Source organism: Robertkochia marina, assembly GCF_004799345.1.
GTDB classification, from domain to species: Bacteria; Bacteroidota; Bacteroidia; order Flavobacteriales; family Flavobacteriaceae; genus Robertkochia; species Robertkochia marina.
Window position 1 is genome coordinate 288,357 of the sequence record NZ_SSMC01000002.1, and the last position, 115,343, is coordinate 403,699.

Here is a 115,343-nt window from a genome sequence, read left to right on the forward strand (position 1 = left end):
TCTCCCGATCAAAGACCTCCAGGTAGATGTTCCGGGACACACATAATAGGAGATGCCGGCCTTTTGAAATTTGGGTAAGTTCTTATCGAAGGGGTACGTAGCGCTATAACCCCAAACCAAGGCAGTAATATCTTGGGGTAAGTCATCGATGAGTTCCGGATGATTGAGAATGATATCTCCCCAGAACTGTACTTTTTTGCCGTGGCTTGTGGCCGCCCTATGTAATTTTTTAAGGTAATCCAGATAAACCCTTCCTTTTCCTGATTTCCGGCATTCTTCCGCCGAACGGCCGAGTCCGAGTTCGATGGTTTCATCGCACCCAATGTTGAAATAGTCACTGCTGAAGTTGGGCAGCAGTTCGGCATATAATGACTGCATCAATTCGAGCGATCCCGGGTTGGTCGGATCCAGCGAATGTCGCTTTCGAAGCCCCCAGATGGTATTGCAATTTTCAGGACATTCCGCCAGGTGCAGATAGCTGTCGTGCTCCAGCCAGCGCTCCATATGGCCAAAAGAATTCTGGTTGGGTACCAGGTCAATATTTCGCAGTTGGCAATAGGCGTCAAGCTTTCTTATTTCTTCCGGGGTCATGGGGCTGGCATCTTGCCAGACCTGCTTGTGATCTTTATAAGCAAAAGTATGTTCGGTATACAATTGAAGTTCGTTGTATTTTAACGCAGCAAGCCGGTCGATCAATGTATATAGCCCGCTCATTGTGGGCACCTTATCGCGGCTGATATCGAGCATATACCCCCTACGTTTGAAATCAGGATGATCTTCTATCGTGATAGCTTGTTCGAGTCCCTGTTTAACAGAGCTCAGCTGCTTCAGAGTTTGCCAGGCATAAAAGATCCCGGAACGGTCTGCAGCCCTGATGTCAATGGAATCATTGTACACTTTTAAATGATATCCCTGATCTTTCAGCGTGGTGTCAAGTGAAATAAGAATCCTGAGCTTGGCCGGGGTCTCATTGCTATCTAATAACCACTCGGCCTCCATCTCCTCTTGTAACAAGGTATGCATTGGCAGGACCATCGTTTTCAGTGCTTTTAAGGCTACAGAGTCTATGCCCTTGCCATCATGGTGTTCCATCTTTTTGGGAATTGGAAAAACCGTTGAAAATTCATTTGCCCATAACGAATTGCTTATGGTAAGACTTATGATGATGATCAGGCAGGTATGCAGAGGTTTCATGTTGGTCTGTTAATTAATAGAATTAAGGGAGAGCGGAAGCTATGAAGCTTATCCCCGGGGAATGTTGATGGTCAGGTTATCATCCTTTAAATATACATGACAGCAGTCGGCACCGGCAACGATGGAACGTTGAACAACAATTTCCCCATTGACAGATCCCGAAAATTTAAGAAATACAGTGGTGTTTCTGAATTCATCGCTGTAGGAGTCGTCAATAACAGGGTAGATTCCGTTATTTCTATACCATTCGAGTTCTCCGTCCGAATAGGAACCGGTTATATCTTGCCCTGATTCGGATATGATAACGCTAAAATCATCCAGAGCAACAGGATCACCGTTATCATAGGTGATGGTAATAGTCATGGTTCGAAAATCCTCTGTACAGACAACATTATCACAAGAGACTTCAGAATCATCACTGTCTTTGCAGGAAATACCCGTTACAAATAAGATGAGGGCAATAAATAATCTAAACCGTTTGACGATTACTAAGTTTTTTAAGGTTTTATATAGAAGACCTGTCATGAAAATGGCTTGGTTTGTTTTTTAAAAGTACACAAAATTTGACCAAACCGGGTCTTTTATACCCTCTTGGAATGTACTAAAGGGCATGGCAGGGCAACCAACAAAAAAAACCGGCATTAGCCGGTTTTCTGTTTTTAATCACGATCTGCAATTAGTTTACCACTACAGGAAAACTTACCTGTACATCTGTTTCTCCACCCAGGTCATCTCTGGTTTCCCCCGTTTTTGAAGTGGGCTCATGAACGAGGTAAATAACCACACTGGTCTGTGTTGTTCCAGTACCGCTCCATACGGTATTGATCCCGATAGGATTTCCTGCATTGTCTTCTATATCATTAGCTGCAGAAGTAATGGTCAGGGTATTGGAGGCTACCTCATAAAACACCTGGTGCTCATCGGCCTCTGCTATTACTTCCTCGGTAATATCTTCTTTATTGGCAGGGTCCGAATTATCAAAAAAACCAACGGTAGCTTCATACGATTTCCCGGCGTCTATGACAATATTTGCTGAGGCTCCTGTACCTTCATTCCATTCATAGGTTTCGGTATTGGTGGTGCCGGTTTCTGTAATGGTCAGAACAACCTGGTTGATCACCTCTTCTTCATTGATTTGGTCCGGAGTGTCATCATCGCTGGAACAAGCGGTTAATGTAATAATTGACAGTGCTAAAATTGCTGGTTTAAAGAACTTTTTCATGACTATTTTAAATGTTTGATTTAATAATTGAATTTTAATTGTAATTGTATATTTCTTCCCAGGTTATCTGCATAGAAGCGTTGCCTGTTTAGATAATCGCGGTATTCGGTATTCAGGAGATTACTTCCTATCAGCGTTAACCTTAATCCTGATTCAGGGCTGAGATCAAAGTCCATAGATATGTCCATCCCCAGCAAATGATAGGCCGGGGGAGGGGTACTCAGGTCTACGGTAGTGAGTACCTGTTCTCCATTCTCTATAATGTTAATATCAAAGTTGTTGTCCGGGAAGTTGACCTGCTCGAAAACGTAATCGCTTCGAAGGTTTACATTCAGGTTGTGAAACCCGGTAAGTTGATAGGAGAGTCGATTGCTGAAGTTCGCTGCCGGAATATCCATTAGTGGCACCTCGCGTTCAAGATCTTCTCCATACACATAAGAGAAACTGTGAGCACTGCTCAACTGTCCGGTGTATTCAAGGTCAACATCAATATCTATCCCAAGCATATTCGCATCGGTTTGACGGTATTTCCAAACCGGAAAGGCCCCGCGGATGGTTTGTTCAAGTCCCCTGGGCTCTAATTGTATGAAACCATTGATATGGCTGATAAAGGGAGCGAGGTTGAAACGGAACATCCCCCTTCGTTTTTCAAAAGAAGCAGAAATTTTATGAGAGACCTCTGAACTTATATCCAACCCACCGGTCTCTATAGCCGCAGCAGAGTGATGCAAGCCGTCACTAAACAGCTCTGACGGGTTGGGTGCCCGGGAAGCCATGGAATAGTTTAACAGTAATCGATAATCACCTATGCTGTAATTGGTGCCAATGACCCCGGAAAAGTTATGGTAATCAAATACCGGATTCACCAGGATCTGGTTACCGGAAACCTCCCGTTCAAATTCAGGATATTCCACATCATAACCTTCTCCCTGCCAGTCTTCGAGATCATAAAATTTCTGGGCGTCCATACGAGTAAAATCGTAACGTATACCAGCCTCAATTAACCAGGAACTATTTAAACGATAATCAGCGGTTACAAATCCACCGAGATCCCAACGGTCATAGTCGGGAATAAGTCTTCGTACCCCCGTGGAAGGATTTGGGAAATTGGTTTGAGCCATAGCCCTTAGCCCTGTATTCAGGTTGAAATCCCGATTGGCATCAAACTCAAAATCAGTATTCAGGGTATGGGTGGTAAGGGTCAGATCAAGAGATGGTCTGTCTTTATTGTCTTCTCCCCGACGGATATCGAATTCGAGGCGGTTGTTTTTTTGAAAATCATATTGCAGGTTCCATCGTCCAAGGCCTTCCACTCTTTTGAATAGGTTGACCTTGGCCAGGTGATGTTGTACATCCTGTTTTGGTGCCAGAATTTCATAGGTGTGATCCCTGATCACCAGAGGTTCTTCACTGTTAAGAGCTCGCACCAGGTCATCTACATTTCCGATATGGGAGGCCCGTAGAATACCGATCTCATTGTTGTAATAGCTGTAAAAGGTTTCTACTCCGAAGCCTAAACTACGGTAACCTACAGCCCCGGTAAGTCCTTTCTCGAAAACTCCCGTATTGCTAAGAACATAGTTTGGAGCTTCAAAATCGCCATACCGTTTCAGGCTTCCCTGTACTTTTGCATACCAGCCGCTTCGGTACCCTTTAACCAGGGAAGAGGTGAGGGCACCTCCTCGACCATTAGTAGCACCGGTGAGGATGATATTGCCGTATAAGGTGTCTTTCAGGACTACTCTTTCCGGGTTAGCAATGATGATCCCTCCAATGGCATCGCCTCCGTATTTGAGGGCAGCAGATCCTTTAACCACAGAAAGCCTGGAAATACTGTTTAGATCAAGGTTGGGGGCATGTTCTGAACCCCATTCCTGGTCCTGCATGCGCACCCCGTTGTTCATGAGTACCACACGGCTGCTGTGCAACCCCTGGATGACCGGTTTTACAATGGTATTCCCCGTGTTTAAGGTAGATACCCCGCTGAGCTCCTTAAGAGCATCACCGAGATTTTGTCCGCTGTAACGTTCCAGGGTTGCCTTATTGATCAACTGTTCCTGGGCTGTTTTAGTTTCCTTAATGATCCTGGACTCAGTAACAACCACTTCCCCTAACTCTTCCATATGATGCTCCAACCTGAAGCGTTCAAAGGTGTCACCCTGGATGTCTACTTCGGTGGTGATATTCTCACAATCAGGATGTGAGACCCTTAGGGTGATACGACCATCACACAATCCTTTCAGGGTGAACTTTCCGTTAAAGTCGGTAACAGCTGACTCCTCCATGCCTTCAACGGTGATGATCGCTCCAAAAAGAGGCCGTCCGTCATGAAAGTCCACGACCTCACCGATCAGGATCCTTTCGCAGGTTTGGGCGTGTAAGGATTGATAATTAAACAGAAGTACTGCAATGAGCAGAGAAAGATATCTCATGTAAAAGGTTATAAGATTTTATACCACGAACAGAGCACCTTGATTTTGGGGTGCTTCAACGATCTGAAAAAGAAATGGGTTAGGCCTGAAGCACGGAAGGAGGAGGACGGGAGTAGATATACTCCTGATAATCTGAATCGGTAAGTGGAGCCTGGTAGCTGTTGTTGCTTACCTTTTGAATAGGAGGTAAAACAATGAGCTCTTCCAGGGGAGCCCCATCAAAAAGCAATACCGGAGTATCTCCAAAGGTAATAGCTTCATCACATACCTTACAGGTCTCTATGCTGTCACTATCATGTGAAAAGGTGTGATATACAGCAAATTGAGCTGAAAGGAAGGCAGTAAGAAAAATTACTGCAAGAATGCTATGCGCCTTTTTAACGTACATTACTACAAACCTATAAATAAAATATGCAGGAGAATGTTAAAGAAAATAAAAATAGAAAGATAGGGATATGGGGATATGGGGAAGTAGGGATATGGGGAAGTAGGGATATGGGGAAGTAGGGAAGTAGGGAAGTAGGGAAGTAGGGAAGTAGTGGCCAGGTGGCGCGAGGGCAATTTGAGGATGTGGTGATATGGTTGAAAATTAAATACTTCCTTAACCCTTAACTCCTTCGCCTCTTCGCCCTTTTACCTCATAACCCCATAACTCCCTGAAGGTGACCTATATCATTTTTTAAAAGGATAGAGGGATTTAACTTAGGGTTCATAAGTTCAAATTAAAATATCAGGTTATGTCATTGGTAAGATTTAAAAGAAGGCGGCCGTGGTTTGCTGAAGAGCTCACGGACCTCTTTTCAACAGAAGGCCTTTTGCCGGAAGAATGGCAAAATAGGGCGGTACTCAGGCAACCTGCAATGAATATCAGGGAAGGTGATGAGTACTATGAGCTGGAGCTGGCTATCCCCGGGAAGCATCGGGATGATTTCAAGATTACTGTAGAGAACGGTTACCTGGTGATCGAAATGGAGAAGGAGGATAGCACAGAAGAAACCAAGGATCAATACAGAAGGAAGGAATTCAGTTTTGAACAGTTTAAACGTTCGGTATTGCTGCCGGAAAATGTGAAAGAAGATGCTATCAAGGCGAATTACAAGGACGGGTTGTTAGTGATCACGGTACAAAAACAAACCGTTCCCGATGAAAAAAGTGTGCGCAGGGTTCATGTAAGTTGAGATAAAAGAATTGGAGGAAAGATGAATACAGGAAATAGAACGAAGGAACTAGATCATCAAACGGCGAGGGTTATGCATCAGGATGCAACCGATTGGCTCTCAGAAATGGAGTTTATGGATGACGAGATGGCATTTTTCGCAGAAATGCTAAGAAATTACTTTTTGGCCCTGGCTGTGAAAGATTTTGAACAGGAAAAGCTGCTGCTCAGGGAGCGAAAAATTATTGCGAATGAGATCATCCTGATGAAACAGCGGGTAAATGAGCATCACGATCACCTGATCAACCTGATCGAAATGGTTCATCCTGAAGCTAAGGAAAGAGCGCTGGAAACAGAGCACTTTGAAGTGGCCAGGGCTGTCAGGAAGCTGAGAAAAGAATTTATGGATTATAAAAAGCGCCTTTTTAAAGAGGTTTCAGAGGTAATAAAAGAACAAAAGCAAAAGAGCTTGACCCCCTAATACTTATTTATGTGAATACAGGATTTTAGAAAAGGAACCAAATGGTAATGATACCGATCGATGAAGGACTATTTTGGCTTGGAGGAAAGCCCGATTCCATTTGGTTCCTAACCTGTTGTTAAGTGTCTCTTTTTAAATGTACCGGTAGTTCCTAATGGGTAAAATTGTAAATTTAAGTATGTCTGGGTTTATTGCTTATCAGGAGATTTTTGATGTGCTTACCAACTCTATCTCAGAAGGGGTGTTGGTGGTTGACGAAGACCAGTCTGTCCTCGCAGTTAATAATACCCTGCTTAATATTTTTGGGTATAACAAAGAGGAGGTGGAAGGGAAGGACTTTGAACTGCTCATTCCCGAAGTGAAGCGAAAAGAACACCGGCAACATTTTAAAGGCTTTCTTCAGGACCATTCCCTACGCCGAATGGCCAGTGGAAGAGTGCTATACGGCCGGCATAAGCAAGGACACCTAATACCCCTTGAAGTAGGTCTTACCCCCGTAAAAACAGATGAATCATTCTTTATTGTTGGTTTGGTACTTGATGTGACTCATAAATACGAGAAAGAAAGATCTATAGAGAAACTCAACCAGGAGTTGGAGACTATGGTGCAGCAGCGCACCCGGCAATTAAATGATTCGATCGAAAATCTTACAAGGGAATGTGAAAAAAGGGAAGTAGCCGAAAATAAGGTACGTGAGGCCCTCAGGCGGGAAAAAGAGCTCAATGCCATAAAAACGAGTTTTATGCAAATGGTATCTCACGAGTTTAAAACTCCCCTGAGCGGCATACTCACCTCTGCCATGCTTATCGAAAAGTATAAAGAGACAGATCAGCAGGAAAGACGTATTAAACATCTGGAAAGTATTAAGCGCAAGGTACAGCACCTGGATGCCCTGTTGAATGATTTTCTTGCCGTAGAACGGCTGGGATCAGGAAGGGAAAATTATCGTTACTCTGAATTCTGGCTCAGTGAATTGTTGCAGGAGGTTACCGAAGAAAGCAAACATTTACTCAAAGCAGGTCAGCACCTGGAGGTGAATTTACCGGATGAAAAGGTTCATATGTTTCAGGATAAAGTAGTGTTAAACCTGATCTTGTCGAACGTATTGAACAATGCCATTAAATATTCAAATAGTAAAGGGGATATTCTTTTGAATGTAGAACGCCTGAACGATCAGGGGTTATTGAAAATACAGGTGGCAGATAAAGGGGTGGGGATACCCCAGGAGGAACAGCAATACATCTTTTCCCGCTATTTCCGGGCCTCCAATGTCCAAAATCTGAAAGGAACAGGTATCGGGCTGAACATGGCCAGGAAACATTTACACAACCTTGGCGGACATATATTCTTTAACAGCAGGGAAGGAGAGGGTACGGTTTTTACCATCATGATCCCTGAAGCATTACAGCAATGAAAAAAGTACTTTTGATAGAGGATGATGACCAGCTTCGGGAGAACATTACCGAATTGCTGGAGATCTATAACTACCGTGTTTATGCTGCAGAAGAAGGCAGAAAAGGGGTAGACCTTGCTCATGAGGTACATCCGGATGTGATCGTCTGTGATATCATGATGCCGGGAATGGACGGGTACCAGGTCCTTGAAAAGCTTTCTCATGAAAACGATACCAGAAAAATTCCCTTCATATACATGTCGGCCAAATCAGACCGCTCTGATGTGAGAAAAGGCATGGATCTGGGAGCCGATGACTATATTCCCAAACCATTTGAAGAAACTGAGCTCATCAGTGCTATTGAGAACCGTATTGCCAGGGTCGAGATACTTCGAAAAAAGGAAGAAGAGGAAGGGCCCGGAAATGAAACGCCTGCCATACAAGACCTGGAGAATCTGAGATCCTGGTTTGCCGGGCATGGAGAGATCGTTGAATTAAGATCAAAAAATCATGTCTACGAAGAGGGTAATCATTCCAACTATGTATACCTGATCAGAGACGGTATGGTGAAGACCATTACCATGGATGAGTCCGGACACGAGCTGATCAATAAGGTCTATCGGGAAGGTGATTTTTTCGGATATACCTCCCTGATGGAAACTACGCCCTACCGGGAGTCGGCCATTGCTATTAAATCCTGCTCCCTGTTTGCAGTGCCAAAAGAGATCATGTCCGATATTCTGCTGAAAAATCACCACCTGACCCTGGCCATCATTGATCTGTTATCATCAGACATCATCTCTTATAAAGAGCGTTTGCTTCAAATGGCTTACGGTACTGTTCGTAAGAAGGCGGCGTCTTCCATTTTGCAGTTTCTCAGTCAATTACAGCCAAAACCCGGAGAGGGTATCTATATTTCAAGGTCTGACCTTGCCAGTGTGGCAGGGATCGCACCGGAAAGTTTTATTCGTGCCCTTACGGAATTTAAAAATGAAGGACTGATCACTTCCAAAGGAAGAAATATTAAGGTACTTGATGTAGAAGGTCTGAAAAGGATATGATATCCTTGCGCTTCAACCCTTTATTTATGTAGCAGGGGGTAAATATCCTGTAAGTTTTTTATTTATTGTAATTTTAATACAGGCTGTATTTGATTCGTGGATAGTTTGTTACAAATAAGAGATCGGGTGGGTTCCTTCTTTGATGAGGTAGGTGACCTGTCACGGTTCACAGCCAGGTTCTTCAGAGAGGGTTTTCGACCTCCGTTCGAGTGGTCAGAATTTTTTAAGCAGTGTTATAATGTGGGGAATCGTTCCCTTACCCTTGTCGGCATTACCGGTTTTATTATCGGTATGGTGTTTACCATGCAATCGAGACCAACCCTGATCGAGTTTGGAGCAGTATCATGGATGCCTTCCATGGTTGGGTTAACCATCGTACGTGAGGTGGGCCCTGTATTGACTGCCCTGATCTGTGCGGGGAGGATCGGTTCGGGAATAGGGGCCGAATTAGGATCGATGCGGGTTACCGAACAGATCGATGCCATGGAGGTCTCGGGAACCAATCCGTTTAAATATTTGGTAGTCACCCGGGTGATGGCGTGTATTTTCATGTTGCCTCTCCTCGTATTTTTTGGAGATGCCCTGGCCTTATACGGTTCATACCTGGTAGAAAATATCAAGGGAGATGTTTCTTTTCAACTCTATTTTAATCAGGTGTTTGATGCCCTGGCCTTTGGTGATCTTCTGCCATCTACTTTCAAATCCTTCTTTTTTGGATTGGCTATCGGAGTGGTGGGGTGTTATAAAGGGTATAATTGTTCTAAAGGAACTGCCGGAGTGGGGGTTGCAGCAAATACGGCCGTAGTAGTGTCATCTTTATTACTGTTCATTTTAGATTTTATGGCGGTTATGGTCACTGATATTTTTTACGATCTATGAGCAGGGTAAAGGAATTTAATACGGAGAATTCGACGGCGGGGGCAGAGACCCGGGAATGTGTTTTGGAGATAAAGGATCTGCGCAAAAGTTTTGGTACCAACAAGGTATTAAACGGCTTTAATATGAACCTGTATCAGGGAGAGAGTTTGGTGGTGATGGGAAAATCAGGTTCCGGGAAATCTGTGATGATCAAATGTGTAGTGGGCTTAATGGAAGCCGACCGGGGAAGTATTAAAATTTTGGGAAAAGAACTTACCCACCTGGAACGTGCTGCCCTTGATCAGTTAAGAGCTGAAATAGGGTTTTTATTTCAGGGCAGCGCGCTGTATGATTCCATGACCGTCAGGGAAAATCTTGAATTTCCGTTAAGAAGGCATGCTGCACGTATGAAGAATGACGCCGATACCGAGACCCTGGTACTGGAAGCACTGGAGAGTGTAAAACTGGCACATACGGTTGATCTTATGCCTAATGAGCTCTCCGGAGGAATGAAACGACGTGTGGCCCTGGCGAGGGCCCTGATCTTGAAACCCAAAATAATACTCTATGATGAGCCTACAAGTGGCCTTGACCCGATAACATCAAAGGAGATCATTAATCTAATGCAGGAAGTACAGCAAAAATACAATACCTCATCCCTGATCATCACTCACGATGTAGATTGTGCCAGGGTGATCTCAGACAGGATGGTGCTTTTGGTAGATGGTATTAACTATGCTGAAGGCAACTTTAAGGAGTTGTCACAATCGGTAGACCCCAAGGTAAGAGCGTTTTTTAAATAAGTAAGTATGAAGTCAAACACCTCCAGAAATATTCGCCTTGGCATCTTCGTTATTGCCGGAATGCTCATATTTTCTCTGGCGGCCTATTTGGTGGGCAGCGATCAGAGCATGTTTCAGGATACCTTCCGGCTGAGGTCACAATTCAGTAATGTAAATGGCTTGCAAACAGGTAATAACGTAAGGTTTTCGGGGATTCATGTGGGCACGGTTAAACGTATTCAAATGATCAACGACAGCACGGTGGAGGTGGAAATGGTTGTTGACAAAAGTATTCAGGAATTTATAAAGACCAATGCCAGGGCTGCCATAGGTTCTGATGGTTTAGTGGGCAGCAGGGTCTTGAATATTGTTCCGGGGTCAGGAGATGCCCCGGTGGTGGTCTCCGGCGATTATATTCCCGGAGTCACCAAATTAGGGACTGAACAAATGATGAATACTATCGGTACCACCAGTGAGAATATATCTTTGCTGGCGGCAACACTACTTGAAATAACCAATGACATTAATTCCGGTAAGGGAACACTGGGTATGCTGATTAAAGACACTATTACCGCCTATCACTTCAAAGAAACTCTTAAAAACCTGAGAGCTACTTCTGAAAAGGCGGCCAGCAGTATGGAAGAGATCAGGAATGTGGCTCAAAGTTTGGATAGTGGCGAGGGGTTGGCCTATGCAATTCTAAGAGATACAGCACTTGCAGGGCGCTTCAGAAATGTGATGAGTGACCTCGAAGCTTCCGGGAAGAATATCAGGAGCCTGAGCGATTCACTGGATGAAATGGCCTCCAGTATTGGATCAGACGGTGGCGCTTTGAATTATCTTACCGGAGATGAAGAAGCAGCACAAAAACTGCGAGCGATCCTTGATAATGTGGAGCAGGGTACTGAAAAGTTTGATGAGAATATGGCTGCCATGAGAGAGCACTTTCTCTTTAAGAGCTATTTTAAAAAACAGGAGCGGAAGGCTCAAAAGGAATAAAAAAAACCCGGATTCAAACGAATCCGGGTTTTTTACATATGATGTTCTGTGTACTATCTTCCGTTCTTCACAAGCTCTCTGAGCCACAGGTAATACTTGTCGAACTTAGGATGTAATTTGATGTAAGTTACATCGGCCTCTGCAGCCTTTCCAACAGCATCGATCCTGCCGGCCTCTATCTGTCCTTCATTTACCAGGTGGTCTGCAATGACCGCCGCCTTATTGGCAACATTTGACCAGCTTTTGTTTCCGAGACTTTCTATAGTCACCGCCAGGGTATCGTGTTTGGCGATGGTTTCAGAAAGGCGATTGATAAAATCTTTTCCTCCCGCACTGAGTTCTATTTTGTTGTTAGAACTTCCAAAGGTGGTGGTGTTATTAAGGATCACCAGCACAGCTCCGTTTTCAACCCCGATCTGGGCATTTTCACCCAGGGTTCTTTTCAGGTCTGTCAGTACCATGTATGAAATGGAATCATGGGCACTAAAGCTATCGGTCATTGCTTTGAGCTGGGCTTCTGTTTTTTGCATTGACTCCAGGGTTTCTCCAATATAACTGGTTTTCTCAGTAGAAGCCTGAATGAATTTATTCAGGTTGGTAAGCAGGTCCTGGTTGGTTTGCTTTAACTGTTCATTCTGACTTTCAATAGTAGTTACTTTGGTCTCAGCAGTCTTCAGGGCCCTCTGCGTGGTAATCAGCTCTGATTGAAGGGAATCATTTTTAGAGTTCAGACTACTTACCTGTTCAATAAGTTCGCTTCTTCTCTGAGCAAACACCTGGGTGGTAAGCAATAGTGCAATAAAAGCAGGTAGGAGGGTTCTCATAAGCACAAGGTCAATTTTTTGGTTAATAGGGCGCAAGATATTAAATTTTATGAGGATTAACAGCAACTTTTACCCTCCTTAATATGCGCCTTTTTGAATCGTTAAAGGTCAATGATTTCAGTCTTCGAGTCTTGACTGACATTACTATCTGATAAATAGTTTTTTAATGGTCTTTACAAAACCCAAAACAAGGATCCCGGCAACTAATCCGGTCAGGAGCTCTCCAAGCAGGGCCGGAAAGCCGTGGAGCAGATCGTGAAGAAAGGGCAGATTATGAGCGAATATTCCCCCGGAAACCAGAAACAGGGCAATAGTACCAATAATACTTAAAGCCTTGATGACCTTAGGAAGGGCATTCACGAGAAATCGTCCCAGTTTATCAGAAAAGGAGTGGTCTTCTTCATTGAGGTGAATGAGCCGGTATCCGGCGTCATCCATTCGAACTATAAGGGCAACAATGCCATAAACCCCAACGGTGGCAATAATAGCAATGATAGAGACCACCAGGATCTGTATCTTCAGGGGCTCACTCATTACGGTGCCCAGGGCAATGATCACGATCTCGACCGAAAGTATAAAGTCTGTGATAATGGCAGATCGGATCTTTTTCTTTTCCTTTTCAAGGATCTCTTTTTTGGTCAGCGTAAGATCCGGCTTGGTGGTGGTATGTTCTTTTTTATGAAAAAAGAATTCATAGACTTTTTCAGCGCCTTCATAGGCCAGGTAAAAGCCTCCGAGCAGGAGAATGGCAGTTACTGCCCACGAAGCATAGGCACTCAATAAAAAGGCTATCGGGAGTATGATGATCTTATTTAAAAGTGAGCCTTTAGAAATGGCCCAAAGCACCGGGAGCTCTCTCGAGGAAACGAAACCGGAAGCTTTTTCTGCGTTTACCGCCAGGTCGTCCCCCAGGATACCTGCCGTTTTTTTTCCGGCCACCTTGGTCATCGAGGCAACATCATCCATCAGGGCTGAGATATCATCAAGTAAAGCAAAAATTCCGGAGGCCATAAAAAAGCGTTTTTTAGAAAAAATGGTTATCCAAGTGGTGAAAATACTACATTCTTAGACTTTAAACAATCGGCGGTCAATGGGGAAATCGGTGATCTCTGTGATTTTTATTTGATCTATGTCGGGGTGGTTAGGATTGATGAGGATATTATACTCTCCCTTCACCACTGAAGAAGGAACCTTACACGCCACTTTTTTCTTTTTATAGATGAAAGCATCTCCAAGCTCCCGGGTAGCTTTGATATGCGGGAAACTGTTCCACTTACCAGGAAGATCGTCGGGGTTGATCACATCGATCTCGAGTGCATCAGGAATGTCTATCTCGATCATCACATACCCCGAGGGTAAGGTGCCTACAGAAAAATGTACAGCAACCTCTGCCAGGGCCAAAGCTCTGTTTTCTGCAGTGTAAACCATTTCAACACCCTTAGAGTTCCAACGATTAGATGCCATTGCGGCCCCTCTGCCACTTAAATGATCGGGATATTTTTTTCTCCCAAGTCGGTATACTTTCATCAGGCGAATATTCCGTGGTCAATGCGATGCAGTTCATTCATGACCAATTCCTTGCCGTAAGAATCACGCAATAGTTCTGATGGTTTTAATTGACCAAGAGCAAAGCAAGGGGTATTCAGCCATAAATAGAATTGATCTGAGGAGTCAAATACAGTTCTCCCAAGGTGGGTTACTTCGGCCAGTTCAATGATCTTCTCAGTATGTATAGGCTTAAAAAGGTAGGAAGGGTCATTTTTATGGCGAAGCAATGTTTTCTTAGAAATGTTCAGGAAATTGGCCCAATCTTCTTCGGTAAATGGCATAGCCTCTTTGATCACGGCGAAAAGGCGGTAAGGAATGCCTTCACGAATAGATCTGATGATGAGCATTTTATTGTTCAGAAAATCGGCATAGGTAAATGTCTTGTCTGGAGTTATAGCATCATCACCTATCTTTCTCAGGTAGGTTCTGATAGCCTGATCAAGTACCTTGTTCTCGGTTTTGGATTGATGATATGTTGAAGCCGCGCTCATGAATTGGATATTTGTCTATAAATATAAGACAATTGTCTTTGATAAACTTCAACATTTCGATTTATTTCGCGGTCAACACTGAATGAACGGCGGTCATGACTTCCATTTTATCCTTTAGAGTCATTCTCATCATTTTATGAAAGAATTCCTGGCGGTCTTCAGGATATACCATTTTAATATGGGGCGGTACGCCTCGATACTCGTAATTATTGTGATCCATATCGAAATACAGCTCGTTAGAAATACTAAAATACCAGCCATTAGGGAGTTGTTTTTCGAGAGCATCGGAGAGCGCTCCCTGGGTGGCTGTACCAATTCGTGTAAAGTTTGGAAGCTCCATAGAGGCGAGGGCGATAAAATCTGCAGCACTCGCAGTTTGGCGGGAAGTAAGCAGGAACACCGGTTTTATATAAGCCTGCGGAGCTGACTCAAGGTAAATGGTCTGTTGGTCAGAGAAGCGTGAACCGGCCCTGGCCTTTTTACGGGCAACTGCTCTCTTTTGCTGATTGAATTTCTTAAGGATCTCCATGCTAGCCACATCCTGTCCGCCTCCATTAAAACGCACATCAACGATCATTGCTTTGGTGTCTTTAAGGTCGTTCATGATGGTATCTAAAAGCGCAGCTACCGCCAGTCGTTCCTTTTCTATATAGGTGCCCTCGTACTCCTTTTGCATGGCTTGCACGTAGGCATTCACAAAACCTTTCTCTTTGATGGTGGTTTCCTCTAAATCAAGGTCGGCAAACAACCACATGGCTTTTATCTGCATATACCCCAGGGAGTCTTTCATCTTACCCCAACGAATCAGGGAGGTATTTCGGGTTAACTCTTCATCAATATAGATGTCTGAAACCCTGTCTGCCACTTCAAAATCTCCGTATTCCTTTTGGGTTTCCGAAGTACTTTGAGGGATCTTTTCTTCAGAAGCTTTCTCTGGATGAATAGTCTCAGGTTTTACAATGGTATGAGCAATCACTTCTTCAGGCACCTCCAGGTAACCATGGTTGTCATTCATGGCAGAAAGAACAGTTTCAATGCTTTGATATAGTTGTAGTTCTGAGGGTGTTTTTTCCAGTTTCTTTCTTTCACTTTTAAGCGTGTCTTTAATGGAAAAATCCAGCAGGTGGTCAAAGGCATAATGCACCTGAACGGTATAGGCAAAAGCATCAAAATTCATTAGTACATCATTTGAGTTTTCAGGGGCTGAACTACATCGGTTGGTTACTGCAGCATTCCCGGTAAAATGATAGACAGATGTACCTTTAAAAAGCTGAAGGGTGTCGTCAACAATTTTCAGATGAGGTTCTAATTTGCTCAGGGCTCCCCGCTCTTTTTTAATACACACGTTTTGATAGGTATCAAGAAATTCATAGTCCTTATTCTTGATAATAAGTGTCAGGCTGTAACCGTCAGCATACCAGTTCCCATCAAGAGATCCTGAAGGAGTTTTACGTTTGCAGGATGTAAATAGAAAAATTAAAAGACAGAAGGTGATACGAATGGTTATCCTCATAAGATATCAGGTTTATATAAGGATAACGATTATACCTTGTTGTTACACCTTATCGGTATCAGGGAGCTTCATGATCAAAGGATTGAAAGCTTTAGCGGCCACCAGCACCTGGTCTCCTGCCTGTATCTCCTGAACTTCATTTTCATGGGCAATAACTCTGACGATCTCCTGGTTGACGAGTATACTGACCACATAGATCACTTCCTGTTTTTGAATGTCCAGAATTTTTCCCGTGAACTGAAATTTACCGCTGAGTTTATGATGCGAAAATATATCCAGGGGTTTACCGCTGCCCGTTATCGTTCCATGATCAAGGGTGACCACCTTGTCTGAAAGTTTGTGGATCTCTCCAATATCATGACTCACAAGGATGGTAGTGAGTTCAAATCGTTCATGGAGTGTTCTCAGGTGATCCTGCAGTTTGACCCGCATGGAGCTGTCAAGGGCCGACAAGGGTTCGTCAAGAAGGAGTATATCCGGCCTTTGCACCAGTGCTCTGGCGAGGGCGGCTCTTTGCTTCTGGCCTCCTGAAAGGTCTTCAGGAAGCCGATCCTGAAGATTTTCGAGTTCAGTAAGGGCAATTAGCTCTTGTATGGTATGGGGGTTTTTATTGCGGCCTTGTGCAAACTCCAGGTTTTTACGTATGGTAAGGTTAGGAAACAGGGCGTAGTCCTGGAATACAAACCCGATCTTTCTTTTTTGTGGCGCAAGAAAGATGTTCTTTTTGCCACTGTACCAGGGGCGCCCATTCACTTCAATAAGTCCGCTATCAGGACGCATAAGCCCGGAAAGAAGTCGTAAGGCTGAAGTTTTACCAGCTCCTGATGGGCCGTATAAGGTTATAAATTCACCTTTCATTACCTCCAGGTCAAGATGGAGTTCGATCTCACCTGTTGCCGCCAGCAATGATTTTCTTATGTTCATTTTGATCATTTCCAAAAGCGCTTTAAATAACCTCCGTTAATGAGGTATACCATTAAGAGAATGGTAAAAGTGGTGAGGAAGAGGATTAAAGAATAGGTATTGGCCCCGGCATAGTTCATCGCCTCTACCTCATCGTAAATAGCAATGGATGCAACCTTGGTCTTATCCGGTATATTACCACCTATCATGAGTACGACCCCAAATTCTCCTATGGTGTGGGCAAATGATAACACGATGGCCGTAAGCAGTGCCGGGCGGATATTAGGCAGCAATACCTTAAAGAGGGTTTGCCGTTTTGAGTACCCCATAAGGTAGGCAGCTTCACGAATGGAGGGCTGACTTCCGGCTAATCCAGAACTAATGGGGTGAACCATAAAAGGCAGGCTGTAGATCATAGAGGCCAGCACAAGTCCGGAAAAGGAAAATACCAGTCGGATTCCAAACCACTCATCCAGCCAATTGCCAAAAGCCTGGTTCGGGCTGAAAGCGATAAGAAAATAGAAACCAAGAACAGTTGGTGGCAGCACCAGTGGCATGCTTACCAGGGTTTCAACGACGGGCTTTAGTCTTGATCTTCCAAAGGCCAGCCAGTAGGCCAGCGGTATTCCTATAATAAACAGCATCAGTGTGGTTACCAGGGCGAGTTTAAAGGTTAATATGATGGGCCCCCAGTTCATAAGGAAGAAAGCATAATATCATTTAACTTTACCATAGCAATAACGGCTTTCCCGGGAAGTAATTCCAATTGTTCAGACATTGAAGTTGGGATAACAGCCTCGATGTTCCCCGCATCTGATTTCAGGGTGATTGCCGTAAGAAGTTGCCCTTTTTCCACATGGTCAACAGTGCAGGGTACCCTGTTCTCAATACTTATCCCGGGCTCGGTATCACAGGATAAAATAACCCCGGTCTCTTTAAAAAGTAAAGTTACCTGGTGTTCGGGAGTTAGATAGGGTGCGGTCTCAGGTGTATCAATAACGAGAACATTTAAGCTGATACCTGAATTGATATTCACCCTTACTTTGGAGAGGCTTCCCCGGCTTTCGATACTTTTAATATACCCTTGAAATTTATTCATCCACAGAATATCCGAAACGGCGTAAGATTTTTTTTGCTGTTTCCGAGGATAGAAATTTACAAAAAAGGATTTCTCTACTATAATCTGTGTCGTTATTTTTAATGATAACCACCCCTTGTTCAATAGGGTCATAGGTGCGCGGATCAATATCTTTATATTTCCCTTTGTCTCTCATTTGAGGAGAGGTCACGATCGATTTCGCAGTGATGCCTACCTGGGCTGAGCGGGAAAGGATAAACTGATTGGTTTGTGTGATACTTTCTCCAAACACCAGTTTTCCCTCTACCTCATCATGTACACCATGAAAATGGAGGGCTTGCTTGGCGGCAAGGCCATAAGGAGCTAATCTGGGGTTGGCAATGGCAATATGTTCAATACGTTCATCTTTCAAGCCTTCCATACTGGGTTCAATATCATCAAAGAGTGTCCACAGCACTATTTTACCGTAGGCATAAACCTTGGGAGAACTGGCCGATAAACCCAATCGTTCGATCTCCTTTGGAAATTTCATATCTGCCGAAACCAGAACATCAAAAGGTGCTCCTTCCCGGATCTGTGCCGTAAGCTGACCGGAGGCTCCTACAATGATCTCACAGGGAATTCCGGTTTCAAGACTATAGGCTTCGGCAATCTCATCCATGGCATATTGCATATTGGAAGCCACCGCAATAGTGATCTTTTCGGTAGGCTCTGGGATACGACAGCCTGAGACGCAAAGCAACAGGGCTAAAAAGCTTAGTGCGAGGTTGGATATGTTTTTGAACAGCCTGAATTTCATCTTATCCGGTAAATCACCAAATGGTCCGTATGGTTCTATAATGGTGAGTCAGAATTTCGAATGTATGAAAAGAATTTCTAATTGTCATCTTTCATCCTAAACATTTGATCATTAAAAACCTGTAATTCAGCATCTTGAGTCTTAGTTGCAAATGCAGTTCACGATGACTGTCTAGGTTTCCTACTCACGTAGATATAGTCAATGATCAGAGGTTCGAGTCCGGCATCACGAAGCATTGTCATGAGTTGTCCGCGGTGATGCATATGATGATTTCCGATATGAAAAAGAATCTCTTTTATACTGTTTTCAAATTCGTTGCCTTGCGTATCCTGATAGTTGATGAGGTCTGACAGAGGGTAGGTTTGTAAAATATTCAGGGATAATTCGGTATTATGCCGTTCTAACTCAGGATATTTTTCAGGCTCATGAAGTTGAAAAACACTGAAGGCGGGGGTATTCAGAATTCTGGCGTTCCATAACTGGTGTGCGTTGAGCATATGACAAAACAGACGGCGCATTTGAGGGGTAATGGCTGTTTCATGTTCCTGAAAATACAAGATGGTTTCCCGGTTTAATTTGGAGTGGTAGGCAAAAATCTCCTTGAAAAAATCATTCATGGTCTGGTTTTCTGTAATTGGTAGAATTGCTCATTAATGATCATGTCTTGTGTAGCAGAAGGTTGATGCTGATAGCTTTTTGAGAGGGAAAAAAAATCCTGCTGATCAACAAGTTCATATCCCGGGAGTGATTTGTAAAACTTTTCCTCAACCGTCTGATACCTTGCCTCTTCAGTGCCATGAGGATTTTCTTTTTTCATGAAATCCAACAAGAGCGCAAAAGCCTTGCTTTCGGTGTCTTTTGCCCTAAAGGAAACACTTCCGATCCTGTCGCCTTGTTTTTGGAGGGTATTGAATAATTGAAAAAGGCGGAGCATTTCTTCCCGGGTCAGGAAGAACAATACCCCTTCCAGTAGAATAAAGCAAGGGCTGTTTTTTTTGATGTCATTTATTTTACCAATCAGCTCCTTCTCATAGTTTTCACTAAAATCACAGGGTATACGAACAATATTTCGTAACGGTAAGATGCCCTGATCTTCCCAAAGTTCAGTTTTTTGATCTTTATGCCTGATCACCTCAGGCTTGTCGATCTCGATATGTTTTAGTCCGTGAGGGAGCAGGTACGGATACATGCTGAATCCGCACCCGAAATTGATGAGATATTCAATATTCCCGTCCTTAAAAAGCCGGTGAATACTATCCAGAAAGTAGCGATTTCTCATGCTGTGAGCAGCCGATTCTTCCCCGGTAACGGTGCTGAGGTAGGTATCTGCCCAGTGCTGAACCCTGTCATTCAACCACAGATGCGCAAATTCATCCTTGCTTAATAACACATGCATAGCTCTGAAGGCACTGGTAACAAAGGCGGTTTCGTGAACTTCCATAGTATTCTTAAAAGAATTAAAGCTGCCCGTAGGATCCGGAAACCTTACGACTTTACCTATAAAGCTAGTAAAATAGAATCAATAGTGATCTGCAACTAACTTTTTAACTGAGAAGTATTTTCACTAACAGTTCTAATGGGTTGAAACGGGTTGATTATTTGCAGCAAAATGAAGCACTGTTTCCTTAACAGCCTCCCAATCGGTATATTCGTAATCCTGATCTGTGTCTGTAGCACCGCCCTGTTTAGCGGCGATCATACGCATAACCAGGCGTTTGAAGTAATCGTATTGGGTGTATTTCAAGGCTCCTGCAATATGCCAGGTCTCAGTTGGTGTCCATCCTGTGTTTTCTAAGAACTCTTTTGCAATCCTGTGAGCCTCTTCATGTTCGTCTTCTATCTTCGAGGCGACAGCCATACAAACAGAGAAAAATGCTGAGGGTTTATGATTGAGTTCTTCCTTATAGGTGGAGATATAGTTCTTTACCCCATCATGATATCTATGGGTGTGAACAGAACTCCCGATAAGTACGGCATCGTATTTATGGGGTTGCGGAGGTTCTTCAGTTACATCGGCCACAGATGCCTTAAACCCGGCATCCTCTAAAACCTCTTCCATATACCTGGCAATTTTGCGGGTTTGACCTTCCCCGGTTCCATAAATGATCAGAAATCTCATGTCTTAGAATTTAAAAGGTTGAAATATGTAATTCAGCACCGGAAGTATCCTGTTAAATGGTCATAATATCACCTGATGAAATTACAGGACTATGGCTCAATGAGCAATGATGTGTATCAGTTTCCTGTAGGGTATTAAACATACCTTTTAATGGTTGCTAGGATGAAATTGGAATATTTGTACAGGGTAGTGGTTAATGTCAACTCGAGTGATCCAGCTATGCGGGATCGTATCGAGAGGCTTTCTAATTTAATAGTCATTAAATAAGAACCGGATCACCCCTTCAGTCAAAGCCTGCAGCTTTGACACCTTCACCTGGACAGAGAGGAACGAAATTTTGCAAATTATCGTCTTTGCGAGTCTGGAGAAGTGAGACGTGGCAATCTCCCGAAACTTGCTCAATGCCTTTCGGAACCTTATTTAAGCATAAGCATCGTTTTACATATAATCAACCCACCACTCAAACATATCAGACCGTTGTACAGTCCCACCAGGAAATATACCAGTAGTCTGAGGTATCATGGTAGTATTGAATGACGTTAAAATCAATAGCGGACAGTATGCAGAAAAGAAGAGGTCAACTTCTTATAGCTGTTTGTTGAATTCCAAGGCTTTTTCTACCCAAAAGTCCAGGTCGGCTTCCGAATCAAACCCTTCCGGATCTATAAACAAAAACCCTCGCATAACCTTGCCCGTAAAATCCATTTCCCTGCTTCCCTTTTTAAACAGGAGGTCTTTTTCTTTAGCCTTTCCCACCCGGACCATGAGCCGGTCTGCTCCTGCAGCTTTATCCTGGTCAATACCCAGGCACATCTTCCCGTTTACCATAAAAATAAGGCCTCCCATCATCTTTTTTTCTTCAATGAGGTTTCCTCCCTGAAGTCGGGTTCGAATGCGTTCTGCAAGGTATTCACTGTACGCCATTATTAACTTGTTTCGTTTTGATCGTTCCAGTCCCAGAGTATAAGGTACCAGGAATCCGTTTGATCATAATAATTTAAGATGGTCTTAAATCCCGTTTTCTCATGAGCTCTTAAAGAACGCTGATTGCTTGCTGATACTTCAGTAATAAAGTGATCAAAATACGGGGAATAGTATTTTCTGTGTTCATTGTATAGGGCGTAGAACAGGCCGGTACCCCGGTACTTTTCAGCAATACAGATCTGCCCCATAATATAATAGTTACTCTTACCCAGGTTACTTCCTTTATACTCCAAATTGTTAATTCGCTCGAACATCTCCTCTAAAACAGGAATGCGATCCTTTAAGTCGGGCGTCATGGAAAGGGCATATCCCACCACTTCCTCCCCATCAAGGGCAATAATGTGGTTCAGGCGGTTATTCATTTCCTCCAAAACCTTACAATCGTGTCGGACAGTTAAAAACCCTTGTTCCTTCTGAACTTCATCCGATAGTACTTCCCTGAGATTTTTGGATTGCAGGTCCAGGATACCTTCAAGGTGGGCTTTTGTATGTGCCTTACAGATACGTATCAAAATAAGATCAGGTTCTCAGGTTAGGCTAGTGGTTGTTAAAGATATCTTTTGGCATATGCATGGTTACCAGCATATTCGGCATGTCTACCACCTCTGCGATCTTCAGGTCGCCTGCCAGCGAACACAGGGCATAGGCTTCCTCCTGAGAGAGTCCCTTTTCGGTCATCAGGTATTCCACCATATACAGATTGGCCTTTTTGGCAGCCTCATCAATGGTTGTCGCAAAGCCGGTTGTGGCATAGTAGGAGTCTGTTTCGTACTGAGGTTCCTGAATACTGCGGCCTTTGATCAGTTCGATCTGGTAAACCACTCGTAAAGGCACTTCGATGGCAGTACCGCATACTTCCCCCAGGCCCTGAACGGCGTGACCGTCTCCAATAGAGAAAAGCCCACCCTCTACAAATACCGGGAAATACATGATAGTGCCTTCGGTCATATTCGGATCGTCCATATTCCCGCCATTGGCCCTTGGAGGAATGGTAGACAGCATTTCGGCGGTATCAGGGGCCACACCCATAACTCCCGGGAAGGGATTGAGTTTAAGTGAGATGTTTTCATTGAAGGCAACGGTAGCCTTATTCGAGCTGAGGTCATAGACTTTAAGGTATTTACTATCCAGGGTATCGGCAAGAAAACCAAACCCGGGCAAGATGGCGTTCCAACCCCAATCTCCCAATTCGATCGTATGAAGGGTCACCTTCAGGATATCGCCCGGAACAGCATCTTCTACATAAACAGGACCTGTAAGCGGATGAATAGGATCAAAGCTCAGAGAGTCAAGGGCTTCGAGGGTAGATTGCAGTGAAAACTGCTCATCGCTGGCATCTTCGGTAAAAGCCTCTATAACAGCACCGGAAGCTACCTTAAGCACCGGAGGAATAGCGCTGCTGAATTTACTATGTGTTTGATCTTTGGTCAGGGTGTGGGTTATGGTAAGAGTATCCGGTTCTTCTGCTGCAGAAGGTGAAGCCGTGGCTTTTGATGGATTGTTGTTCTCGCCGCAGGAAATCAGAAGACATGCTAAGAGAACCGGGATGTATAAAGAAGTAAAACTTAAAGAGCGTAAGGTAAAGATCATGATGGTAATGCGATTAATTTTGGTTGCGATCCAAGACCGAAACAGGTTCATTAAAGAGTGAATTTAATTAATTTCCTGTAAGAAAACCCTAAAAACCGGTGTTTCCGAATATTTACAGGGTGGTTTTTAGCGCTGAGGTAACCAACTGAAACACTAACAAATATCATAATTTCTCTCTTTCATGTAGTGTATCTTTAAGACAATATAAAAGAACTACTTCATGAAAACTGCATCTTTAAAGACATTGGATCTGTCTGTGCCCGTGTGGGACCAAACCTTTGTTGTGGCTCCACTCGTTGTTGTGGGGACCCGTGAAGGCGATCGTTATGATATGGCACCTAAGCATATGGTCACCCCGCTTGGGTTCGATAATTTCTTCGGTTTTGTGTGTACTCCCGATCACAGCACCTATCATAACGCGATCAAGCAAAAAGGATTTACGGTAAGTTTTCCCAAACCAGACGGGTTAACGGCTACAGCGCTTACGGCTTCTCCCCGGAGTAAGGGAATCTCTAAGATAAAACCGGTTATAGATGCCTTGCCCACCGTGAAGGCAGAGAGGGTTGATGCCCTTCTCCTGGAAGATGCCTATTTACAGCTGGAATGCTCTCTTTTTAAGATCATTGATGGGTTTGGACGAAACAGCCTGATCACCGGGACTATTAAAGCGGCCTATATTGATCCGGCCTACAGACGTGAATCTGACCTTGATGAGCAGGAACAATTAAGAGAATCAGGGTTACTCACCTATATTGCCCCCGGCCGCTTTACGGTAATCAAGGACACCTATAATTTTCCTTATCCAAAAGATTTCAGAAGATGAAAGGAAACGTCCATACAGCAGAGGAGGTGATGGATGTTCTGAGATCAGAATCAGAAGCCATATACGATACCCTGGAAACTCTGGTGTATATGGAATCTCCTTCAAGTAACCGGGACGCCTTGCGCGGTATTATCAATTACCTGGACAAGACTCTTAAGAAAATGGGGTATTATACGTTTAATTACCCGGGAAAGAATACCGGCGGATTGTTATATGCCCGGCCCAAAAATAGAGAGAAGCAACAGCCCATTCAATTGATGATCGGACATTGTGATACCGTGTGGAAGAAGAATACCCTCAGGTCAATGCCGTATAGGGAAGGGGAGAAAAAAATTTCCGGACCGGGAGCTTATGATATGAAAGCAGGAATAACCCAGATCATATACACGCTTAAAACCCTGCAGTACCTCGGGCATACCCCGGAGGTTTTGCCTGTGGTGCTTATCAATACCGATGAAGAGATAGGGAGTGTTGAATCAAAAAGGATCATCAGACGTCTGGCAAGAATTGCTGAAAGGGCTTTTGTCATGGAGCCTCCTTTGGGCTTGGAAGGAAAATTAAAAACAGAAAGAAAAGGAGTAGGCCGATTTACCCTGACCGTTAAGGGAAGGGCAGCCCATGCAGGATTGGATCCTGAAAAAGGGATCAATGCCATTGTAGAGCTTTCTCACCAGATACAAAAACTCTATGCCATGAATGATCCTGAGAGAGGACTAACGGTCAATGTAGGGATGATCAGTGGAGGGGTTTCTCCTAATGTGGTGGCTCCTGAAAGTAGTGCGGTAATCGATGTCAGGGTGAATAATAAGGAGGATGGTAAATGGATTACCCGTAAGATCATGAACCTCAAGCCCGACCTTCCGGATTGTGAACTTGAAATTACCGGGGGTATTGGAAGAGCTCCAATGGAATCGAATTCGCGTAATCGCGCCTTATGGGAAATGGCGCAGCAAAAGGGAGCCCAACTGGGGCTTTCCCTGGAAAGCGGAAAGGCCGGAGGAGGATCTGATGGTAATATAACCAGTGAGTTTACGGCCACCCTTGACGGATTGGGAACTCCCGGAGATGGTGCCCATGCCGATCATGAATATATTCTGAAGGAATCCCTTATTGAAAGAACAGCTTTGTTGACCCTTTTGGTCATGGAACCCTCTGTTAAAATGAATTGATGAGACCAAGCAGCTACATCTTCACAACCCTGACCAGGATCTCAGATCTTGAAGCCCACCCTTTTGAGGTGAAAAAGCTTCATAAAGATCGTTGGGCCTCCGGAGATTATGTGGTTTCCCGAATTACGGGAATAGGCAGTTCTACCTCAAAACTGGAACTTCCCAACGGTCGTATGCGCGGGGTAATAGGTGGAGAACTCGTGGTTGGCGCATTAGGGGTTCGGCATGCTACCCTCGAGGCTACAGGTACCTGGAAAGAGGTGCAGGAAGACGGTGAGATGCATATGCTTTCCGGGGGTGGACTCATGGGAAAGCTGACCTCCAAGTCAATGTTTATTCCTGAAATGATTCCGATCAGATATGAGGGACACGTTATGCGGGGTAATGAGAAATGTACCATGGGGCAATTCGTGACCCCTTGTAAGGAAAGAGATTATATGATTCCAACGGTATTATTTATAGGAACCTCCATGAGTGCAGGAAAGACCACCTCGGCCCGGATTGTCACCTCCCTGCTTACAAGGGCAGGCTATAAGGTGTTGGGGGCTAAGATCACCGGAACCGGACGCTTTCGGGATATCCTCGCTGTGAAAGATGTAGGAGCGGTGGAGGTCTATGATTTTGTAGATGCAGGGCTGCCTACCACGGTATGTGATCCGGAATTATACCGGGAAAAGCTAAAACATATGCTGAGCTGTATGGCTGCTTCCAGGGCCGATGTGGCCGTGGTAGAGATCGGGGCATCGCCCCTGGAGCCCTATAACGGAGATCTGGCTTATGAAGGTATCAAAGAACAGGTAAAGTGCTGTATTCTCAGTGCCTCCGATCCTTATGCGGTCTACGGGCTTATGGCCGCCTTTGAGGTAAAGCCCGACCTGGTAACCGGCATATCTGCAAATACCCTGGGCGGACAAGAGATGGTGGAAACCTTGTGTGGGGTGCCGGCCATGAATTTATTGGAGCAAAGTTCCATACCCCGTTTAAAAAGCCTGTTGCGACAGAAGCTGGGGGTGAAGGTGTAGAGGGGAGTAGTCCCGCTGGAGCGGGATTAATTCCCAATGCTTGTTGTGATTCACGGGAAAGGCTCTCACAACAAGTTGGTCATTAAAGAGTAGAGAGTAAGAAAGAAACAAAATACTATAAAATAAAAACCAATTAAAAACTACAATTATGAATTCTAAAACATCAGAAAACAAACGACACCTTTTAACAGGGTTTGTAATGATCTCCTTAGGGTTGATCATAGCAGGAGTATTACAGGATCAGTATGCCACCGTAGGTATTCTTTTAATGGCTTTGGGCGGATTATTTATGATCCCAAAGATGCATTAATGAAAGTATTCTAAAGCGTAGCATTTCAGTTTATGTCTTTTAAAATCGTTATAAAATTAACAAGATGAATCCACCGGAGGAACAATATCGCAGGTATGTATTTTTTGGCATCGTCCTAATTTCTCTGGGCGTCATATTCAATACAACTTTAGATAACCTCTCCGGTTCGCTGGGTACGGTTCTCATTGCCTTTGGTGGACTCCTCTTTATTGTAGGCATGAAGAAGAAAAGAGACGCTTCGAAGTGAGGTTCATTTGAGGCGTAAATAAGAGAGAATGTCGCCAATGAACACAATTATCTTAACACATTTTATTTTTCAAAGTTTTTGGAGAAGGAGTGTACTCTTTTTCCTGTTGGGATTGTTGTTTCCTTTCTTTTGGGTATAGGCCCAGGAGTTCACTTATAATGGTCAAGATTTTATCAGGGTATATGATCTTAACGGACAAAAGATCGGAAAGGGTAAATTGGTAAAAGGCAACTCTTCAACGCTTGAATTATACCATGAAAAGCGGTCGGTTTTGATCCCGCTGAAAAAAAAGGAAAGGTCAAAACCAAACACTCCGCATGGCATAACACTCTTGTAGGAATGGGGGGCGGAGCTGTGGTTGCCGGCACCCTGATGGCCGTTGATGATGATGTGGATTTTTGGGGAGGCTGCGGGCAGGCATTTGTCGCCGGGGCTATTGTGGGTAGCGTCGCAGGAGGTATTTTGGGTGCCATCACGGCAATTTTTAAGAACCCAAAGGTTTATCACAACCAAGGTGATCCGGAAAAGTTCAGGGAGTTTCTCACCATCATGAATCAATAGTATTTGAAAATTCTGAGCATAAAGAGAATGGTTAGCTGAGTACCGGCATATCCCTAATGCCAATATCTTATATTTGCAGACAGGAAATAAACGGGTATGGATCTTCAGGACACTAAAAATTCACTTCACGCAGATATCGTAATTATAGGTGCCGGACTCACCGGGTTAACCCTGAATTATCTCCTGAGATCAGAAGGATTGAAGGTCGTGGTTGTAGAAGCCCGTGATCGGGTAGGAGGGCGTATTCATACACTTCATAAAAAAGGGGAGCCTACGGTGGAAATGGGGGCTACCTGGTTTGGCTCCAAACACATTCACCTGGTATCCCTATTGAAGGAACTGGGACTTGGATGGTTTCCACAAAGACTGGGTAAAACCGCTATTTATGAGTATATGTCAACCAGTCCGCCCCAATTAGTAACCTTGCCCGATAACGACGAACCCAGCTTCAGGATCAAAGGAGGTACTTCTGAACTAATCAAAGCACTGAACACCTGCCTTTCAAGTGACCAACTACTTCTGAGTACCAGGGTAACCGCAATTAATGATAATGGGGATCACCTCGTTGTTCAAACCGATTCAGGTACCATCAAGGCTGTCAGGGTAGTATCAACCCTACCGCCAAATCTTTTCCAAAGCAAGATCGCTACTTCTCCCGGACTCCCTGAAAGGTTGCTTGAACTCATGCAGCAAACCCACACGTGGATGGGCGAGTCGATCAAATTCGCCCTCACCTTTAAAGAACCTTTTTGGAGAAATGCAGGCACCAGTGGTACGGTATTCAGCAATACCGGTCCGGTTACAGAAATGTACGATCACGCCGATTTTAATGATGAGTATTTTGCGCTGAAAGGATTTCTTAATGGAGCCTATCATTCGGTAAATAAAGAAGAACGATTGAAGATCATACTCGGGCAATTAGAGAAATACTATGGAGCAAGAGTAAGGGAGTATATAAATTTTCATGAAGTGGTTTGGGCACATGAACCCTTTACCTATGCCCCTTATGAAGGTCATATTTTTCCGCATCAGCATAACGGTCATGAACAATTCAGGCAGCCGTTCATGGAGGGCAGGTTATATCTGGCAGGTTCAGAAACGGCCCCTGACTTCCCCGGGTATATGGATGGGGCGGTAGCAAGTGCGCAATTCGTAGCAAGACAACTTAGAAAAGAGCTGTGATAATGAAAAATGATTCCCCGGTGTATTGAAATTCAAGCTATTTGTTTTAATTTCACATGACTAGTTATAAGAGGTTCAGGCACTTATCATTGGTGTATTAATTGTTATTGCTTTTTTCTGAGCCTTGTTAATATCCCTGGAACCACTCCAGCCGCTATTTAATGAAACCGTTGTATAACCAAGTTTCATGGAATGAGCCGTAATCGAAAAACCATCCGTATTGTTGTGATCACCCTTCTCGGGGTGTTGCTGCTTGTTCTGATGCTATTGCCATTACTGATAAAAAATTATATCATAAAAAACAGTGAGGAGCTTATTGGCAGGCAGGTATATATGGAGAAGCTTCGTATAAATTACTTCACCAGCACGCTAAGCATTTATGATTTTATCATGTATGAAGCAGACGGGGAAGAAACCTTTTTCACCTTTGATACCCTGATCGTGAATGCCGAACCTTATAAATACATAAGTAAAACCATCTCAATTGATCAATTCTATTTGGAAGGCCTGAATCTGAACCTGAAAAAACGTAATTCGGCCTATAACTTTGATGATCTTGTAAAGTACCATACTGCTACGGATACAACAGGTTCAGATTCCGGAGAAGGAGATGAAGAGGAAGTGTTTAAATACCAATTATCTGAGCTGGAATTAAAAGACGCCTCGGTGAAATTTGAAGATGGAGATGTTAATGAAACAACTTCCATGGAAGACCTGGGTTTTTATGTGCCCTATATAGAGTGGAACCAGGAAGACGATAGTGAGGCTGATATCGAACTGAAATTCTCAGAAGGCGGTACGTTACGCTCCTCTTTTGCATACCATCCACAAACCGGCGATTTTGAAGGAGGCGTTGAACTCGAAGGCTTACAACTGCAACCCTTTTATAAATACGCTGCAGAATATGCCAATATTAAAGATCTTAAGGGGGTGGTCAATACGACTATTAATCTTACAGGAAATGATAAAAGCCCGGAAAGATCATTGATCTCGGGAAATATCGAGGTGAATGACTTTATCATGACCGATGAGGAAAATGAAAAGTTTTTCGGCAGTGAAAAGGTGACCTGTTTGCTGGAGGAGATCAATTATCACGAGCAGGCCTTTATCCTTTCTGAGCTCCGTATAGAAGAGCCCTATATAAAGTTCCAGTTGGATTCGGCCTCCAATAATCTGTTCCGTATTTTTAATATTACCCCTGAAACAGCTGAATCTTCTGCAGATGCTGTTGATACTGCAGAAAGCGGAAAAAAGGAAAGCTCCGCTGAGGTTGCAGATGCTGCCTCCGCTGATTCCTTATCCGGAAAGAGCACAGATGCGATCTACTACGCCCTCAAAAAGGTAAAAGTAGATAAGGGGGTACTGGATTATACAGATAATCTTACCGGGCAGCCTTTCGAATACCACCTTAGTGAGATCATGATAGATACCGACAGCATATACAGTGATAGTGATTGGATAGATATCTTATCTGAAATGCTGTTAAATGAAAGAGGCACCCTGAAGTCTAAACTCGGGTTTAACCCGCAAAACCCCATGGACCTCGATATAGATATAGCCATCAAAGATTTTGTTTTGGCCGATCTTAATATTTATTCAACGCACTACACAGGTCACTCTATCCTCAATGGTGATATGTTCTATTTTACCAATTCAAAAATTGAAAAGGGACAGATCACCAGTGAAAACAACCTCCTGATCAAGGATGTTTCTGTGGAAAATTTGAAAGGCGGACTATGGTCTTTACCCCTAAAGCTTGCCGTGTTCCTACTGAAGGATAAAAACGGAGACATTGAACTGGATGTGCCCGTGAGAGGTGATCTCAATAACCCGGAGGTGGATGTTTGGAAGCTGATTGGTACGACCCTTAAAAAAAAGATCTTTAATGTGACCGATAACCCGGCCAGAAGCCTTGCTAAACTGGTTGATGCCGAACCCGAAGACCTCGAGGCTTTGGTTCTCAACTACCCGGACACGGCGTTAACAGATGAACATAAAAGGCAATTAGACCTTATTCTTGAGCTTGAAAAAAAGAAAGAAGGATTGAGCATCGTCCTGAATTATGTATTCGATGAAGATCTGATGCGGGATTCTCTTTTCTACAACACAGATTCTACATCAATAGGAGGAGTCATAGGGGACACATCGACTGTTGCAGCTACTCAAGCGGAGTTGAATGTAAACAAACCGGATTCTGAATCCTTGCAAATGGGAGCAATGGTGAATGAGTATTCCGATTATCAGAATTTAGATACCCTGCTCCTGGACTATGGCAATAAACTAAAAACAAAAATAGAAGGCTACCTGACAGAAAAAGAGGCTTCCACCAACATGACCATAGAAATAGCTGAACTCAGTGATCCTGCCAATGTAGGTACTACTCCTCAGTTTAAAGTGAAGTATGATGTAGGTGAATCTAAAGAAGAGGAACCTGCAAAACAGACCGCCAGGAACAATGAGGATAGTTCGGAGGAACAGTAGTCAAACCTGGTGGCTACCCTGAATCGAACCACCATACCTTCATGAAGGCATATAATGAAACTATATCCCCATTATTTAAACGAAGTTTCCAGGCGAATGAATCCGGTTATTAAAGCTTTGCAACCTTCCACTTACCTGATTCGTCCTTAAAGGCTACCAACCCGGACGACACTATTTTTGAGACCATCTCAGGCTGTTTGTACTTCTTAGCATCGAGCAGCACCCCCTTATGAGCGGTGAGGTATTTTAGTTCGTCTCCCTGGGTGTTGATAAGAACCTCATCAAAATTCCTGTCAATGATCTCCTTGTTCAGGTATTGGTTAGTACCTCTTACCTGTTCTTCCATTTTGAGTACAATGGCATACCCATCCTTAAAAGCAGTTGCATTCAGGTATATGGGTTCGATCACGATTTCACCACTGGTATCTATATACCCGTAATAAGGAATACCTTCTTTGGTCTGTTGGATAAGGCATCGGCCTTCTTTGAATTCAGGAGCTTTTTCTCCGGTTACCAGATCGTCACGATAATCAATAACCAGGGCGCCCTCCTGATCGATAAATGCCCACTTTCCGTCTTTTTCAACAGAAATAAGGCCGTCTGAAAGTTCTCCCACGGCAGCAAGTCCGCTATGCTCCTGTGCTGAAAGTATGAGCGTAAAAACTCCCGAAAGAAGAAATAATAAGAGCTTTTTCATTTTAATACGTTTTACGGTTCAGATTAAATGTAGCAGACTTGGTGGTAAAATTAAATGACGCACATCATCTTTGTTATTTATCTATAATTTAAGCAATTAAAACCTCGCGCTTCCTGCGAATCAGGGTGGGTAGATATCCATGAACCCTCCAAAGATTTGACCTCCCAGATTTCCTTAAATGTTAATATTTTATTAATTTTATAGGACAACCATAACACCCCGGGTGTTTAAAACCAATAAGATGTTACTAAGAATAGTGATGGCCTGCTTTGTCAGCCTTTCTATCCTTGCTTGTGGGAACAGCGGAGAGGATGCCATCAAAACCACCGGAGAAGCTGAAATAACAGAAGATTTTATTGCTATGGAGCGTACAGAAGTGAAAGCTGTTTTTGACGAGACCTTCTGTAAAATGGAGAATAAAACATCTTTAAAACTGAATATTTGCCGCTCGTATAAAAAGCAGCTCAAGTCATCAGGAAAATGCCGGGATCATTCTGTAGGTAAAAAAAGAATTCAGGATCCTGAGATCTCTGCAGATAATCTTGTGAACATTGACTACAGCCCGGACGACCTAAGGATCGATATTTTTGATGACCTGGCTGTGGTAAAATATGTAGCCGTGCTGCATGCTGAACTCAATAACCAAACCGGACAACTAAGCAGTGCCGGTACCATGGAATTCGTCAAGGAAGACGGTCAATGGAAAATGGTTCATGAGCATCTATTGGCAAAGAAGTGACAGGTAACAGGTGACAGGTAACAAGTTACAAGTGACAGGTGACAAGTTATATAGGGAGGAGCCCTGATTACCTCCTCGAATTAATAAAAGGTTTGTGAGCCCGGAATGAAATCTCCATTACCTAACTTTCTACCATCTACCATCTACCATCTACCATCTACCATCTACCATCTACCATCTACCATCTACCATCTACCATCTACCATCTACCATTCATCATTCATCATCCATTGCATACACCGCAGCCTTGGCGAAGGTGTATTATTCACCATTCATTGCATACACCGTAGCCTTGGCGAAGGTGTACCATCCATCACGCCTTCGTCGTTATGAATTCCTGCAGCCTGTTCTGTTTCCCTGCGGTCGCATTCCAGACGCAGTCATTCATAATTCATCATTTCCGACTTACGACTCCCTAACAATCGCCTCCATTTTTTTAATACAGGTATCCACCTCTTCTTCGGTATTAATCACGCAAGGGGTGAGTCGGGCGTAAGACACCCGATAAGGAGAGGCACTGGCAATGATTCCATGTTGATGAAATTTCTTTACCAAAGTAACGGCATCCATGCCCTCGATCTGCATACAATTGATTCCTGCAGAAAGTTCAGGGTTCATAGGGGTAAGTATATCAACCCCCTTGATGGCTTCTAACCCTTCTTTTAGTTGGGTGTTCAGTGCCGTTGTGCGTTGGTGTACCTTGTCTCTTCCCATTTCCATTTGAAAATCGAAGGCGGCATTCAAGGCCCAACGATGGTCAAAGGCATGAAAGCCTCCGGGGGTGATCACTTCGTTAAAGGTAGGTTTAGCAGAGCTTTCAAACCCTAACCAGGTTTCGTAAGCGTATTGTGAAAAAGGAGGGATGGTAGGTCGCACAAAATCCCAGGCAGAACGTCTTGCATACAGAATACCGGTACCTCGTGGCCCGAAGATCCACTTATGGGTGCCGGCAGAAAAGAAGTCACAGCCCATGGCACTGATGTCTTCATCCTGGTTTCCAAAGCCGTGTACCCCGTCTACCGCAAAATAGATACGGTTACTTTCGTCTCTTGATCTGTTTGCTTCTTCGATAACATCGGCAATGGCACGAATGGGGAGCTTCACCCCGGTACAACTATGTACCCAGGTTACCATGACCACACGAGTTTTATCAGTGATAGCCCTGGCAATATTTTCAGTGACCTCTGCAACCGTAACGGTCCTTGGATCCTGGTATTCGTCGATCTTTCTGTAACTCGCTCCGCTCTTCTCGCAGGCAAACTCTATAGACTTGTCGGTTACATAATGATCATGGGTGGTTTGTATGATCTCATCTCCCGGTTTTAATTTCATGCCGTTAAACAGGAGGGAGGTGCCCATGGTGGTGCTGTCGGTGAGCGCGATCTCTTCCGGATCAACATTCATATATGCACCTGCAGCCTTGGTGACCACCTTCTCGGCCGTCATAAAATGTTCTTCCCAATAAGTGGCGGGGTTTGCGTTATAAGCCTTGCGATGTTTCTCAATAGCTTCAGCTACCGGGGCGGGGTGGGAGGCCAGCAGCATCTGGGCCATTTGAATATGTTCATGGTCAAGCATGAATTGAGATCGCACCCATTGCCATGAATTATTATGAATACCTCCTTCAACAGAGGGTATTTTATGTTGATTCTCAGTTTTAAAAGCATGGAGTGTGGAGGGAAACATGGAGGCCATTCCGAGGGTGAGTCCGGAGGCACCGATAAACTTACGTCTGTCCATTGTGAATATGGTTTGGTGGTTACCTCCTCAAGGTAGTTCAAAAAAATGATTCAATCTGCGGTTAAGTAGCTGAAAAACAGTATTTAAAGTTTGATTTTGAGCCATGACACACTCAATCTAAAGAGACGAACACCTATTTTTTATAGGATATAATCTATGAAAATCCGATGAAATGCACATATGAAAGATAAAATACTGAAAATCAACAATTTATTGCTGTTTTTATACAAGATGTGAGGTATTCTTCGGGCGTATATTTGCATCGTTGAAATTTTGAAAGGCAGTTGATCGGGAAGGCTAAAACGCTTCTCGCATTTTGAATCCCGCATCACTCTAAAATATCACTTATCCTACTTGAGACCGGTAGGAGGTTCCTGCCCCCTTTGGAACCTACTCAACGTCTCTAATTAAAGTTGACAATCAGTTTTTTTAAGTTATGTGTTTTAGGCCACCCTGAGGGGTGGCTTTTTTTTGTTGGCGGGCGAAGAAGCGAAGAAGTAAAGAAGCGAAGAAGGAATGAGGAGTTAAAAATGTACAGTGGACATTTTTAGCGAATGGGCCAGGTGGCGCGGTGGCAGGCAAAGGAGTGGAGAACCCGGTTAAACTGCAGATTGCAAACTGAAAAATTCAACCGACTCCCCACTCTTTAATGACCAACGTTTTGTGAGAATCCAATGGGTGAATCACAAAAAGTATTGGGAATTAATCCCGCTTTAGCGGGACGACTCTTTATCTACCTACCTGTCTATTCACCTACCTATTTACCCGTCTGGCTCCCAACCACAACAGACCTCTTCTTTGAGATCAGATCGAATACCTGTTTCAGGTCGGCTTTCAGATCTTCAATGTCCTCGAGTCCAACCGATAGTCGTATCAGATCTTTGGTGACTCCTGTCAATACCTGGTCTTCATCGTTCAATTGTTGGTGGGTGGTACTGGCGGGATGTATGATCAGCGATTTCGTATCTCCTATATTGGCGAGCAGGGAGAACACTTGTGTTTTATCGGCTATGATCTTTGCGGCCTCATACCCGCCTTTTACTCCAAAGGTAACGATCCCGCTTTGTCCTTCGGGTAAATAACGCTTTGCAAGGTCGTAAAATGGGCTATGCTCCAGTCCGGGGTAGTTAACCCAGCTAACCTCCGGTTGTTGTTGCAACCATTTGGCCAATTCTAAAGCATTTTGGCTGTGTTTCTTGATCCGTAGCTCCAGGGTTTCCAGTCCCTGGATGATCTGAAAAGCGTTAAACGGACTTAAGGCGCTTCCGTAATCGCGTAAGCCTTCAATACGCACCTTTGCTATAAAGGCGGCTTCCCTCAGGGCTTCGCTGTACACCAGGCCGTGATACCCGGGCGAGGGCTCCGTAAATTCAGGGAATTTCCCGTTAGTCCAGTCAAAGGTACCGGCGTCAATAATAACGCCTCCGAGGGCAGTTCCGTTTCCGTTAATGTATTTGGTCAGGGAGTGGATCACCAGGTTAGCCCCGTGTTCAATAGGATTTAAAAGGTAGGGGGTGGCCACTGTATTATCTACAATAAGGGGTACCCGGTTACTTTTCGCCTGCCTGGAAATAGCTTCAATATCCAGAACATCCAACTTTGGGTTACCCAGAGATTCAATAAAAAATGCCCTGGTATTTTCCTGTGTGGCTTTATCAAAGTTTTCCGGATCTGAGGGATCAACAAAGGTGGTGGTGATACCATGTCGGGGCAGGGTTACACTCAGTAAATTAAACGTACCTCCATAGAGGCTGCTGGAAGCCACGATATGATCGCCTGCCTTAAGCAAGGTGAGCAGGGTAGTGGTAATGGCTGCGGTTCCTGAGGAAGTGACCACGGCCGCAATACCATTTTCAAGGGCAGCCAGTCGCTGCTCAAGGATGTCGTTGGTGGGGTTGTTGATACGGGTGTAAATGTTTCCCGTTTCAGCCAGTGAAAAAAGGTTGGCCGCATGATCAGAATCCTTAAAAACATAGGCGGTTGACTGATAAATAGGAACCGCGCGGGTTCCTCCGTTTGCGGTTACATCGTGTCCGGCATGCAACGCTTTGGTTGCGAATTTTTGTGTACTCATTTTTCTTTTTTTTTGAGTTCATAAATGATTTAAACCCAAAGTCAAATAAGCTTCGGCAGAAGCATACTTAATAGAAAAATGTTATAAAGAAATACATAACAGCAGGGGCGCTGTTACGGTTGGTTATCTATCTGAGATGATCAATCACCTCATGTAGAATGTAGCACCTTCTTACAGGGTAAGGGTTGCTAAGGCTTCGCAGGGTCTATTCCCTCCACCTTTCTTGATAACATTTCAGTAAGTCTTTGAACTTTGTGAGCACAAATATTTTGAATTAAATATTTAATATCCAAGGATTTTTGCAAATAAATATATAATTCCTATCGGATTAGTAGAGTTTAATGGGTAACAGGTAGGCAGGTAAACAGGTAGATAGGTAGATAGGTAAGTAGGTAGGCAGGTAACCATGCCTTCGGCTTGGCGGGCAGGTGACAGGTAGGCGGGTAGGCGGGTAGGCGGGTAGACAGGTAGACAAGTAAGCAGAAGGCCGAATGGTTATTAAACATTCAGTGAACCTTTAATAGTGAGGAGCCAGCTGACGAGAAGGTATATTTTTCAGTAAAGACAGATAGGGATTTCTTAAACTAGGTCAAAGGGAGATCCAGAGTAAAATTCAGGAGATCGCCACGGCCATTACATGGCCTACCACTGACGGATTTAAATTTGGTTGAAAAAAATATAAAATGTGGCTCCCCACCCTGGAAAGGGAGGGGTGGATCAGGGTGAAACCCTGAGACGGGGCGGGTTGATTCAGGTAATGTTCATATACAACCCCTTCCCCTCTTGCTTATAGCAAGAGTACCTTCCCCTGACCAAGGGAAGGAGCCCAATATTAATATAACTAATCCGTCATCATTCTACACAAGAAATCTAATTTCAGCGGTCTCGCGAAGACGAATAATTTTAACTTCATAATCCATAATCCATAATCCATAATCCATAACCCGTACCCCGTACCTTATACCCCGATCTTCTCCACCACTCCCAAAGCAGCGCGTTCTCCTGATAACATGGCCGCATTTAAGGAGCCATTGAGCAGGTAGTCTCCTGCGAGAAATATAGTGGTGGTTAATTGTGTCTCAGAAGGAAGCATTTCATACTGCAAACCGTTCAACTTTGGCAATGCCTTGGGGATCCTGTAGTGTTTCAGACATCTCATGGTTTCTATGCCACAAAGATCCTTTAGTTCTTTTTGCACAGCGGCGATCAGGTCTTCCCGGGAAAGATGGTGTTTCTTTACAATCGTTACTGATAACAACTCATTTTCGCCCCTGGTGGTTGATGGCAGATTGGTATGATAACAGATGTTGTTGATAAGTGTTTTGGGTTCCGGAATGAGTCCGATCAGCGGTTTTTCAATAACTTTTTCAGCAGTTTCAAAATAGAGGGTGTCACAGGCAACCCATTCACATTCCTGGTCATTCAGGTTCGGAACCAATTTCCCGGGTTCAGTGGCAATGATGGTGTAATCACTTTCCAAAGTAACGCCATCCTCAAGATGTATTTCTCCATCACTAACTGACCTTACCTTAGCGTTAAATTCAAAGCGGGTGTTTTTCAGTCGTTCCTTTAATTGATTTGGGATGGCTTGCATACCCGCCCGTGGCAGGGCCGCATACCCCTCGCCGAACATCTTGTAAACGAACTCGAACATTCTGCTTGAAGTTTGCAGTTCGGGTTCCAGGAATATACCCCCGAAAAACGGCCGGAAGAATTGATCGATCATGTTATTAGAAAAACCGAAATCCTGCAGGTATTGCAGGGTGGTCTTTTCCGGTTGCTCGAAGATGCTTTGCAGGTCCCGGCTTTTTAGAAGGTTGTTGAGCTTTAGAACCTTTAGTTTATCAGTGAAAGATCCAATGCCTGAAAAAAGAGTGGGGAGCAGTAAATTAAAATCCCTAAGCGCATCTCCCAGGATCTTTTTTTGTCCGTTTTTGAAAATCACAGCGCCGGGGAGAATTTTTTGAAGCTCCAGTGCTTTTAGGTCTAAATATTTTTGCGCCGAAGGGTAGGCCGTTAGCAACACCTGGAAGCCGTGATCCAGTTGATATCCCCCTACGATGTCAGTTTTAACTCTTCCTCCAACCCTGTGGGTGGCTTCCAGGATCACCGGATGAAAACCACGTTCCTCAAGTACAATCGCCGCAGTGAGTCCGCTGATCCCGGCCCCGATAATATGAATTTTTTGATCTTTCTTTTCCATAAATAATTGATAGCAATGCTGGTATACCTCAATACGAATTTACTGGATTTATTGCTGCTAACTGCCACATTTAAAGCTATTCATAATAAAGAAGTCTTTATCTGAACAGTCTGATAGCGGCTGGTAAGAAGCTGTTAACCGGGGAATTAAAGAATCACTGGATGTAAGGGTTATCAATCAAATTAGAAGGATAGGGTTCCTTTTCAGATTACTGATCAACCTGATACCCAAGTTTTGCCAGTTGCTCTTTAGTTAAATACAGCATGTTCACATCAAGGGTGATGATGTTTTCAGGTGCATCCAGGGAATCGGTGGGTACCGTCGCAACAGCTTCCAGTACGTCAAGCCCTTTAATGACCTGCCCGAAAATGGTATAATTTCCGTCCAGCCTGGGAATGCCTTCTTTGTCATGAACAATATAGAACTGGCAGCCTGCCGATAACTTATCGGGGTTGTCATCACGTCCTGCGCCTACAGCCCCATAAATATGCTTTAGGTTGTCATTGAATTCGGGTTCGATCAGGTAGGGAGAATCGCTGAATCCTTCCGGGGTATCCGGACAGCCCCCTTGCACCACAAAATCTTTGATCACTCGGTTAAAGCTCAGGGAATCCCAATAATTCTCCTGTGCGAGTTTTATAAAATGATCCTTATGATTCGGGGTTTCGTCATGAAGCCAAATAAGCATTTCCCCTTTCTCGGTAAGGATCTGCCCAATAGGATAGTTTTCGTCTTGTCCTTTTGTAAGCGTTCCTGAAAGGAGGATTCCTGTTCCAAGAGTCAGACAGAAGCTCATGGCAATGTATAGTGTTTTCAAGTGGTTGATGGTTTATAGGTTCGACTGTTGTTATGATTTCCTTCCCAAGATAGGAAATAAGTGGTAATCGCTATACGTGCATATATCCGAACCTCCGGTTTCATCCGCCGCAACTTTTGTGAAGACGGGAATCCTGGCTCATGCAATATGTATTTTTTGACCTTTTTTCAATGACTAAATACTAGTTGGTCACATCATAGTTTCATCGGATTCATTGTTTATAAAGTTGTCTTAAACGAATAACTACTATTAGATCATAATACATCATTTCCTCACAAGTATCGACTATTTACTTATATTTAAGGATAGAAAGTGACATTTAGTGCTCTCTCATTGAGCAGTTTGAATCTATTTTTGTTGAATTAATCTTTAAATATTCTACAGTAATAATTGCTGTTTTAAGCATTCTTTGATAGCCTTGCATCTATAAAAGGACCAACCTTCATATGCGCCTCCTGGTAAGGGCTTTAAAACAAGTTATAATAGGCCATTTCAAGGCATTCAAATTAAACCAACCAAATATGAAAACGATAATTAATTCTTTGAAATATTTCGCAATAATCAGCGTCACAATCCTGTTTATGTCATGTCAGTCCTCTGAAAAAACAAAACATGAACCCATTCCGACAGGAGAAGGGAAGTTAAAGGTTGAGGGAGGAAATATCTGGTATAAGGTAACCGGAGACGGACAGGACACTCCTTTGGTGTTATTACACGGTGGGCCGGGATACTCCAGCTTCTATCTGAAACCTCTGGAGGAATTAGGAAAAGATCGGCAGGTAATACGCTATGACCAATTAGGAGCAGGGAAATCAGATATGGTTACAGATAGCAGCCTGTTTACTGTAGATCATTTTGTAGATGAACTGGAGACCCTAAGAACCCATCTTAAGGTCGAAAAATGGCATGTGTTAGGGCACTCATGGGGAAGTATCCTGGCATTGGAATATTTTAAAAAATATCCGGATCATGTGACCTCCCTGATTTTTGGAAGTCCCTGTCTGGATCTGAAGTTATGGGAACAAAGTACGAATGAATTGCTTCTAACATTACCGGATTCATTGCTGACTGCCGTTCACAGGGCCGATTCAACCGGAGTATATGATGATCCACTTTATGAAAAAGCCATCAATACATTCTACGATAAGTACCTATGGGGGCAGGACCCAGTGTTGGAAGAATTGGATAGTATGGTGAGTACTGCTAATCCGGCAGTTTATACCTATATGTGGGGTCCAAGCGAATTCAGTATCACAGGGACACTTAAGAATTATAATGGATTAAAGAATATGGAGGAAACAGATCTTCCGGTGCTTTTCACAGTGGGGGAGTTTGATGAAATTAAACCGTCTTATGTTCAGGATATGGCTGCACACTTCAAAAACTCCAAAGTGAAGGTGTTTTCCAACTCCAGTCACCTGACGACCTGGGATGCAAGGGAACAAAATATCCAGGTGGTGAAAGAGTTCCTGGAACAGCAGGAGGTTCAATAGCAGAGTCATTCCGGATGACAAATCCTTTTTCTGATAGGGGTCTTTAAATACATGGAAAGAATTAATTAAAACATCAAGAAAAAGAGTCTAATAAAGACTGTTCTGATTTTTGTAATTTTCCAAAAGAAATAATCACATTCATAACACCATGAAAAAACTGATCCTGACCGGTATAATACTGAGTCTTGTTGCCTGCCAAACGAATAAGGGCGAACAAAAAAGCGATGATACAGCCAATGATACCATAGCGATGAATCCTATTCAACAAAAAGTAGATGAATTTGCCGAATTTACCCTGACCACCGATGTCTCGGTGCTGAGTGAAAAAGAAAAGCAGATGCTGCCCCTGCTCATTGAGGCCGCACAGATCATGGATAAATTATTTTGGAAGGAGGCTTATGGAAGTAAAGATTCCTTAATGGCCGAACTAGGTCCGGCACAAAAGGCTTTTGCTGAGATCAATTATGGTCCCTGGGAGCGGCTGAATGACGACAAACCCTTTGTTGAAGGGGTAGGGCCCAAGCCTGAGGGTGCACAATTTTATCCGGAAGATATGACCAAGGAAGAATTTGAAGCCTGGGACAACCCGGATAAAGCAAACGCCTATTCTTTTGTGAGAAGAGATGAGAATGGCGAGCTCTACCTGCAGCCCTATCACGAGGCTTTTAAGGAAGAAGTAAGCAGGGCTGCCGAACTGTTGAGACAAGCCGCTGAACTGGCCGAAGAGGAAGGGCTCAAAAAGTATTTAACCCTAAGAGCTGATGCATTAGAGAATGATGAGTACCTGGAGTCTGATATGGCCTGGATGGATATGAAAAATAATTCCATTGATGTTGTAATAGGCCCTATTGAAAATTACGAAGACAAGCTTTATAATTACCGTAACGCCCATGAGGCTTATGTGCTTATCAAGGATAAATCCTGGAGCGAGCGTTTAGAGAAATACGCTTCCTTCTTGCCTGAATTGCAAAAAGGATTACCGGTTGATGCTCCTTATAAAAAGGAAATGCCCGGAACCTCTTCTCAATTGAACGCCTATGACGTGATCTATTATGCAGGAGATTGTAATGCCGGAAGTAAGACCATAGCCATCAACCTGCCGAATGATGAGCGGGTACAGCTGGAAAAAGGGTCCAGAAGGTTGCAGTTAAAGAACGCTATGCAGGCCAAATTTGATAAGATCCTGGAGCCGATCTCCGAGGTGCTGGTAGCAGAAGAGCAGCGTAAACATATTACCTTCGACGCCTTTTTTGCGAATACCATGTTTCATGAGGTAGCCCACGGCCTGGGCATTAAAAACACCATTAATGGCAGCGGTACTGTCCGCGAAGCATTGAAAGAAAAAGGATCAGCCCTGGAAGAAGGGAAGGCAGACATTCTTGGGTTGTACATGGTTACCAAGTTGCACGAGATGGGAGAGATAGAAGGGGAGCTTATGGACTATTATGTGACCTTTATGGCCGGTATTTTCCGTTCGGTACGGTTTGGAGCGGCCAGTGCTCACGGACAGGCGAATATGGTTCGGTTTAACTATTTCCAGGAAATGGATGCCTTTAGTTTTGATGAGGCTACCGGACAGTATGCGGTGAACTTTGAAAACTTCCAGCAGGCTATGAATTCTCTCTCAGAGAAAATTCTAACCCTTCAGGGCGATGGTGATTACGATGGGGTTACCCGGCTGTTTGAAGACATGGGACATGTTAGCCCTGAATTGCAGAATGCCCTTGACAGGGTATCGGAGGCCGGTATCCCCAGAGATATTGTCTTTGAGCAGGGTACCGATGTTTTAGGGTTGTAAGAAAAAGGCAGATAATAAATTCAAAAGCCGGTTCTTTAGGGAACCGGCTTTTTTATGAAACGCTCTTTGATTAGGTAGAATGTATTTTATATGCAGGTTTAAACAGAATTTTCAATTCCAGCCGGAAAGGTGAATGCCTGGTAGAGATAACCTTATAAATTTTCATGATATTATTTTAAGACGATCCCTGTAACAACTCAACAGGTAAATCGTTGTAATGGCAAACCCATCTATACAATATGAGTTCAGATAAGATTAAGCATACCCCCTTAACCAACACCAGGGTCGATATTAAGATCAAACTGGCATTGCTGTGGACTTCCCTGATGTTTCTCTATATCTATGCCGATTATTTTCGGTTGATGACGCCGGAGAAGCTGGATAACATGATGAACCTCCAAACGCCTATGGGACCAACGACCCCGGAACTACTGGTTATATTCTCCGGAATTTTGATCATTCCGGCGCTGATGATCGTTCTTTCTATAATGCTCCCGGCAAAGATTAACAAATGGATGAACATGGTTGTAGCCACGATCTATGCGTCTATGTCGGTCATGATCATAAGCTCAAGTATGGGAGTTGAATGGCAAAACTTCTTTGTGCTCTTTAATGTGGTAGAACTTTTGGTTTTCACCATGATTGTTGTCCAGGCCTGGAAATGGCCGAGAAACAAATAATTGTAAACAATATAAATGTATATGAGCGAAAATCACTCTCAATTAGTTAAGTCAGCGCGGATTACAGGAATTTGGTATTTACTATTGGCGATCTCTGGAGTGCTCGGATTTATGGTGGTACATCCCCAGGTATTTGTGTCAGGTGACCCGGAAGCGACGCTTACCAATTTGATCGATCAGGAATCCACAGCCAGGTTACGACTTTTACTGGAATTTGCGATTGTTGTATCTCAGGCGCTTACCGCCGTATGGTTTTATAAACTATTTAAAGATGAGGACCAATGGGCCTCCTGGGTCATGGGTACTTGGGGAATGACCAATGCTGTAGTCATAATGATAAGTGCCATTGCCATGGCCTCTGCTATTAGCATTGCAAATGCTTCAATGCCTGCCCTGGAAGACAAGGTGGTGATCATTCAGGTATTACAGTATATCATATCAAATGCCTGGGGAATAGGAGGACTTTTCTTCGGACTCTGGCTTTTTCCCATGGGGTACCTGGCGATCAAATCGAAAAGAATGCCTGTTTGGCTGGGTAGAGTGATACTCCTCGGCGGGTTGGGGTATCTGGTGAGTACCGTGGTACGTTATTCAGGTATTGACTTTTCATATAACAGATTTCTGATCCTTCCCGCAACCATCGGCGAATTCTGGATGATAGGCTATTTATTATTTGTTGGGGTTAGAAATGATAAGAATTAAGATCACTCCATTTTTCTGATTATTCTAGTTATAAACAATATGACATCCCAATAAGATAGTTACCCGGCTTTTCAATTTTTGCGCCAATTGTAAACCTTACGCTGTATGTGCTCCCGGGAATTTCTCTAATAGCTTTCATAGAACTATTAGAGGTAGTTTCCTGGCATGTTGTAAAATCGGTCTTCAGGATCTGCGAATTAAAAGGAAGTTCCTGGGTATGGTTTTGATAATAAAGAGGTTATGTTGGTTTTAAGACACCGATGCAATCGATGAGTTTATCATAAATTTTCTATACTTAAATTATTTTGTTTAACTTTGTGTCAAAATTGTTAAACAAAAATGACTCGCAAGAAAAGAGAAATCCTTTTCAAGCCCCTTGATCCTTTTGGGATTATTATTGCCACCGGTATTGTGGTAGCGTGGTTCTTATGTTTGTACTACCTTTTACAATGGGAGATTTCCATTTACAGTCCGGCTTTATACTTCGGCATTCTCTTACAGGCGCACTTATATACAGGAGTATTTATAACCTCTCATGATGCCATGCATGGTACCGTTACAAAGAATGGGGCTATCAATACCTTTTTCGGCCGGCTGACCTCCATGCTTTTTGCTTTTAATTCATACGATCAGCTTATCCGTAAACATCATATGCATCACCGGCATGTGGCTTCTGAGGAAGATCCTGATTTTCACGAATCAGGCAATTTCTGGACATGGTATTGGAATTTTCTAAAGAATTATATTACCCTGAAGCAGCTCATCCTTATTACCGTAACCTTTCAGGTATTACTGCTTGTTTTCCCGATAGAGAATATTATTCTGTTTTGGGTTGTGCCCAGCGTTTTGTCAACATTTCAACTCTTCTATTTCGGAACATACATCCCACATCGTACTGGTCACCACAGCGAGAACAAGTACAAATCGGGAACCTTGAAGAAAAATCACCTCTGGGCTTTTCTAAGCTGTTATTTTTTTGGTTACCATTATGAACATCACGATGCCCCCGGGGTACCCTGGTGGCGATTGTGGCAGATGAAATGATTATTCATTTTACAAGGAGCCTCCTTGTCATTTAACAACAATTTTACATAGGACCTTACCTAGGTCTTTCACTATGCACACCTTGGTATTTTAATTATCATTTTTTGGATACCAGTCCTTCTTTACAGACTTTTCCTTAAGGTTCTGTTGATGTCTTGTTTCTTTTGATTGTTTTCAATTTTTCATAACTAAAAATTGTAGCTTTTTTCTTATCTTAAGGGGGTTAAACCATGAATAAAAGTCAATTTTTCAAATTTATAGCGGTCTGCTTGCTTTGCATTGGCATCGTTACACTGCTGGTGCTTTTATTCAGGCATTTGTTCAACTAAACTCTATTATCATGAAAAAAAACATGGGATCTTTAGACCGTTCGTTAAGAATACTTGTGGCTATTGTGATCGGGTATCTGTATTATGCCGGTACCTTAAGCGGTACTCTTGGTATTGTGCTCCTGGTGCTGGCCGTAGTATTCGCTCTGACCAGTTTCATAGGTTTTTGTCCGCTTTACCTGCCCTTTGGTATTTCTACCTGTAAGACCAAAGAAGGAAAGTAGATCACTTTAATAAAATCATTGGTATTCATGATAAAAGACTCCCATAAGGAGTCTTTTTTTAATATGAAAAGCATTTAAAAATCCACTGATATTCAATCCATAATGATGGTTCTAAACCATGTTTAAAAGCGAAGAAATCCATCAAAACTCATAAAGTCGATAATACTGTTCACTTCCTTCCTATGAAGTGAAATTAAACGTATTAATTTAGAATTCAAGGACCTTCTTAGATACTTTCTAACCATTTGAGACTTTAAGAGGGTGCCCTTTGGAATTTAGTGTCTCCCGGCATTCATCTATTGATAGCTCACTCACAAACTTCAACACCTATCGTTCCTTGAAATGAGCTTTAATGCATAATAGCTAACGTCAGGATAGCTTTTTAACTAAGTGGTGATAATTCATTGTTAAAGGTATTTTCTTACCCGAATAGAGACCGCAGCTGGTCAATTTATTTCTCCCGGCATTGCAATGTTGAGTATAACTAACAGGCTGATAAATAAGAGAACACACAGGCATTCAGCAGTTTATTTATTATACTTTTTATTTATATTTAAGCAGATTTTACCTACAATTTAAATGCTGTGTGCTTTAAGTGTTTGGTAATTAGTTGTTTGTGTAAAAAATGTAATACTGTTCCCGGAGCAAATGCACACTGAGAGTAGTTTTGTTTAATTTGATCGGCTTATATGAGAAATTATTGGTTTATATTCTTAATGTTTCTAATCATACCTCCAGCGGGTGTGTATGCTCAAAAGAAGCATGAGCAAGGATACTTAATAACTAAAGAAGGGGATACAATAACAGGTACCCTAAAACGGCAGACGATTCCTGAAAGTTACAAAGCCTGTGTTTTTGTATCAGGGAATACCGAGCGCACCTACTTACCCCATGAGTTAAATGGGTATGGCTATGATCAGGGTGCTAATTTCAGTTCTCAGCTTATCGATAACTTTTTTGCTGAGACTCTTGTCATCGGAAGGTTAAACCTCTACCGTATTTTTGATACCTTTTATATAACGAAAGACGGGCAGCTGTATCGTCTCGATAATATCCCGGAAAATACCTTGAGGAACCTGGATAAAACCAATGGTAAAAGGAAGGGGTGGAGGGATATAGTTTCTCAGCTTATATCAGATTGCCTTCCAGAGCCTGAAAAAGAGGTTGAAAGCCTTGGATATATGGAAAATCACCTTGTCGAGCTCGTTACCAAATACAATACATGTCAAGGTTGGGAGTACACTGAATATAAAGAAGATCTTCCATGGATAAAATTCAATTTTGGGCTGCTCACGGGTGTTAACAGTACTTCTATAAGGAATAACCCGGAAGAAGGAGATGGAATTGTTTATATGGACGAATCGTATACCTCAGTGAATCCGGCGTTCGGAATTTTGGCTTCAGCGACCTTCCCCAGAACTACCGCAAAAAGAATGTCTTTGGATGGAGAGCTTCATTTTTCACGCTCAAGTTTTACGACCAATACACTGGATCTCGTTTCAAATGCCACCACTACCTTACATCAGGAATACATCAGAAGTGAAATAGACCTTACTACGCTTTCCTTACCGGTTTCCGTTAAATATACCATACCCTTTAATGCTACAGGTCTTTTCTTTCAGGGAGGTCTGAACGTAGAATTCAATATTAAAAATGATGGGAAGCAGCGCGTGGAGAGGAGTACCTCAGGATTTTATGAAACAGACCGGTTTGAAGTATACAATACGTATTACGAGGAGATTGCTATTGCAGGTAACAACTACCTGGGGCCTTGGGGCGGCTTGGGCCTTCAGCGCAATTTTACACAGTTTAATGCTGGGATGACCGTTAGGTACTACTATTTGTTCCGTATGGATCATAACAATATTGCCACCCCCGAGTTTAACCGAATCACCCTTAATCTAATTGTACAGCTGTGATGAGAACATTTATTAAACGTAGTTCACTGATCCTTTTATGTGTAATTATCATCTCATGCGAATCGGAAGAAGTGATCAGCCGGAAATGGCCGGGGTTAACCACTTTGCCGGTTACAGAGATCACCCCTGAAGGGGTTACTTTCAATGCCGAGATCTTTGACCGTGGCGATTTTGAAATGGAAAATTATGGGTTTGAGTGGTATGTAACAGACAATAAGAATACTAAGCACCATAGTTCAGATCTGATTAAAACGGGAAATGTTTCCGGGGATTTCTTTTCACAAAGAGTGGAGGTTACCCTGGAGAAGGATGTTTCTTATATAGTACGAGCTCGTATGCAGACCAAAGATTTTGTTATCTACGGAGAGGAAGTGTTGTTTAAGAGCCTGGGCAGTAACGGCCCCCAGCTTAAGCAATTCTTTCCGCAATCCGGATCTTTGGGAGATACCATCACCATTGTTGGCGAATATTTCGGAACCCGTGATACCAGGGCAGGAGTTTATTTTGGCGATTTGCCAGCACCTATTTTGAAAAAAACATCTGATACTATTTGGGCAACCGTACCCACCGAGCTTAATAATGAAACCTCTGTCTTAAATGTTGCTGTATCGGGTAATGCAACAGCTTTTAAAGATAATTTCACTCTGTTGAAACCTGTGATCGAATCGGTAACCCCTTTAGAGATTGCTTTAGGGGATACCCTGCTAGTTAATGGAGTTCATTTTGGTGAAGATATAGATGAATTATCAGTTACCTTGGAGTCTGAAGGTAGATCTGTCATCCCTGAATTCGTGGAGGTTTCGGATGATCAACTCAAATTAGTCCTACCACCGGATTTTCCTTTGAAGACTGCCCGGGTGGTTATAGGTAAAAATAATTTTAAGGTTGTTAGTGAACAGACGTTCACCATTGCAGACCCTGTGATCCTTTCCTTTATGCCGGTTACAGCTGTAACAGGAGGTGTTTTAACCATTACCGGCAATAATTTCAGTCCACTCTCATCAAGTAATCTTGTTCGGGTGGATGGTTTTCATGCTGAGGTTATAAGTGCATCTGCAAAAGAAATAAAGGTGAATATCCCTTCTCAGGAGGATCATATCTATTCAGGCAGACAAGTAAATGTGGAGGTGGAAGTATTGTCAGCATCCGTACAGGCTCAAAGTTCTCTTCAATTGGTTGATAAATGGTTCCGACTGGCTGATCTGCCCTTGAATTATTCTTGGGGAGCAGTGACCATTAATGGGGAAGTTTTTGCATTTTTTGATGTAGATCTTTATAAATACGAACCGGCCACCGGTCAGTGGACCTGGTTAACCTCTTTTCCTGATACCTTTAGACAAGATCCAGCTGTTTTTGCCGTAGGAGAAAAGATCTATGTGGGAGGAGGAGATAGCCAACCTTTTAATGGTGGGTCTTTCAGATCTGTGAAGGACTTTTGGGAATATGACCCGGTATCTGGTCAATGGGGTCAGATCGCAGATTTTCCCGGTACTCCAAGGGCCAGAACTCTCAATTTTTCTCTGGATAACCAAGGATACGTAGGCGCTGGGAGAGATGATTATGGTCGATCTTATAGTGATATTTGGAAATACGATCCAATTTCGGATTCATGGTCGGGGGTAGCACCTTATCCAACTGAAATTAGCGGTATATGGGATGTGTCCCATGCCGAATTAAATGGTAGCATCTATGCAGGTTATGGAAGAGTTAATTACACTTTTTCGGTGAATAAGGTGTTTAAATACGATAATTTACTGGATAGCTGGTCACAGATACAAAATTACCCGGCAGAGGTAGATCTAAGTATTGAGGGGGGAGGATTGTTTAGCCTGGGGAATGAAATTTTCTTTGGCTATTACAAAAACGGCGAAGAATTATGGAGTTTTAATGGGAGTGCCTGGAACCAAAGGCAAGGTCATAAGGCAGCTCGGTTATTTGGATTTTCTTTTGAGATAGATAATATAGCTTACTTTGGCGGAGGAAATTTGGGAGAAGAACTCTGGATCTTTGATGATTCACAGTCCAACTAACAAGATATAGTGAATGATACTTACAACTACCAAATTTGTTTATCAAATAGTACCCGGAAAAATCATCAGTATCAAGTGGTAACCTGCTTGAGATCCATCTTTTTGGCATTAAACTTTTTAAAGTTATAGCTCCAGTATATTTTAAAGAGTTGAAAACCAATCTGGGCAGAATCTTTCATGGAGAGTTTTGAACCGTCTGCGTGAATCCAACGTTTCAGGGGTTGTTCGCAGATCATTTCCTGTGCCTGGTGTTTTCCGAAGTATTTTTTCATTCTCATAAATATTTCTACATCGAATAACCATCTTGTTAAAAAAGGTGAGCTAAAGGCAACCGGGATGAGTTCTTTTCTCATGATTTTTGCCCCGCACTGGGTATCTTTGAATGGCATTCCCAATATAGTCGTGATTAAGAGATTAATGCTCATACTGATGATCTTACGTGCACTTTCTTTGGTAATCATGGCGCCCATTCTTGAGATTCTTGAACCGTTAACGATTTGAAAATCGGTCGTTTCTATGGTCTTTACTAAATCCTCAAAATCCTGAAAGTCTGTAGACAGATCTGCATCCAGGAAACCAATATAATCCAGGTCCTGGAATTGAGACATATAGATAAGTCCTTGTCTTACGGCTTCAGCCTTGCCGCCATTTTTTTCGCAATTGAATATGCTAATGTGATCTTCTCTGCCGTTGCGTAAATTTTGAAGTACCGTTAGCGTATTATCAGTGCTTCCATCATTTACAAAACAAAGATGATACCCGGAGTTTTTCTCAATGAAACCGATAAACTCTTCAGATTTCAACCTTTTTTCTTCATTATAACAGGGTATCACCACTCCGACACAATGGTTTAAAATTATACTGTTTGTAGTTACTTCCGGGATACACTTTTCATGATTACAACCAATGAGTCTGGCAACCCTGGCAGTAATCTCATCGAGACTTAGCGGCTTTTTCATAAAATCCTGGATACCTATTTCATAGGCTTCGACAATGAGTTGATCATCGGTATTTCCTGATAAGACCATGATAGGGGTGTTATCTCCCAGGTCTTTTCTGATACTTCTCACAATTTCCAGGCCGTTTGATGGGGCCATATTAATATCAATGATCAAAAGATCCGGTTGATAACTTTTAAACAGTGATAGCGCGTTTTGCGCATCCGTGGTAGTTTTAACTTCATAACCTCTTTCCTTCAGCCTCTTTTCCAGGGGAAGTAATACTAACTGTTGGTCATCTACTGCTAAAATTTTCATGATCGTTGCGTTTAAAATTCTTTTCAAAATTATCTTGAACCCGCCTTCGATTTCTGAGATTTAGACAAAGCGACTCTTTCTTTTCGGTGAATGGTACTTTGCTTACGTTCAGCGGGTTGTTGGTGTGGTATAGGCTTTTTATTTTTATTTTATAGAAATTTCTGTCTTTAACGCCATGAAAGAAACCACCAATAAGTACTTGATTGCTGCCCTTATCATCGGTGTGGTATTCCATTCTACAGCCCTTTTCTATACTCTCGAAAACACCTATGATGCATTGATTCATCTGTTCTTTGCAGAACATTATGCCAACAGCTGGTTTGAGCCCTGGAATTACAAATGGTATACAGGCTTTACCGTAATGGGTTATCCGCCGCTGGTGCATCAGGTAATAGCCTTATTCTCTTTTGTTGGTGGCCTGAAGTTTGGAATGTTTTTCACCGCCATTATTGCGGTTATACTTTTTATTACAGGGGTCTACCGGTTCAGCCTGCTGATTACCGCAAACAGAAAAGCCGCCGGATATGCAGCATTACTTGCCGTGTTTTCTTCTTCGTTTTTAGAGACCTTGCATATTTTTGGTCAGTTGCCCAGTATCATCGGGATTTCAATTTTAATGCATGCACTCCCGGAGATCTATTTGTTTATAAAGACAGGTAAAAAACGGTTTTACTTTAGAGCGATTTCACTTATTGCTGTGACGGTAACCTCTCATCATGTGACCCCCATTTTCGGAATGGTATTTTTTATTTTCCCGTTGATCGGGATGGTAGTTATGGACGTGTCATCGGAGAAAGTATCGGGTTATAACAAGGTAAACTTTAAAGTATTTCTGAAAACCTTTTTACAGCTATTTAAACGTATTGTGTTTTTCGGAGTATCCTCCCTGATGACCATTGTAATCTGTATTCTGCCTTATTGGGTAAACACAAAAAAGAACCCTATAACCCAGGTACCCATACCCCACGGAAGCCGGGACAGCTTCTTGGAGGTCACCTCTTCAGGACTGGTGTTTTTTGTTATACCCTGGGGTATTTTATTTTTTCTGTTTCCGTATTTCTTTTACCGGTATTATTCAAAACGATATTTGTTTTTTGGATTGTCATTCTCTATGCTATTTATTTTAGGTACCGGGGGCACTACCCCCATACCAAGGTTATTGCTTGGAGATACCGCATTTAATATTCTTACCCTAGACAGATTTACCCTGTGGGGCTCAATTATGGTGCTGCCTTTATTCGGAGAGTTTGCGTACAGGTTTGCTGAAGTTGATCTTAAACAGCGAATTCAGGAAAAATTTGGGGCCGTGTATCACAGGGTGATCGCCGCTCTGTTGGTGGGGGTATTTATTTTTTTAGCGGTGTTTACCCTAAGCCTGGGGTATTTCAGACCTATGCAGCCACAAAGTATAAAAATGTTACCCATTATTAATTTTCTGAATCAGGATGAGCATGATCGCTGGCGGTTTCTTACCCTCGGTTTTGGAGACCAAATGGCATGGTTATCAGCCCAAACCAGGGCTCTTACGGTAGATGGCAATTATCATTCGGCAAGAAGACTTCCTGAATTAACCACCCGGGCAGTAGAACGACTTGAGAATTCCAAGTTCAGGGGGATAGAAGGAATAGGGTCGCTGCAACAATTTCTTGCAGTTCCGGAAAAGTATAACCTGAAGTATATCTTCTCTAATGATAAATTTTATGATCCCTTATTATATTTTAGTGGCTGGCAGCGTTTACAGCAATTGGAGAACGGGATCATGGTTTGGGAAAAACTTAATGTGCCCCCCATGTCAGGCATCATGGAAAAACAGGATGTGGCGCTGTACCTGAAGGTGATGTGGGGTACTATCCCGGTTCTGACCATTCTTATAGCGTTCTTTATGAATTTACATTTGATCTGGTTTAATGCCTTAAAAACTGGTAATCCGGAACGTCCCGAATTTTTAAAGTTTACAACGCACTATAACAGGTTTCGTCCGCTTCTACTAACCTTTAACCAGGTTTATGGATTCTTACTGGCTGGAGTAATTGTGATATCTCTTTATTTTATTTACTTCAATAATTCTGATCAGGTTTCTGAAGAAAATGTATTGCAGGCCTATTATGATGCCATCGATTTTAAGGAGTTTGAAAGAGCACATTCTTACCTTGTGCCACAGGGAGGTAAAACCATAGCTCAATTCATGCTGGAGGTCTCAGTGAGTGATGGTATTCTCAGCTCTTATGCAAAAATGGATAGTATTCATGTAGAAATTAATAAAATTAATGATACGGTTTCCATGGCTAACGTCTTTACCTCCTGGGTAACCCCTTTAGACAAAATTGACAAAGAATTTGATCACCGATTAAATAAAATAAGGGGGAAATGGTATATAGTGCCCACTGAAACAGATACGGATATTCCTGTTAACCAGTTATTTTCTCAAAGTCAGACAAAATTTTTTAATCACGGCCGCAGAAGGATTACTACCCAACAAACCTATCATGAAGACGTATTAAAACAGCCGGTATTAGAGGTGCTTTCTGCCAAATTGGTTAAACTGAACGGGCGCTACGCTATCGTTGGCGAGATACAGAATGTAGACCATGTACCTGCAGATATAGTTATTAAAGGAACCTTGTACGACCAGGATGACAATGCTTTGGCTACCTATAGCGCAAGGCAGGTTCTCAAACATAAATTAATGCCGAAGGAAATCAGTAGTTTCCGGGTCGATTTTGAGGGTATTGCATGGCTGGATAGAGAAGCAACCATTCAGGAAACTTTTGATCCGAATCAATTCACCCCTATTGAACTGGATGCCGAACCGGTAAAGTTTAACCTGCAATGCGCTGGGAATGTGGCCACGACAGACCTGTATAAAAATGTTACCCTTAATCAGCTGGAGGTTGAAAACAAACACATTACAGGGAGATTGTTTAATTACGGAGTGGAAGAGGTTACCATACCCCAGTTAATATATTCGTATTTTAATGCAAAATATGAATTACTTTGGGTAGATCATCAATACCTTCAGGACGGGATCAGGGTACAACGAAAGCAAAGGTTTGAAAGAAAGCCGGAAAACCTTGAGAAACTACTGGTCATCAATACATCGATGGAAAATGTTTATGTGAATGGCCTGCCTAATAAAGCCATCGCCGGGAAGGTTATACCTTTCAGAGTTCCCGAACATAGAAGAGGAGGGCTACAGGAAATTTCGGGCTCAGGGTTTACATTCTTAAAGATAGAATTGAATAATTATATAGGAAATCCGAAATGATGAAGACGTACCTGATACTAATGAGTTGTCTTTTATTTCTAATGATTCCGGGAACAGATCAAACAGAATTTCATACTCCGGATACCAATAGCCGGGAAGAAATTAATGCAGGCGATGACCTTAAACTGGTATTTGAAAACATTGAAGCAGATTCCAGACTAATGGTAAGCAGCGCGTACGCCAAAACCATTCTTTCTCCTGTATTGGAGGGAGGAAAGTATGTTTTTGAATTTCCCCATTTCATTTCTCATAAGGCCGGAATGCTGAGCTGGAGACTTTTTAATAGTAGTGCAGATCAATTTGGAGAAGTTTATATATCGCCAGGAGAAAAACCAGAGTATATTGAAAATTACCTGGGCCCCAGGAGTATTCAGGCTGGAGGGACCGATTATTCCATGCTGGTTAGTATTCCTACCGATAGCTTTGACAACCCTTTAATGGATGGAGTTAAGGTAGAGATTTCAGAATTCTTTAATGACGTATTAAAGAAGGAAGAGCTGGTAATGAATCACATGCTGGTTTGGAAACGAGTTATCTCCAAAAGACAAACTGGAAGCATCTTTATTGCCAGTTCTGTTGACTCCGTACACAGTAAGGAAATGATAAGCGAGGTGTATCCTTCATTGCCAACAGATTTCAATATTGAAATACAAAGAGTGCATACCTATGCAGATGGAAATCAGGTAACTGAAATAAAGACTTCAACCATTCGTGATGCCTTTGAAAACATTGTAAGTGACGGTACTTCGGTAGAATTCTTAATAGCAGATTCAGATAATAATCTCCGCAAAACCTATGGCAATACTATAGATGGAGTGGCAAGGGCCCAATTACTTCATCCGGAAAAACCTGATAGCTGGGTGATCTCAGCGAGGATACCCGGTATGGCTTTGAGTAATAAAGTAGAGATCACCTATGATCCCGTCATAAAGGATTTCGAAGTTCGTGCTGACCCGGATCATAAAAAGATAAGGGTGGGGCCACTAACCAGTTTCCTTGGACAATTTGTGCCTGATGGCACAGAGGTTTTGCTGGAGGTAGGCGATAATGATGGATCGCTGTATTACAAATACCGACTGCCCAGTAAAGCAGGCATGGTCACTTTCAAAATTCCTGAAGATTTGAGTTTAAGCGATTCTTATATCTTTACTATTAAATCTCTTGGGGTTACTAAAATCTTTTCATTAAAGCCAAATGCAGCAAATCATCAATAGAAACCTATATCGTGCCATACTTATTATTAGTTTCATAGGGGTTAATGCCCTGGCGGTAATTGGTATTAGTTCGGTATGGGGATATTTAAACTCAGGATCAGACCGCACGGCGATGCTTCATACTGAAATTAACAGCAGGCAACTCTACTTACCCGAGGTTACATGGGATACCACTGCTTATGAAGGAAGGCCCATGGAATTTCAAAATTTACAAGAGATTGAAAAGGATTATTTGAATTCCTGGTATGTAAAGAACCTGGCGTTGCAAAGCAATAAGAGCTTTGGAATTAATGATTATTATACCGATAGTGCAAGAGTTCATATTTACAAGCTTATCGACTACAACAAAGCCGCAGGTGTTCGTTTTAACTTCACCACTATTGAGCATCATCCTAAGCTTCAATTTTATAGTGCAGACGGACAGATGGTGGTTTTTAATGATAATGATGTCGTTGAATATTCGGAAAGCCTGGAGCATAACAAAATTCAGCTGCGGACTTCAGATACGGCTTCCTACCGGGTAATGATGCTTCTGGAAGATGGCTTCTGGAGAGTACGGCATCTGCAAAAATTGCAGCAAACTATCAAAGAGAAACCCATGGATAGTAGTTTAGACCCGGACAATGCAGAAAATACACAAGATACGGCACGGGAACTGCATAATATAAAAGGTATTAATTATTATCCTAAAGATTCGCCCTGGGATATGTTTGGAGATGAATTTAATGCAGCAATTATAGAAAAAGACCTGATCCTGATTAAGAACTCCGGCTTGAATACCATTAGAATATTTATTCCATATGAAGATTTTGGCGCTGAACATGTGAAGAAGCAAAAACTGGAAAAACTCGATACGGTACTCAACCTTGCGACGAAAAATCAATTAAAAGTAATGGTTACTTTATTCGATTTTTACGGTGACTATTCCATTTTAAACTGGACCCTGACTCACGAGCATTTACGTCAAATTGTGTCCAGGTTTAAAGATCACCCTGCACTTTTGGGATGGGACGTTAAAAATGAACCGGATCTGGATTTTAAAAGCAGGGGTAAAGAAATGGTGTTGAACTGGCTTAAAACGGTGATTCAACAAGTAAAAAAGGCAGATCCAAAACACCCGGTAACCATTGGCTGGGCACATCCGGAAAATGCCGTATTATTACAAGAGGAGCTTGATCTGGTTAGTTTTCATTTTTACAGGGATATAGAAGAATTAAAAATGGCCTATGACGAGCTGAAAAAAAAGGTGAACAAACCTTTAATGCTTGGAGAATTTGGCAGGTCGTCTTACCGTGGTTTCTGGAATCCATTCGGTTATGATCAGGATGATCAGGCTAAGTATCATAAGGAGATGCAGGAGTTTCTTCACAACGAAGGCATTGCCTTTTTATCCTGGACCTTATATGATTTTAAAGAAGTGCCGGCGGGGGTCGTAGGTAGGTTGCCCTGGCGAAAGGCCAAACAGAAGAATTTCGGATTTATAGATCAGCGCGGAAAGAAAAAGAAGTCTTATAGCCACATTGCTCAATAAAAAAGGCAGTGTTTTAAACACTGCCTTTACAACACTAACCAATAATTAACCAACATTCACAAAATCATATCGTTTTTTGACTCCCTCCAATTTTTTGAACTCATCCAGGTAGATCTGGGTAATTTTTTCCATAGGAAGACTACAGGCTGCTTTATAGTTGGCTTCTCCTATGTGCTGTCTGTAGGTATCGTCTTCAATAATTCGTTTCAGCGCCTGGGCAAGTGATCCTGCATCTTCGGGCTCGAAGAATTCTCCTGTATACCCCTCTTCTTCAATCAAAAGGGATAGATCTCCAAGATTTGGCATTACCACGGCCTTTCCATAACTACCTGCCTGATGCAATACCCCTGAACTTCCGGTGGTCGATGTATACGGAAAGACTACCACAGCACTCTCTCCGAAAATTTTTGGAACATCTTCTTCCGCTACGTACCCGGTAAAGGTTAATTGCTCGACATATTGATATTTTTCCATCATTGTAGCCAGGTAACCCGGTGTGTTCGGACTGTCGGTACCGGCAATGACGATCTCGAGCTCTTCTTTGCTTGATGCTCTGAGTTTTTCCACTGCTTCGATGAGCACCTCCACTTTTTTATAGGTACCAAATTTTCCAAATGCCATAATTTTTTTAGGCCCTTTTGGAAGTGTAAAGGAGGGTTCGGGAGGTGTTTCAAATGACCCATGTGGAATCTGCATCACATTTGATACCTGATATTTATTTTTGATTACATCAACATATTTCCCGATGGTGAGCGCTACAACATCAGCCTGAAGGATTACTTTGGTCAATAAGGTTCCTATAGTATTAAATAGTTTTTGTAACCACTTGTTTTCAGTAAAACCCGCATTACCAAGATCTACAGTTTCGAGAATGTTATGCAATAAAACGATGGTAGGTATGCCCTTTAGTCTGAAGAGAAGTGGTAAAAACAGCCCCAAGGCTGCAGGTATTTTTTTGTCTCCAAACTTCATGAACTGAAGGTTAAAAAGTATAGCATCAGGTTTAGAATGCATCAGGTTTTTATAAATGCTAAAGATATTTTTGTAGCTGTTAAACCTCCAGCTGTCCTTTACCGTTACCTTGCAATCGGAAGTATCAAAATCAATTTCCTTTGGGGTATCGGTATGATCTGTTATTAAAATAAGTTCATCTATTTCTTCCTTTTGAGCAAAGTGTTTTGCAAGGTGATATCCGTACTCATTCAATGTTACTTTGCTGGGGGGGAATGCTGTTACAAGTGCGAGTTTCATAATTTCTGCTTTTTTAAATTAGAATTCAATGGTTAAAAAGGAAGTGAGATAACTCCGATTTCTTTTTTTAATGATGGTCAAAGTGTGAATAGGATTGCTTTATGGGAAAAGGATTGTTTTTGTAGAGGAAGTAACCGGTTTGAAGTATTAACAGAACCCCCATTACAAAAATCTGGGCCTCTACTACGGCTTCTAGACTGGAATGTTCAACAGCGATTACAGTTAATTGTAATACACCGAATATAGCTGAAATGATTACCGGTAAATATTTATCTAATGACAGAAAGTAATAGACAAATACGTTGGCCAGGGCAAACAGGGAACTTGCAAGAGCATATTTCCATAGTATACCAGCGACTTCCATATAGGCGCTTCCAAATAATATCTCTATAATCAGTCTTGGAAATAGTACATTTATCAGGACTACTGAGACAACCAGGATACTGATCATTCCCAGATATTTTCCAAATACCTTCTGAGTGTTCTTTCCCTCTTTCTGTCTTTTAACCACCTCGGGTAAGAGCAGCATAACGAACATCCAGGCTACAAAGTAAACGGCACGTCCGATCAGAGCCATAGACGAATACAAACCTGCGGAGTGGGCGTCAAAGAAATGTTTAACCAGCAAGATATCGCCGTTATTTATCAGTACCTGTGAAAGCTCATAAAAGGCAGTTACCATCATAAACTTTTTCAGATGAGACAGTTCTTTACTGTTTATATCGGGAAGAAGGTTAGCGCGAATCTTTTTGTACGGTAGCATTCCGGGAAGGAGGGAAATTAAAATACCCAGTGATACCAGTTCTGAACTTTGAAAAGGTAAGATAAGGATGAAGGCAAGGGTTAAAAACAGCCTGCTGAACATTTCTCCCTGGTAGGTTATAGAGAGCTTGATAAATTCTTGTTTCCCCTGAAAATAACCCCTGTTTACACTCATTAAAAAATAAATAGGAACACCCATACCGAAGATTCTGAACATATGGGCCGAGGAGGTGTTGAACCACTCCTGTAAGTTACCGGCAAGGATGATTATAAACACCCCAAGGAATGAACCCACCAACAGACTCCATTTTCTTGAATACCTCAGAAGTGTATCCTTCTTCTTATTATTAAAACTCCCTGTAAATTTAGCCACGCTTAATTGCAAAGTCATTGCCATGAAAGAAAGAATGAGGAGAAAAGTTACAAGGATGGCTGCGTCGGCAAATGCCTCAGGCCCCAGAATTCTACCCAGTAACAGATTGTAGATGTAGTTGCCTGCATTCACGATCAGAGCACTAAGCATAAACACCTGGCTGCCCTTTATTTCAATTTTGGTATATGGAATTTGTAAGGTGGTCATGGCTGTAATGGATTTAAATACATATTATTTTTCAGTTCTGATTGACTGATAAGGCTATAGCCCTGCCGCCTTAAGAACTTTACAGACTTTTCGATTACTTTTTCCCAGAAATTCTATGAACTTCCCGTTTCGGGTCGCATAGGAAATTAAGGACCTCAGATCACCAATACTTCCTGTATCCAGAGTCTCAAGATGACCCAGATTGATCCTGATGTGCTTCTTGATTTGGAGCACTGCCTCAAAATGTTTTCTGAGTTGATAGGCATTTGATGCCAAAAGATTTCCATTTACTTCAAAAATTCCGTTAACTTCAGTTATTCTAAGTGCCATGATGATAGTATTTTAGATCATTCAACGACGCTAATTTCTTGTATTTCTCAATGAACAATCCGTCTCCTTCGACGGATGGACAATTGGTGTAGATGAAATATGGCGAATGTGGTTTTAACTTGTAAATCAGAAACCAAACCCTTTAAAGCATGAAAACTCAATTTTATATTCTGACAATTATTCTTGCTCTTTTTAGTATACAAGCCAGTGCTCAGGATATGGAAAAAGGCTTCGGGTTTCTTGAAAATGGCGAATTCGAAAAGGCCGAAGCCTTCTTTGAAATAATTTTGAAAGATTTTCCAGAAAACAAAACTGCCAGGTTGTGTTATTCCCGGGCTGTTGGACTTAGCGGCGACCCTGCTCAGGCGTTAGAACTATTTAATGACCTCTTAAAGGATTATCCTGAAGACGTTGAGGTAAAACTCAATTATGCAGAAGCCCTGCTATGGAATAAGGAGTATGAAAAAGCAAAACCATACTATCAGGATTTAGTTTCAAAATATCCGGAAAATTTTGGGGCTGTTCTGGGTTATGCCAATACCTTGAGTAATTTAAAAGAATACCAGTTGGCACTGGAGGCGGTAAACCGGGCACTGGAAATCTCTCCGGAGAATACAAATGCGTTGGTTTCCAGGAAATACATCCGATTAGGTTATGCCAATCATTACCTTCTGCAACGGCGGTATCAAAGTGCCATAGGTTTACTGGATGAAAATCTTCTGGATTTCCCCGGAGATCAGGAGACGCTTCTTGCCAAAGCCAATATCTATCTGAATAAAAAGGATGGAACTGCCGCTAAGGAAGTTTATGAATTGATGGCGATATCTTTAAATGACAGTATTCAGGCCTTTAATGGTATGGCATTGGCGGCACATGTTGAAGGAAAGGAACAACAAGCCCTGGGGTATGCTGAATTAGCCTATAACTTAATAAGTGAAACGGAAGACTCTCTCAGAATACTAGAGACGAAAGAACGTTATGTACAGGCTTTAACCTGGAACGGAAAATACAGGCAGGCCGAAAAACTTCTTTTACAAATGGAGAATGAATATGGTCCTGAAGTTCGAATTCTTGCCCTAAAAGCCAGTTTAGGCATGTATACCGGAGATTTTCAGTACAGTGTGGAGCAATATCGTAAAATCCTGGAAATAGATTCAACCTCGTTTGATGGCAACCTGGGTATTGCAAATGCTTATTTTGCCAGAGGAGAGGCCGGGATGGCCAAAATGGCTGCCGACAGAACCCTTATTTTTTATGAAAATCAACAGGATGCAGAACAATTCCTTAAAAAACTGGAAAAGCAATATGCTCCATTTCTGCAACAAAACATAAGTTATACCATCGATAATGGAGACAATGAAGCGATTGCCATGGCAACTGGATTGCGTTTTCCGGTTTCTTCAAATTTAGAAATTTCCGGGGCATATAGATACAGGGAAACTAAAAACGCTACGAATGGATTGGAGGCGACTTCCAATCAATTTGATCTGGGGATAATGTACCGTTTATCGCCGGTTCTCAGATTAAAAGCGGTAGGCGGATTGGTCAATGCAAACTCGGTTACAAACAACTATAGTAATCTGGTAGGAGAAGTTTCTGCTGCCATTAAACCATTTATAAGAAATGACCTGGAAATAGGATATCGCAGAGCTCTGCAGGATTTTAATGCGGAGCTTCTTATTAGTCAGATTACGGAAAATCACCTATTTCTTAATAACAATTATTCTACATCCTATGGCTTGGGCTGGTATGTGCAGTACATGTACACAAAACAGAGTGATGAAAACACAAGAAATTTATTATTTACTTCTGTTTATTATAACTTTCTTAAAAAGCCCTTACTTAAAGTCGGTTTAAATTATCAATATATCGGGTTTGATTTACAGCGCCCCGAGCTATACTTTAGTCCTGAAAAATTTCAGGTCACCGAAATCTTCACCGACTTCTTAAACAATGATCCCAATGCCGATTTTAATTATAATTTCACCGCGGCTGCAGGATACCAGTTTATCGAAGATGATTCTAAACAATTCACCTACCGGCTAAAGGGAAGGGTAGGATACCAGATTGGCCAAAGGTTCCTGTTTAGTATTTATGGAAATCATTCCAATATTGCTTCTGCCACTGCCGCAGGATTTACCTTCACAGAAATTGGAATTAACCTTAGATGGCAAATAACTAAAACTCCGGTTTTTAAATTTTAAAACTCCGGTATATTAATAGTTCCGCCAACGGCTTTCAAGAAGGGTTTACGAAAGTTTTAAACAACATACCGCTGTAGGTTGCTGCTTGGCTACTATTTTGTATCGAGATCCTTAATGCAGTAGGAATAGCAATTTTGATTGTCAAATGAGGCTTTATGGGTTTATATTGAAGCGCTCAAAAAGGGTATATTTTGAGTAGTTAATGAGGGATCATTCCATATGAATTACCTGTAAATTGATGGAACATTCGTTGAGCTATCACGAATAGGGTTGCCCTTCTCATTCAGAAACTTGATTCTTTCACCTTAAAGCGAGGGGAACCTAAAAATCAGAAAGCCCGGAAAATTCCGGGCTTTGAAAGCAAAGTATCTCCATGTATAATTGTAAAACAATTAAAATAAGGGAACCTCTTTGAGATATCTCTGCGCGATAGTTATTTGTTCTTCAATTAGAACTTAAACGAATCCTGTATTACCCCAGGTGTAACCCGTGGGTACTCATGACATTTTGCCTGATCTGTTTGATCTCCTGTTCTTTATTTTTAGGGATGATTAAGAGAACCTCCTGGTTTTCCAGGATCATATAATCCCGGAGACCTTCTATATAGACTACTTTTTTGTTTTCGGTCCTGATAATATTCCCTTTTGCCTCGTTTGGTATAAACCTGCTATTGATTACGGTATTATGGTCTATATCATGCGGAAGCTCATCTTGAAGTGATCCCCAGGTTCCCAGGTCATTCCATGAGAAACCTGCTGGTATAACTTTAATATGTTTTGACTTTTCAATAATTCCAAAATCTATAGAAATATTCTCTGCCAGGTGGTAATTAGCGATCAGAAAGCTTTTTTCCTTTACCGTATTAAAGACATTTCTACCTTTTGAAAACAAGCTGAACATCTCTGGAAGGTAGGTTTTAAATTTGGCTAATATTGAGGAGGTCTTCCAGACGAAGATACCACTGTTCCAAAGATAATTTCCGGAATAAATGAACCTCTGTGCCGTTCTGAAATCAGGCTTTTCGGTAAAGCGAATGGCATTAAAAATGGTTCGGGTCTCATCAGGCTGATATTCAATATAACCATAACCCGTGTTGGGGAAGCAGGGGCGTACGCCAAAGGTGAACAGACTTTGGTTATCTTCAGAGGCCTGCAATGCCATTTTCATGTCCTTTTGAAAATTTGCTTCAGTTTGAATCCAATGGTCACTGGGAGCAACCAACATGCGGGCAGCAGCATCTCTCTTAAATATTTTCATGGCTGCAAGAAGAATACAGGGGGCAGTGTTCCTCATAACAGGTTCCATAACGATCTGCTCCGGGGTTACCTCAGGCAATTGCTCTTTAACAAGACTTTCATAAATCTCATTGGTTAGAATATAAATGTTGGATGGGGGTATGAACCTCGAAAGTCGGTTGTAGGTAGTCTGGATCAGGGTTTTTCCACAACCCAGAATATCTTGAAACTGTTTGGGGTTTGTCTGTTTGCTTACCGGCCAGAATCTGCTTCCTACCCCTCCGGCCATGATGACGGCATAATCGTGATTTTTCATGGTTCCATTATTTAAAATATCTGAGGTAAAGGTAGCAGGAGAAGAACAAGGATATAGTCATTACTCGACTAATACCCATATCAGTATTGGTGGATGGTAAACAAATTAAGATGAACGGTTTACAGGAGGTTAAGCCTTTTCATGAGTTCAGGACGATTACTTCGGCTAACGGGCACTACATCCTTTTCTATTAAGACACTATTATCTTCTATATCTATGATATGTTTAGTATTGATAACGAAAGATCTGTGCACTTTAAGAAAAAGGTCGTCCGGAAGTTTATCGGTGATTTTCTTCAGCGTTGAGTGTACAATATAGTTTTTGTCAAAGGTTTTAATCTGAATGTAATCTCCTTTCGCCTGGACCAGATAGATACTGGGAATGTCAATTTTAATAAGCCTGCGGTCTATATTCACATAAAGATCATTCTCCGTTTTAGTGATTTCACCATCGGAGCCTTTTGCTTTCACTGATTTTTTTGACAAGGCTTTCTGCACTGCTTTGTCAAAGCGATCCTGGGTGATGGGTTTTACCAGGTAATCTACAATACATTCATACTCAAAAGCTTCTATGGCGAAGTTCCTGTCGGAGGTAGTCAGAATTACATTTGGAGGAGTTTTCAGGGTTTGGATCAGGTCGAATCCTGTGAATTCAGGCATATGAATATCTAAAAAGATCAGATCTGTAGACTGTTGATTCAGGTATTTGATTGCCTGGATAGCATTGGAAAACCGTTCTTCAAGTTCAACATGAGGATTCTTCTCAATAAGTTCTTCAATGATTACTCTTGCGGTTTCTTCATCATCAATGACTAAACATTTCATGTATAGATAATTTAGGTCTGCTCTATAAATGTAAGCATTCCCTGAAGAATTTCCTCAAATTCCTGCTGGCCGTTATTGATGCCTTCTTTTAATTCCTTTTCATAGATTTCTGCCAGGGCATAGTTTTGCTCCATTCCTAAAATACTTATTTTGTGTTTTAGTTTATGCACCACAGAGGAGGCCTCTTTGAAATTGTTTTTTTCAATACAGTGCTTAAATGCAAGCAATTCCTGGGGTAACTCTTTTTTGATCACCTCAAAAATTTTGTATTCAAATACTTTATCCCCTCCGGAAAGTTGATGAATATAAGATAGGTTCGGGTGATCTTTCATTTTAGTTGTTTTGTCGTATACTAAAGAAAAAGGTGGTGCCTTCACCAGGGGTGCTTTCCAGCCAAACCCTGCCATCATAAAGATCCACAATTTTTTTCACGATACTGAGTCCTATCCCTGAAGATTTGTTAGCATTGTTATTAGCAGAACTGAAGATCTTAAATATCTTATCGTGATATGCTTTAGGTATCCCGCAACCGTTGTCGCTGATGTGAAAAATATATTCCTTGTCATTTTTTTCAACGCCAATAGTAACCAAACCTTTTGGCTTATCAATATAGTTTACGGCATTACTGATCAGGTTTTGGAAAAGTTGCTGTATGCGGGTTGAATCAGCGTAAATAACGGGCAGGTGGTGTACAATTTGAACCTCGATATGATCCGGAATATAAATCATGGAAATAATATCCATTACCAGTTGGTGAGTGTCTATTCGTTCTCTCCTCAGGTTCTTCGCTTCAATACTGGAATATTTAAGGATGTTTTCTATAAGGTGGTCCATTTGTTCTACCTTGCTTTCCATCAGTTCAATGTTCTTTAAGCTACCACTTCCTAATTTATCCCTGAAATCTTCTTTCGTCCAGGAAAGCAAAGCCGAAATATTTCGCAATGGTGATTTCAGGTCGTGAGAAACAATATGTGCGTAATCGTTTAATTGTTCATTCCTGATTTCCAGGTCTTCAAGCAATTCATTTTTTTTAGCCTCCAGTTGCTTCTGTTCCGTAATATCCAGGTGGATACCAATAGACCCTATGATACGTCCATTGACATCATAATTTGGCCCTCCACTAACCAACCAATCTCTGATTTCCCCTTTTTTATTTCGAATTTTCACCTCATAGGAATCATAAATTCCAGAGGTTCTGTTCTTATTTTTACCAGACAATACATCCTTAAACTCCTCAAGGAGTAAAAGGTCTGAAGCTTTTTTTCCCCGAAGCTCATCCAGGCTATACCCGCTCATGTCGCAAAAGCTTTGATTGGCAAAGAGCACACAATCTTCGTTATCAACCTCTATCAGGCCAAGATTCATATTGGCAATGATATTACTGTATTTATCCTTTTGAGCCTGTAAATTTTCTTTATACCGTTTTCTTAGGGTTACATCATCATAACTCCATAAATGTCCCTTATATAGACCCTTTGAAAATATTGGAATATAACTTCGCTCATAGATCTTGCCATTGACCAGCCTTAGTTCCTCACTGATAACTGTTTTTCGTTCTTTAAGGATAGTGGTTATTCTGCTGACAAAATTCTCAGGATCTGTAAAGTGGTGTTTTGATTCTTCTGCAGCCTGACTGCAATCGGCACCTTTCATGGCTTCCGGGGGAACAGGAATTCCGAACATTTCACAAAATCGCTGGTTGGTGATTTGTATTTTCCTGTTTTCATCCTCGAGAAGGATCCCGGTTTGCATGTTCATAATCAGCGTAGACATACGGTTTTCAGACTCCCTTAATTTCTCGTTGGCGAGTTTTTGTTCGGTAATATCTTCAATGGTAGCTACCTGGTATTCGATTTCCCCGGAGTAATCCCTCACCGCAGTTACCGAGGTTTTTGCCCAGAGAGTACTGCCTGATTTTTGAATGTAACGCTTCTCGGTTATAAAAGTATCCAGCTCACCTGTATACAACTTTTTGATCATTTTCTCAGAGGTTTCCTGATCCTCAGGATGCGTGAGTTCTTTAACGGTCAGCTTTTTTAATACCTCTTCCTCATATCCGAGCATCTCGCACAAGGCTTGGTTCACCATCAGGAAGCCGGGTGCATCAGGGTCAATAAGACTCACTCCTATAGGGGAATTCTTGAAAATGATATCCAGTTGTTGCTTCTGCAGCTCCATTAATCTTTTCATCTTGGTTTCCTGGGTAATATCCCTTGCTATACCCTGGGCTGCAATAGGTTTTCCTTGCTTATTACGGATAATACTGGCGTTGATTTGCACATTTTTTTCATAGCCTCCTTTAGTGCGAATTACTGCTTTATAATTCTTGTATTGTCCTTTGGTATATAATTCCCTGAAGGCATTCACTGTATAGTCCAGGTATTCTTTTTTCACCAGTTGCATCAGATTTACAGGCTCTTTCTTAACATCAAAGCCCAACAAATCTACTGCGGCATCATTCATTTTGATGACGTCGCCGGAAAGCTCCATCACTACATAGGCGTCATTGATATTTTCAAAAACTCCTTTGAGCTCTGAAGTTTTTCGGCTAAGTAACTCTTCCAGTTTAAGGTTGGATAGTTTTAATTCTTGTGAGAGTTGGTATAACTCCGAAGATTTTTCCTCTAAAATGGCTTCGGCCGCCTTTCTGGCAGCTTTCTCCCTCTTTAAGGCTCTTTCAAGAACTTCAATCCTGCTGGTTAGCTGCATATTATTGTGTAACTATTTTAAACCGGACCTTACTTCCATCCGGGGCAAGTTTCTCCAGGTCAATTTGATATCCCGAATGGTAATGTTCAAAAGTTCTTTCCATGAGTCCTTTGGCAAACATGTACATCGAACGATCAGAATAATAGATCATTTCAAGGTAATTTTTTTGCAGATCTATGATCTGAAAGGTAGGCAGTTCTGCGCCGGGATAGATTTTTCGGACATGTACATGAATGTGGTTTTCAATGGAGGCGAGCATATCCAGAGGAGAGGAATACAGGTCGAAGATATCCTGATGGTGCGAGGTTAACACATCAAAGAAATACCGCCCATAGGCGTGTAAGAGAGCGTCTACCTCAAGACCGGTTTCTTTACTAAGATTGACAATGAGGTTTTGCATCTCCATAAAATCGTAGGTGCCAACAGAGGTATACACCCCCTCAGAAGGCAGCTCAGAATTTTCAATAATACTATCCAACACCTCAAGGCCGAATTCATTTTCGACCATTTCTAAGAATTCGGTAAAAACAATTCCTTTCATCAGGCTTTTATTAATTCATTCATACTCCAGTATTCAAGCAGCGACTTTAGTTTTTCAACGTAGTCATTATATTTTAAAGACTTTATCATGTAACCGGCAATGCCTATTTTATAACACTCCAATACATCTTTTCTGTTGTTGGAAGTTGTTAAAATAATAGTGGGAATAAATTTTAACAGCTCATCGTCTTTTAATATCCTTAAAAAATCAATACCATTCATAATGGGCATGTTAAGATCCAAAAGAATTAAATCCGGCAGGTTCTGCTTATCCTGAAGAAGTGTAAGGGCCTGCTGCCCGTCCCGGGCTTCAGTAACAACATGTTTAATGTCAAGACTGTCTAAAGTCCGGTGAAGCTTCATGATTTCAATCTCATCATCCTCGATGAACAGTATATTTAATTTATTTCTCATAACCTATATGCACTTTGGATCCAAGTACTCAAAAATCTAATAAAATTCTTGATTGGGTTCATATCTTCGTTCATAATGCGATCTGTGAAGGTGGATGGTCAATAAGTGTCGACGAATGGTAATTTGAACCGTCTATTAATCCCTGGACCGACAAATATGTTAGATAAACTATTGGAAAGAACAGGGTCAAGACATTTGCAAGAATCCATAGAGCAGGGAAGGCCTTTGGAGTACATATTGCCATACAGCCTTTCGTAGGTGATGATTTTTTGGGTTGCTATAAATCGCCCGTCTTAAAAGGAAATGTTTTACAAAAGAATCCAGCGGAATGCCTGCCTTCCGTTCCTCCATGGTTCCGGTCAAAAATGGATGGACTGAAGCTATCAAAATCTGTCGTCCGAAGGATGAACCTGCACGATTCAAAACGTTAAACAACAGTAGTTTACCATTCGCCGACAGTAGTTCTACTATTTATCTAATTTCTCAATTATGTTGTTAGACTGCGAGATACTTTTATCTAACGAATCCATTACTTTCCTTAATTAATTGGAAGCTTTTGGTTTCGCAAGAAGACTAAAACTTAAAATTTTGAAAGATGAACTCATTGAGAAGGGCATACGCACTAAATGGAAAAATTCAATCGTATGCATGGGGTGGTAAAGATTTTGTGCCGGAATTATTAGGGATTGAAAAAAATGGTAATCCTTTTGCTGAATACTGGCTGGGAACTCATAGCAAAGGGCCTTCCCAACTTGTATTCCCTGAGGGGGAAATTGCCCTGCAAACTTATCTGAAGTCTTTAAAGAAAAATGCTGTTTCTGAATCAGAATTGAGTTTTTTATTCAAAGTTCTTGATGTCGAGCATATGCTTTCTATCCAGGTACATCCTTCCAAGGAGGCTGCAGTCAGCGGTTTTGATCAGGAAAATTCACAAGGGATTCCTCTTGACCATCCCCATAGGAATTTTAAGGATGCCAACCACAAACCTGAAATTATGGTGGCTCTGAGTGAGTTCTGGCTTCTTCACGGATTTATGCCTGCAGATGGTCTTTTAAAAAGAATGCGGGACGTTCCTGAATTCCATAGCCTGATTCCCGAATTACTGTCGGGGGGACTTAAAGGGTTATACACAAAGGTGATGCATCAGCATGAAAAGGAACGAAATGCCATCCTCAGACCATTGCTTGACAGAATTATTCCACAATATCAACGAGGTGAATTATCAAAACAATCTCCTCACTTCTGGGCAGCCAAGGCGGCCCTGCAATTCGGCAGTACCCGATCTGTTGATAAAGGAATCTATTCTATTTACTTCTTTAATTTGGTGCAATTACAGCGGGGAGAGGCCATATACCAGGCTGCCGGGGTACCCCATGCTTACCTGAAGGGGCAGAATATTGAATTAATGGCTAATTCAGATAATGTTCTTAGGGGTGGACTGACAACCAAGCATGTGGATGTTCCTGAACTTTTGAATCATATAAATTTTGAAGAGACCATACCTTCGGTTTTAAGAGGGACTCTTCAGGCCGACCAAATGGAGCGCATATACCATTGTGAGGCCCCTGACTTTCAAATAAGCCGTATTGATCTCCCCTTGGGCAGGAGCTATAAATCAAAGGCGGTCGCTTGCGAAATTTTGCTGGTGATAAAAGGGGAGGTAGTGCTGAATGAGCCTTGTGGTCACCGAATGCAACTGAAAAAAGGAAAGTCGGTCTTCATTGGCGCAGAATGTGAATACGACCTAAGCGCATCTTCAGAGGCTATAGTATTTAAAGCTACCCGGGGGAAGACCAAGAGTTAATAAAACAGCAGGTGGATGTTTATAGCGTATTCACCTGACGGTAGTCAGGGCGGAGCAGCTACGATGGCCATTAACGGGGTGGTTGGCCGAAGGCCGGGGTTGTCAAGTTCAAAACTAAATTATTTATTGATCGGGCTATTTGGTTTATATCACCTGATCCCAATGGAATTATGCATCCGGGGCAACAGGTCTTGTTATTGCATGCCAATCAGAGTTATAGCAGCCTGACATCATATTCAGGAAAAATAACTATTTTTAATTCTAAGTAAGAAAAATCTGATATTGATAAATGTTATTACGACTAGTAAACACCTTTTCTCCTATTGAAATTGAAGGAGCATATGATGTGCATAGCTTTGAGGTTAAGAGAGTTGAAAACACAGACTATTTCGATACGCAAAGATGGAATCAGGTAGTAGTGAATCGAAGTTTGAATGCTACTTCAAATTATGGCCATGTATTGCTGGGTACTAGCAAAGGGAGCTTGTGACCTTTGAACTTGATAGCATAAATCATATAAGGGTGACCTTTGTCAATGATTTCTCCATGTTTAGACAGGTCAACCTGCCAGACCAGGTGACTCACTTATTTGGATGGATCAAACCGGAAAGGACTTGGCCAAAATGGTACTGAAAAAGAATAAAAGAGAATTAACGTTACATGAAAGGCCGTTCAAATTAATCATAGAGTCTGGCGATGTCGAAAACCTGACAACAAGGAAATGATCGCTAAACCTCCGGAGCATTGGTTAATCAATATTCAGGTCATTGATGTATTTGTACTTCTGATTAAACTGTAAACCTAGCCTAATAAAACCTGATGAAGAATTGTATTTTTTTCCTGCTCTTTTCCATTTCATTTCATGCATTAAGTCAGCAAGAGATTACCATTGAAAAGAAAGATTGTTTTCTTAAAGATTGCCAACAGTTCGAAGATTTTCCAAACGTTGAGTTCGGACACCTTACTGTGCCTGAAGATTACAATAAGCCTGGTGGTAAATATATCCAGGTCGCTTTTAGCATCATTAAAAGTACAGCAGAACATCCTGAACCGGACCCTATACTGATCTTTAACGGGGGATGGGGATTGCCCGATATTCATCGAACCATGATACATATGCAAATGATGCCGGTGAAGAACAGGGATATCATTGTATATGATTATCGCGGTTCAGGATATTCAACCCCCAATCTATGCCCTGATCTGGGCAGGCAACAATGGGAATTGGTCAAACAAGATCTGAGTCCTAAGGAGATTAGCGATCAGCATAATAAGCAACTTTATTCTTGTTTTGAGGAACTTAAAGAGCAGGGCATTGACTACCGCCTATACGGTACTGCAGTCAAGACTAAAGATGCTGTAATACTGATGGAACAGTTAGGTTATGAAGAAGTAAATTTATTTGGTATCTCTAATGGAACCATGGGAATCCAGGGTTTTCTGCGTGCAGCTGAGGATTCTAAGGTTACGGTCAGATCTGTTTTCAGCGATTCTAATGTACCTATGGGAGATTATATGAATGGAGAGGGCTCACTGCATTACATGGATGTGTTAGAAAAAGTATTGGAGGCCTGTGCTGGAGATCCTGAGTGTGAACAGGCTTATCCAAATTTAAAGGAGCGATTTTACGCTTTTTTAGAAGCTTCCATGGATAATCCTTTGAAGGTAGAGGGTGAAGAAGCATTAATGCTTAATTATTACGAGATCAATGGGGCTATTCATCGATTGTTGTATTCTGCTTCTAACTTCAAAGATATTCCGTTAGTGCTTGAGGCTTTTATGGCGTATGAACTTGATTTCTTTGAAATCTTGTTGCCAAGGTTCAAAAATATAATAGAAATGGTTAACGGAACCTCCATTATAAATTACACCTACGATTGGAAAGCAAGGCAGGCAAAATTTACAGCAGAGTATAATGTTGTAAAGAAAAGCAACCCTGAGTTCACGATGCTCGATATGTTTGAAGATTTTTTCATGACCGACAACACCATTACTTATAATCCGAGAGATACAATTCCGGTAACCAGTGATGTGCCGGCCCTGGTAGTGGCCGGAACTCATGACCCTATCACCCCTGCAAAATACAGTCGGGTGATGCATGAGAGATACGTAAACAGCTTCTATTTTGAATACCCAAACGTAGGTCATGGGGCGTTTTCTACTCCTTGCGGGAGGAAGATGTTCAAAGATTTTATTGAATCACCATCCAAGCGACCGGAAGCAGATTGTATTGCCGAACTGAAAGCCTCTCCCATAGAATTTACCAATTCAATTTATAAGAATTCAAAAGTAAATGTCCTGATTCGAGAAATTGCCTTAAAGCAAAATGCCCTCTGGATATGTCTTTTACTATTCCCATTCTTACTTAGCCTGATGTTCTTGTTCAAAGAATTGATCGGGGCGATTCGAAGAAAAGGATTTCAATCTGTGATGTTCCTGACCTCATTTTGTATACTGTTGTTTATTTCAGGGCTGGCCTATTATAGTTTTCAGACCATGCAGGAGGGAGGGTTAACCTTACTGTTCGGCTTAGTACCCTCAGCTTTTTGGTTACCCTGGGTTTCACTGCTCATTTTGGCTTTGACCCTATACCTTATTTATGAAATTTTTCGTACCTCCAAATACAGTTTCTGGCAAACAGGGGTATTACTTTCATCGATAGTGGTTCTAATCACCGCCTTGACATTTGATATTTATCCTGTGTTATAATTAACAGTAACAAGGTTAAGGTGCATTAAAGCTCTTGATTCCCCGAGAGCAGTTTCTTTTATCGACTTTGTTTTGGTTAAATTATACACCCCTTGACCATGGGTATAGAGGACCGAATGGCTATTAGAATACACCCGTTTATTTTTTGAACGCCCGAAAAAAGAAACTACCTTTCTTACATCTTTTGCTCAGAACGCTGAAGTCTCTTGAAAAATACTATATCAAGCCTTTCAACCTGAATAAAGCAGAAGAAACGTACCTGAATACCCTGGAGGTACCAGTAGATTCAGGTGCACAATAGTATAGTAAAGTAACCGCTGTCGATGCCGAGGGAAATACCTCAGAGTTTGTGACCTTCCGGTTTTATGCACAGTATCATTGCTAATAAGAATTAAAAAACTTTTAAATACAATAGGATGAAACAAGTACAAATCTTGATACGATCAATGCTTATCGGAATAGTCACAGTACAATTATCATGTAAAACCGAGTCCGGAAAAGGAGCTGAAGTTACAGTATCAACTGAAATTGCCACGGCCGATTCAACCTGGGAAGTTGATTTTTTCGATGATTTCAACTCATTTAATGAAGACCATTGGCAAGATCAGCGCATCTGGGTCAATAACGAGTTTCAATGCTATGTCCCCGAGGGCGAATATGGAACCCGAGAGGTAAGTGATGGTTCTTTAAAGCTCAAGGTTATTCGTTTAGAGGAAGAGTTACCTTGTGATAACCTAGATAAGCATGGGGAACAACACCCGGATACACGATATGTTTCCTCCAGGATCGTAACTAAGAACAGGCGTGAATTTGTTAAGGGAAAGTGGACAGCAAGACTTAAAATTCACAATAACGGGCAAGCCAGTATGTTTCCTGCCTGGTGGTTGTTGGGGGCTAAAAATAATGAATCGCCGGTACAAGAGGCCGATGAAAACATATGCTGGCCAATGACAGGTTCAGGAGAAATTGATATTTTCGAGCATCACGGTGATCACCATAAAGATCGTTTTACCACCGGAGCTATTAAAAGTGAAGGAGAGTGTGATAAAGGAGACTGGTGGAGTATGCGAAAGGATTTTCCCGCAACTCTTGATGAATATCACGAGTATTCTGTAGAGTGGGAAGGAAGTGACCTGGTGTATCGTTTGGATGGGGAAGAGATCTACAGAAACGAAGGTCAGGGCGATAAATACCCTGAACCCATGTTCGCCATCCTGAATTTTGCCAAGATCACTGACAGCCCCATGGAAGGTACCTGGGTGATGGAAGTAGATTGGGTGAAACACGAAACGTTAAAATAATTCTTTCATCAAAATCCGGATCAGAATAAACTTTAAATGACCCTTTTCAACAGTGTTTTTGGTTCACTATTTTCATGTTTCTTGTGCCGAGTCTTGAACCAAAACAGCCAAGCCTGATTCCGCTTTGGGGTCTTACCGCAGAAAACGAACCGATGGCTGTACAACCCTGAGCCAAACCATGAAGGGAACTTTTGTTTTGCTCCGATCCATGCCAATATTCAGGCCGATGAATTCATCTTTATGCCAACATATTATTATGTAGTCCGCTTTTCCAGGTATATACACCTGGGAGCCATCGGGTGAGTACAAACACCGGCAGAAGTAGCCTGAAAAGTACTACATTTGTGAATACCGATGGTAGCATGGTCACCGTTGTGATGAATGCAACCGAACAAAATGATCAGCTATAAGCTGGTGGTGGGCAACAACGAATTAAACCTTCAGATCTCGGCCCATGCCATGCAAACCCTGGTCTACTAACCAACTAACCTTACTTACTATGAATAAAGGGTATACTATTTTTATAAGCCTCGTTGTTGCCTTAGGAGGTTTTCTTCTCGGATTCGACAGTGCCGTAATTTCCGGTGCAGTGAATGGAATAACCACGTATTTTGAAATGTCAGACTGGGAACTGGGCTTTGCTGTGGGATGTGTAATCTTCGGTGCTATGGCCGGTAACATTTCGGCAGGTCCTCTGAGTGACCGCTTTGGCCGAAAAAAAATATTGATCGTTACCGCTATCTTGTTCACGGTTTCAGCCACCTGGTCGGCACTTGCCACCGGATATGTTGAGTTTGTGGTAGCCCGTATTATTGGGGGAGTGGGCATTGGAGGTGCCATTCTTATAGCACCGGTTTATATAGCCGAGATCGCGCCCCCGAAATTAAGGGGAAGCCTGGTGTCATTGAATCAGCTTAATATTGTAATAGGTATCTCCGTAGCCTATTTTTCCAATTACTTCCTTAAAGATATCCAAGGCGAGAGCTGGAGGTGGATGTTAGGTGTCGAGGCCATACCGGCCTTTATTTATTTTCTGGCCTTGTTCTCCGTACCAAGGAGTCCACGTTGGCTTATCCAGAGTCAAAATCTCAAAAAAGCCGCTGAAAAGATTTTGGTAAAGATTGGAGGGAAGGATTATGCCGATTTGACGCTTAGTGAGATAGAAAGAGGTATGGATAAGAAAGAGCGCAAGGGAACAATTTCCGACCTGCTCAGCCATCGTATGCGAACCATCATGATTATTGCCCTGGGAATTGCTTTCTTCCAGCAGATCACGGGGATCAATGCTATTTTTTATTACGCCCCTACTATTTTTGAGCAGGCAGGCGGTAGTACCGACTCCTCTTTTTTGCAAGCGATCGTTGTAGGGTTAACCAACCTGGTATTTACCCTTGTAGCCATCCGTTTGATCGATAAACTCGGAAGAAAACCCCTTTTAATTATTGGCACAGGGGCTATGGCCATTGCGTTATCTATGGCTACCTTTGCCTTTTATAAGGCCACCTATACCTTAACTCCTGAAGCCATTAGTCAGGTCAATTCAGAAGAAATCAGAACCTCGATAACCTCTCTGCAGGGAAATACATACTCCTCTCAAAAGGACCTTACAAATGACCTTAAACCCTTGCTGTCTGAGGCCCAATTACAGGATTTTAAAAGGAATGAAGCTAAAAAGTTTATTTCCATCAATGCCACTTTAGTGCTGATTGCTATTTTGCTGTATGTGGCTGCTTTTGCCATTTCTTTAGGTCCGGTGATGTGGACGCTGCTTTCAGAGATCTTTCCCGGAAATATTAAAGGGATTGCAATTTCAGTGGTGGGCTTCTTTAACTCCCTGGTGAGTTATACAGTTACCCAATTCTTTCCATGGGAACTTTCGAACCTGGGACCTACCATTACTTTTGCTATTTATGCGGTCTTAGCGGTATTAGCCCTGTTGTTTGTGATGAGATATGTTATTGAAACAAAAGGAAAAAGCCTGGAAGAGATAGAAGAATTACTATTTGTAAATTAATTGGCTATTTCTAAAATATATTTTGAGGGTCCCACGAGAGAACGTGGGACTTTTTTTGAGACAAAATTAAGAGAGGTAGAGCAAAGAAAACCGGTGGCTATCACTGCAGTTTATTTAGAAACTAAATTATTTCCCTCCTTTCTAAGGGGGCAGAGCGTTTAGAAAAGGTCCGGTGGACCTTTTTAGCGATAGAGCCAGCTGGAGCGATGGCAAGAAGGGTGGTGTGGTTCTCGGGTGGCCGAAGGCCGCCTTGCTCTACCGGAGGTTTTATGTACTTTTCATGTCACTTGTCACTGGTCACTTGTCACCTGTTACCTGTAACTTCGGGGTTCAAAGGAAAAGCGTACCTTTACGGCCAATCGTGGGCCGTATTATAAATGAAAGCCTGCACAATATACATTTATGTCATTTACTTCCCTGGGGCTGTCTGAGTCCCTGCTTAAGGCGGTTCGCCAACAAGGATACTCTGAACCCTCACCCATACAACAAAAAGCTATTCCCCGTATTTTAGAAGGGAAAGATGTGCTGGCTTCTGCCCAGACAGGAACCGGTAAGACCGCTGGTTTCACCCTGCCTATGCTCCAATTGCTTTCACAATCTGCCTCCGGACGCCACCGTCCTGTCAGAGCACTGGTACTTACTCCGACCCGTGAATTGGCAGCCCAGGTAGAAGCGAGCGTGAAGCAATACGGAGCCTACCTTTCATTGAAATCAATGGTAATGTTTGGAGGCGTAGGTCAACACCCCCAGGTACAGGGATTAAAACGAGGGGTCGACGTACTTATCGCAACCCCGGGCCGACTTCTGGATCTGCATCAGCAAGGACTTTTGTCGCTTAGCCAGGTAGAAATTCTTGTACTGGACGAGGCAGACCGGATGTTGGATATGGGCTTTCTGAGGGATATTAAAAAGATCCTGGCTTTATTGCCTTCAAAACGACAGAACCTGTTGTTTTCTGCTACATTTTCTCCCGAGATCAAAGATCTGGCTCGAGGATTTATGCATCGCCCGGTATTGGTGGAAGCCACCCCTGAGAATACCACTGTGGAAGTCATTGAGCAAAAAGCATTTCTTATTGATAAGCGAGCTAAACCGATCTTTTTGATCAATAAAATTAAAGAAGAGAACTGGAAGCAGGCCCTGGTGTTTACCAGGACCAAACACGGCGCCAACAAGTTGTGTAAAAAACTGGTTAATCAGGGCATTACAGCAGCCCCTATTCACGGTAATAAGAGTCAGACGGCCCGAACCATGGCGCTGGCTGATTTCAAGTCGGGGGCCATACGGGTGCTCGTTGCCACAGACATTGCTGCACGGGGATTAGATATACCGCTGTTGCCCCATGTAGTGAATTTTGAGCTTCCCAATGTCCCTGAAGACTATGTACACCGTATTGGTCGGACAGGACGTGCCGGAGCATCCGGAGAGGCCATTTCCCTGGTTGACGGAGAAGAAGTTGCTTTATTGAGAGCCATAGAGAAATTCACCTCCCAGCGCATTCCCTCTAGCCGTATCGAAATAGATCCGAGTGAGCTTCCCGAACAGTCGGGAGAAAGATCTTCAGGAAGAACAGCATCTTCTGCTTCCCGAGGCAGTCGAAATGACTCAGCAAGGACTGCCGGAACTTCATCATCTTCCCGCCCACGTAATCGTAAACCATCGTCATCAGATGGGGCAAAAGGCTCTAAGGGAAAAAGACGTTGGTATGGGAAGAACAAGAAGAAGTAGATAGGCTTTCTGGTGGGTTGTAGGCAAAGAAAACCGGAAGGCTGCTACTACAGTTTATTACTTAACTAATTTATTCCTCTCCTTTTTAATCGGTTTACATTGAAATCGCAAATTACCCCCTCCTTTCTAAGGGGGCTGAGCGTAAAGAAAAGGTCCCGTGGACCTTTTTAGCGATAGAGCCAGCCGGCGCGCTGGCAAGAAGTGCGGGGTGGTTCTGGGGTGTTTTTCACTGGACTTTAACGTCTTTCCATGATTCGATGTTACCCCTGTTACTTGTTACTTGTCACCTCCCGGGGATTACTCAAAATGCTCAGTATTTTCCGTGATCCCGGGAGGAGTACCAAGCGTTGAAAAAAGGTCTAGAAGACCTTTTTTGCGCAGGGGCCAGCTGGCGCGATGGCGTAAAGAAAACCGGAGGCTGCGACCGTATTTTAATTTGGAAATGAATTTACCCCCTCCTTTGCAAGGAGGGGTGCCCGTAGGGCGGGGTGGTTGGCTTAAAGCTGTAATACTTTCTGTTAATTTCGGGATTACTCGCCCTGCTTTGCAGGTCTCGTGATCCCGGAGGGGAGCCTTGCAAAGAAAACCCTCCCTGCTTCGCAGGGCTCGGCTTTTTTATGCCCGTTACGCTAACAAATATCAGTTTCGTATGGAATATCAGAGGGGTTTTTCGCTTCGCTCAAGAACCCAAACGGGGGGCCTTGCAAAGAAAACCGTTCCTGCTTTCGCAGGGCTCGGCTTTTTTATGCCCAACCTTTCGCTGAAGCAAGCTTCGCTCAGGTATGGGCATAAAAAAACCGGAACGTTGCCGTTCCGGTTTTCTTTGCGGAGAAAGAGGAACCCTCCCAAAATGTATTTTTTGTACTGGTAATAAGGGGGTCCAAGGATATTAGAATTGAACTCCCCCGAATTTTCCACTTTTAACAAAGATTAACATTTCAAATATCTCTTTTATTGAAAATGAATTCAATTGAAATCTAAAATCACCGATTTGCCTTGAAGTAAGAACTATACTATTGCTAAAGATGGGTTGCAGTGCATAAAGCGTTAATGGTATGGTTAGCCTAAAGCTGACACATTAATGGATTAAAATTTCTTTATATAATGAATTTTCTTACTTTTGTTCAAATTTGCATCTGTTCGGAAAAAGGTATTCCATGCAAAATAATATTACAAAATTTGAACTCATTTAGGATAGAAATCTAAAGAATTTGACTTTTAACTATAGATTATAAAATAAAACGGCCAAGGAAATAAACTTGGCCGTATGAACAATATTACTCTCGCGAAGCATGGACTGAAACTTTGACAGTCCTTAATGTTCAAGGTAAATTTATATTTTATTATTTGATTTTAGAACAAGTAAAATAAAATTGTATCAGTTGTAAATCTAGATTGCATTATCAAGAGCTTAAACGCAATATTGTTTGGGAGAAAGAAACCCCTTATAACCGAACAATTAAAGCTTATATATAAGTGACAGGTTGTCTAAACAATAGAAAGGTTAAATCAATTACGTATTTATTGGAGAACGTTGTGAGTTATATTACTCTTATTCTAACGATCATAAAATTGAAGAATTCATGAAAATATTGAAAAATCCACTCCTTAAATTATTAGTTATATCATGTTTGTTTATTTCATGTGACAAACATAATACCTCACATTTGACAACAATCAAAGGTAATTTCCAAAATAAAATTAATAATAAGACTGTTTCTTTTTGTAGATTTTTTGATGATAATCCAGAACACTATTTTTTTAATTATGATTCTGTAATTGTAAATGAAAAATCATTTCAAAAGGAATTTGAACTTAGAGAAACCGGCATAATTACGATTTTAGGTAGCACTATAATCCCGAAAACTAAGATAATATGTGATCCTGGAGCTGAAATAAACTTTTTTGTTAGTAAAGATTCCTTAAATCGGAATCAAGTAATATTTAAAGGTAAAAACGCTAAGGGAAATACACTATTTCAAACCTCTAGCCTACGAAAGGTCAATTATTTTGCTGAACTTATTTATAAATTCAAAGATCTTCCATCGAAACTGGTTATTGAAAACACTGAACGTATTAAGGATAGTCTTTTGAAACCCTTCAGAAAAATGAAAGATAACCATGAAATATCTCCTTCATTTTATGATTTAGTGGAAAAAACGTCGGAAGCAAGTGTACTATCAGCAATGTTCCACATTTATGGGCGAATTTATGGAGAGGTAACACGCCAGAATGACAAAGAAATTTTACATTATTTTTTCACAAAATACGATCCATTTAGTGATAGGTATAAACGAATAGATATGTTATCTAGATCGGTAGTTTCAGAATACAAATGTATGCTATTGCTAAATGGAGTATTGAAATCTAATATGAAGCCAACTGAGAATCTTGTTGGATTATGGGATGACAAGCTTAAGCATAACTCAATGGCACCAATTGAGATACAAAAGGTAATGAAATCTTTAACAATTATGGTTAACCGTTCATTTGAAGTTAATAATTTTCAGACAGATTATAGCGACTATATCATGTTTAAAAAATACTTTCCTAAAAGTCCGTATATCGAAGTTTTTAAAGAAAAGTATTTCTCAGAAGATCAAATAATACTTAACCTAAAAGATAATCTTAAAGAGGTGAAACCCACTTCAGCTATTTACACCGGATCTAAAAATGAATTAAAAGTAATTCAAATTCATGAAAAAAATAATATAGCTGATTTGGTTCGAAATCAATTTCCTAAGAAAACCGTTTTAGTTGATATGTGGGCAACTTGGTGTTCTCCATGTATAAAAGAATTTACGCATAAAAAAGAATTGAATTCTTTTTTGGTAGAAAACGGAGTTGAAATGTTATACGTGAGTATAGATAAAGAAAAATCTTATGAAAAATGGAAATCTGCAGTGATTGAACACGATTTAGTTGGAAACCATTTTTTTGCAACTGACAATTTAACGGACTTTTTCCCAAAGGGTTCAGGAATATCCAAGAATATTACTATTCCGAGGTATTTGCTCTTTGATACAAATGGAAATATACTAGATGACAATGTTCCCCGACCCAGTAGTGGTAAAACAGAACAAAAGTTATTGGAATTGTTAAATTGAACTTTTAAGTATATTTTAATACCTATTTGCTTATAATTCAAAACACTCTCAACAATTTGATTAAAGAGTTATAAAAATCTTATTATACGAGTTATAATACTTTTATTATCAAAACTTTTTATTTTTCTTCATATGAATCCTTTCCAAATTTTTATCATTGCTCTTCCAGGTTCAATTATAATACACTCCAGATGATCAAGCCAAGGAATGAATTAGCTGTCAATAGGGCATTAAGTTCATCAAACCTTAGTAGAAATCTAGAAGACGTCACCTGGAATTTTTTATTTAATTATAGACCAAAATATATTTTATTTTAGTCTAATAGGCGGAGAGTATTGCCAGGGGAGCTTTGGGGATAGACTTCAAAGATTTATTAGTCACACTAAATTAAACTTCGAATTGTTTTTTGAAAGTTATATTAAGACTAATCTGATTGAGAACGAGTAAATGGCCTATTTATTAATTTGAGTTAATTCTAACATGGCTAATTAGTATTGAAATAGACTTTTCATTCTATAAAAAATTCTTTCTGCAACACTTAAATCTTCTGTGATTATCTCTGCAAGACCTAGCATTTCTTGGTCGTATCCAATATTTATACCATGCGAAGTTACGTTACCCTGAGGGAGGTTTATATATACTAGGTAATTACCATCTTTGTTCGGTGAAATAGCAATATTTAAAACTTTTCCAACTAAAATTCCATATTGCTGATATGGATAATTATTTAGTTTAATTATTACCTTCTGGTTAGGTAATAATTTGCCTGAATTATTGGAAGGCACAGTTAATTTACCTACTAGTTCCTTATTATTTTTAGGTAAAATTGAAAAGATTATATCTCCTGATTTCACATTTTGATTTTTGGCCCAATATTCTTGAAAACTTACGGTTCCTCCAATAGTCGATTTAAGAAGATATTTATACTCCCAATCTTTAATTTTGTTTTTAAGGATTTCAATTGAGTGGATTAAATTTTTGGAAATTCTATCCTGGCTTTCTCTTCTATTTATCTGAATATCAATTAATTTGTGATTTGCGTTTGAAATGGCTTCCTTCATTTGAGAAATTGTTATTGAAATTTGATTAATTTTTCTTTCCATTTGAATAAATTCCAACTCTCTTCTCTCGTAATCCATTTTAGAAATAACTCCTTTATCCAGTAATGTTTTATGTCTTTGAAGGTTAATTTTTTCGAGGTTATATTCTCTTTTTTGTAATGATTTTAATCTTTCTTGATAGGATAATTGCTTTTTTATTTCTTCTAAGCTTGTTTGTTGACTTTGTAATTGGTTAGCGAAAGGATTCAGATCTTTAAATAGTTTAAAGTCTGATATGCTTTTTTTAAAGGATATAAATTCATCCTCAATTTCTCCCAAACTTAACTTTGTAAGAGAATCAATTGCATCAAAGTTATTACTGGAATTAATGTCAATTTTATATATAATTCTTTTCAATTTTAATACATGATCAGTATTTGCTGTATTTCGAATTATCCCTAACTTTTGATTTGGTGATATTTGCTCACCATTTTTAACATATATTTTATCCAGTGGACCTGATTGTTTAGCTAAAACCTGTTCTATCGGGGTTGATGTTGAAATTACTACATTAGATTTAATTAAATCCGGATATTTTATAATAAAGGATAATGTGAAAATTATAGTAAAAAATAAAAAGACAAGTGACATTCCCGATCTAATAATCCAGGAAGGTGGCTTAGTAAGGATTTCGCGTACCTCTTCAGATCGTAATTTAAGATTATTTTTATTTTTCAATTTCAATTTATTTTTTCTAGCTCTAATTGATTTTTAATTAAGTTAAAGTAAATACCATTTAAAGCTATCAATTCATTATGTACTCCTAATTCTTTAATTTTACCATCTTTCATAACGATTATTTGATCTGCATTCTTAACTGTACTCAACCTATGAGCTATTATCACGACTGTTTTATTTCTAAAAAATAAGTTGAGATTATTCATTATAACTTTCTCATTTTTGGAATCTAATGCAGAAGTAGCCTCATCTAAAAATAAAATGGAAGGATCTTTATAGATTGCTCTAGCGATCAATAAGCGTTGTTTTTGTCCAGTGCTAATTCCATTACCTTCGTTTCCTATCCTAGTATTGAAACCTTGAGGTAACATTTGTATGAAATTATAGATATTTGCATCTTTTGCTGCTTGTATTAACTTTTCTTGGTCGATAGAGTCTACTCCTACCGCTATATTATGAGCAATAGTATCATTAAAAATATACCCCTCTTGCATTACAACTCCGCAGTTTTCACGCCAAATTTTTGGGGAAATATTCTTTAAATCATTTTCCCCAAATAAAATTTCCCCTTTTTGAGGAGCATAAAACTTCAACAATAATTTCATTAATGTTGTTTTTCCACTTCCACTTGATCCCACGATTGCAGTTATTTTATTGGCAGGGATTTCAATCGACAGGTTATTGATAACATTATTATCATTGCCTAAATATTTAAAAGAAACTTTATTTAAAACCAAATTTTGATCTTTTTGTATTTGCTTTATGTATTGCTTATTTGTGTCAACCTCATTTTCTATATCGTGGATTTCAGAAAGTCTTTCAAGACTTATTTTGGCATCTTGGTATGAACGAATAAATGTAACCATTTGGCTTATGGGTGAATTTAATTGCCCTATTATGTATTGTATGGAGAGCATCATTCCTAGACTTATTGAACCTTCAATTACGAGCATTGCAGACGTAAATGTTATAATAATGTTCTTAAGCTCATTTATTATGGATGAACCAACACTTTGAGTTTGTTCTAGAGCTAAACTTTTAATAGAAATTTTGAATAATTTAGCTTGTAGAAATTCCCATTTCCAACGTTTTTGTTTTTCGGCATTATGCATTTTAATTTCTTGCATACCATTGATTATCTCAATTACAGTGCTTTGCTCTTGGCTTAATTCAAAAAATCTTTTGTAGTCCAATTCTTTTCTCTTTTTCAAGAAGTACATGACCCACATTATATATAAAGTACTACCAAGGAAAAATATAAGAAAAATGGACATGCTATAGTTTATGAGTACAATCCCAAAAACTATTAAATTAAACATAGAGAAAAGAGTGTTCAAAGTTGAGTTAGTTAATAATTTTTCGATTCTGCCATGGTCGTTAATTCTTTGCATAATATCTCCAGTCATTCTTGTATCGAAATATGCGATCGGTAAGTTCATTAATTTGATGAAGAAATCTGAAACTAGAGAAATATTTATTCTTGTACTTAAATGTAGTAATATCCAACTTCTAAATATTTCGACACTGGTAATTCCTAGAAACAACATTAATTGAGCACAAAGAATAATGTAGATAAAATTTATATCTTGATTTTGTATACCGATATCAACAATACTTTGAGTTAAAAAAGGGAAAATTAATTGTAAGAGGCTCCCAATTGATAAGCCTAGTATTAATTGAACAATTAATTTCTTATATCCTAATAGATATTTAAAAAGGAATTTGAGTGATTTATTTTGCGTTGTATCCCATTCTGCGTCTTTAAATTTTGTTGAAGTCTCCAGCAACAATGCGATTCCTTCTTTGGTATTATCATTAGAGTCCTCGCCTATCCAATTTGTTAGAAATTCTTTTTTATGATATTTAATTAATCCATAGGAAGGATCGGATATATAAACAGAATCTTTTTTTACTTTATAGACAACAACGAAATGGTTTCTCTTCCAATGAATAATTAATGGCAATGGGGCATGTGAAAGTTTTTCAAAATCTATTTTAACACCTATGCTTTTAAATCCGATTGCCTCAGCAGCATCACTTAATTTCATTAAGTTACTCCCTTCTCTGCTTGTTTCTGCTAAATCTCTGATTTCCTGGAGAGTGATAATCTTACCGTAATATTTTGAAATTATACGCAAGCATGTTGGTCCACAATCTTTGGAGTCAGGTTGTTTATAAAAGGGGAATCCGTTTAACAATGTAGATTAATTTTAGAAGAGATTTTATTTAAATTCTTTTTAAATGAAATTTAAATTTTCAATAGTTTGAATTTTTCAAAGATGAAATTATAGCCTTTCTCAAGGGATGAAAATACCTTGGAGGCAATAACCTCCAAGGCATAAGTTGAGATTAATCACAGAAATCGAAACACGCTTGAACGGAACTTGCGCATCCAATAACTTGGATTTGATCACTACCTGAACATGAACAAGGGATTCCACCACCTGGACATTGCCCATCTCCACCTAAAACAGTTTTCAATTGGTCTCTACTCAAAATTTCACTTGAGTTAAAATTTAAATTTCTCATAATAAAACAAAATATTTAATATAAATTTTGCCTTGAACATTAAGGACTGTCAAGGTTTCAGTCCATGCTTCGCGAAAGCAATTTCGTTAACCTAAAAAGGTGATTTTATACTAGTACATCTCTTAAATCCTCAATATTGTACTCACGTGGTAATTCATACCCATTTATAAAGATCGTAGGTGTATGGGTTATATTCTCGTCATTACACCATTTTTCCATGGCCATTATTTTATCATGTTGTTCCTCCATCGAGCCTTTCATTGGGAATTTTTCAGCAAAATCCTCATAAGTGATATCTTTGGATGAATACCAGGTATTAAGTGATTTTTGAGTTAATTCTTCGTTTCCAGTAGAGGCAATATCCAAGAAATGACTAACAGGTTTTGTTTTAATATCATTTTCATTAGTTGTAGCATTGAAAATTACTTGTAAACTAATTTTCCCATTATTTATCAATTCCTCCAAAATTGGGTGAGCGTTTGAACAAGGCCCGCAATATGGATTACATACTTTAACTACATGGTATTTCGTATTTTGATTTAAAAATAGAATACCTAATTCCTTATTTATCGATTTTATTTTTCTCGATTTTGAAAGTAGCCCATGAAACACATCCTTATTATATTTTATTTTACTTAAATTTCTTTTATGTAGAAATACTTCCTTATTCTGGAATAGAATAGGAAATAATATATTCCAAATAAGAACAGGAAATAGAAAAAGACTAATTATTAAAGGAATTGTATTGTATTCAATTTTGCCAGTATTAAAATCACCTATTAATCCAATGATCAATTCTATGAGAAGCACCCCTTGAATTGTTATACATAATGAGCACCATTTTTTTATAATAACTCCTTGGAAATAAACAGAAATAAAAATAACTGGAATAGTAAGAAAATTTAAGTAGGATAACACTGCTAATGAAGAACTTGAAACTTCATAGGATAAAGCATACAATAAAGTTCCAAAATAATAGGAAAATGCAATTAATGATAAACTTAAACTACCATTAAATAATCTTGCATATTTTGAATTTAAGACGTAATCGCAATCGATTTTATTCCCTCCTCTGGAGCAAAAACTTTGAACTTTAGGATTGTTACCATCTATTTCATGCCAAAGCAGCAGAATTCCTATTGAAAGTCCTATTACTTTAGTAATAAGGTAAGCTACTATCCAAATGGAATTGGATTGGTTGATTAAATGACTAAAATCAAAATTTAAAGTAAACCAAAATAAAAAGAATAGGATTACAGACCATTTCAGAGAATTGAGCCACTTTTTTTTGGTCAATTTATTTTTAATATTGGGTTCCCCAGAATATTCAGTTTTCTCAACTAGCAGACATATACCGGTCCATTTATTAAGAAGTTTACTCACCGATATTTTTTGCTTCTTTCTATTGTCATCAATATATATAGCTTGTTGGTCAGAAAATTCAACTAATACATAAAACTTATTGTTTTGGCCGGATAATTGAACTATACATGGCAATGGTAATGATTGAAGCTTTGATTTTTCAGTCTTTACCGCAAGATTTTCGATGTTATACTTAGATAATGTGTCTGAAATAGATAATAAGCTGGGATGATCTGGATGTGATAAGATTGAATCTTCTATAAATTTTTTTGTGAATTTTATTCTTAGCTCGGCTAGTAAATTTTCAGCCACAGATTTACAGTTATCCATAGATTAAGTTTTTTAATCGGTATAAATGAGGTGAGTAAATTATTATATTTAACGAAATTTCTGTAAATATATAATTTTTTTTCGATGAAATATCGAAATTATACTAAATGATAGGATCTCCCAATACGGATTTGAAACCACTTTTATCTGATATTTCCGGATGTATTAAAAGCTCGATTCTCCTTTATATGATGCTAAGTGAGGTTGATACGTAATTAATTATTCAGATATATGTAGGATGTTTGTCCAATCGATTCGAAATCTCGTTCTCATTGTACTTATAATATGTTAAGGTAATAGAGACTCAATTTAAATTCAGAATTTAGAAAGTATTAAGGCATCATCTAAGTTTACTTTTTACCAACGGTAGTTCCTGTTTAAGTTCATAGATAGCTTTTACTACCAAATCCCATGTATTGATGAAATTTAAATATTCGTATGGTTTTTTCCATTTCGAATAAGCTTCAATCGAATCAATAATTAGGTTATTCTCTTCTTCAATGATTAGTGATCCACCGCATACTAATGTTTTTACCAACTTGTACTGCATTATATCACATACTCCAAACGAAGGTCCCTTGCTTAATTGATACATCGATTTCATTTTTTCAATGAAGTGTTTAGTGACCTCAAAATCAGGATTGCTTTTTTTTCCATACAGTTTTTTCCTTTCAATTTGAATATACTGAATCTCTCTTAAGATACCTTCAAGTATAGCCTTCTGATTTGCTTGAGCGTCTTTTACCTCCTCCTGTTCACGTTTCACTTCCTTTTCCGCCTCATTGATAAACTCATTGGTATTGCCAACTTTCAGATAGTTGTATGGTTTGATCCAATTCAGGTATTCTTTAATAGAAGTAATCGTTCGTCCTTCATCTTCTAGGAACAAGGGGATGCCCTTTGTCAACGATTTGACCATTTCATATGATAAGTATTTCAAACCACCTATCGTGGAAGGTGTATTTCGATTAAAAAGGTCTTCCATATTTTTTAGGTATTCAATAGAAACCATTTTACGGCTAGTATTGCCTTTTGTTTTTAGTTTCCTCGGGATCTCTTCCCAGGTAGGAAATAGTTCTATTTTAGCCCTTGTAATGCATTCAGAAGTAATTGCTACGTTAAGATAATCATATGGTCTCTTCCATTCCATGTACTCTTCAATAGTCCTAATTTCCAAATTATCCGATTCAATATATAATGATTCCCCTTTTACCAGTGCCCTTACCATCTCATATGAGCGCTCAGGACAATAACCAGAAGAAGATGCAGAATTATAGTAATAGGCATCTTCCATATTTTTTAAAAATTCCTTGGTCACGACCATGATACATATGATTAGAGGATTGTATCCTAATATATAGAAAAAAATCTATTTAAGGTAAATAGATTAGTCTTTGAGGTTAGAAATTAGTTATAGTTTTCAAAATATCATAGTTGACCTCTCTTTATCGAAATGTCAAATTATATAGGTTTTATGTATATTAGACGTAAAATAATTCTTCAATGCAAGATATAAAAGTAGCTGTTGATGCCGTTGTTTTCGGTTATAAGGAGGAAACCTTGTTCCTTTTATGTATTAAACAAAAGTTTGGACCTATGGCCGACTCTTGGGTGTTACCAGGGGGATTAGTACAAGATGATGAGCCCTTAAAGGATGCAGTGAAAAGAGAGTTACGGGAGGAAACCAATGTAGAATTAGAGTATATGGATCAACTCTATACTTTTGGAGATGATATCAAAAGAGATCCCAGGGGTAGGGTAATAGCCGTAGCATATTTGGGGTTGGTAGATCCTAAAAGATTGGAGCTAAAGGCGGACACAGATGCTTTGGACGCTCAGTGGTTTCCAATAGATGCATTACCTTCCTTAGGGTATGATCACGAGCTTATTTTTGAGAAAGGTCTGGAACGGTTACGAGCGAAGATTCACTATGAACCCATTGGATTTGACTTGTTGGAAGAAGAGTTTTTCTTCTCCGAAATGGAAGGTTTGTATAGGACCATAACCGGTAGGGCATTTGATCGTAGAAACTTCAGGAAGAAAATTTTAAGCTTTGGATTCTTAGAGGACCTGGGTACTTTCCGCAGGGAAGGTATGGGTAGACCAGCGAATAAATTCCGTTTTATAGAAGATAAATATAACGAGCTTTTAGCTGAAGGATTTCATTTTGAACTAAAGTTTGCGTAAAAATTACACAATATAGTTGCAGGTATCGAAAACTTGTTTTACTTTGTGTAAAAATTACGCAAAATGACATTCGATCTTGATTCCGACTTTCGTCCTTTTCCAGCACTGGAACAAATTCCTTTCACCAAATTCAGGTTTCCAGCAGGAGAAGCCCATCTTCGGATAACCTCTCACATCGCTAGTGATAAAGTCATCATCACCCATCGGGCTTCAAGTTTTGAAGCGTTGGGTGAAATACTATTGGCTGTTGATGCCTTACGAAGGCTGGGGGTTAAACATTTGGAATTGGTACTTCCGTATTTTCCTGCGGCCCGTCAAGACCGGGTGATGATTTTCGGGGAACCTTTAACGGTGAAAGTGTATACTGATATCATCAATGCTCAAGGCTTCGAGAAGGTTACCCTCTTTGATCCTCATTCTGATGTTACTCCTGCTTTACTTGATTCGTGTCAAGTAATTTCCAATACCCCTTTTATCAAAGAGGTCATCTCCGATCTTCCTTCTGACACCTATTTGATCTCACCCGATGGAGGCGCTTTAAAGAAGATCTATAAGTTAGCCCAGGATTTAAAAGATTATGATGTGGTTGAATGTTCTAAATCCCGAAATGTTCAAACCGGGGAGATATCCAAATTCACAGTATACCAGGATGATTTACAGGCAAGACCCTGCTTAATTGTGGATGATATCTGTGATGGAGGAGGGACTTTTTTAGGATTAGCTAAAGCACTAAAAGCAAAGAATGCAGGACCTCTTTACCTGGCAGTAAGTCATGGAATATTCAGCAAAGGCTTAGAACAGTTATGTGAAGTCTTTGAAAAGATATACACTACAAATTCATTTACCGATCATCCGCTATCCCCCCAATTGATCCAGGTTCCCCTGGAGGATAAGGTAGTTGTTTAATCATTCATTAAAACCAAACATTATGAATCCATTACTATTAACAGATGGTTACAAGGTTGACCACAGACGTCAGTACCCCCCAAATACTACTCTTGTCTATTCCAATTGGACGCCTAGAAAAAGTCGCATTGAGGGAGTCGATGAAGTGGTATTTTTCGGATTGCAATACTTTCTTAAAAAGTATGTTTTGGAAGATTTTCGGAATCATTTTTTCTCTAAACCCAAGGAGGAAGTGGTTAGTCAATATGTACGAAGGATCAATAATTACCTTGGAGAGCATTCAGTGGGGAAGGATCATATAGAGGCATTACATGAACTTGGGTATATCCCCATGGTCTTTAAAGCATTACCGGAGGGGGCTGCCGTACCGGTACGAGTACCCATGTTCACCATGTACAATACGCTTCCGGAATTTTTTTGGCTTACGAATTATTTTGAGACTTTGTTATCTACAACAGTATGGCTGCCATGTAATTCTGCTACCATAGCCAGGGAATACAGGAAGGTTTTGAACCGGTATGCCTTAGAGACTAGTTCGACCATGGAGTTCGTCGACTGGCAGGGACATGATTTTTCCATGCGTGGTATTGGAGGTCTGGAAGGTGCTATGATTAGTGGAGCGGGACACCTGTTAAGTTTTACCGGAACCGACACGATCCCCAGTATTGACTTTTTAGAATGCTACTATCAAGCGGATAGTGATAAGGAACTTGTTGGGGGATCTGTAGCCGCAACGGAACATTCGGTAATGAGTATGGGAACAAATCATGGAGAATTCAACACGTTCAAACGGCTAATTACCGAAGTTTATCCCAAAGGAATTGTATCCATTGTCTCGGATACCTGGGACCTTTGGAAGGTATTAACCGAGTATTTGCCAGGTTTAAAGAATGAGGTATTGGCCAGGGATGGTAAGCTGGTCATTAGACCTGACAGCGGGGACCCGGTAAAGATCATCTGCGGTGATCCTGAAGGTAAAACGCCGGAAGAAAGAGCAGGGGTGATCCAGTTATTGTGGGATGTATTTGGAGGTATTACAAATTCGAAAGGTTATAAAGAATTGGATTCTCATATTGGTGCTATTTATGGAGACAGTATAAACTTGGAGCGGGCCATACGGATTTGTGAGCGGCTGAAGGAACTTGGTTTTGCCTCTACCAATGTTGTTCTGGGAATCGGGTCTTTCACCTATCAGTACAATACCCGAGATACATTTGGATTTGCCATGAAGGCCACTTATGGGGAAGTGAATGGAACCTCACGAGAAATCTATAAGGACCCCGTGACAGATGACGGTACGAAAAAGTCAGCCCGAGGCTTGATCAAAATTGAAATGGTCAACGGCGTTTTCAGGTTAAAGGATCAAGTGACCTGGGAGGAGGAACGGGGTGGAGAATTAAAAGAGGTTTTCCGGGATGGAAAGTTACTTCTTGATCAGACTTTAAGTGATATTCGTATGCGAATCAAAACGCAATTGGAACCATCGGTGGCAGTGGTTTAAAGTCTTACCTGTATACATTGTGAAAGCCTTCCCATCGGAGGGCTTTTTGTTTGCGTATAAAATACATAAATACTGTATATATTGTAATTATAATTCATTCCGATAGTTTTTTGGCACACCTTTTGAATAGAATATAATCTCAATTCTTACAAAAGATTTTTCCATAAGTGCTTGGGTTTTAAATACCTGTTATTATGGATTTAGTAGAATTACTTCAGGATTTTCGATTGGAACTCACCGATCTGAAATACGATCATCCCAACCTGTTCAAACGTGCCACTTTTGGATTGGATCTGAGTACTAAAACGCTGCATGGCATGCATGATGAGATCTTAAAACATCCTTTTAAAAATGAGTCTCAGGAGATCCAATTTTTCAAACAGATCAAACCGGAGCCCTATGCCTATTGGATCTATTATAAGCAGGTTTTGTATGCTGAAGAATTTTCCGAGGTATGCCTAAACAGGGTCTATCGGAAATTCATTCAGGAAAAGATCAATGAGTTACATGGATTTTACCGAGAGCACAAACAATTCTGGAATTACATTCAGAGTAATGGTAGCGACCTGGATGCGGTGTACTTTTTGAGAAAAAACAATCGGGAGATGGAGATCAGTTCCATGGAACATTACCGGTACCATTGTTTTAGTACACCTTATGATCATACTCATGCAAAATTACTGGCGTTACCAAAACTGTATAAATACTTCGAAAAGGTATTATTTGATCTGGATCATCCCAAAGAACCCACATTGGATGAGGGACCTGATTTTGGTCTTCCACAATTGCAATGGACCGGTTCCAAAGTAGCCCTTATCGAATTGATCTATGCCTTACATCATTCCAAGATCCTGAACCATGGAAAGCACGACATTCAAGAGGTAGCACGCGTGTTTCAACGACTTTTTGGAGTTGAACTCAGTGATATATACAAAGTCTATGGGGAGATCCGGGGGAGGAAAAAAACCCGTACCAAATTCCTGGACGAGCTGCGCTATCAGTTGAATTTGGGTTTGGAACGTGCGGATGGTATATAAGTGAATACCTATTTGTTTCAACACAAATTCGGTATAAAAATCTCGAATATTCGAAAGGTCATGAAAACCTTCGTAACGGATTGAACAATTTTGAAGTGAACCCAAATAAAAGGGAACAATTCACTTTAAAATATTCAAGCGATGACATTAGACGTAATTACCAAAGCCGATCTGGAAAAATTCAAGGAGGAACTTTTTGAAAAACTTGAACTCTTAATTCGCAATCACTTTAACCATAACAACAAGCGTTGGATGAAATCTGCAGAAGTGATGCAACTCATGAAAATCAGTCCAGGTACCCTGCAGTCCCTCCGGGTTAAAGGGGAGATCCCGTATACCAAGCTTGGAGGGTCTATCTACTACGATGCATTGAAGATCACGGAAATTTTAGAAGGTAAAGAACTGGAAGCCTAAGCCATATGAACTACATAAGGCATCTGAACAATTTCGGCGCCTTGGTTTATGGAAAGGAGGAATTTAAACCCGGGCATATAAGTCTTTACCTAAGCCTTTTTTTCGCCTGGAATACGCACCGATTCGCAGAACGATTTCCGGTATATCGCGATGAAATGATGAAACAATCAAAAATAAAATCGAAGTCTACATATCATAAAATTCTCAAGGAATTGGAAAGCTTCAGGTTAATAGCATATTACCCATCAAACTCTCCACATAAGGCGAGTGAAATTTCCATTTTACCCCTGGATCAAATGGCTCGTTTAGTTGTCCCAAAAGTGGGACAGGTAAACGAGCCATTATATAAACATAGTAAACCTTTAAACAAAAAATTTAATAAAAAAGATTTTTTAGATGCTTTAAAAATCAAAAACAACAAGGATTACAACGAGCCACTTTGATCATGGAAACTTCAAAAAAAAATACCCCGATAGGCACGCTTTACGTTGGCGGCATTCCTTATGAGATTGCCAAAATGAAACGAGGCATTTTGCTCTATGATTTTCAGGTAATCCTGAAATTTTTGCAAGCCAAGGGCCAGGAGCGCTTCGGAAATAATTTTCAGATCCTTCCTGATGACCACCGGATCCTTTACGCTTTGGTGAATTATTTCATTCAGGATGAGGCTTCCTGCAAGAAGTTAGATCTGAATATTAAAAAGGGAATCTTACTCACCGGCCCTGTGGGTTCTGGGAAAACGGCTTTGATGTCCCTAATGCGAGACCTGGTCCCTCACAGAAAGTCGTATGAGATCATTCCGGCTAGAAACCTTGTATTTGCATTTTCCCACCTGGCCCATAAGGTGATCGAAGATTATGGCAATGGGGGTTTTTACTGTTTTGATGACCTGGGGGTAGAACCTATGGGCAGGTATTACGGTCGCGATTGTAATGTCATGGGGGAAATCCTTATATCCCGATACGAGCTATTTAAAAAATACCATAAGCCCACTCACATCACCACCAATTTAAATGCCCAGGAGCTGGAAGAACGATATGGATCTCGTGTTCGCTCCCGCATGCGGGAAATGTTCAACCTACTCAGCTTTTCGGCTCAAGCCACTGATAAACGAAAATAACTGCATCATGAGAATAGTATCTTTTAACATCCAGAATCTATATCACCGGGATAGCACCCTGACAGCCTCCCAAACAAAACCATCCACAAGGGAACTCATGACGGAGCTCGATGAACTGATTGCCAAAAAGTCGCGAAAGGATATCGATTTTGAACGAATGCAGGAGATCTCACTACTGTTAAATCTGGAGGAGGTATCCAGGCATCCGGAAGTATTGATGCGAAACCGTTCCGGGGAGTTGTATTTTCGAAATCATTCGGCTCATTTTCTGCCTAAGGCCGGGTATCATAACGATTGGAATGGTTGGGTGAAGGTGAGGACAACCCCTATACATCAAAAATGCATTTTACATAAATCCAATGTGATCCAGGAGCTGCAGGGAGATGTATTGTTACTTCAGGAGGTAGAATCCCAAGGCAGTTTCAGGGATTTTTTGAAAACGCAATTACCACTTTTAAAATACCAGGATGGGTTTTCTCTGGACAGCAATGAGGATCTTGGCAAGGGTATGGGCGTTGCTGTGCGGCCTGGATATACCATCACTTCGATCACCACTTACAGGGCTTGTAAGGATCATCAGGGGAAGGGATTATTTGGCAAGGATGTGCAAAAGATTCGGGTGGTTACCGACCAGGGATTTTCTTTTATCCTACTTCATGTGTTTTTTGATGAAGACACGGATGATAAGGAAGCCTCGGATATGCGTAGGTTTCAGCAGGCTCTGTTCGTGGCCAAATTGTATAAAAAGCTACTATCAGAGGAGAAGACCCATGTGGTAGTAGCCGGTTGTCTTGCTGCACCCGGATTTTGTCATTCCCTGGAGCCTCTGCTTCGAAAAACGACACTAACCTCTATTGCCAAGCACCCTAAGTTTGTCAAGTCGATCGATCTGGATGCAGAGCCATCCTATATGCGCATGGAGTTGAGAAAACAAGGCATCGCCCTGCAACAGAAGGATTTTATCCTGCTCTCTCCTGAACTCTATGGCAGGGTCAAATCCTGTGGATTATCCAAAAAGGGGATGTATCCCGGAAAATCGGGCCATTGGAATTGTTACCCTACCCTGAAGTCTACTGCAGAATCTGCCAGTGAACATCCGGCCTTATGGGTGGACCTGGGTTTATAACCAAAAGAATTTCAAGGAAAATCAGATTTCATTGCAAATCATTCAAAGATGGAGTGCTCAAATGTTAAAAATCAGTTCACATTACATAGAGACTGCATCAGCAGGATTAGTTTCACCTATACATACCAGCAATCATGAAAAGAGTATTGTTCATCATCCTTTTAGGGATTATTTACCAGCCCAGGCTTTGGGCCCAGATCGGAGGTATAGAAAATTCCGTGAATGATATTGCCAATACGGTAAGGGCCATTTTTCCTATCCTGTTGGGAGTGATCTTCCTGATCGGTTTTTTATTCAATGCAGGGCACTTTTTTGGAGAGAACTCCGATCTCAAAAAGGGAATTACCCGGGTACTGGTCTTTGTTCTAATTGCCGGAGCGGTCGTTGGAATTTTTACGTACCTGATCAGTATTACGGTATAATGAAACGCTATCGGCCATATCACCACATCAGGAAATCAGCGACCATTTTAGGATTGGAGTTGGTGTATTTTTCAATTTTTATGTTCGGGGTGGTTTTTTCATTATTGGTGATAATCTTTTCGTTTCGATTTTCCCTGGTGATCGCGCTGTTTGGGATCAATGCTCTAACCTATCTGGGTTTGCTTTTACATAAAAGATTATTACAAGCTATTCGGAGGCGGTATGCGAACGATTTCCTGATCACCGGTAAATATCCATGGGGTTATGGTATATAGCACTACATCATATTCTAAAGCTTTATTTCCACCCGGCATAGAGGTGGAAAACCATGTTATGCTAACAGGTGACGGATATTGGGTTTTCGCTTATAAATTGCAACTACCTGAGATCTATTCTCTGGGTGAAAAGGAATTTGATGCCTTGCATGGTATTTGGCTCCAAGCCTTTAAAAATTTACCGGATCAAACCATTGTTTTAAAACAGGATCATTACAAGAGAAAGTCCTATCAGGAACCTTCAATATCGAAGGCATCTTTTCTCCAAAAGGCCACCGATAAACACTTTAGAGACCGTGACTACCTGGAACATCAAAGCATTTTGTTTTTGTGTTTTCCCATAGAGTTTACAGCATCTGAGCATACAATGACTGCCCCTTTTAATAAATCATTTGCTTCGCAGAAAAAGGTTGCGCTGACGACCTTAGAGCAATACAAACAGAAGGCCCAGGAGGTGGTTCATTACCTAAAAAATCAATCGCTGATCGATATTTTCCCATTAAAAGAAGCGGAGATCAGGAAGCTTTCAATGGCCTACTGGAATGCTTTTCAGAATGATTATACCACGGACATCGTGTTCCATGCTGCGGGCATTCAGGCAGGAGAAAAACAGGTAGGATTGGTTTCGGTAAATCATGAAAAAGCCTTAGGAACTTCAGTTTCGAATGTCCGGATACACCCCAGGTATTCCAACGACCGTTTCCAATTATTTGAAGGATCCCTGGATGGGTTGGGTTTGGATATTGCTTTTGATCATGTGGTTTGCCAACGCATTGTTTTGGAAAGCACACCACAGTGGAGGGCATTGCTCAATAAAAGAAGGATGGAACTAAAAAAGAGTATGCATTTTGGTTCAGAAAACAGGGTCAACCTGAGGCGAATTGAAAAGTATTTGGAAATACTGGAGGAAGACGAAACCATTCGCATGGTAAGGGGACAGCTAAGTATCCTTTATTATGGAGAAGATCGCCAGACCCTGCGGCAGATCAGTCAATTGATCAATACCAAAATGAAAGAACTGGATATAACCCCTCATTATCCCATGGGCCCGGAATTGCACCGGTATTTTAAAGCCAATTATTTTGGACTCCCCGGGGCATTCCAGGACGAAGATCACTATGTAAGTCATCTTGCCCAGGCGTTGTGTTTATGGATACAAACCGGGAGGTATAAAAGCGATACGGAGGGTATTTGGTTTACTGATCGCCATCAGGACATTCCTGTATTGAAGGATGTATGGGATCGCAAAAATAAAAGCATCAAGGCCCGTAATTTTGCTGTTTTAGCTCCTACAGGAGAGGGTAAAAGTTTTCTGGCCAATCACATGCTGCGACAGTTTTATGAGCAGGAAGTACGCCTGATCATCATCGACCTGGGAGGGTCTTATCAAAAATTTGGAGCCTTATATCCTGACGATCATCAGATCATTAAATATGAATATGGAAAAGGACTGGGAATCAATCCGTTTTATCTGGATCCAGGCGTTGCCGTTACCTCAGATAAGATTGAGGATCTGGTGCATTTTCTTCATGAGTTATACGCTCCGGGAGCAGCTTTAAAGCGTGTTGAAAAGGTTGCCCTGAAAAACAGTTTGGTGGTTTATTACCGGGAGGAGGTTTCAAAACACTCTTTAGAGGGTTACTTACACTTTTTAAAAGGCTATAAGGATAGATTAATGAGCAAGGGAGATGCTTCTGATCATTTTGATTTTGACGAGCTTTCATTTGTGTTGTCAGAGTATGTGGGAGATGGTTTATATGGATTTCTTTTTAAGGAAAGCAATGGCAGTACTCATGACATAAGCCAGAAAAGGATCATCATTTTTGAACTGGATGAGATCCGGGATCACCAGGAGCTTTTATCTGTCATGCTTACCCTGATCAGAACTACCATTCATCGGTATATATGGGCGGACCGGTCCAAGCGGGGTTTGATCCTATTCGATGAATTCGCGAAGCAATTACAATTTCCGAATGTCTTGCAGCAAGTGGCCTATTATTATCAGGCGATACGAAAACAAAATGCGGCTGTGGGTGTCATTTTACAATCCATCAGTCAACTCCCCGAAAATCATCTTTCCAATAGTATAATTGACAATACCCAGGTGATCTATGCTTTAAGAAACGAAAAGGGTTACGCTCCCTTTAAAGAACGGTTTCATTTATCCTCTCATGATCTGGAACAACTACAGTCGCTGACCAATCGATTTGTTGGAGACAGAAGGTATACAGAGGTATTTATAAAAGTGGGGAAACACAGCAATGTATACCGGCTGGAGGTTGCCCCGGAAGCCTATGCGGCTTATCTCACGGATGGCCCGGAATATCATGAGTTAATGATGCTATACCAAGAGCTCGGCGCTATGGAAGCAGCCATTGTAAAATTTGTAGATCAAAAAAACTTAGGGGTATGAAGTTATATATATTTCTGTTGATCGGGGTATTACTTTTTTCCTTTCGGCTAGGGGCACAAGGTATGCCGGTATATGACAACACCAATTTCCTCACCCTTGGAAAACAACTCTTAGAGTCCGGAAAACAAACCTCCCAATTGATTCAAACTGTGAACTTCCTTAAGCAGCAAAAGCAGCGATTGGAACAAGTAAACGGGGTCATCCGGGATTTAAAGCTCATAGGGGAGATCATCGAGGATCATAAAATCTTATATGTGGAGATCCAAGGGGATTTCAACCAATTGGGAGGCAGTAACCTTCTGGCAAATGATGAACTCCGGGAGTTATCCGAATCTCTGGAGAAGACTATGGCTTCCTCCATGGATGACTTGGATATGATCCGGCAACTGCTCCGGAATGATCATTTTAAAATGACTGATAAGGACCGTATTGATCTATTGGAGCAACGAAGGAAGCGCATGGAAGAATCGAGGGCTATTTGTAAAACTCAAATGGGCCGCTATAGGGCTATGGTCGATTTCAGGAAAATGGTGGCAAGAGCTGTCGATAATCTTGGAGGACAATGACGCTGAACCTGGAATATGTAGACGCGGTTTTTAAAACGCTACAAGACTCGGATCTTTCCCGGTATACGCTTATCGGGGTTAAGGTGTTAGCAGTTCTCCTATTTTTGATCAATCTAATAAAAAAGTATGTGGAGGGTACAGCCAATACCAAAGAGGTCACCTGGGGGCTTACTCCGGCAGATCTTATAAAGAATTTGGCGGTTGTACTTCTGGTCATCTTTTCCCATGAGATCCTTTTTCAATTGGATAGGGTATTGGTTGCCATTGAAAACCAATACAGGCAGGTGGCTCCGGATTTGGTTCCATTGCAACTCCAGGGCTTTGATCTGAGCCAAGATGTCCATTGGTCGGATTTGGGTACCAAGGCCCTCTCTACCATTTACGAGTACATTACCACCCCTTTTTACCCCATGAGAATTGTAGCCTTTATATTAAGCGTGTTTTTATGGTTACTGGATCTGATCATCTATCCTTTATTCCTGGCAGAACGGTTCTTTATCCTGGGATTGATGCAGGTGTTTTTCCCATTGATCATCAGCCTTTCGGTGTTTGAGAAATTCAGAACGATGGGTTATAATTTTTTCCGGCTCTATATCGCCATATATATGCTGGTACCGTCATTTTTTTTGGTAAACGTCTTCATCAATGGCCTTTTCACAGAAGCTAACCAGAACTTTTGGAGTGAGCTCACGGGCTCGGTACCTGAAGATAATTTGATGGCACCGGTTATTGAATTAGGAGTGGTCAGTTTTATGGTACTACTCAAATTTAAACTCTATCGCAAAGCTACTTCATTCACCCTTCGAATGTTCACCAACTAAGATAAAGGCTATGAAAAGCACCTTATTCAAAATCTACGATACCCTGGCCCTTCACCGGTTGGTTACACTGACTGCATTAGTGATATCCGGGCTTATCAGTGGGCTATCCTTATGGTTTCATTTTAAAACACAACAGGAGCTCCGCCATAAGTCTTATGTCATTGACCCTGCCGGGGGGGTTCTTCCCATCCGTTGGAGTTCGACAAGTGAGCAGTTGGAGGTAGAGGTTCGCGCCCATATACAAACGTTCATAGAGTTGTTTTATGGACTGGAACCGGCCAGTATGCAGAAAAATCTTTCCAAGGCGCTCTGGCTGGCAGATCGAAGCGTGGATGAACTGTATCAGCAGAAGAAATCAGATGGGGTGTACAATCGTATTTTACAATATGCTTTGATCCATCAAGTAAAAAGTGTTTCCATCGAGTTGAGTGAGGAGCAAAGAAACCCCACATTTATCACGGAGGTTATTTTTCAGGTGGCACGAGGAACTTCGGTGGATCACTATCGACTGGTAGCCACTGGAGAACTGCGGAATGTCGAAAGAGACTTTCCCAATAATCCTCATGGTCTCTTGATTACCAATTATTACGAACAATCCTTAAAAAAGATCCCTAATGAAATTGTCCAGGAATAAACTGATCTATCTCTCTATCGTTGCGAGCGTCCTAATATTTATTATCGGTTATGGCATTTCCGTTTTACATTCGGAGGAAGCGAACGACCCATTACGATCTCCGGAGATTCCGATGTCTACCAGTCATGACTCTCAATTTAAGGATCGTTTGGAGGCGATTGATCAGATTAAAGAGGAGCGAGAGCTCGTCCTTCCAGAGATCTATCCGTGGGAAAGCGATAGTATCGTAGCTACTCCGGAACTCCGTATAGTTCAGGATACGCTGCTTCAAATGGATTATTCGGAATTGAGAGCAATCACCCAAAGAGAAACGATTAGGGATGTGTCGGATTTACCGGTAAAGGATACTGAAGAACCTAGACCATTTAAGAAAAATGAAGGAATTTTCACAAGCATATTTATTCAGGATACTAGAACCACTGTGCTTAAAGCGATGGTATACTCCACTCAAAAAATTCGTTCAGGGTCCAGACTGAAACTTTCTATTTCAATAGATCGCTGGGGGCAAGGTGACAAAGCGTTTCCTCAAATGGTTTATGGAATTTGTAAGGTGAATGGCAGTAGAGTTCATGTGGAAGTTTTGATGGATGATGGACAGCGGTGGATAGCTTATGATTCCCAGGATCATGAAAAGGGAATTTATGTTCGCACTACAAAGCAACAAAAGATAACTGATGGTATGGCCCGGGAAGTCAGTACAGAAATTCAGATTCCCGGGGTACCTCTAGTGCCCAGGATTGGGAATCTTTTTAGGCAAAGAAATCCGGGAGGGGCGGTGCTACTTTACGATCAATTTGAATTCATTTTAAAACCGAAGTTATGAGAATACAACTAATAGCTGCGATGGCTGTAAACTTGATTATTTCGATCATGGGACTCCATGGACAGGAGTTGCAGGTTATCGCAGTAAATGAGCAAAAGAAGGTGGCTATGTTTTTCCCGAGTCCGATTCGTCAAGCCACCACCGGTTCTGAGGATTTCCAATTCTCCTACAATGAACAAACCCCTCAATATTTTGGAATTCTTCAAGGGCGAAAGGCCCCGGAGAGTAATCTTCTGGTGATCACCAACGATGGCAGGGTGTATTCCTATTTGTTGAAGTACCGGGAGGAACTATCCCGAACCAATTATTTTATTACTGATAGTATGGCTATAGGGAAGGAGAGTGGAGTAGATTTGGAAGAAAAGGTGCCCAAGGTGGATTCTGTACACTATGAAAAGGCTGGGGCGTATGTATTACAAAAAGCACACACACTCCAAAAATCAAAAAAGCAAAGCGGGATCGCTTTCACGGTCTTGGATATTCTATATGTGGAGAAGGAATTGTTTGTGGCTTTTGAAATTGATAATAGCAGTAAAGACCTCTACGAGGTTGAATCCGTAAACACTATTATTGAACATGGAAAGGATCGGGCAGGAAGGTCCTTCCAGGAATTAAACTTAGAAGAAGTCTATCATTTCCACACCCCTAAAGTGGTATTGCCCCAGACTACACAGCGGTTTGTGATCGCTTACCGAAGAATTGGAATCGGAGGGAAGGCACGATTACGATTTTATCTTAGGGAAAAAAATGGATACCGAAATCTTAAGATCTAAGACTGCATCAAATGTTCGAATTCCTGGTTCAGGGATTGGATAACTTTTGAGTCGATCGTTCGGACCCGGGATTCATGATTGTTATAGATTCCCGAGCGAGTAAAATTCAGGGAACCCAGGTAGGCAATTTTGTTATCGATGATATAGAATTTGGTATGCAATCTGTTGCGGCTGTTAGGACTCCAGAGCTTGGTCGGGAAAATGAATCTTTGGGATGGGATGGATTTCCACCTAAATAGTGAGAAAGTGGACAGAAGTACTAAAAGCACAGGAACTATTAAGGATGGCTTTTCTATTTGATATAACACAAATAACAGGACCATAGAAATGAGCACGATGAACCATCCAACATATTTTGAAGCATACCCAGGGAAGAAAGCGTTTGATGAAGGCGTCAATATGGGATAAAATAATTGGTGTAACCTGGAGGTTTCTTTCGATTCCGGCCTTTGACTGATCAGGGAAATTTGCACTCCTTTTTGGTGAAGTTCTTTAAGTACTTCTAGCATTTTTGGAGAGATAAAAGGGGAAACAATTTTAATGGATTTCTCCGCATGACGCAGATCATTCAGGAGCTTGTTTCCGGCTCCTTTTCCAACATAAATATCGCATTCAACACGGTTAGTAAACATGATTAATGAGTATAAATCAACCCTATAATTTACGAAAATTATGGCAGATTTTTACCCTGTGAACTACGGCAAATGATGATAAAGAATTAATAATTAAGGGATTGGTTTTCGGATTACTTGTTTATATTTATAGAAATTATTCTACATATGGAAATTCAACCTACAGCAACTTCAGCAGGGGTGGATCATCAGTTTGATCACTGCCTATTGCTTTTAGCAAAATTCAAATCCTATTATGAAAAATTTGGAGATGGTACTATTTCAAAGGGGCAATTTGAAAAACAATGGTTGGTGTTGAAAGCCTTGTACCTGGAATTGGAGCAGGTACATGTCAAAGGCAATGCATTGATTGCTTCTGAATTATACAGAGATTTCTGTTTTCAGGCCTTAGGACTTATGAATAGCATTGGACTCCATCGCTAGTCTTTCCAAAAGCAGATCTTCTTTTTTAAGGATGGGGAGGGATCGGTGTAGATTCTTATTTGGAAAGGACAGTAGCTGACTCCTGGCATCAGAGCTTGCTATAAACTGGCCGGTTTGCAGTTTAAAGAATTGGTTGGCACGGATCTTATGTACTTCCTTTTCGCTGGAGGTGATCCGGGTATCAAAACTCAGGTTCATGCCTTTACTCACGCTTCGTGTTTTCGTTTTTATAAGTTCCAGGAATTGCTCGTAGTATTTGGCGGTTTCCGGATCGTTGGCTTTCCCAAAGAATTGATAAGAAAGGTTGGCTAAGATGGCCCGGCTCATTTTTTCTCCATACAGGACATCGTTTTGTACCTTATCCTGGAGGACATAGATGGTTGCGATGTTGTAGGAACGCATTGTAGCAGGGATCCGATGCATATTAAGCAGTCGCAAGGTTGGTGCTTCTTCCATGAGCAAAAAAGAAGGTCTGCGATGGCGTACGCTCATCTGCTTCATGATCACATGGAGAATGGCAGATATGATGGGGCTGTACGCGGATTCGAATTTAGGGTTATTCACCAGGCAAATGACCCCCGGGTTTATAGGATGGTTACATTCCAGGGGAACTTCATCTTGAGAGATCACCTTTCTGATTCTTTGGGTATTGATCTTTTTAAGTCCGTTGGCCAGGGTACTGAGCACCCCAGCGGTTTGCCGTTCAGATTCGAGTCCATTTAAAAAGGCAGAAGCCATTCCACGGGCTATGGAATCCTGATTTATGAATTCAGCGAGTTGCTCACTTCGATTCGCAATAAAAAAGTCGATCAACGCGGGAAGGTTGCAGGTATCGGGATCCTTTTGTTTGAACATCCAAATAAGTCCGGCCAGTAATCCTTCCGCGGCATCCTGGAAGAACTTTGAGGAACCCTCAGCCCCGGATTCTTTTAACTCCATGAGATTTTCGATAAGCACCCTGGAAAATTCATTTACCGATTCCTCATCTCTCATGTATTTTGGAGCAATAGGATTCACGCGGTTATAGAAGCGATCGAAAGAAATAATATAGAAGGGGAGGTCATTGGTTTTAAAAACTGGGTAGGCTAGTTCAGTGAGTTCAAAATTTTTATAATCATAGATCACCCCCGAAAAGTTGTGGGAGGCCAGATGCATCATTAGGGGGTGAATCAAGCTTTCCGTTTTACCACTCCCTGCAGCACCGATAATAGAGATCCCTTTTCTTAGATTATCGATCATCCAGGTGGAATTTTCACCTTTTAGCGAGACTGAGTAAGGATGATCATGTTTTTTACGGTTGGAAGGGTTGATGGAAAACCATCCCAGGATTAAGGCCTGGATCATGAGGCCAGGGGAGAGGATCCAAGTAAGGACTGATATTGGAGGGCCATTTGTGATAAAAAATGCCACAAAGGCACAAGCAAAAAGGAGTACAGAAATATTCCAAACAAAGGAGAAACGACTGATTCTTAATCCAAGGAGAAATAAGAAAATCAGCACAAAATGCACGATGAAAAATAGACTCAATTGCATATGATTTTAATATCCTATAGAGCTTGATTTGATACTTAATTCTAAAGCCTTTTGAATCCTTTTAAAGGCTTGCATAGCCAATTTAGTCTGAGAAGTGCTAAGCAAAGGAGACAAGATCTGAGTTGAGCTTTCCCTTAATATTCGAAACGCCAGCTGTCTTTCATCTGGAGGGAGTGAAGCAAGTTGCTTATATACTATGACAGGAGATTTTATAATGTCCTTCCGAAGTTGAAAGGATTCTGCGGGGTTACGGTTATACTGGAATGTCTTGTCAAAAAGGGTTTCAGCATGCTGATAGAATTCATTTCGATTGAATCCCCGGGCTATTTTCTTATGGTTAAGAATAGTTTCTGAAGATTTATAGGAACTGCCAGGGGAGAGGCTGTACCGGTTACTACGGTCTTTCCTACTGACAATAACATGTACATGAATCTGGTCTCCTGGTTTATGCATTCCGGGGATGATCGGTTCACCGTTCAACTTATGCGGGATCTGTTCAAAGATGGCATCTTTTTGTTTTTGCAGTTTATTGATACTTGATGATTCTGCCAGTTGGGTGATTTGGTTATTTAGCTGGGCGATCTGTTTTATATAGGTAGCATTTTCTTTTACCTGCCAGTCAAATTCTTTGAAGGTGCGCTGAAATTCAATTTTGGCAAAATAAAACAGATCCTTCTCAGTAACCGGGTGACCATCAATGTTGCGGTTGAAATTATTTGCGTAGATCTTCATGAGCTCCCTGGTATACTTTTGCATGTGTTCGGGGGAGGCTTTAATGTGTTCTAATTCCCGCTTACTTGGACTGATGACCAAGGAAAAGAACCTGGGAGTATTCCTTCTTAGTTTAGCCGTATTGTGATCGATAGCCTGGATGACTTGTTCTGCTGAGACAATATCCCGGGACTGATCAAAAAAGAAATTATATTTCGAAGTTGGATCGGTGTCATTCTCTTTTTCCAGATAGGCTACCAGGTCAGCGACTGAATTGTGATAGGTAGACCCAAGTTTTTGTGGAGTTATGGTGACATACATGATTTAAACTAATTAAAGGTGTTTAGTAGTTTTTCGTATTCGGTATCTGAAAGTTGAATACGGAAATAGCTTTTCGAAAATGGGGGAGAGACCGGTTCGATCTTTCGGACCAGATCCTGAATTTGATGGTGCAAAAGCTTACAGTGATTTTCCAGTTCTGAAAGCTCATTTGAATCTTGGTGCTTTGATGGAGGTCGGTTTTGTGGTTGTTCTTCAAACAACAATTGTAACAGGGCCAGGATAGGTTTGGTTTGATTTTTCTCAATGTTTCGAATAATGGATATGGTTTCTTCGATACGTTGAACAATAGGATGGTCGTTTGAGATTACTTCCGGTTGTTGATCCTCGCTTTCATGATAGTGATCAAGGAGAAATTTTAAGGCTTGAGACTGCATTAATCCTTGGTGCTTGGCAAAGTCTCTGAATTGATCAATAATGTCTTTGTAGGCTCTAATGTTAGCGTAAGTATTCATGTAAAACCAATTGAATATTTTTTATGTAATCGGGATGGAGCATGGATAAAGTTGATCTTCCAGAACCCCTTGTTATACTTGATGTTAAAGGAATTATTGATAAAAGCAACGAGCTTCAGCGCGTTGCCCTCTTGCTATTCCTTTATCAAGTTTTTATTTATCTGTAATGCAGGAGTGGAATTGCGTGTATTTTAACAATCGGGACAATCTTTTTTGAAGTATTTATAACAGAAGAAAGGAATCCTTAATTATCCTGTAATCAAAACCTCTATACTTTTTATATCCGGAGCGTTTTCCTTTTTTTGAAAAACTATGAAAGTTCATCATAACTTTATGAAGAAGGAGAGATCACTATACTTCCTATAGAGCCGTCGCTGTTCCCTTTTCATGGAGAACCAATAATTTTTCAATTATAAAGTGACTTATAAATAGGGAGAGATCGACCGGTTTATGCAGTCACAATAATTGAAAAATTAATTCCTTCAATGAAAAGGGAGAGGGATGGGGAGTACACTTTGGAATCTTAATATTAAAAAATTAGATTTTATACTATATGTTTGTACATGTGATGAACATTATTCTATAAACAAGTTATAAAACAAGTATTTTTACCAAAGAATATAGGAAGTATTAATCTCGGTTAATAACTATCCTGCGCAGCAAGTTCTTTTGGCTTGCTGTTTTTTTTTATGATGAATTGCAACGTAATAGGCTTCACTTTTTCAAGGGCGTACATGAGCAACAGTAGTTTTCCCTGAGTGGCAACCTGCCCAATAATGGGCGTGGATTTAGTGGATCTAAGGCGTTGGTAAAAAGGTTTCAGAGTCGGGTTGCATCGCACCGCCGTCATGGATGGCATATGAAGTACCGCTCGGATATGGTGGTTTCCCTTCTTACTGATCTTCGATTTCCCTTTCATGGTTCCCGACTCGCGTAAGACCGCATCATAGCCTAAATGGCTGGCGAGTGGTATGGCACTGGTGATATCTTTAAAGCCTAAGGTCTCCCCAATCACTGTAGCTGCCGCTACAAGGGAGATCCCGGGAATACTAATCAGGTAATCCATTTTCTGCATAAACTCTGGATCCGTTTCCATAAGCTCTTGCATTTCCTTTTCCACCTGGGCGATCTGCTTGTTTAACATAGCAAGGCGCTGTTTAGTCGTTTTAACCTTCGTTTGTCATAAGAACCTCCATAGTTGTGCATAAAATATGCTTCGGAAATATGAACGATGTACTTGATGTGCAGCAGATTCTCGAAGAGTTGCTTTTTGTATTCCGGGATGGAGTTGGCCACGTCCATCCAGCCGTTCAGGATGCGCAGGCTATGGAGTATCTCCCGTAAGAATATGGTTTGTTGTGCCAGGATAGCAAGTTGGTAAATGAAACGGCTAAAAAAAAAGGACAGGCAATCAGGAGGGTTAAAAACAAAAATCCACCCCGGAAGGGTGGATTGGTGATATTAGGTTTAAGATATTAAGGAGATATCGTCAAGCTCGTGTGCGAGTTGGTGTAAGCCGGTAGAGATTTTTTTAAGTTTTTTATCTGATAGCGACGTTATTCCTTTGGTATACTGTCTGAATAAACTTTTGTTAATGTGCAGATAGCTTTCGGCAAATGCAGATTTGTTGATCACTTTAAAATAATCAAAAAACTGTTGAAGATCAATGTGATAATCGATGGTGTAATCATCGGTAGATAATTCACTTCCCTCAGTTTCATTGAGGTAATCTAGATGATGAAATAAGGATTCGTTTAACGAATTCTTAAGTTCAGCAAGTGAATCACCTACAGCAATTACGCCATCCATTTCTTTAATATAGGCTGAAAATCCCGTTCCGGTTTTTTCAACGATTGCGGTTAAAAGGGTTTTGGACAGTTTCATCACGTTTTAAGTTTTGTTTCAATAGGATTTTATTTTGGTAAAAAAGGCAGGGTTATTTCAACCCTGCCTGCTTTAGAATACTATTCATAGTACCTGTTGCCAGTTCTTTACTTCCGTGGCGGGGAAGTGTAATTTGGCCACTTTTTTCTTTATGCCTGTACATATCGTGGTTGCCCCCGTGTCTATGTAGGTACCAGCCATCTTTTAGGAGTAGCCGCCGAATTTCGCTGACTTTAGCCATAACAAAAGAATTTTAAGTCAGTATGTCAATGAACGCTTTGTTCAGATACAAATATAACAAAAATGTTATACATAACAAATTTGTTATAAAATATTATGATATAAAAAAAACCACCCTCCCCTGGGTGGTTATAATTCTTTAAGTGTTTATGTTAACAGTATTCCAAGCCCATGCCAGAATAGGAAATGGCTTCGTCGTTAGCAAATGCATACTTTAGGTCGCTCTTTATGGATTGAATGGCATCCTTCTTAGACTTCAACCATTTTTTAAACACCAATTGAGAAATGAAGAACAAAAAGTCTGGTTTAACCAGGCTTAGTTTAATGATCTCAGTAGTGTTGTTGTCGAATTCCTGGAATATTGGCATGAAATCCTTACCTAAGGATTCTAATGTCTCATCAAACTTCTTCGCACCATCAACCAGCATTCCCTTCTTCTCCAGCATCATTTTATTGGCCATAAGCACTTGAATGTCCAGGTATTCAGGGTTTACAGATAAATTCTTGAATGATTTCAAAAAGGCAATGTAGTCATTATTAAGTATGATTTCTTTTCTTACAAAATACATCTCCATACGGTCATAAATAATTTTCAGGTTATTCACGGCCTTGAATCTCTTGTATCTGATATACTGATTAAACGAAAATACTCCTAAGACAACAATCGATATGATAATCAAAGTCAGATTCATTACTCTTAAGTGTTGGTTTATTAGTCTTTCTTAGCAAAATTTTTAAAGTATCTTTTAATCCTTCTGATCAAGCCTTTACTTTCCTTTTCAACTTGAACCTTATTAAGCCGGTCAAGTACAATCAGATTTAATTCCCGAATTCTTTCGTCTTTTTCTTTAAACCTGATATCAATCTGTTTATTGTATTTTCTGTCTGTTACAAACAATTTAAAGTAATAACCGGTAAGGATCCCAAGTACGAAAAAGGTTATTACAACGCCATAGTTTTTAAGTTGTTCAAGGGCAATTTTTAAGAACTCTTGCTTTAATTCTTCCATTAAATATACATGAATTCGGCGACAAAAGTATTAAAATAGTTCTAAATCAGTGGGGTAAGCACCTGGTCTATTTGTTGAATTGTCGGATTTTTTGTTAGTGATTCGTTAGTTTAGGAGGGTAAATATAAAAAAACCACCCAATATGGGTGGTTCCTATTTCAAGACTTAGGGGAAAGCTAATTTCAATTCCAAATGAGAAAATCAACCTATAGGTTGATTTTCGCCCTGGAGGATTTAAGCTTGCATATAAATCAATTTTTTCTTTTCTTATTCGGATTATGGTTTAAAAAAAAATCAAAAGGGAAAAGGTAAAAGATGCATTTTCAATTTACTTTTTGGATATGGATTAATAGCAGCTTCACTATTTGAATTTGCTCTAATGCTAAGCCCTATAAGTGGGGAATCCATCCAAAGAATTATTTACAACATTTTCTTCGGCTAAACCCAAAATATGATTTTTTAAGTCAAAAAAAAGAGGCCAGCAAAAAACACCAGATATAAACTATTGATAGTGCATCGTACTTTTCAAATAATTACAAGCTAAGTGCTTGTATCCAAGAACGCTTTTTAAAAATTTATTTTCTATTGAATATTCGAAAATAAATTTTTGAAATGTGTTCTATTATCCCGAATCAAGCTCTTTTCCCGGAACAAGGTGTAGGGGAATGTGCTTGATTCATTTAGCGAAAGGAAAGGATGATTTGATTGAAGTTACTTAATTAAACTTTTGCCTAAGTACTTCCATGTCTTGTTTAACTTTTTGATCCAGGATTTTCGCATAATGTTGGGTTGTCCTGAGATTTTTATGTCCCAGCATTTTACTCACGGATTCGATAGGCACACCATTGGAAAGGGTGACTGTTGTAGCAAAAGTATGTCTTGCCAGATGGGTTGAAAGATTTTTGCGAATTCCTGTCAAATCAGCAATTTCTTTTAAGTAAGCATTCATTTTTTGATTGGTAGGAACTGGAAGTAAATATGCCGAGGAGACTTTATTTTGATCACGATTGTATTTGCTAATTATACCCCTAGGAATTGATAAAAGCGGTATGTTGCTTTTTGTTTTTGTTTTAGTTCGTCTTGTTTTTATCCATGCTGTACCATCCAAATCAAATTTGATATCATCTGCGTTTAGCTTCTTTACATCAGCATATGCCAGTCCGGTAAAACAGCAAAAAATGAATACATCGCGAACTTGTTCCAGGCGATCGATTCCAAAGTTTTTTTCCAGAAGTATAGAGATTTCACGCTCTGTAAGGAAATCTCTTTCTACCGGTTTTAGTTTCGAATTCCAGTTAATGAATGGATCTTTTTTTATCCATTCATTAGCAATGGCAATTCTGATTATTTTTTTAAAATTGGTTATATACTTTATAGCAGTATTGTGTCCGCAATTGCGTTCTGTTTTTAAGTAGTATTCGAATCCATTGATAAACTTTAGATCAACTTTAGATATCAGGAGGTCTTTCTTTTTATAGGCTTTTCTAATATAGTTTTCGACATGCATTTTTGCAGTTCGATATCGCTCTGCAGTTCCTGAAGCAAAATCTTTTCCTATAAGTGAGTCTACTTGATCATTGTGTTCCTTAAAGACCTCAAGCAACATCCTTTTTCTATCATCCTTTCCGAAATATGTATTTCGTAATGCCTTAGCTGTAAGCTCTCTATTTTCATTAATATATTGTTGGTGAATTTGTAATAATCTTGAACGAATATTGGATAGGTAATTATTTAATTCTTGACCGGAAGAATTGTTAAGGTTTACCATCCCAGCTTTGGCTATCCAGCGGGCTGGATCCACTTTTCTATTTACACTAAATTCGACACGACTTCCATCTATGGTGATCCTTAAATAAATATTACAGAGTCCATTTATATCTGCCTTACTGGGTTTGATAAAATAGCGAAAAGAGACACGTTGATTCATTTTACATTAATTTCCCCCTTTTAAGGTAGAAAACATCCTTGAAAATCAAAAACGCAAAAAAGCACAAATACCAGTAAAATCAATGGTTTTGAGCTCATTCGGGGGACTTTTTTGAAATTTGAAATCTCCCCCGAATTTGCCACTTTTTATAGCTTATTGTTTGATATCAAATGAAATCAATAAAAAAGAAAAACCCCGTAAACACTGGTGTTTTACGGGGTTTGGAGGAACTTTGAAGTTCGTTCAGCGGAGAAAGAGGGATTCGAACCCCCGGAGGTGTGACCCTCAACAGTTTTCAAGACTGCCGCATTCGACCACTCTGCCATTTCTCCGTGCATCTTACAGGCGTTTTATCCTGCGATTGCGGGTGCAAATATAGAAAGCTTTTTTGTTTTTCAACAACTATTTTCTGAATTTTTTTAGCCCCGGGTGTTGGTTAAAACAGCGTTTCCCTGCTATTCAGTGAATTAGCACTTTCCTGGTTGATTTTATTTCTAAAAACCTATTTTAGTACTACCTAAACCCTTACCATGTCACCCATTCTGGAGATACTTATTCTAGTTGTTGTCGGTTTTATCGTCGGTGTTATCAATACCATCTCGGGAGGGGGCTCCATGCTCACCCTACCCATTCTCATCTTTTTTCTTGGCGATTCGGCAATGGCCAACGGAACTAACCGCGTTGCCATCTTTTTACAAACCATATCCTCTATTGCCGGATTTCGCTCTAAAGGACTTAAGGTGCCAAAAATAAGTACCTGGCTGGGGGTAACCGCTACCATCGGGGCCCTTATCGGCTCCTTGATCGCGGTTGAAATAGATGACCGGATCTTCAACCGCATCCTGGCTATTTTTATGATCGTGATCGTGGCTTTTATGATCATGAAACCTACTAAAAACCTGAACGATGCTTTAGAACGCTTTACCGGGAAGTACTTCTGGGGGAGTCTGCTGGCCTTTTTCCTGATTGGTATCTACGGAGGATTTCTCCAGGCAGGTACGGGGATATTTATGCTGCTGGCCCTCTCCACTATTAATCAAATGACCCTGGTGCGTTCTAACCTGGTAAAGGCCGTGGTCATGCTCATCTATACCGCGGCAAGTCTGTCCGTGTTCTTTTGGTATGATAAGGTGGATCTTAAATACGGACTCCTGCTTGCCTCCGGACAATTCGTAGGAGGGTGGATGAGCAGTCGCTGGTCAGTAAATAAGGGAGATGGTCTTGTAAAGACGTTCCTGATCATTATGGTGATCGCCATGGCCGTTAAACTCTGGCTGTTTTAAGGGTTTCTTCACAGCCACATCTTTTGAAATGCCTTATTTTTGTGCCAAAATTGCTCAGAATGAATGTAATCGATGCCCTGAAATGGCGTTATGCCACCAAGAAATTTGATCCTGAAAAGAAACTTTCTTCAGATAAGATAGATACGCTAAAAAAGGCTTTCAACCTCACCGCCACTTCCTTTGGTCTTCAGCCGGTAAAACTGCTAGTGATCAGTGACCAGGCCATCAAGGAAGAACTGGTAGCACATAGTTTCAACCAGCAGCAGGTAGCTGATGCCTCTCATCTCCTGGTTTTTGCGGTAGAAACCGATCTGGATAAAGATTATATTAATGGTTATTTCAACAGGGTAAAAGACATCCGGCAAACCCCCGATGAGATCCTCAAGCCCTTCAGGGAATATCTGGAGGGGTCGGTTACCGCCATGGAGGATACCACTAAGAGAGAATGGATCGCGAAACAGGCCTACCTGGCCATGGGCAACCTTTTAACCGTTTGTGCCCTGGAGCAGATCGATGCCTGCCCGATGGAAGGGTTTGTGGCCCCGGAATACGACCGTATCCTGAACCTGAAGGAAAAAGGACTTACTGCGGTATTGTCGATGCCTGTAGGGTTCCGTGCAAATGATGATATGTTTGCAGAAATGAAGAAGGTGCGAAAAGAGCTGACTGAAAGTATTCTTGAGATCTAAATCACATTCTTCATTTTAGATGGTCTGTTAGGTCATCAACCTTTTCTATATTTGAGGGTATTTGAAAATAAAAAAGAATGCCCGGATTCGAATTATTTGGAGAAAAGGAACGACACGAAGTAAATAAAGTATTGGATACCGGAGTGCTGATGCGCTACGGATTTGACGGTATGAGACAAGGGCAGTGGAAGGCGTTAGAGCTGGAAACTGCCCTTGCCCGTAGAATGGGCACCCGCTATGCTCAGTTGGTAAGCAGCGGTACTGCTGCGCTAACCGTGGCCATGGCCAGTGCCGGGGTAGGGGCCGGAGATGAAGTCATCCTGCCCACCTTTACTTTTGTGGCCAGCTTTGAGGCTGTTCTGGCTTTAGGAGCCCTTCCCATCCTGGTTGATATTGATGATACCCTGACCCTTGATCCCGAAGCGGTGGAAAAAGCCATTACTACCAAAACAAAGGTGGTCATGCCCGTGCATATGTGTGGCTCTATGGCCGATCTGTCTGCCCTGAGATCTATTTGTGAGAAGTATAAGCTTTTACTGCTGGAAGATGCCTGCCAGGCCATTGGCGGCACCTATGAAGGAAAACCCCTGGGGAGTTATGGCGATGTAGGGTGTTTCTCTTTTGATTATGTCAAAACAATTACCTGCGGTGAGGGGGGTGCCCTGATCACCAATAATGAAAGTATTAAGAAAAATGCCGACCACTTTTCTGATCACGGACATGATCATGTGGGGAACGACAGGGGGGCAGAGGGTCATCCTTTTTTGGGGTACAACTATAGAATCTCAGAATTAAATGCTGCCGTAGGGGTAGCGCAGTTGGAGCGACTTGACGAATTTCTGGCGCTTCAGAAAAAACATTATTCCATACTCAGAGATGCCATTTCGAATATTCCCGGGGTGACCTTTAGACGAGTGCCCGAAGGTGGGGAAGAAAATTATTCGTTCCTGAACTTTTTTATGGCGGACGAGCATATAGCGAGGAATACCCATAAGGCGCTGTCAGAAGCCGGTATTGACGGTTGTTTCTATTGGTTCGACAATAACTGGCACTACGTTAAAAAATGGGATCACCTGAAGAACCTGAATAGCCTTGGCCCGATAGCCAAGGAGGTCAGAGCTCAATTACCCGATTACCACAAGATGGATTTTTCGGCTTCCCATCACTGGATGGGCAGAAACATTTCACTACTTATAAAGATCGGGTGGACCGAAAAAGAAGTCAGGGATCGGGGAGAAAATATAAAGGCTGTTTTATCAAAAGGGGTTTAAACAACTATTTCTCCTTTTAAGTAAAGCCTTGTATTCCCGCTTATGATCACACGTTCTCCTTTGTCTTCACAATGAAGATATCCTTTACGGGATGATAATTGCATGGCAGAGAGTTCAGTTTTCCCCAGAATATTACTCCAGTATGGGGTCAGGGTAGTATGCGCTGAACCCGTTACAGGATCTTCATCGACACCTGATTGTGGCGCAAAAAATCGGGATACAAAGTCAACATCAGTACCCATGGCGGTAACAATGATTCCCCTGGCTTCAATCTTTCTGATGGTCTCTATATGTGGTTCAAGGTTCTTGATGTCTTCTTCAGAATTGTACACCAGCATGATATCTGTTTTGCCCTTAAAGGCCCCGATGGGTTCTATATCAAAACAGGATTTAAGCTGTTTGGAAACAGCAATAGCAGTTACAGGATCTGCCGGAAAGTTGAGGCTCAGTTCATCATTTGTTTTCTTCACCTGCAATTCACCGCTTCTGGGGGAGTAAAATTTAATGACATCACCCTCATGACCTTCTTCAAAGAATAATACATGAGCTGTGGCCAGGGTGGCGTGTCCGCAGAGATCTACTTCGGTGGTAGGGGTAAACCAGCGCAGTTCATAGTGTTCATCTTTTTTAACGTAAAATGCCGTTTCTGCCAGGTTGTTTTCCATGGCTATTTGTTGCATAAGGCTGTCATGTGGCCATTGCTCCAGTGGGCAAACAGCCGCAGGATTCCCTGAAAAGGCTTCCCTGGCAAAAGCATCGACCTGATAGATCTTTAATTTCATCTGTTTCGTTTAATTACCTTACTAAAGTTATAGAATCTTTTTTTGGATGACTCCCTGAACTAAATAAAAAAGCTCCTGAAAACAGGAGCTTTTTTTAATATGGATTGCGGTAAATTATTATGAATCTTGTTGTTGCAGCTCTTGAGCTACCTTCTCTACTTCTTCCATTACTCTGAGCAGGTTTCCTCCCCAAAGCATTTTGATCTGTTCCTCGGTATACCCGCGTTTTACCAATTCCAGGGTTACATTGAAGGTCTCTGAAGCATCATTCCATCCGTAGATACCTCCTCCGCCATCAAAGTCGGAGCTGATCCCTACATGTTCGAGTCCGATCTTTTCAACC

The 115,343-nt window shown here is 41.0% G+C and carries 106 protein-coding genes, 1 tRNA gene and 1 riboswitch (2 of these 108 cut by a window edge); of the genes, 55 read left to right on the forward strand and 52 right to left on the reverse strand.

The features are described from left to right. From E7Z59_RS07745 to E7Z59_RS07765, 5 genes are all read right to left on the reverse strand, one after another. On the reverse strand, positions 1–1,194 hold the 5' portion of the coding sequence (locus E7Z59_RS07745; protein WP_136335751.1) for a beta-N-acetylhexosaminidase. 711 nt of this gene lie to the left of the window's left edge; the window shows 1,194 of its 1,905 coding nt (coding positions 1–1,194); its start codon is at positions 1,192–1,194; its stop codon lies off the left edge, out of view. Positions 1,195–1,242: 48 nt separating this feature from the next. After that, entirely contained in the window at positions 1,243–1,719 is a 477-nt protein-coding gene (locus E7Z59_RS07750) for a hypothetical protein (protein ID WP_136335752.1), read from the reverse strand. A 151-nt stretch (positions 1,720–1,870) separates the two neighbouring features. Next, on the reverse strand, positions 1,871–2,416 hold the full coding sequence (locus E7Z59_RS07755; RefSeq protein WP_136335753.1) for a type 1 periplasmic binding fold superfamily protein: 546 nt from the start codon (positions 2,414–2,416) through the stop codon (positions 1,871–1,873). 20 nt (positions 2,417–2,436) lie between these two features. Then, positions 2,437–4,848, reverse strand: coding sequence for a TonB-dependent receptor (locus E7Z59_RS07760; RefSeq protein WP_136335754.1), 2,412 nt, complete (start codon positions 4,846–4,848; stop codon positions 2,437–2,439). Between the two features lie 79 nt (positions 4,849–4,927). After that, complete coding sequence (locus E7Z59_RS07765) at positions 4,928–5,236, reverse strand: hypothetical protein (RefSeq protein ID WP_136335755.1); 309 nt, start codon at positions 5,234–5,236, stop codon at positions 4,928–4,930. A gap of 349 nt (positions 5,237–5,585) precedes the next feature. Between E7Z59_RS07765 and E7Z59_RS07775 the strand changes: the two genes are divergently transcribed. From E7Z59_RS07775 to E7Z59_RS07805, 7 genes are all read left to right on the forward strand, one after another. Then, entirely contained in the window at positions 5,586–6,026 is a 441-nt protein-coding gene (locus E7Z59_RS07775; RefSeq protein ID WP_136335756.1) for an Hsp20/alpha crystallin family protein, read from the forward strand. Positions 6,027–6,047: 21 nt separating this feature from the next. Further along, a complete protein-coding gene (locus E7Z59_RS07780) occupies positions 6,048–6,485 on the forward strand; it encodes a hypothetical protein (RefSeq protein WP_136335757.1) in 438 nt (145 codons plus the stop codon). Between the two features lie 178 nt (positions 6,486–6,663). Then, a complete protein-coding gene (locus tag E7Z59_RS07785; protein ID WP_168731255.1) occupies positions 6,664–7,899 on the forward strand; it encodes a PAS domain-containing sensor histidine kinase in 1,236 nt (411 codons plus the stop codon). Beyond that, the gene (locus tag E7Z59_RS07790; protein ID WP_136335759.1) at positions 7,896–8,939 is read left to right on the forward strand and encodes a response regulator; all 1,044 of its coding nucleotides are present in this window, start codon (positions 7,896–7,898) and stop codon (positions 8,937–8,939) included. Before E7Z59_RS07785 ends, E7Z59_RS07790 begins: the two co-directional genes overlap by 4 nt. A 105-nt stretch (positions 8,940–9,044) precedes the next feature. Then, positions 9,045–9,818, forward strand: a complete 774-nt coding sequence (locus E7Z59_RS07795; protein ID WP_394346652.1) for an MlaE family ABC transporter permease — start codon at positions 9,045–9,047, stop codon at positions 9,816–9,818. Next, on the forward strand, positions 9,815–10,600 hold the full coding sequence (locus tag E7Z59_RS07800; RefSeq protein WP_136335761.1) for an ABC transporter ATP-binding protein: 786 nt from the start codon (positions 9,815–9,817) through the stop codon (positions 10,598–10,600). The genes E7Z59_RS07795 and E7Z59_RS07800 overlap by 4 nt, the downstream gene beginning before the upstream one ends. A 6-nt stretch (positions 10,601–10,606) precedes the next feature. Next, entirely contained in the window at positions 10,607–11,578 is a 972-nt protein-coding gene (locus tag E7Z59_RS07805; RefSeq protein WP_136335762.1) for an MlaD family protein, read from the forward strand. 53 nt (positions 11,579–11,631) lie between these two features. Here the strand turns inward: E7Z59_RS07805 and E7Z59_RS07810 are convergent, their stop codons facing one another. From E7Z59_RS07810 to E7Z59_RS07880, 15 genes are all read right to left on the reverse strand, one after another. Beyond that, positions 11,632–12,402, reverse strand: a complete 771-nt coding sequence (locus E7Z59_RS07810; RefSeq protein WP_136335763.1) for a hypothetical protein — start codon at positions 12,400–12,402, stop codon at positions 11,632–11,634. 144 nt (positions 12,403–12,546) lie between these two features. After that, positions 12,547–13,413 carry a DUF808 domain-containing protein gene (locus tag E7Z59_RS07815; protein WP_136335764.1) on the reverse strand — a complete coding sequence of 289 codons (867 nt, stop codon included), beginning with the start codon at positions 13,411–13,413 and terminating at the stop codon, positions 12,547–12,549. A gap of 54 nt (positions 13,414–13,467) precedes the next feature. Continuing rightward, on the reverse strand, positions 13,468–13,929 hold the full coding sequence (locus tag E7Z59_RS07820; RefSeq protein WP_136335765.1) for an RES family NAD+ phosphorylase: 462 nt from the start codon (positions 13,927–13,929) through the stop codon (positions 13,468–13,470). Beyond that, positions 13,929–14,441, reverse strand: coding sequence for a type II RES/Xre toxin-antitoxin system antitoxin (gene parS, locus E7Z59_RS07825; protein WP_136335766.1), 513 nt, complete (start codon positions 14,439–14,441; stop codon positions 13,929–13,931). Before parS ends, E7Z59_RS07820 begins: the two co-directional genes overlap by 1 nt. Before the next feature lie 61 nt (positions 14,442–14,502). Continuing rightward, the gene (locus E7Z59_RS07830) at positions 14,503–15,954 is read right to left on the reverse strand and encodes a S41 family peptidase (RefSeq protein WP_136335767.1); all 1,452 of its coding nucleotides are present in this window, start codon (positions 15,952–15,954) and stop codon (positions 14,503–14,505) included. A gap of 42 nt (positions 15,955–15,996) precedes the next feature. Next, the gene (locus E7Z59_RS07835; protein WP_242015638.1) at positions 15,997–16,878 is read right to left on the reverse strand and encodes an ABC transporter ATP-binding protein; all 882 of its coding nucleotides are present in this window, start codon (positions 16,876–16,878) and stop codon (positions 15,997–15,999) included. A gap of 5 nt (positions 16,879–16,883) precedes the next feature. Beyond that, positions 16,884–17,555, reverse strand: coding sequence for a molybdate ABC transporter permease subunit (modB, locus tag E7Z59_RS07840; RefSeq protein WP_136335769.1), 672 nt, complete (start codon positions 17,553–17,555; stop codon positions 16,884–16,886). Continuing rightward, on the reverse strand, positions 17,552–17,956 hold the full coding sequence (locus tag E7Z59_RS07845; RefSeq protein ID WP_136335770.1) for a TOBE domain-containing protein: 405 nt from the start codon (positions 17,954–17,956) through the stop codon (positions 17,552–17,554). Before E7Z59_RS07845 ends, modB begins: the two co-directional genes overlap by 4 nt. Next, positions 17,949–18,734, reverse strand: a complete 786-nt coding sequence (modA, locus tag E7Z59_RS07850) for a molybdate ABC transporter substrate-binding protein (RefSeq protein WP_136335771.1) — start codon at positions 18,732–18,734, stop codon at positions 17,949–17,951. The genes E7Z59_RS07845 and modA overlap by 8 nt, the downstream gene beginning before the upstream one ends. Positions 18,735–18,892: 158 nt before the next feature. Further along, on the reverse strand, positions 18,893–19,351 hold the full coding sequence (locus tag E7Z59_RS07855; protein WP_136335772.1) for a DinB family protein: 459 nt from the start codon (positions 19,349–19,351) through the stop codon (positions 18,893–18,895). Beyond that, the gene (locus tag E7Z59_RS07860) at positions 19,348–20,175 is read right to left on the reverse strand and encodes a class I SAM-dependent methyltransferase (RefSeq protein WP_136335773.1); all 828 of its coding nucleotides are present in this window, start codon (positions 20,173–20,175) and stop codon (positions 19,348–19,350) included. Before E7Z59_RS07860 ends, E7Z59_RS07855 begins: the two co-directional genes overlap by 4 nt. 132 nt (positions 20,176–20,307) lie before the next feature. Then, positions 20,308–20,853, reverse strand: a complete 546-nt coding sequence (gene hemG / locus E7Z59_RS07865; RefSeq protein WP_136335774.1) for a menaquinone-dependent protoporphyrinogen IX dehydrogenase — start codon at positions 20,851–20,853, stop codon at positions 20,308–20,310. A 585-nt stretch (positions 20,854–21,438) separates the two neighbouring features. Beyond that, positions 21,439–21,777 carry a TfoX/Sxy family protein gene (locus tag E7Z59_RS07870; RefSeq protein ID WP_136335775.1) on the reverse strand — a complete coding sequence of 113 codons (339 nt, stop codon included), beginning with the start codon at positions 21,775–21,777 and terminating at the stop codon, positions 21,439–21,441. A 2-nt stretch (positions 21,778–21,779) separates the two neighbouring features. Further along, a complete protein-coding gene (locus E7Z59_RS07875) occupies positions 21,780–22,349 on the reverse strand; it encodes a GNAT family N-acetyltransferase (RefSeq protein WP_136335776.1) in 570 nt (189 codons plus the stop codon). Positions 22,350–22,374: 25 nt separating this feature from the next. Then, complete coding sequence (locus E7Z59_RS07880; protein ID WP_199287180.1) at positions 22,375–23,478, reverse strand: acetamidase/formamidase family protein; 1,104 nt, start codon at positions 23,476–23,478, stop codon at positions 22,375–22,377. A 169-nt stretch (positions 23,479–23,647) separates the two neighbouring features. Between E7Z59_RS07880 and E7Z59_RS07885 the strand changes: the two genes are divergently transcribed. From E7Z59_RS07885 to E7Z59_RS07915, 8 genes are all read left to right on the forward strand, one after another. Then, on the forward strand, positions 23,648–24,250 hold the full coding sequence (locus tag E7Z59_RS07885; protein WP_136335777.1) for a flavin reductase: 603 nt from the start codon (positions 23,648–23,650) through the stop codon (positions 24,248–24,250). Then, positions 24,247–25,419, forward strand: a complete 1,173-nt coding sequence (locus tag E7Z59_RS07890; protein ID WP_136335778.1) for a M20 family metallopeptidase — start codon at positions 24,247–24,249, stop codon at positions 25,417–25,419. Before E7Z59_RS07885 ends, E7Z59_RS07890 begins: the two co-directional genes overlap by 4 nt. Continuing rightward, on the forward strand, positions 25,419–26,441 hold the full coding sequence (locus E7Z59_RS07895; protein ID WP_136335779.1) for a hypothetical protein: 1,023 nt from the start codon (positions 25,419–25,421) through the stop codon (positions 26,439–26,441). Before E7Z59_RS07890 ends, E7Z59_RS07895 begins: the two co-directional genes overlap by 1 nt. 148 nt (positions 26,442–26,589) lie before the next feature. After that, a complete protein-coding gene (locus E7Z59_RS15225; RefSeq protein WP_168731256.1) occupies positions 26,590–26,751 on the forward strand; it encodes a hypothetical protein in 162 nt (53 codons plus the stop codon). Between the two features lie 64 nt (positions 26,752–26,815). After that, positions 26,816–26,998 carry a hypothetical protein gene (locus tag E7Z59_RS07900; RefSeq protein WP_136335780.1) on the forward strand — a complete coding sequence of 61 codons (183 nt, stop codon included), beginning with the start codon at positions 26,816–26,818 and terminating at the stop codon, positions 26,996–26,998. A gap of 339 nt (positions 26,999–27,337) precedes the next feature. Then, entirely contained in the window at positions 27,338–27,559 is a 222-nt protein-coding gene (locus E7Z59_RS07905; protein WP_136335781.1) for a hypothetical protein, read from the forward strand. A gap of 96 nt (positions 27,560–27,655) precedes the next feature. Continuing rightward, positions 27,656–28,741, forward strand: a complete 1,086-nt coding sequence (locus E7Z59_RS07910; protein WP_136335782.1) for a flavin monoamine oxidase family protein — start codon at positions 27,656–27,658, stop codon at positions 28,739–28,741. 192 nt (positions 28,742–28,933) lie between these two features. Continuing rightward, positions 28,934–31,222: a DUF748 domain-containing protein gene (locus E7Z59_RS07915; RefSeq protein WP_136335783.1), complete on the forward strand. Its 2,289-nt coding sequence runs from the start codon at positions 28,934–28,936 to the stop codon at positions 31,220–31,222. A gap of 109 nt (positions 31,223–31,331) precedes the next feature. On the opposite strand, the gene E7Z59_RS07920 is transcribed toward E7Z59_RS07915, so the two are convergent. Beyond that, positions 31,332–31,919 carry a WG repeat-containing protein gene (locus tag E7Z59_RS07920; RefSeq protein ID WP_136335784.1) on the reverse strand — a complete coding sequence of 196 codons (588 nt, stop codon included), beginning with the start codon at positions 31,917–31,919 and terminating at the stop codon, positions 31,332–31,334. A 241-nt stretch (positions 31,920–32,160) separates the two neighbouring features. Between E7Z59_RS07920 and E7Z59_RS07925 the strand changes: the two genes are divergently transcribed. Continuing rightward, positions 32,161–32,658, forward strand: coding sequence for a nuclear transport factor 2 family protein (locus E7Z59_RS07925; protein ID WP_136335785.1), 498 nt, complete (start codon positions 32,161–32,163; stop codon positions 32,656–32,658). Between the two features lie 405 nt (positions 32,659–33,063). Here the strand turns inward: E7Z59_RS07925 and E7Z59_RS07930 are convergent, their stop codons facing one another. From E7Z59_RS07930 to E7Z59_RS07945, 4 genes are all read right to left on the reverse strand, one after another. Next, on the reverse strand, positions 33,064–34,398 hold the full coding sequence (locus E7Z59_RS07930) for an aminotransferase class V-fold PLP-dependent enzyme (protein ID WP_136335786.1): 1,335 nt from the start codon (positions 34,396–34,398) through the stop codon (positions 33,064–33,066). 757 nt (positions 34,399–35,155) lie between these two features. Then, on the reverse strand, positions 35,156–36,472 hold the full coding sequence (locus E7Z59_RS07935) for an O-acetylhomoserine aminocarboxypropyltransferase/cysteine synthase family protein (protein WP_136335787.1): 1,317 nt from the start codon (positions 36,470–36,472) through the stop codon (positions 35,156–35,158). A 120-nt stretch (positions 36,473–36,592) separates the two neighbouring features. Further along, positions 36,593–36,705, reverse strand: a riboswitch (SAM riboswitch). 725 nt (positions 36,706–37,430) lie between these two features. Continuing rightward, positions 37,431–38,675, reverse strand: coding sequence for an NAD(P)/FAD-dependent oxidoreductase (locus tag E7Z59_RS07940; RefSeq protein ID WP_136335788.1), 1,245 nt, complete (start codon positions 38,673–38,675; stop codon positions 37,431–37,433). Positions 38,676–38,883: 208 nt separating this feature from the next. Then, positions 38,884–39,492 (reverse strand): peptidylprolyl isomerase, encoded by a 609-nt coding sequence (locus tag E7Z59_RS07945; protein ID WP_242015637.1) that lies wholly within the window; start codon positions 39,490–39,492, stop codon positions 38,884–38,886. Between the two features lie 581 nt (positions 39,493–40,073). Between E7Z59_RS07945 and E7Z59_RS07950 the strand changes: the two genes are divergently transcribed. The 8 genes from E7Z59_RS07950 (at position 40,074) to E7Z59_RS07985 (ending at position 49,711) form a co-directional block, all read left to right on the forward strand. After that, complete coding sequence (locus E7Z59_RS07950; protein WP_168731257.1) at positions 40,074–40,985, forward strand: proline iminopeptidase-family hydrolase; 912 nt, start codon at positions 40,074–40,076, stop codon at positions 40,983–40,985. A gap of 148 nt (positions 40,986–41,133) precedes the next feature. Continuing rightward, positions 41,134–42,783: a dipeptidyl-peptidase 3 family protein gene (locus E7Z59_RS07955; RefSeq protein WP_136335790.1), complete on the forward strand. Its 1,650-nt coding sequence runs from the start codon at positions 41,134–41,136 to the stop codon at positions 42,781–42,783. Positions 42,784–43,022: 239 nt separating this feature from the next. Continuing rightward, on the forward strand, positions 43,023–43,463 hold the full coding sequence (locus tag E7Z59_RS07960; RefSeq protein WP_136335791.1) for a DUF6326 family protein: 441 nt from the start codon (positions 43,023–43,025) through the stop codon (positions 43,461–43,463). Between the two features lie 21 nt (positions 43,464–43,484). Further along, complete coding sequence (locus E7Z59_RS07965; protein ID WP_199287179.1) at positions 43,485–44,165, forward strand: DUF4386 domain-containing protein; 681 nt, start codon at positions 43,485–43,487, stop codon at positions 44,163–44,165. A gap of 339 nt (positions 44,166–44,504) precedes the next feature. Continuing rightward, positions 44,505–45,209, forward strand: coding sequence for a fatty acid desaturase (locus E7Z59_RS07970; protein WP_136335793.1), 705 nt, complete (start codon positions 44,505–44,507; stop codon positions 45,207–45,209). Between the two features lie 340 nt (positions 45,210–45,549). Beyond that, positions 45,550–45,762, forward strand: coding sequence for a YgaP family membrane protein (locus E7Z59_RS07975; protein ID WP_136335794.1), 213 nt, complete (start codon positions 45,550–45,552; stop codon positions 45,760–45,762). A gap of 716 nt (positions 45,763–46,478) precedes the next feature. Continuing rightward, a complete protein-coding gene (locus tag E7Z59_RS07980; RefSeq protein ID WP_168731258.1) occupies positions 46,479–47,681 on the forward strand; it encodes an outer membrane beta-barrel protein in 1,203 nt (400 codons plus the stop codon). After that, the gene (locus tag E7Z59_RS07985; protein ID WP_136335796.1) at positions 47,681–49,711 is read left to right on the forward strand and encodes an IPT/TIG domain-containing protein; all 2,031 of its coding nucleotides are present in this window, start codon (positions 47,681–47,683) and stop codon (positions 49,709–49,711) included. The genes E7Z59_RS07980 and E7Z59_RS07985 overlap by 1 nt, the downstream gene beginning before the upstream one ends. A gap of 71 nt (positions 49,712–49,782) precedes the next feature. Here the strand turns inward: E7Z59_RS07985 and E7Z59_RS07990 are convergent, their stop codons facing one another. Beyond that, a complete protein-coding gene (locus E7Z59_RS07990; protein WP_136335797.1) occupies positions 49,783–50,967 on the reverse strand; it encodes a response regulator in 1,185 nt (394 codons plus the stop codon). Positions 50,968–51,142: 175 nt separating this feature from the next. Here E7Z59_RS07990 and E7Z59_RS07995 point away from each other — a divergent pair, with 175 nt between their 5' ends. The 3 genes from E7Z59_RS07995 to E7Z59_RS08005 are packed head-to-tail and all read left to right on the forward strand — an operon-like array spanning position 51,143 to position 56,977. Further along, entirely contained in the window at positions 51,143–54,232 is a 3,090-nt protein-coding gene (locus E7Z59_RS07995) for a hypothetical protein (protein ID WP_136335798.1), read from the forward strand. Beyond that, complete coding sequence (locus tag E7Z59_RS08000; RefSeq protein ID WP_136335799.1) at positions 54,229–55,446, forward strand: hypothetical protein; 1,218 nt, start codon at positions 54,229–54,231, stop codon at positions 55,444–55,446. The genes E7Z59_RS07995 and E7Z59_RS08000 overlap by 4 nt, the downstream gene beginning before the upstream one ends. Further along, complete coding sequence (locus E7Z59_RS08005) at positions 55,427–56,977, forward strand: cellulase family glycosylhydrolase (RefSeq protein ID WP_136335800.1); 1,551 nt, start codon at positions 55,427–55,429, stop codon at positions 56,975–56,977. Before E7Z59_RS08000 ends, E7Z59_RS08005 begins: the two co-directional genes overlap by 20 nt. Before the next feature lie 45 nt (positions 56,978–57,022). On the opposite strand, the gene E7Z59_RS08010 is transcribed toward E7Z59_RS08005, so the two are convergent. The 3 genes from E7Z59_RS08010 to E7Z59_RS08020 all read right to left on the reverse strand — a co-directional run bounded on the left by E7Z59_RS08010 (position 57,023) and on the right by E7Z59_RS08020 (position 59,900). Beyond that, a complete protein-coding gene (locus E7Z59_RS08010; protein WP_136335801.1) occupies positions 57,023–58,228 on the reverse strand; it encodes a glycosyltransferase in 1,206 nt (401 codons plus the stop codon). A gap of 67 nt (positions 58,229–58,295) precedes the next feature. Further along, positions 58,296–59,570 (reverse strand): oligosaccharide flippase family protein, encoded by a 1,275-nt coding sequence (locus E7Z59_RS08015; protein ID WP_136335802.1) that lies wholly within the window; start codon positions 59,568–59,570, stop codon positions 58,296–58,298. Positions 59,571–59,624: 54 nt separating this feature from the next. Next, positions 59,625–59,900 carry an STAS domain-containing protein gene (locus E7Z59_RS08020; RefSeq protein ID WP_136335803.1) on the reverse strand — a complete coding sequence of 92 codons (276 nt, stop codon included), beginning with the start codon at positions 59,898–59,900 and terminating at the stop codon, positions 59,625–59,627. Positions 59,901–60,049: 149 nt separating this feature from the next. Between E7Z59_RS08020 and E7Z59_RS08025 the strand changes: the two genes are divergently transcribed. Then, positions 60,050–62,104: a tetratricopeptide repeat protein gene (locus E7Z59_RS08025; RefSeq protein ID WP_136335804.1), complete on the forward strand. Its 2,055-nt coding sequence runs from the start codon at positions 60,050–60,052 to the stop codon at positions 62,102–62,104. Between the two features lie 471 nt (positions 62,105–62,575). Here the strand turns inward: E7Z59_RS08025 and E7Z59_RS08030 are convergent, their stop codons facing one another. The 6 genes from E7Z59_RS08030 to E7Z59_RS08055 all read right to left on the reverse strand — a co-directional run bounded on the left by E7Z59_RS08030 (position 62,576) and on the right by E7Z59_RS08055 (position 68,142). Continuing rightward, on the reverse strand, positions 62,576–63,655 hold the full coding sequence (locus tag E7Z59_RS08030) for a mannose-1-phosphate guanylyltransferase (RefSeq protein WP_136335805.1): 1,080 nt from the start codon (positions 63,653–63,655) through the stop codon (positions 62,576–62,578). Between the two features lie 119 nt (positions 63,656–63,774). Further along, a complete protein-coding gene (locus tag E7Z59_RS08035) occupies positions 63,775–64,479 on the reverse strand; it encodes a LytR/AlgR family response regulator transcription factor (RefSeq protein ID WP_136335806.1) in 705 nt (234 codons plus the stop codon). Between the two features lie 11 nt (positions 64,480–64,490). Beyond that, entirely contained in the window at positions 64,491–64,811 is a 321-nt protein-coding gene (locus E7Z59_RS08040) for an Hpt domain-containing protein (RefSeq protein WP_136335807.1), read from the reverse strand. A gap of 1 nt (position 64,812) precedes the next feature. Further along, positions 64,813–67,188 carry a PAS domain S-box protein gene (locus E7Z59_RS08045; protein ID WP_136335808.1) on the reverse strand — a complete coding sequence of 792 codons (2,376 nt, stop codon included), beginning with the start codon at positions 67,186–67,188 and terminating at the stop codon, positions 64,813–64,815. A 1-nt stretch (position 67,189) separates the two neighbouring features. After that, positions 67,190–67,729, reverse strand: a complete 540-nt coding sequence (locus E7Z59_RS08050) for a heme NO-binding domain-containing protein (RefSeq protein WP_136335809.1) — start codon at positions 67,727–67,729, stop codon at positions 67,190–67,192. Continuing rightward, positions 67,729–68,142 (reverse strand): response regulator, encoded by a 414-nt coding sequence (locus tag E7Z59_RS08055; RefSeq protein ID WP_136335810.1) that lies wholly within the window; start codon positions 68,140–68,142, stop codon positions 67,729–67,731. The genes E7Z59_RS08050 and E7Z59_RS08055 overlap by 1 nt, the downstream gene beginning before the upstream one ends. Positions 68,143–68,737: 595 nt before the next feature. Between E7Z59_RS08055 and manA the strand changes: the two genes are divergently transcribed. The 7 genes from manA to E7Z59_RS08090 all read left to right on the forward strand — a co-directional run bounded on the left by manA (position 68,738) and on the right by E7Z59_RS08090 (position 80,805). After that, positions 68,738–69,946: a mannose-6-phosphate isomerase, class I gene (manA, locus tag E7Z59_RS08060; protein ID WP_242015636.1), complete on the forward strand. Its 1,209-nt coding sequence runs from the start codon at positions 68,738–68,740 to the stop codon at positions 69,944–69,946. An 819-nt stretch (positions 69,947–70,765) separates the two neighbouring features. Next, positions 70,766–72,655, forward strand: coding sequence for an alpha/beta hydrolase (locus E7Z59_RS08065; RefSeq protein ID WP_136335811.1), 1,890 nt, complete (start codon positions 70,766–70,768; stop codon positions 72,653–72,655). 416 nt (positions 72,656–73,071) lie between these two features. Next, the gene (locus E7Z59_RS08070) at positions 73,072–73,956 is read left to right on the forward strand and encodes a glycoside hydrolase family 16 protein (protein ID WP_242015635.1); all 885 of its coding nucleotides are present in this window, start codon (positions 73,072–73,074) and stop codon (positions 73,954–73,956) included. Between the two features lie 299 nt (positions 73,957–74,255). Then, positions 74,256–74,366, forward strand: a complete 111-nt coding sequence (locus tag E7Z59_RS15500; protein ID WP_168731259.1) for a glycoside hydrolase family 30 beta sandwich domain-containing protein — start codon at positions 74,256–74,258, stop codon at positions 74,364–74,366. A gap of 89 nt (positions 74,367–74,455) precedes the next feature. Continuing rightward, a complete protein-coding gene (locus tag E7Z59_RS08080) occupies positions 74,456–75,970 on the forward strand; it encodes a sugar porter family MFS transporter (RefSeq protein ID WP_242015634.1) in 1,515 nt (504 codons plus the stop codon). A gap of 402 nt (positions 75,971–76,372) precedes the next feature. Further along, positions 76,373–77,698 carry a DEAD/DEAH box helicase gene (locus tag E7Z59_RS08085; protein ID WP_136335813.1) on the forward strand — a complete coding sequence of 442 codons (1,326 nt, stop codon included), beginning with the start codon at positions 76,373–76,375 and terminating at the stop codon, positions 77,696–77,698. 1,583 nt (positions 77,699–79,281) lie between these two features. Further along, positions 79,282–80,805, forward strand: coding sequence for a TlpA family protein disulfide reductase (locus E7Z59_RS08090; protein ID WP_136335814.1), 1,524 nt, complete (start codon positions 79,282–79,284; stop codon positions 80,803–80,805). A gap of 488 nt (positions 80,806–81,293) precedes the next feature. Here E7Z59_RS08090 and E7Z59_RS08095 read toward each other — a convergent pair whose 3' ends face one another. From E7Z59_RS08095 to E7Z59_RS08110, 4 genes are all read right to left on the reverse strand, one after another. After that, positions 81,294–82,583, reverse strand: coding sequence for an HlyD family efflux transporter periplasmic adaptor subunit (locus tag E7Z59_RS08095; RefSeq protein WP_136335815.1), 1,290 nt, complete (start codon positions 82,581–82,583; stop codon positions 81,294–81,296). Between the two features lie 2 nt (positions 82,584–82,585). Further along, entirely contained in the window at positions 82,586–84,781 is a 2,196-nt protein-coding gene (locus tag E7Z59_RS08100; RefSeq protein ID WP_136335816.1) for a peptidase domain-containing ABC transporter, read from the reverse strand. 436 nt (positions 84,782–85,217) lie between these two features. Continuing rightward, on the reverse strand, positions 85,218–86,804 hold the full coding sequence (locus E7Z59_RS08105) for a vitamin K epoxide reductase family protein (RefSeq protein ID WP_136335817.1): 1,587 nt from the start codon (positions 86,802–86,804) through the stop codon (positions 85,218–85,220). Positions 86,805–87,144: 340 nt separating this feature from the next. Beyond that, positions 87,145–88,128 carry a hypothetical protein gene (locus E7Z59_RS08110; protein WP_136335818.1) on the reverse strand — a complete coding sequence of 328 codons (984 nt, stop codon included), beginning with the start codon at positions 88,126–88,128 and terminating at the stop codon, positions 87,145–87,147. A gap of 179 nt (positions 88,129–88,307) precedes the next feature. On the opposite strand from E7Z59_RS08110, the gene E7Z59_RS08115 reads away from it, so the two are divergent. The 15 genes from E7Z59_RS08115 (at position 88,308) to E7Z59_RS08185 (ending at position 101,822) form a co-directional block, all read left to right on the forward strand. Continuing rightward, on the forward strand, positions 88,308–88,991 hold the full coding sequence (locus E7Z59_RS08115; RefSeq protein ID WP_136335819.1) for an NUDIX hydrolase: 684 nt from the start codon (positions 88,308–88,310) through the stop codon (positions 88,989–88,991). Positions 88,992–89,054: 63 nt separating this feature from the next. Next, a complete protein-coding gene (gene prs / locus E7Z59_RS08120) occupies positions 89,055–89,897 on the forward strand; it encodes a ribose-phosphate diphosphokinase (protein ID WP_136335820.1) in 843 nt (280 codons plus the stop codon). A gap of 22 nt (positions 89,898–89,919) precedes the next feature. Next, positions 89,920–91,398 carry a nicotinate phosphoribosyltransferase gene (locus tag E7Z59_RS08125; RefSeq protein WP_136335821.1) on the forward strand — a complete coding sequence of 493 codons (1,479 nt, stop codon included), beginning with the start codon at positions 89,920–89,922 and terminating at the stop codon, positions 91,396–91,398. A gap of 194 nt (positions 91,399–91,592) precedes the next feature. Next, positions 91,593–92,435, forward strand: coding sequence for an RteC domain-containing protein (locus E7Z59_RS08130; protein ID WP_136335822.1), 843 nt, complete (start codon positions 91,593–91,595; stop codon positions 92,433–92,435). A gap of 141 nt (positions 92,436–92,576) precedes the next feature. Further along, a complete protein-coding gene (locus E7Z59_RS08135) occupies positions 92,577–92,849 on the forward strand; it encodes a helix-turn-helix domain-containing protein (protein ID WP_136335823.1) in 273 nt (90 codons plus the stop codon). 5 nt (positions 92,850–92,854) lie between these two features. Further along, positions 92,855–93,292, forward strand: a complete 438-nt coding sequence (locus tag E7Z59_RS08140; RefSeq protein WP_136335824.1) for a hypothetical protein — start codon at positions 92,855–92,857, stop codon at positions 93,290–93,292. A gap of 2 nt (positions 93,293–93,294) precedes the next feature. Next, a complete protein-coding gene (locus tag E7Z59_RS08145; RefSeq protein WP_136335825.1) occupies positions 93,295–93,969 on the forward strand; it encodes a P-loop NTPase family protein in 675 nt (224 codons plus the stop codon). Between the two features lie 7 nt (positions 93,970–93,976). Continuing rightward, the gene (locus E7Z59_RS08150; protein WP_136335826.1) at positions 93,977–95,095 is read left to right on the forward strand and encodes a hypothetical protein; all 1,119 of its coding nucleotides are present in this window, start codon (positions 93,977–93,979) and stop codon (positions 95,093–95,095) included. A gap of 134 nt (positions 95,096–95,229) precedes the next feature. Beyond that, complete coding sequence (locus E7Z59_RS08155; RefSeq protein WP_136335827.1) at positions 95,230–95,517, forward strand: hypothetical protein; 288 nt, start codon at positions 95,230–95,232, stop codon at positions 95,515–95,517. A gap of 264 nt (positions 95,518–95,781) precedes the next feature. Continuing rightward, positions 95,782–98,205: a TraG family conjugative transposon ATPase gene (locus E7Z59_RS08160; RefSeq protein ID WP_136335828.1), complete on the forward strand. Its 2,424-nt coding sequence runs from the start codon at positions 95,782–95,784 to the stop codon at positions 98,203–98,205. Beyond that, complete coding sequence (locus E7Z59_RS08165) at positions 98,202–98,771, forward strand: conjugal transfer protein (protein WP_136335829.1); 570 nt, start codon at positions 98,202–98,204, stop codon at positions 98,769–98,771. Before E7Z59_RS08160 ends, E7Z59_RS08165 begins: the two co-directional genes overlap by 4 nt. Continuing rightward, positions 98,768–99,592, forward strand: a complete 825-nt coding sequence (locus tag E7Z59_RS08170) for a hypothetical protein (RefSeq protein WP_136335830.1) — start codon at positions 98,768–98,770, stop codon at positions 99,590–99,592. The genes E7Z59_RS08165 and E7Z59_RS08170 overlap by 4 nt, the downstream gene beginning before the upstream one ends. Positions 99,593–99,602: 10 nt before the next feature. After that, positions 99,603–100,226: a VirB8/TrbF family protein gene (locus E7Z59_RS08175; RefSeq protein ID WP_136335831.1), complete on the forward strand. Its 624-nt coding sequence runs from the start codon at positions 99,603–99,605 to the stop codon at positions 100,224–100,226. Further along, complete coding sequence (gene traM, locus E7Z59_RS08180; RefSeq protein ID WP_136335832.1) at positions 100,207–101,049, forward strand: conjugative transposon protein TraM; 843 nt, start codon at positions 100,207–100,209, stop codon at positions 101,047–101,049. Before E7Z59_RS08175 ends, traM begins: the two co-directional genes overlap by 20 nt. Continuing rightward, complete coding sequence (locus E7Z59_RS08185; RefSeq protein ID WP_136335833.1) at positions 101,046–101,822, forward strand: DUF4138 domain-containing protein; 777 nt, start codon at positions 101,046–101,048, stop codon at positions 101,820–101,822. The genes traM and E7Z59_RS08185 overlap by 4 nt, the downstream gene beginning before the upstream one ends. On the opposite strand, the gene E7Z59_RS15410 is transcribed toward E7Z59_RS08185, so the two are convergent. Next, a complete protein-coding gene (locus E7Z59_RS15410) occupies positions 101,819–102,454 on the reverse strand; it encodes a phospholipase D-like domain-containing protein (RefSeq protein WP_242015656.1) in 636 nt (211 codons plus the stop codon). The genes E7Z59_RS08185 and E7Z59_RS15410 overlap by 4 nt on opposite strands. Positions 102,455–102,601: 147 nt before the next feature. Here E7Z59_RS15410 and E7Z59_RS08195 point away from each other — a divergent pair, with 147 nt between their 5' ends. Then, on the forward strand, positions 102,602–102,877 hold the full coding sequence (locus tag E7Z59_RS08195; RefSeq protein WP_136335834.1) for a hypothetical protein: 276 nt from the start codon (positions 102,602–102,604) through the stop codon (positions 102,875–102,877). Here E7Z59_RS08195 and E7Z59_RS08200 read toward each other — a convergent pair. The 4 genes from E7Z59_RS08200 to E7Z59_RS08215 all read right to left on the reverse strand — a co-directional run bounded on the left by E7Z59_RS08200 (position 102,842) and on the right by E7Z59_RS08215 (position 107,059). Then, entirely contained in the window at positions 102,842–104,116 is a 1,275-nt protein-coding gene (locus E7Z59_RS08200) for a type IV secretory system conjugative DNA transfer family protein (RefSeq protein ID WP_168731261.1), read from the reverse strand. The genes E7Z59_RS08195 and E7Z59_RS08200 overlap by 36 nt on opposite strands. A gap of 300 nt (positions 104,117–104,416) precedes the next feature. After that, entirely contained in the window at positions 104,417–105,442 is a 1,026-nt protein-coding gene (gene mobB, locus E7Z59_RS08205; RefSeq protein ID WP_136335836.1) for a MobB family relaxase, read from the reverse strand. Positions 105,443–105,450: 8 nt separating this feature from the next. Next, the gene (locus E7Z59_RS08210; protein ID WP_136335837.1) at positions 105,451–105,915 is read right to left on the reverse strand and encodes a BfmA/BtgA family mobilization protein; all 465 of its coding nucleotides are present in this window, start codon (positions 105,913–105,915) and stop codon (positions 105,451–105,453) included. A gap of 640 nt (positions 105,916–106,555) precedes the next feature. Then, on the reverse strand, positions 106,556–107,059 hold the full coding sequence (locus E7Z59_RS08215; protein ID WP_136335838.1) for a transposase: 504 nt from the start codon (positions 107,057–107,059) through the stop codon (positions 106,556–106,558). Positions 107,060–107,115: 56 nt separating this feature from the next. On the opposite strand from E7Z59_RS08215, the gene E7Z59_RS15235 reads away from it, so the two are divergent. Continuing rightward, on the forward strand, positions 107,116–107,259 hold the full coding sequence (locus E7Z59_RS15235) for a hypothetical protein (protein ID WP_168731262.1): 144 nt from the start codon (positions 107,116–107,118) through the stop codon (positions 107,257–107,259). A gap of 123 nt (positions 107,260–107,382) precedes the next feature. Here E7Z59_RS15235 and E7Z59_RS08220 read toward each other — a convergent pair whose 3' ends face one another. The 6 genes from E7Z59_RS08220 to E7Z59_RS08245 all read right to left on the reverse strand — a co-directional run bounded on the left by E7Z59_RS08220 (position 107,383) and on the right by E7Z59_RS08245 (position 111,307). After that, complete coding sequence (locus E7Z59_RS08220; RefSeq protein WP_136335839.1) at positions 107,383–107,799, reverse strand: hypothetical protein; 417 nt, start codon at positions 107,797–107,799, stop codon at positions 107,383–107,385. Between the two features lie 52 nt (positions 107,800–107,851). Continuing rightward, a complete protein-coding gene (locus E7Z59_RS08225; RefSeq protein ID WP_136335840.1) occupies positions 107,852–108,040 on the reverse strand; it encodes a type II toxin-antitoxin system HicA family toxin in 189 nt (62 codons plus the stop codon). A 151-nt stretch (positions 108,041–108,191) separates the two neighbouring features. Beyond that, a complete protein-coding gene (locus E7Z59_RS08230) occupies positions 108,192–108,731 on the reverse strand; it encodes a hypothetical protein (protein ID WP_136335841.1) in 540 nt (179 codons plus the stop codon). A gap of 20 nt (positions 108,732–108,751) precedes the next feature. After that, positions 108,752–109,048, reverse strand: coding sequence for a hypothetical protein (locus E7Z59_RS08235; RefSeq protein ID WP_136335842.1), 297 nt, complete (start codon positions 109,046–109,048; stop codon positions 108,752–108,754). A gap of 715 nt (positions 109,049–109,763) precedes the next feature. Next, entirely contained in the window at positions 109,764–110,975 is a 1,212-nt protein-coding gene (locus E7Z59_RS08240; RefSeq protein ID WP_136335843.1) for a site-specific integrase, read from the reverse strand. 247 nt (positions 110,976–111,222) lie between these two features. After that, positions 111,223–111,307: transfer RNA gene (locus tag E7Z59_RS08245), tRNA-Ser, on the reverse strand. Positions 111,308–111,505: 198 nt separating this feature from the next. Between E7Z59_RS08245 and E7Z59_RS08250 the strand changes: the two genes are divergently transcribed. The 3 genes from E7Z59_RS08250 to E7Z59_RS08260 all read left to right on the forward strand — a co-directional run bounded on the left by E7Z59_RS08250 (position 111,506) and on the right by E7Z59_RS08260 (position 114,218). Beyond that, entirely contained in the window at positions 111,506–112,258 is a 753-nt protein-coding gene (locus E7Z59_RS08250) for a sulfite exporter TauE/SafE family protein (protein WP_136335844.1), read from the forward strand. A gap of 59 nt (positions 112,259–112,317) precedes the next feature. After that, positions 112,318–112,947, forward strand: coding sequence for an NAD(P)H-dependent oxidoreductase (locus E7Z59_RS08255; protein WP_136335845.1), 630 nt, complete (start codon positions 112,318–112,320; stop codon positions 112,945–112,947). Positions 112,948–113,024: 77 nt separating this feature from the next. Beyond that, positions 113,025–114,218 carry a DegT/DnrJ/EryC1/StrS family aminotransferase gene (locus tag E7Z59_RS08260; RefSeq protein WP_136335846.1) on the forward strand — a complete coding sequence of 398 codons (1,194 nt, stop codon included), beginning with the start codon at positions 113,025–113,027 and terminating at the stop codon, positions 114,216–114,218. Here E7Z59_RS08260 and E7Z59_RS08265 read toward each other — a convergent pair. Together E7Z59_RS08265 and E7Z59_RS08270 are read right to left on the reverse strand one after the other, a co-directional pair. Further along, positions 114,215–115,000 (reverse strand): PhzF family phenazine biosynthesis protein, encoded by a 786-nt coding sequence (locus E7Z59_RS08265; protein WP_136335847.1) that lies wholly within the window; start codon positions 114,998–115,000, stop codon positions 114,215–114,217. The two genes, E7Z59_RS08260 and E7Z59_RS08265, sit on opposite strands and share 4 nt — an antisense overlap. A 117-nt stretch (positions 115,001–115,117) precedes the next feature. Beyond that, positions 115,118–115,343: the 3' portion of a dipeptidase gene (locus E7Z59_RS08270; protein ID WP_136335848.1), read on the reverse strand. 1,088 nt of this gene lie beyond the right edge of the window; the window shows 226 of its 1,314 coding nt (coding positions 1,089–1,314); the start codon falls outside the window, past its right edge; its stop codon occupies positions 115,118–115,120.

Excerpts from the sequence above, each read along its gene's own strand:
- E7Z59_RS08030 (WP_136335805.1), bottom strand. The coding sequence starts at position 63,655 with ATGAAAAATCACGATTATGCCGTCATCATGGCCGGAGGGGTAGGAAGC.
- E7Z59_RS08165 (WP_136335829.1), top strand. The coding sequence starts at position 98,202 with ATGAAGTTATATATATTTCTGTTGATCGGGGTATTACTTTTTTCCTTT.
- hemG (WP_136335774.1), bottom strand. The coding sequence starts at position 20,853 with ATGAGATTTCTGATCATTTATGGAACCGGGGAAGGTCAAACCCGCAAA.
- E7Z59_RS08070 (WP_242015635.1), top strand. The coding sequence starts at position 73,072 with ATGAAACAAGTACAAATCTTGATACGATCAATGCTTATCGGAATAGTC.
- E7Z59_RS08155 (WP_136335827.1), top strand. The coding sequence starts at position 95,230 with ATGAAAAGAGTATTGTTCATCATCCTTTTAGGGATTATTTACCAGCCC.
- E7Z59_RS07830 (WP_136335767.1), bottom strand. The coding sequence starts at position 15,954 with ATGAGGATAACCATTCGTATCACCTTCTGTCTTTTAATTTTTCTATTT.
- E7Z59_RS07785 (WP_168731255.1), top strand. The coding sequence starts at position 6,664 with ATGTCTGGGTTTATTGCTTATCAGGAGATTTTTGATGTGCTTACCAAC.
- parS (WP_136335766.1), bottom strand. The coding sequence starts at position 14,441 with ATGAGCGCGGCTTCAACATATCATCAATCCAAAACCGAGAACAAGGTA.
- E7Z59_RS07765 (WP_136335755.1), bottom strand. The coding sequence starts at position 5,236 with ATGTACGTTAAAAAGGCGCATAGCATTCTTGCAGTAATTTTTCTTACT.
- E7Z59_RS07780 (WP_136335757.1), top strand. The coding sequence starts at position 6,048 with ATGAATACAGGAAATAGAACGAAGGAACTAGATCATCAAACGGCGAGG.
- traM (WP_136335832.1), top strand. The coding sequence starts at position 100,207 with ATGAAATTGTCCAGGAATAAACTGATCTATCTCTCTATCGTTGCGAGC.
- E7Z59_RS08160 (WP_136335828.1), top strand. The coding sequence starts at position 95,782 with ATGGTATATAGCACTACATCATATTCTAAAGCTTTATTTCCACCCGGC.
- E7Z59_RS08175 (WP_136335831.1), top strand. The coding sequence starts at position 99,603 with ATGAAAAGCACCTTATTCAAAATCTACGATACCCTGGCCCTTCACCGG.
- E7Z59_RS08050 (WP_136335809.1), bottom strand. The coding sequence starts at position 67,729 with ATGAAAGGAATTGTTTTTACCGAATTCTTAGAAATGGTCGAAAATGAA.
- E7Z59_RS08005 (WP_136335800.1), top strand. The coding sequence starts at position 55,427 with ATGCAGCAAATCATCAATAGAAACCTATATCGTGCCATACTTATTATT.
- E7Z59_RS08140 (WP_136335824.1), top strand. The coding sequence starts at position 92,855 with ATGAACTACATAAGGCATCTGAACAATTTCGGCGCCTTGGTTTATGGA.
- E7Z59_RS08225 (WP_136335840.1), bottom strand. The coding sequence starts at position 108,040 with ATGGCTAAAGTCAGCGAAATTCGGCGGCTACTCCTAAAAGATGGCTGG.
- E7Z59_RS07885 (WP_136335777.1), top strand. The coding sequence starts at position 23,648 with ATGAAAACTGCATCTTTAAAGACATTGGATCTGTCTGTGCCCGTGTGG.
- E7Z59_RS15225 (WP_168731256.1), top strand. The coding sequence starts at position 26,590 with ATGAATTCTAAAACATCAGAAAACAAACGACACCTTTTAACAGGGTTT.
- E7Z59_RS08230 (WP_136335841.1), bottom strand. The coding sequence starts at position 108,731 with ATGAATCTGACTTTGATTATCATATCGATTGTTGTCTTAGGAGTATTT.
- E7Z59_RS08115 (WP_136335819.1), top strand. The coding sequence starts at position 88,308 with ATGCAAGATATAAAAGTAGCTGTTGATGCCGTTGTTTTCGGTTATAAG.
- E7Z59_RS07970 (WP_136335793.1), top strand. The coding sequence starts at position 44,505 with ATGACTCGCAAGAAAAGAGAAATCCTTTTCAAGCCCCTTGATCCTTTT.
- E7Z59_RS08055 (WP_136335810.1), bottom strand. The coding sequence starts at position 68,142 with ATGAGAAATAAATTAAATATACTGTTCATCGAGGATGATGAGATTGAA.
- E7Z59_RS08085 (WP_136335813.1), top strand. The coding sequence starts at position 76,373 with ATGTCATTTACTTCCCTGGGGCTGTCTGAGTCCCTGCTTAAGGCGGTT.
- E7Z59_RS08040 (WP_136335807.1), bottom strand. The coding sequence starts at position 64,811 with ATGAAAGATCACCCGAACCTATCTTATATTCATCAACTTTCCGGAGGG.
- E7Z59_RS07940 (WP_136335788.1), bottom strand. The coding sequence starts at position 38,675 with ATGGAAAAGAAAGATCAAAAAATTCATATTATCGGGGCCGGGATCAGC.
- E7Z59_RS07925 (WP_136335785.1), top strand. The coding sequence starts at position 32,161 with ATGTTACTAAGAATAGTGATGGCCTGCTTTGTCAGCCTTTCTATCCTT.
- E7Z59_RS08010 (WP_136335801.1), bottom strand. The coding sequence starts at position 58,228 with ATGAAACTCGCACTTGTAACAGCATTCCCCCCCAGCAAAGTAACATTG.
- E7Z59_RS07870 (WP_136335775.1), bottom strand. The coding sequence starts at position 21,777 with ATGGCGTACAGTGAATACCTTGCAGAACGCATTCGAACCCGACTTCAG.
- E7Z59_RS08250 (WP_136335844.1), top strand. The coding sequence starts at position 111,506 with ATGTCACCCATTCTGGAGATACTTATTCTAGTTGTTGTCGGTTTTATC.
- E7Z59_RS07760 (WP_136335754.1), bottom strand. The coding sequence starts at position 4,848 with ATGAGATATCTTTCTCTGCTCATTGCAGTACTTCTGTTTAATTATCAA.
- E7Z59_RS08215 (WP_136335838.1), bottom strand. The coding sequence starts at position 107,059 with ATGTTAAACAAGCAGATCGCCCAGGTGGAAAAGGAAATGCAAGAGCTT.
- E7Z59_RS07980 (WP_168731258.1), top strand. The coding sequence starts at position 46,479 with ATGTTTCTAATCATACCTCCAGCGGGTGTGTATGCTCAAAAGAAGCAT.
- E7Z59_RS07990 (WP_136335797.1), bottom strand. The coding sequence starts at position 50,967 with ATGAAAATTTTAGCAGTAGATGACCAACAGTTAGTATTACTTCCCCTG.
- E7Z59_RS07975 (WP_136335794.1), top strand. The coding sequence starts at position 45,550 with ATGAAAAAAAACATGGGATCTTTAGACCGTTCGTTAAGAATACTTGTG.
- E7Z59_RS08025 (WP_136335804.1), top strand. The coding sequence starts at position 60,050 with ATGAAAACTCAATTTTATATTCTGACAATTATTCTTGCTCTTTTTAGT.
- E7Z59_RS08080 (WP_242015634.1), top strand. The coding sequence starts at position 74,456 with ATGAATAAAGGGTATACTATTTTTATAAGCCTCGTTGTTGCCTTAGGA.
- E7Z59_RS07880 (WP_199287180.1), bottom strand. The coding sequence starts at position 23,478 with ATGAACCTGTTTCGGTCTTGGATCGCAACCAAAATTAATCGCATTACC.
- E7Z59_RS07985 (WP_136335796.1), top strand. The coding sequence starts at position 47,681 with ATGAGAACATTTATTAAACGTAGTTCACTGATCCTTTTATGTGTAATT.
- E7Z59_RS08000 (WP_136335799.1), top strand. The coding sequence starts at position 54,229 with ATGATGAAGACGTACCTGATACTAATGAGTTGTCTTTTATTTCTAATG.
- modB (WP_136335769.1), bottom strand. The coding sequence starts at position 17,555 with ATGAACTGGGGGCCCATCATATTAACCTTTAAACTCGCCCTGGTAACC.
- E7Z59_RS08210 (WP_136335837.1), bottom strand. The coding sequence starts at position 105,915 with ATGAATACTTACGCTAACATTAGAGCCTACAAAGACATTATTGATCAA.
- E7Z59_RS08110 (WP_136335818.1), bottom strand. The coding sequence starts at position 88,128 with ATGGTCGTGACCAAGGAATTTTTAAAAAATATGGAAGATGCCTATTAC.
- E7Z59_RS07800 (WP_136335761.1), top strand. The coding sequence starts at position 9,815 with ATGAGCAGGGTAAAGGAATTTAATACGGAGAATTCGACGGCGGGGGCA.
- E7Z59_RS08125 (WP_136335821.1), top strand. The coding sequence starts at position 89,920 with ATGAATCCATTACTATTAACAGATGGTTACAAGGTTGACCACAGACGT.
- E7Z59_RS08255 (WP_136335845.1), top strand. The coding sequence starts at position 112,318 with ATGAATGTAATCGATGCCCTGAAATGGCGTTATGCCACCAAGAAATTT.
- E7Z59_RS08240 (WP_136335843.1), bottom strand. The coding sequence starts at position 110,975 with ATGAATCAACGTGTCTCTTTTCGCTATTTTATCAAACCCAGTAAGGCA.
- E7Z59_RS08260 (WP_136335846.1), top strand. The coding sequence starts at position 113,025 with ATGCCCGGATTCGAATTATTTGGAGAAAAGGAACGACACGAAGTAAAT.
- E7Z59_RS08015 (WP_136335802.1), bottom strand. The coding sequence starts at position 59,570 with ATGACCACCTTACAAATTCCATATACCAAAATTGAAATAAAGGGCAGC.
- E7Z59_RS07860 (WP_136335773.1), bottom strand. The coding sequence starts at position 20,175 with ATGGAAGTTCACGAAACCGCCTTTGTTACCAGTGCCTTCAGAGCTATG.
- E7Z59_RS07750 (WP_136335752.1), bottom strand. The coding sequence starts at position 1,719 with ATGACAGGTCTTCTATATAAAACCTTAAAAAACTTAGTAATCGTCAAA.
- manA (WP_242015636.1), top strand. The coding sequence starts at position 68,738 with ATGAACTCATTGAGAAGGGCATACGCACTAAATGGAAAAATTCAATCG.
- E7Z59_RS07910 (WP_136335782.1), top strand. The coding sequence starts at position 27,656 with ATGGATCTTCAGGACACTAAAAATTCACTTCACGCAGATATCGTAATT.
- E7Z59_RS07835 (WP_242015638.1), bottom strand. The coding sequence starts at position 16,878 with ATGAACATAAGAAAATCATTGCTGGCGGCAACAGGTGAGATCGAACTC.
- E7Z59_RS08045 (WP_136335808.1), bottom strand. The coding sequence starts at position 67,188 with ATGCAGCTAACCAGCAGGATTGAAGTTCTTGAAAGAGCCTTAAAGAGG.
- E7Z59_RS08185 (WP_136335833.1), top strand. The coding sequence starts at position 101,046 with ATGAGAATACAACTAATAGCTGCGATGGCTGTAAACTTGATTATTTCG.
- E7Z59_RS07950 (WP_168731257.1), top strand. The coding sequence starts at position 40,074 with ATGTCATGTCAGTCCTCTGAAAAAACAAAACATGAACCCATTCCGACA.
- E7Z59_RS08135 (WP_136335823.1), top strand. The coding sequence starts at position 92,577 with ATGACATTAGACGTAATTACCAAAGCCGATCTGGAAAAATTCAAGGAG.
- E7Z59_RS07890 (WP_136335778.1), top strand. The coding sequence starts at position 24,247 with ATGAAAGGAAACGTCCATACAGCAGAGGAGGTGATGGATGTTCTGAGA.
- E7Z59_RS08130 (WP_136335822.1), top strand. The coding sequence starts at position 91,593 with ATGGATTTAGTAGAATTACTTCAGGATTTTCGATTGGAACTCACCGAT.
- E7Z59_RS07895 (WP_136335779.1), top strand. The coding sequence starts at position 25,419 with ATGAGACCAAGCAGCTACATCTTCACAACCCTGACCAGGATCTCAGAT.
- E7Z59_RS07930 (WP_136335786.1), bottom strand. The coding sequence starts at position 34,398 with ATGGACAGACGTAAGTTTATCGGTGCCTCCGGACTCACCCTCGGAATG.
- E7Z59_RS07845 (WP_136335770.1), bottom strand. The coding sequence starts at position 17,956 with ATGAATAAATTTCAAGGGTATATTAAAAGTATCGAAAGCCGGGGAAGC.
- E7Z59_RS07995 (WP_136335798.1), top strand. The coding sequence starts at position 51,143 with ATGAAAGAAACCACCAATAAGTACTTGATTGCTGCCCTTATCATCGGT.
- E7Z59_RS07905 (WP_136335781.1), top strand. The coding sequence starts at position 27,338 with ATGGGGGGCGGAGCTGTGGTTGCCGGCACCCTGATGGCCGTTGATGAT.
- E7Z59_RS07810 (WP_136335763.1), bottom strand. The coding sequence starts at position 12,402 with ATGAGAACCCTCCTACCTGCTTTTATTGCACTATTGCTTACCACCCAG.
- E7Z59_RS08170 (WP_136335830.1), top strand. The coding sequence starts at position 98,768 with ATGACGCTGAACCTGGAATATGTAGACGCGGTTTTTAAAACGCTACAA.
- E7Z59_RS07960 (WP_136335791.1), top strand. The coding sequence starts at position 43,023 with ATGAGTTCAGATAAGATTAAGCATACCCCCTTAACCAACACCAGGGTC.
- E7Z59_RS08265 (WP_136335847.1), bottom strand. The coding sequence starts at position 115,000 with ATGAAATTAAAGATCTATCAGGTCGATGCTTTTGCCAGGGAAGCCTTT.
- E7Z59_RS07755 (WP_136335753.1), bottom strand. The coding sequence starts at position 2,416 with ATGAAAAAGTTCTTTAAACCAGCAATTTTAGCACTGTCAATTATTACA.
- E7Z59_RS07855 (WP_136335772.1), bottom strand. The coding sequence starts at position 19,351 with ATGAATGATTTTTTCAAGGAGATTTTTGCCTACCACTCCAAATTAAAC.
- prs (WP_136335820.1), top strand. The coding sequence starts at position 89,055 with ATGACATTCGATCTTGATTCCGACTTTCGTCCTTTTCCAGCACTGGAA.
- E7Z59_RS08065 (WP_136335811.1), top strand. The coding sequence starts at position 70,766 with ATGAAGAATTGTATTTTTTTCCTGCTCTTTTCCATTTCATTTCATGCA.
- E7Z59_RS07815 (WP_136335764.1), bottom strand. The coding sequence starts at position 13,413 with ATGGCCTCCGGAATTTTTGCTTTACTTGATGATATCTCAGCCCTGATG.
- E7Z59_RS07955 (WP_136335790.1), top strand. The coding sequence starts at position 41,134 with ATGAAAAAACTGATCCTGACCGGTATAATACTGAGTCTTGTTGCCTGC.
- E7Z59_RS07805 (WP_136335762.1), top strand. The coding sequence starts at position 10,607 with ATGAAGTCAAACACCTCCAGAAATATTCGCCTTGGCATCTTCGTTATT.
- E7Z59_RS07935 (WP_136335787.1), bottom strand. The coding sequence starts at position 36,472 with ATGAGTACACAAAAATTCGCAACCAAAGCGTTGCATGCCGGACACGAT.
- E7Z59_RS08145 (WP_136335825.1), top strand. The coding sequence starts at position 93,295 with ATGGAAACTTCAAAAAAAAATACCCCGATAGGCACGCTTTACGTTGGC.
- E7Z59_RS08105 (WP_136335817.1), bottom strand. The coding sequence starts at position 86,804 with ATGGATAACTGTAAATCTGTGGCTGAAAATTTACTAGCCGAGCTAAGA.
- E7Z59_RS07965 (WP_199287179.1), top strand. The coding sequence starts at position 43,485 with ATGAGCGAAAATCACTCTCAATTAGTTAAGTCAGCGCGGATTACAGGA.
- E7Z59_RS08220 (WP_136335839.1), bottom strand. The coding sequence starts at position 107,799 with ATGAAACTGTCCAAAACCCTTTTAACCGCAATCGTTGAAAAAACCGGA.
- E7Z59_RS08150 (WP_136335826.1), top strand. The coding sequence starts at position 93,977 with ATGAGAATAGTATCTTTTAACATCCAGAATCTATATCACCGGGATAGC.
- E7Z59_RS07915 (WP_136335783.1), top strand. The coding sequence starts at position 28,934 with ATGAGCCGTAATCGAAAAACCATCCGTATTGTTGTGATCACCCTTCTC.
- E7Z59_RS08200 (WP_168731261.1), bottom strand. The coding sequence starts at position 104,116 with ATGATCGATAATCTAAGAAAAGGGATCTCTATTATCGGTGCTGCAGGG.
- E7Z59_RS07920 (WP_136335784.1), bottom strand. The coding sequence starts at position 31,919 with ATGAAAAAGCTCTTATTATTTCTTCTTTCGGGAGTTTTTACGCTCATA.
- E7Z59_RS08235 (WP_136335842.1), bottom strand. The coding sequence starts at position 109,048 with ATGGAAGAATTAAAGCAAGAGTTCTTAAAAATTGCCCTTGAACAACTT.
- E7Z59_RS07775 (WP_136335756.1), top strand. The coding sequence starts at position 5,586 with ATGTCATTGGTAAGATTTAAAAGAAGGCGGCCGTGGTTTGCTGAAGAG.
- E7Z59_RS08090 (WP_136335814.1), top strand. The coding sequence starts at position 79,282 with ATGAAAATATTGAAAAATCCACTCCTTAAATTATTAGTTATATCATGT.
- mobB (WP_136335836.1), bottom strand. The coding sequence starts at position 105,442 with ATGTATGTCACCATAACTCCACAAAAACTTGGGTCTACCTATCACAAT.
- E7Z59_RS07900 (WP_136335780.1), top strand. The coding sequence starts at position 26,816 with ATGAATCCACCGGAGGAACAATATCGCAGGTATGTATTTTTTGGCATC.
- E7Z59_RS07790 (WP_136335759.1), top strand. The coding sequence starts at position 7,896 with ATGAAAAAAGTACTTTTGATAGAGGATGATGACCAGCTTCGGGAGAAC.
- E7Z59_RS08195 (WP_136335834.1), top strand. The coding sequence starts at position 102,602 with ATGGAAATTCAACCTACAGCAACTTCAGCAGGGGTGGATCATCAGTTT.
- E7Z59_RS08020 (WP_136335803.1), bottom strand. The coding sequence starts at position 59,900 with ATGGCACTTAGAATAACTGAAGTTAACGGAATTTTTGAAGTAAATGGA.
- modA (WP_136335771.1), bottom strand. The coding sequence starts at position 18,734 with ATGAAATTCAGGCTGTTCAAAAACATATCCAACCTCGCACTAAGCTTT.
- E7Z59_RS07820 (WP_136335765.1), bottom strand. The coding sequence starts at position 13,929 with ATGAAAGTATACCGACTTGGGAGAAAAAAATATCCCGATCATTTAAGT.
- E7Z59_RS08035 (WP_136335806.1), bottom strand. The coding sequence starts at position 64,479 with ATGAAATGTTTAGTCATTGATGATGAAGAAACCGCAAGAGTAATCATT.
- E7Z59_RS15410 (WP_242015656.1), bottom strand. The coding sequence starts at position 102,454 with ATGTTTACTAACCGTGTTGAATGCGATATTTATGTTGGAAAAGGAGCC.